This window comes from Rahnella sp. AA (assembly GCF_002834385.1).
Lineage (GTDB): Bacteria > Pseudomonadota > Gammaproteobacteria > Enterobacterales > Enterobacteriaceae > Rahnella.
The window spans coordinates 1-115,343 of the sequence record NZ_PITQ01000001.1; the positions used below are offsets into that span (position 1 = coordinate 1).

At 53.0% G+C, this 115,343-nt stretch carries 101 protein-coding genes, 2 rRNA genes and 1 riboswitch (1 of these 104 running past the window's edge); of the genes, 61 read left to right on the forward strand and 42 right to left on the reverse strand.

All coding sequences use genetic code 11. From position 1 onward, the window contains the following. The 6 genes from CWS43_RS00005 to aceK all read left to right on the forward strand — a co-directional run. Window positions 1-238: ribosomal RNA gene (locus CWS43_RS00005) — 23S ribosomal RNA — on the forward strand; the annotation flags it as partial. 124 nt (window positions 239-362) lie between these two features. Next, window positions 363-478 (forward strand): 5S ribosomal RNA (gene rrf / locus CWS43_RS00010). A 291-nt stretch (window positions 479-769) separates the two neighbouring features. Further along, window positions 770-1,699, forward strand: coding sequence for a homoserine O-succinyltransferase (gene metA, locus CWS43_RS00015; RefSeq protein ID WP_101074834.1), 930 nt, complete (start codon window positions 770-772; stop codon window positions 1,697-1,699). A gap of 368 nt (window positions 1,700-2,067) precedes the next feature. Continuing rightward, complete coding sequence (gene aceB, locus CWS43_RS00020; RefSeq protein WP_101074835.1) at window positions 2,068-3,666, forward strand: malate synthase A; 1,599 nt, start codon at window positions 2,068-2,070, stop codon at window positions 3,664-3,666. A gap of 40 nt (window positions 3,667-3,706) precedes the next feature. Beyond that, a complete protein-coding gene (gene aceA, locus CWS43_RS00025; protein ID WP_101074836.1) occupies window positions 3,707-5,029 on the forward strand; it encodes an isocitrate lyase in 1,323 nt (440 codons plus the stop codon). A 46-nt stretch (window positions 5,030-5,075) separates the two neighbouring features. After that, window positions 5,076-6,788, forward strand: coding sequence for a bifunctional isocitrate dehydrogenase kinase/phosphatase (aceK, locus tag CWS43_RS00030; RefSeq protein WP_101074837.1), 1,713 nt, complete (start codon window positions 5,076-5,078; stop codon window positions 6,786-6,788). Between the two features lie 40 nt (window positions 6,789-6,828). On the opposite strand, the gene iclR is transcribed toward aceK, so the two are convergent. Then, window positions 6,829-7,671, reverse strand: a complete 843-nt coding sequence (gene iclR, locus CWS43_RS00035) for a glyoxylate bypass operon transcriptional repressor IclR (protein ID WP_101074838.1) — start codon at window positions 7,669-7,671, stop codon at window positions 6,829-6,831. Window positions 7,672-7,936: 265 nt separating this feature from the next. Between iclR and metH the strand changes: the two genes are divergently transcribed. After that, a complete protein-coding gene (gene metH, locus CWS43_RS00040) occupies window positions 7,937-11,620 on the forward strand; it encodes a methionine synthase (protein WP_369825835.1) in 3,684 nt (1,227 codons plus the stop codon). 87 nt (window positions 11,621-11,707) lie between these two features. Here the strand turns inward: metH and CWS43_RS00045 are convergent, their stop codons facing one another. Continuing rightward, complete coding sequence (locus CWS43_RS00045) at window positions 11,708-12,418, reverse strand: UTRA domain-containing protein (RefSeq protein ID WP_101074840.1); 711 nt, start codon at window positions 12,416-12,418, stop codon at window positions 11,708-11,710. Between the two features lie 203 nt (window positions 12,419-12,621). On the opposite strand from CWS43_RS00045, the gene CWS43_RS00050 reads away from it, so the two are divergent. The 7 genes from CWS43_RS00050 (at window position 12,622) to CWS43_RS00080 (ending at window position 19,550) form a co-directional block, all read left to right on the forward strand. Beyond that, window positions 12,622-13,680, forward strand: coding sequence for an ABC transporter substrate-binding protein (locus CWS43_RS00050; RefSeq protein ID WP_101074841.1), 1,059 nt, complete (start codon window positions 12,622-12,624; stop codon window positions 13,678-13,680). A gap of 80 nt (window positions 13,681-13,760) precedes the next feature. Continuing rightward, window positions 13,761-14,558 carry an alkaline phosphatase family protein gene (locus CWS43_RS00055; protein ID WP_101074842.1) on the forward strand — a complete coding sequence of 266 codons (798 nt, stop codon included), beginning with the start codon at window positions 13,761-13,763 and terminating at the stop codon, window positions 14,556-14,558. A 26-nt stretch (window positions 14,559-14,584) separates the two neighbouring features. Further along, complete coding sequence (locus CWS43_RS00060; RefSeq protein WP_101074843.1) at window positions 14,585-15,427, forward strand: ABC transporter permease subunit; 843 nt, start codon at window positions 14,585-14,587, stop codon at window positions 15,425-15,427. Between the two features lie 21 nt (window positions 15,428-15,448). Beyond that, window positions 15,449-16,234: an ABC transporter permease gene (locus CWS43_RS00065; protein ID WP_101074844.1), complete on the forward strand. Its 786-nt coding sequence runs from the start codon at window positions 15,449-15,451 to the stop codon at window positions 16,232-16,234. Between the two features lie 2 nt (window positions 16,235-16,236). After that, a complete protein-coding gene (locus tag CWS43_RS00070; protein WP_101074845.1) occupies window positions 16,237-17,229 on the forward strand; it encodes an ABC transporter ATP-binding protein in 993 nt (330 codons plus the stop codon). Further along, complete coding sequence (locus tag CWS43_RS00075) at window positions 17,226-17,882, forward strand: HAD family phosphatase (protein WP_101074846.1); 657 nt, start codon at window positions 17,226-17,228, stop codon at window positions 17,880-17,882. Before CWS43_RS00070 ends, CWS43_RS00075 begins: the two co-directional genes overlap by 4 nt. 15 nt (window positions 17,883-17,897) lie before the next feature. Continuing rightward, complete coding sequence (locus CWS43_RS00080; protein WP_101074847.1) at window positions 17,898-19,550, forward strand: Na/Pi cotransporter family protein; 1,653 nt, start codon at window positions 17,898-17,900, stop codon at window positions 19,548-19,550. Window positions 19,551-19,605: 55 nt separating this feature from the next. Here the strand turns inward: CWS43_RS00080 and panS are convergent, their stop codons facing one another. Further along, window positions 19,606-20,523, reverse strand: a complete 918-nt coding sequence (panS, locus tag CWS43_RS00085) for a ketopantoate/pantoate/pantothenate transporter PanS (protein WP_101074848.1) — start codon at window positions 20,521-20,523, stop codon at window positions 19,606-19,608. 95 nt (window positions 20,524-20,618) lie between these two features. Then, window positions 20,619-22,007, reverse strand: coding sequence for a lysine-sensitive aspartokinase 3 (gene lysC, locus CWS43_RS00090; protein WP_101074849.1), 1,389 nt, complete (start codon window positions 22,005-22,007; stop codon window positions 20,619-20,621). Window positions 22,008-22,113: 106 nt separating this feature from the next. Continuing rightward, a riboswitch (Lysine riboswitch) is annotated at window positions 22,114-22,303 on the reverse strand. 229 nt (window positions 22,304-22,532) lie between these two features. On the opposite strand from lysC, the gene pgi reads away from it, so the two are divergent. From pgi to ubiA, 4 genes are all read left to right on the forward strand, one after another. Continuing rightward, window positions 22,533-24,179: a glucose-6-phosphate isomerase gene (pgi, locus tag CWS43_RS00095; protein ID WP_101074850.1), complete on the forward strand. Its 1,647-nt coding sequence runs from the start codon at window positions 22,533-22,535 to the stop codon at window positions 24,177-24,179. 254 nt (window positions 24,180-24,433) lie between these two features. Next, on the forward strand, window positions 24,434-24,841 hold the full coding sequence (gene psiE, locus CWS43_RS00100) for a phosphate-starvation-inducible protein PsiE (RefSeq protein ID WP_101074851.1): 408 nt from the start codon (window positions 24,434-24,436) through the stop codon (window positions 24,839-24,841). Window positions 24,842-24,930: 89 nt separating this feature from the next. Then, complete coding sequence (ubiC, locus tag CWS43_RS00105) at window positions 24,931-25,470, forward strand: chorismate lyase (RefSeq protein WP_101074852.1); 540 nt, start codon at window positions 24,931-24,933, stop codon at window positions 25,468-25,470. Between the two features lie 41 nt (window positions 25,471-25,511). Continuing rightward, window positions 25,512-26,378, forward strand: a complete 867-nt coding sequence (ubiA, locus tag CWS43_RS00110; protein ID WP_198555767.1) for a 4-hydroxybenzoate octaprenyltransferase — start codon at window positions 25,512-25,514, stop codon at window positions 26,376-26,378. Between the two features lie 85 nt (window positions 26,379-26,463). Here the strand turns inward: ubiA and plsB are convergent, their stop codons facing one another. Beyond that, window positions 26,464-28,944 carry a glycerol-3-phosphate 1-O-acyltransferase PlsB gene (gene plsB / locus CWS43_RS00115; protein WP_101074854.1) on the reverse strand — a complete coding sequence of 827 codons (2,481 nt, stop codon included), beginning with the start codon at window positions 28,942-28,944 and terminating at the stop codon, window positions 26,464-26,466. Between the two features lie 138 nt (window positions 28,945-29,082). Between plsB and CWS43_RS00120 the strand changes: the two genes are divergently transcribed. From CWS43_RS00120 to CWS43_RS00130, 3 genes are all read left to right on the forward strand, one after another. Beyond that, window positions 29,083-29,451, forward strand: coding sequence for a diacylglycerol kinase (locus CWS43_RS00120; RefSeq protein ID WP_101074855.1), 369 nt, complete (start codon window positions 29,083-29,085; stop codon window positions 29,449-29,451). Between the two features lie 119 nt (window positions 29,452-29,570). Then, window positions 29,571-30,179: a transcriptional repressor LexA gene (gene lexA / locus CWS43_RS00125; protein ID WP_047605531.1), complete on the forward strand. Its 609-nt coding sequence runs from the start codon at window positions 29,571-29,573 to the stop codon at window positions 30,177-30,179. Between the two features lie 343 nt (window positions 30,180-30,522). Beyond that, window positions 30,523-30,732, forward strand: a complete 210-nt coding sequence (locus CWS43_RS00130) for a CsbD family protein (protein ID WP_101074856.1) — start codon at window positions 30,523-30,525, stop codon at window positions 30,730-30,732. 140 nt (window positions 30,733-30,872) lie between these two features. On the opposite strand, the gene zur is transcribed toward CWS43_RS00130, so the two are convergent. Further along, complete coding sequence (gene zur / locus CWS43_RS00135) at window positions 30,873-31,382, reverse strand: zinc uptake transcriptional repressor Zur (RefSeq protein ID WP_101074857.1); 510 nt, start codon at window positions 31,380-31,382, stop codon at window positions 30,873-30,875. 99 nt (window positions 31,383-31,481) lie between these two features. Further along, complete coding sequence (locus tag CWS43_RS00140) at window positions 31,482-32,678, reverse strand: ROK family transcriptional regulator (protein ID WP_101074858.1); 1,197 nt, start codon at window positions 32,676-32,678, stop codon at window positions 31,482-31,484. A gap of 109 nt (window positions 32,679-32,787) precedes the next feature. On the opposite strand from CWS43_RS00140, the gene CWS43_RS00145 reads away from it, so the two are divergent. The 5 genes from CWS43_RS00145 to pspG all read left to right on the forward strand — a co-directional run bounded on the left by CWS43_RS00145 (window position 32,788) and on the right by pspG (window position 40,005). Continuing rightward, window positions 32,788-36,042, forward strand: a complete 3,255-nt coding sequence (locus CWS43_RS00145) for a DUF5107 domain-containing protein (protein ID WP_101074859.1) — start codon at window positions 32,788-32,790, stop codon at window positions 36,040-36,042. 12 nt (window positions 36,043-36,054) lie between these two features. Beyond that, complete coding sequence (locus tag CWS43_RS00150; RefSeq protein WP_101074860.1) at window positions 36,055-36,960, forward strand: aldose 1-epimerase; 906 nt, start codon at window positions 36,055-36,057, stop codon at window positions 36,958-36,960. Window positions 36,961-36,973: 13 nt separating this feature from the next. Continuing rightward, window positions 36,974-38,413, forward strand: a complete 1,440-nt coding sequence (locus CWS43_RS00155; RefSeq protein ID WP_101074861.1) for a sugar porter family MFS transporter — start codon at window positions 36,974-36,976, stop codon at window positions 38,411-38,413. A 108-nt stretch (window positions 38,414-38,521) separates the two neighbouring features. After that, window positions 38,522-39,565, forward strand: coding sequence for a tRNA dihydrouridine(20/20a) synthase DusA (gene dusA / locus CWS43_RS00160; protein ID WP_369825836.1), 1,044 nt, complete (start codon window positions 38,522-38,524; stop codon window positions 39,563-39,565). A 203-nt stretch (window positions 39,566-39,768) separates the two neighbouring features. Next, on the forward strand, window positions 39,769-40,005 hold the full coding sequence (gene pspG, locus CWS43_RS00165) for an envelope stress response protein PspG (RefSeq protein ID WP_101074862.1): 237 nt from the start codon (window positions 39,769-39,771) through the stop codon (window positions 40,003-40,005). 529 nt (window positions 40,006-40,534) lie between these two features. On the opposite strand, the gene CWS43_RS00170 is transcribed toward pspG, so the two are convergent. Next, window positions 40,535-41,524 (reverse strand): quinone oxidoreductase, encoded by a 990-nt coding sequence (locus tag CWS43_RS00170; RefSeq protein ID WP_101074863.1) that lies wholly within the window; start codon window positions 41,522-41,524, stop codon window positions 40,535-40,537. Window positions 41,525-41,717: 193 nt separating this feature from the next. On the opposite strand from CWS43_RS00170, the gene dnaB reads away from it, so the two are divergent. Continuing rightward, window positions 41,718-43,124: a replicative DNA helicase gene (gene dnaB, locus CWS43_RS00175; protein ID WP_101074864.1), complete on the forward strand. Its 1,407-nt coding sequence runs from the start codon at window positions 41,718-41,720 to the stop codon at window positions 43,122-43,124. A 184-nt stretch (window positions 43,125-43,308) separates the two neighbouring features. Next, window positions 43,309-44,388, forward strand: a complete 1,080-nt coding sequence (alr, locus tag CWS43_RS00185; RefSeq protein ID WP_101074866.1) for an alanine racemase — start codon at window positions 43,309-43,311, stop codon at window positions 44,386-44,388. 3 nt (window positions 44,389-44,391) lie between these two features. Here the strand turns inward: alr and CWS43_RS00190 are convergent, their stop codons facing one another. Beyond that, window positions 44,392-45,171 (reverse strand): transporter substrate-binding domain-containing protein, encoded by a 780-nt coding sequence (locus tag CWS43_RS00190; RefSeq protein ID WP_101074867.1) that lies wholly within the window; start codon window positions 45,169-45,171, stop codon window positions 44,392-44,394. 145 nt (window positions 45,172-45,316) lie between these two features. Here CWS43_RS00190 and CWS43_RS00195 point away from each other — a divergent pair, with 145 nt between their 5' ends. Further along, the gene (locus CWS43_RS00195; RefSeq protein ID WP_101074868.1) at window positions 45,317-45,781 is read left to right on the forward strand and encodes an Lrp/AsnC family transcriptional regulator; all 465 of its coding nucleotides are present in this window, start codon (window positions 45,317-45,319) and stop codon (window positions 45,779-45,781) included. Window positions 45,782-46,026: 245 nt separating this feature from the next. Next, entirely contained in the window at window positions 46,027-46,659 is a 633-nt protein-coding gene (locus tag CWS43_RS00200) for a YitT family protein (RefSeq protein ID WP_101074869.1), read from the forward strand. Between the two features lie 53 nt (window positions 46,660-46,712). Here the strand turns inward: CWS43_RS00200 and CWS43_RS00205 are convergent, their stop codons facing one another. Then, window positions 46,713-47,462 carry a 3-oxoacyl-ACP reductase family protein gene (locus tag CWS43_RS00205; protein WP_101074870.1) on the reverse strand — a complete coding sequence of 250 codons (750 nt, stop codon included), beginning with the start codon at window positions 47,460-47,462 and terminating at the stop codon, window positions 46,713-46,715. A gap of 128 nt (window positions 47,463-47,590) precedes the next feature. Between CWS43_RS00205 and CWS43_RS00210 the strand changes: the two genes are divergently transcribed. The 3 genes from CWS43_RS00210 (at window position 47,591) to CWS43_RS00220 (ending at window position 50,349) form a co-directional block, all read left to right on the forward strand. Then, window positions 47,591-48,535, forward strand: a complete 945-nt coding sequence (locus CWS43_RS00210; protein ID WP_101074871.1) for a LysR family transcriptional regulator — start codon at window positions 47,591-47,593, stop codon at window positions 48,533-48,535. Between the two features lie 116 nt (window positions 48,536-48,651). Next, window positions 48,652-49,845 (forward strand): amino acid aminotransferase, encoded by a 1,194-nt coding sequence (locus CWS43_RS00215; RefSeq protein ID WP_101075755.1) that lies wholly within the window; start codon window positions 48,652-48,654, stop codon window positions 49,843-49,845. Between the two features lie 150 nt (window positions 49,846-49,995). After that, window positions 49,996-50,349: an MmcQ/YjbR family DNA-binding protein gene (locus CWS43_RS00220; RefSeq protein WP_101074872.1), complete on the forward strand. Its 354-nt coding sequence runs from the start codon at window positions 49,996-49,998 to the stop codon at window positions 50,347-50,349. Here CWS43_RS00220 and CWS43_RS00225 read toward each other — a convergent pair. Continuing rightward, a complete protein-coding gene (locus tag CWS43_RS00225) occupies window positions 50,331-51,251 on the reverse strand; it encodes a pyridoxamine 5'-phosphate oxidase family protein (RefSeq protein WP_101074873.1) in 921 nt (306 codons plus the stop codon). The two genes, CWS43_RS00220 and CWS43_RS00225, sit on opposite strands and share 19 nt — an antisense overlap. Before the next feature lie 6 nt (window positions 51,252-51,257). Then, window positions 51,258-51,878, reverse strand: coding sequence for a glutathione S-transferase family protein (locus tag CWS43_RS00230; RefSeq protein ID WP_101074874.1), 621 nt, complete (start codon window positions 51,876-51,878; stop codon window positions 51,258-51,260). A gap of 101 nt (window positions 51,879-51,979) precedes the next feature. On the opposite strand from CWS43_RS00230, the gene CWS43_RS00235 reads away from it, so the two are divergent. Both CWS43_RS00235 and CWS43_RS00240 read left to right on the forward strand, forming a co-directional pair. Next, window positions 51,980-52,915, forward strand: coding sequence for a LysR family transcriptional regulator (locus tag CWS43_RS00235; RefSeq protein WP_101074875.1), 936 nt, complete (start codon window positions 51,980-51,982; stop codon window positions 52,913-52,915). 84 nt (window positions 52,916-52,999) lie between these two features. Next, window positions 53,000-54,181: an alpha/beta hydrolase-fold protein gene (locus tag CWS43_RS00240; RefSeq protein ID WP_101074876.1), complete on the forward strand. Its 1,182-nt coding sequence runs from the start codon at window positions 53,000-53,002 to the stop codon at window positions 54,179-54,181. A gap of 63 nt (window positions 54,182-54,244) precedes the next feature. On the opposite strand, the gene uvrA is transcribed toward CWS43_RS00240, so the two are convergent. Then, on the reverse strand, window positions 54,245-57,100 hold the full coding sequence (uvrA, locus tag CWS43_RS00245) for an excinuclease ABC subunit UvrA (protein ID WP_101074877.1): 2,856 nt from the start codon (window positions 57,098-57,100) through the stop codon (window positions 54,245-54,247). Between the two features lie 347 nt (window positions 57,101-57,447). On the opposite strand from uvrA, the gene CWS43_RS00250 reads away from it, so the two are divergent. The 5 genes from CWS43_RS00250 to CWS43_RS00270 all read left to right on the forward strand — a co-directional run bounded on the left by CWS43_RS00250 (window position 57,448) and on the right by CWS43_RS00270 (window position 62,186). Continuing rightward, the gene (locus tag CWS43_RS00250) at window positions 57,448-57,993 is read left to right on the forward strand and encodes a single-stranded DNA-binding protein (protein WP_101074878.1); all 546 of its coding nucleotides are present in this window, start codon (window positions 57,448-57,450) and stop codon (window positions 57,991-57,993) included. A gap of 418 nt (window positions 57,994-58,411) precedes the next feature. After that, on the forward strand, window positions 58,412-59,368 hold the full coding sequence (locus CWS43_RS00255) for a PLP-dependent cysteine synthase family protein (protein ID WP_101075756.1): 957 nt from the start codon (window positions 58,412-58,414) through the stop codon (window positions 59,366-59,368). Window positions 59,369-59,370: 2 nt separating this feature from the next. After that, on the forward strand, window positions 59,371-60,567 hold the full coding sequence (gene lysA, locus CWS43_RS00260; RefSeq protein ID WP_157825340.1) for a diaminopimelate decarboxylase: 1,197 nt from the start codon (window positions 59,371-59,373) through the stop codon (window positions 60,565-60,567). Window positions 60,568-60,574: 7 nt separating this feature from the next. Beyond that, window positions 60,575-61,507 carry a lysine exporter LysO family protein gene (locus CWS43_RS00265; protein ID WP_101074880.1) on the forward strand — a complete coding sequence of 311 codons (933 nt, stop codon included), beginning with the start codon at window positions 60,575-60,577 and terminating at the stop codon, window positions 61,505-61,507. 13 nt (window positions 61,508-61,520) lie between these two features. Next, entirely contained in the window at window positions 61,521-62,186 is a 666-nt protein-coding gene (locus tag CWS43_RS00270; protein ID WP_101074881.1) for an alanyl-tRNA editing protein, read from the forward strand. 104 nt (window positions 62,187-62,290) lie between these two features. On the opposite strand, the gene CWS43_RS00275 is transcribed toward CWS43_RS00270, so the two are convergent. Further along, entirely contained in the window at window positions 62,291-63,709 is a 1,419-nt protein-coding gene (locus CWS43_RS00275; RefSeq protein WP_101074882.1) for an amidohydrolase family protein, read from the reverse strand. Between the two features lie 96 nt (window positions 63,710-63,805). Next, a complete protein-coding gene (locus tag CWS43_RS00280; RefSeq protein ID WP_101074883.1) occupies window positions 63,806-64,660 on the reverse strand; it encodes a LysR family transcriptional regulator in 855 nt (284 codons plus the stop codon). A 235-nt stretch (window positions 64,661-64,895) separates the two neighbouring features. On the opposite strand from CWS43_RS00280, the gene hpxO reads away from it, so the two are divergent. Further along, window positions 64,896-66,053 carry an FAD-dependent urate hydroxylase HpxO gene (gene hpxO / locus CWS43_RS00285; RefSeq protein WP_101074884.1) on the forward strand — a complete coding sequence of 386 codons (1,158 nt, stop codon included), beginning with the start codon at window positions 64,896-64,898 and terminating at the stop codon, window positions 66,051-66,053. Window positions 66,054-66,195: 142 nt separating this feature from the next. Continuing rightward, window positions 66,196-67,764 carry a hypothetical protein gene (locus CWS43_RS00290; protein WP_101074885.1) on the forward strand — a complete coding sequence of 523 codons (1,569 nt, stop codon included), beginning with the start codon at window positions 66,196-66,198 and terminating at the stop codon, window positions 67,762-67,764. 51 nt (window positions 67,765-67,815) lie between these two features. Here CWS43_RS00290 and CWS43_RS00295 read toward each other — a convergent pair whose 3' ends face one another. Continuing rightward, complete coding sequence (locus CWS43_RS00295; protein ID WP_101074886.1) at window positions 67,816-68,301, reverse strand: hypothetical protein; 486 nt, start codon at window positions 68,299-68,301, stop codon at window positions 67,816-67,818. Window positions 68,302-68,431: 130 nt separating this feature from the next. Between CWS43_RS00295 and CWS43_RS00300 the strand changes: the two genes are divergently transcribed. Together CWS43_RS00300 and CWS43_RS00305 are read left to right on the forward strand one after the other, a co-directional pair. Then, window positions 68,432-69,853, forward strand: coding sequence for an aldehyde dehydrogenase family protein (locus CWS43_RS00300; RefSeq protein WP_101074887.1), 1,422 nt, complete (start codon window positions 68,432-68,434; stop codon window positions 69,851-69,853). 7 nt (window positions 69,854-69,860) lie between these two features. Continuing rightward, window positions 69,861-70,766: an AraC family transcriptional regulator gene (locus tag CWS43_RS00305; protein WP_232776589.1), complete on the forward strand. Its 906-nt coding sequence runs from the start codon at window positions 69,861-69,863 to the stop codon at window positions 70,764-70,766. Here the strand turns inward: CWS43_RS00305 and CWS43_RS00310 are convergent. Next, the gene (locus CWS43_RS00310) at window positions 70,741-71,664 is read right to left on the reverse strand and encodes a LysR family transcriptional regulator (RefSeq protein ID WP_101074889.1); all 924 of its coding nucleotides are present in this window, start codon (window positions 71,662-71,664) and stop codon (window positions 70,741-70,743) included. The genes CWS43_RS00305 and CWS43_RS00310 overlap by 26 nt on opposite strands. Before the next feature lie 112 nt (window positions 71,665-71,776). Between CWS43_RS00310 and CWS43_RS00315 the strand changes: the two genes are divergently transcribed. The 3 genes from CWS43_RS00315 (at window position 71,777) to CWS43_RS00325 (ending at window position 73,246) form a co-directional block, all read left to right on the forward strand. After that, window positions 71,777-72,532, forward strand: coding sequence for an SDR family oxidoreductase (locus CWS43_RS00315; protein ID WP_101074890.1), 756 nt, complete (start codon window positions 71,777-71,779; stop codon window positions 72,530-72,532). Between the two features lie 121 nt (window positions 72,533-72,653). Continuing rightward, a complete protein-coding gene (locus CWS43_RS00320) occupies window positions 72,654-72,902 on the forward strand; it encodes a transcriptional regulator (protein ID WP_101074891.1) in 249 nt (82 codons plus the stop codon). After that, window positions 72,902-73,246, forward strand: coding sequence for a type II toxin-antitoxin system PemK/MazF family toxin (locus CWS43_RS00325; protein ID WP_101074892.1), 345 nt, complete (start codon window positions 72,902-72,904; stop codon window positions 73,244-73,246). Before CWS43_RS00320 ends, CWS43_RS00325 begins: the two co-directional genes overlap by 1 nt. 50 nt (window positions 73,247-73,296) lie before the next feature. Here the strand turns inward: CWS43_RS00325 and CWS43_RS00330 are convergent, their stop codons facing one another. Further along, window positions 73,297-74,223, reverse strand: a complete 927-nt coding sequence (locus CWS43_RS00330; RefSeq protein WP_101074893.1) for a carbon-nitrogen hydrolase family protein — start codon at window positions 74,221-74,223, stop codon at window positions 73,297-73,299. A 74-nt stretch (window positions 74,224-74,297) separates the two neighbouring features. On the opposite strand from CWS43_RS00330, the gene CWS43_RS00335 reads away from it, so the two are divergent. Beyond that, window positions 74,298-75,227 (forward strand): LysR family transcriptional regulator, encoded by a 930-nt coding sequence (locus CWS43_RS00335; protein WP_101074894.1) that lies wholly within the window; start codon window positions 74,298-74,300, stop codon window positions 75,225-75,227. Here CWS43_RS00335 and CWS43_RS00340 read toward each other — a convergent pair. Further along, window positions 75,224-76,132, reverse strand: coding sequence for a DMT family transporter (locus CWS43_RS00340; RefSeq protein ID WP_101074895.1), 909 nt, complete (start codon window positions 76,130-76,132; stop codon window positions 75,224-75,226). The genes CWS43_RS00335 and CWS43_RS00340 overlap by 4 nt on opposite strands. A gap of 188 nt (window positions 76,133-76,320) precedes the next feature. On the opposite strand from CWS43_RS00340, the gene CWS43_RS00345 reads away from it, so the two are divergent. The 3 genes from CWS43_RS00345 (at window position 76,321) to CWS43_RS00355 (ending at window position 78,475) form a co-directional block, all read left to right on the forward strand. Further along, on the forward strand, window positions 76,321-77,199 hold the full coding sequence (locus CWS43_RS00345; RefSeq protein WP_101074896.1) for a helix-turn-helix domain-containing protein: 879 nt from the start codon (window positions 76,321-76,323) through the stop codon (window positions 77,197-77,199). A gap of 97 nt (window positions 77,200-77,296) precedes the next feature. After that, window positions 77,297-77,827, forward strand: coding sequence for a GNAT family N-acetyltransferase (locus CWS43_RS00350; RefSeq protein ID WP_101074897.1), 531 nt, complete (start codon window positions 77,297-77,299; stop codon window positions 77,825-77,827). Between the two features lie 24 nt (window positions 77,828-77,851). Then, window positions 77,852-78,475, forward strand: a complete 624-nt coding sequence (locus CWS43_RS00355; protein WP_101074898.1) for a glutathione S-transferase family protein — start codon at window positions 77,852-77,854, stop codon at window positions 78,473-78,475. Window positions 78,476-78,555: 80 nt separating this feature from the next. On the opposite strand, the gene CWS43_RS00360 is transcribed toward CWS43_RS00355, so the two are convergent. Then, on the reverse strand, window positions 78,556-79,671 hold the full coding sequence (locus CWS43_RS00360) for an SDR family oxidoreductase (protein WP_101074899.1): 1,116 nt from the start codon (window positions 79,669-79,671) through the stop codon (window positions 78,556-78,558). Window positions 79,672-80,121: 450 nt separating this feature from the next. On the opposite strand from CWS43_RS00360, the gene CWS43_RS00365 reads away from it, so the two are divergent. Beyond that, on the forward strand, window positions 80,122-80,979 hold the full coding sequence (locus tag CWS43_RS00365; RefSeq protein ID WP_101074900.1) for a PA4780 family RIO1-like protein kinase: 858 nt from the start codon (window positions 80,122-80,124) through the stop codon (window positions 80,977-80,979). Between the two features lie 5 nt (window positions 80,980-80,984). Here CWS43_RS00365 and CWS43_RS00370 read toward each other — a convergent pair whose 3' ends face one another. From CWS43_RS00370 to CWS43_RS00380, 3 genes are all read right to left on the reverse strand, one after another. Further along, window positions 80,985-81,725 (reverse strand): molybdate ABC transporter substrate-binding protein, encoded by a 741-nt coding sequence (locus CWS43_RS00370; RefSeq protein WP_101074901.1) that lies wholly within the window; start codon window positions 81,723-81,725, stop codon window positions 80,985-80,987. Between the two features lie 49 nt (window positions 81,726-81,774). Beyond that, window positions 81,775-82,863 carry an ABC transporter substrate-binding protein gene (locus CWS43_RS00375; protein ID WP_101074902.1) on the reverse strand — a complete coding sequence of 363 codons (1,089 nt, stop codon included), beginning with the start codon at window positions 82,861-82,863 and terminating at the stop codon, window positions 81,775-81,777. Window positions 82,864-82,974: 111 nt separating this feature from the next. Beyond that, window positions 82,975-83,607: a LysE family translocator gene (locus CWS43_RS00380; protein ID WP_101074903.1), complete on the reverse strand. Its 633-nt coding sequence runs from the start codon at window positions 83,605-83,607 to the stop codon at window positions 82,975-82,977. 152 nt (window positions 83,608-83,759) lie between these two features. On the opposite strand from CWS43_RS00380, the gene CWS43_RS00385 reads away from it, so the two are divergent. Beyond that, window positions 83,760-84,566, forward strand: a complete 807-nt coding sequence (locus CWS43_RS00385; RefSeq protein WP_232776592.1) for an inositol monophosphatase family protein — start codon at window positions 83,760-83,762, stop codon at window positions 84,564-84,566. A gap of 226 nt (window positions 84,567-84,792) precedes the next feature. Continuing rightward, window positions 84,793-86,355 (forward strand): methyl-accepting chemotaxis protein, encoded by a 1,563-nt coding sequence (locus tag CWS43_RS00390; RefSeq protein ID WP_101074905.1) that lies wholly within the window; start codon window positions 84,793-84,795, stop codon window positions 86,353-86,355. Between the two features lie 10 nt (window positions 86,356-86,365). On the opposite strand, the gene CWS43_RS00395 is transcribed toward CWS43_RS00390, so the two are convergent. Next, the gene (locus CWS43_RS00395) at window positions 86,366-88,459 is read right to left on the reverse strand and encodes a bifunctional diguanylate cyclase/phosphodiesterase (RefSeq protein ID WP_101074906.1); all 2,094 of its coding nucleotides are present in this window, start codon (window positions 88,457-88,459) and stop codon (window positions 86,366-86,368) included. Window positions 88,460-88,727: 268 nt separating this feature from the next. Here CWS43_RS00395 and CWS43_RS00400 point away from each other — a divergent pair, with 268 nt between their 5' ends. From CWS43_RS00400 to CWS43_RS00410, 3 genes are all read left to right on the forward strand, one after another. Further along, the gene (locus tag CWS43_RS00400) at window positions 88,728-89,396 is read left to right on the forward strand and encodes a glutathione S-transferase family protein (protein ID WP_101074907.1); all 669 of its coding nucleotides are present in this window, start codon (window positions 88,728-88,730) and stop codon (window positions 89,394-89,396) included. Between the two features lie 543 nt (window positions 89,397-89,939). Beyond that, window positions 89,940-91,307, forward strand: coding sequence for an NCS2 family permease (locus tag CWS43_RS00405; protein WP_101074908.1), 1,368 nt, complete (start codon window positions 89,940-89,942; stop codon window positions 91,305-91,307). 751 nt (window positions 91,308-92,058) lie between these two features. Next, window positions 92,059-93,708: a Na+/H+ antiporter gene (locus tag CWS43_RS00410; protein ID WP_101074909.1), complete on the forward strand. Its 1,650-nt coding sequence runs from the start codon at window positions 92,059-92,061 to the stop codon at window positions 93,706-93,708. Window positions 93,709-93,764: 56 nt separating this feature from the next. Here the strand turns inward: CWS43_RS00410 and CWS43_RS00415 are convergent, their stop codons facing one another. Next, window positions 93,765-94,649 carry a LysR family transcriptional regulator gene (locus tag CWS43_RS00415; RefSeq protein ID WP_101075757.1) on the reverse strand — a complete coding sequence of 295 codons (885 nt, stop codon included), beginning with the start codon at window positions 94,647-94,649 and terminating at the stop codon, window positions 93,765-93,767. Between the two features lie 143 nt (window positions 94,650-94,792). On the opposite strand from CWS43_RS00415, the gene CWS43_RS00420 reads away from it, so the two are divergent. Both CWS43_RS00420 and CWS43_RS00425 read left to right on the forward strand, forming a co-directional pair. Further along, on the forward strand, window positions 94,793-95,215 hold the full coding sequence (locus CWS43_RS00420; RefSeq protein ID WP_101074910.1) for a CidA/LrgA family protein: 423 nt from the start codon (window positions 94,793-94,795) through the stop codon (window positions 95,213-95,215). Then, window positions 95,208-95,897 carry an LrgB family protein gene (locus CWS43_RS00425; RefSeq protein ID WP_101074911.1) on the forward strand — a complete coding sequence of 230 codons (690 nt, stop codon included), beginning with the start codon at window positions 95,208-95,210 and terminating at the stop codon, window positions 95,895-95,897. Before CWS43_RS00420 ends, CWS43_RS00425 begins: the two co-directional genes overlap by 8 nt. A 30-nt stretch (window positions 95,898-95,927) precedes the next feature. Here the strand turns inward: CWS43_RS00425 and CWS43_RS00430 are convergent, their stop codons facing one another. Together CWS43_RS00430 and CWS43_RS00435 are read right to left on the reverse strand one after the other, a co-directional pair. After that, complete coding sequence (locus CWS43_RS00430; RefSeq protein WP_101074912.1) at window positions 95,928-96,704, reverse strand: SDR family oxidoreductase; 777 nt, start codon at window positions 96,702-96,704, stop codon at window positions 95,928-95,930. Window positions 96,705-96,742: 38 nt separating this feature from the next. Further along, window positions 96,743-97,216, reverse strand: a complete 474-nt coding sequence (locus CWS43_RS00435) for a YhcH/YjgK/YiaL family protein (RefSeq protein WP_101074913.1) — start codon at window positions 97,214-97,216, stop codon at window positions 96,743-96,745. A 645-nt stretch (window positions 97,217-97,861) separates the two neighbouring features. On the opposite strand from CWS43_RS00435, the gene CWS43_RS00440 reads away from it, so the two are divergent. Both CWS43_RS00440 and CWS43_RS00445 read left to right on the forward strand, forming a co-directional pair. Then, a complete protein-coding gene (locus tag CWS43_RS00440; protein ID WP_101074914.1) occupies window positions 97,862-98,806 on the forward strand; it encodes a 2-hydroxyacid dehydrogenase in 945 nt (314 codons plus the stop codon). A 115-nt stretch (window positions 98,807-98,921) separates the two neighbouring features. Then, window positions 98,922-100,367 (forward strand): DASS family sodium-coupled anion symporter, encoded by a 1,446-nt coding sequence (locus tag CWS43_RS00445; protein WP_101074915.1) that lies wholly within the window; start codon window positions 98,922-98,924, stop codon window positions 100,365-100,367. Between the two features lie 60 nt (window positions 100,368-100,427). Here the strand turns inward: CWS43_RS00445 and CWS43_RS00450 are convergent, their stop codons facing one another. From CWS43_RS00450 to CWS43_RS00520, 15 genes are all read right to left on the reverse strand, one after another. Then, window positions 100,428-101,189, reverse strand: a complete 762-nt coding sequence (locus tag CWS43_RS00450) for an amino acid ABC transporter ATP-binding protein (RefSeq protein ID WP_101074916.1) — start codon at window positions 101,187-101,189, stop codon at window positions 100,428-100,430. An 8-nt stretch (window positions 101,190-101,197) separates the two neighbouring features. Further along, on the reverse strand, window positions 101,198-102,307 hold the full coding sequence (locus tag CWS43_RS00455) for an amino acid ABC transporter permease (RefSeq protein ID WP_369825837.1): 1,110 nt from the start codon (window positions 102,305-102,307) through the stop codon (window positions 101,198-101,200). Between the two features lie 9 nt (window positions 102,308-102,316). Continuing rightward, on the reverse strand, window positions 102,317-103,495 hold the full coding sequence (locus CWS43_RS00460; protein ID WP_101074917.1) for an amino acid ABC transporter permease: 1,179 nt from the start codon (window positions 103,493-103,495) through the stop codon (window positions 102,317-102,319). Window positions 103,496-103,712: 217 nt separating this feature from the next. Then, the gene (locus CWS43_RS00465; protein ID WP_101074918.1) at window positions 103,713-104,738 is read right to left on the reverse strand and encodes an amino acid ABC transporter substrate-binding protein; all 1,026 of its coding nucleotides are present in this window, start codon (window positions 104,736-104,738) and stop codon (window positions 103,713-103,715) included. A 372-nt stretch (window positions 104,739-105,110) separates the two neighbouring features. Next, window positions 105,111-105,797, reverse strand: coding sequence for a CTP synthase (locus CWS43_RS00470; RefSeq protein ID WP_101074919.1), 687 nt, complete (start codon window positions 105,795-105,797; stop codon window positions 105,111-105,113). A 154-nt stretch (window positions 105,798-105,951) separates the two neighbouring features. Then, the gene (locus CWS43_RS27360) at window positions 105,952-106,128 is read right to left on the reverse strand and encodes a hypothetical protein (RefSeq protein WP_198555750.1); all 177 of its coding nucleotides are present in this window, start codon (window positions 106,126-106,128) and stop codon (window positions 105,952-105,954) included. An 85-nt stretch (window positions 106,129-106,213) separates the two neighbouring features. Further along, a complete protein-coding gene (lpxP, locus tag CWS43_RS00475; protein ID WP_101074920.1) occupies window positions 106,214-107,134 on the reverse strand; it encodes a kdo(2)-lipid IV(A) palmitoleoyltransferase in 921 nt (306 codons plus the stop codon). Window positions 107,135-107,555: 421 nt separating this feature from the next. Continuing rightward, entirely contained in the window at window positions 107,556-107,987 is a 432-nt protein-coding gene (locus CWS43_RS00480; RefSeq protein ID WP_369825838.1) for a DoxX family protein, read from the reverse strand. Between the two features lie 197 nt (window positions 107,988-108,184). Further along, the gene (gene fis / locus CWS43_RS00485) at window positions 108,185-108,481 is read right to left on the reverse strand and encodes a DNA-binding transcriptional regulator Fis (RefSeq protein WP_004097144.1); all 297 of its coding nucleotides are present in this window, start codon (window positions 108,479-108,481) and stop codon (window positions 108,185-108,187) included. 21 nt (window positions 108,482-108,502) lie between these two features. After that, a complete protein-coding gene (dusB, locus tag CWS43_RS00490; protein ID WP_101074921.1) occupies window positions 108,503-109,468 on the reverse strand; it encodes a tRNA dihydrouridine synthase DusB in 966 nt (321 codons plus the stop codon). Between the two features lie 400 nt (window positions 109,469-109,868). Further along, entirely contained in the window at window positions 109,869-110,606 is a 738-nt protein-coding gene (locus tag CWS43_RS00500; RefSeq protein ID WP_101074923.1) for a carbonic anhydrase, read from the reverse strand. Between the two features lie 148 nt (window positions 110,607-110,754). Then, window positions 110,755-111,639, reverse strand: a complete 885-nt coding sequence (gene prmA, locus CWS43_RS00505; RefSeq protein WP_101074924.1) for a 50S ribosomal protein L11 methyltransferase — start codon at window positions 111,637-111,639, stop codon at window positions 110,755-110,757. 44 nt (window positions 111,640-111,683) lie between these two features. Further along, a complete protein-coding gene (gene panF, locus CWS43_RS00510; RefSeq protein ID WP_101074925.1) occupies window positions 111,684-113,129 on the reverse strand; it encodes a sodium/pantothenate symporter in 1,446 nt (481 codons plus the stop codon). Then, entirely contained in the window at window positions 113,119-113,361 is a 243-nt protein-coding gene (locus CWS43_RS00515) for a YhdT family protein (protein WP_101074926.1), read from the reverse strand. The genes panF and CWS43_RS00515 overlap by 11 nt, the downstream gene beginning before the upstream one ends. A 98-nt stretch (window positions 113,362-113,459) precedes the next feature. Continuing rightward, window positions 113,460-115,343 carry the 3' portion of a M60 family metallopeptidase gene (locus CWS43_RS00520; RefSeq protein ID WP_101074927.1) on the reverse strand. 39 nt of this gene lie beyond the right edge of the window, so 1,884 of the gene's 1,923 nt are visible here — the last part of the coding sequence; its start codon lies beyond the right edge, outside the window; the stop codon is at window positions 113,460-113,462.

Consider the following 115,343-nt stretch of genomic DNA (forward strand, 5'->3'; position numbering starts at 1 on the left):
CGGAGTGGACGCATCACTGGTGTTCGGGTTGTCATGCCAATGGCATTGCCCGGTAGCTAAATGCGGAAAAGATAAGCGCTGAAAGCATCTAAGCGCGAAACTTGCCTCGAGATGAGTCTTCCCTGTGGCTTTAAGCCACCTGAAGGGACGTTTAAGACTAAGACGTTGATAGGCTGGGTGTGTAAGTGCAGCGATGCATTGAGCTAACCAGTACTAATGACCCGAGAGGCTTAACCTTACAACACCAAAGGTGTTTTGTATTGGCTCTGTGAATAACCAGAGATTTTTCAGCGAAATGTTCCGAGATTGGTTCGTAGTGCAAGCCTGAACTAGGGTGAGCGTTATGAATGAAACAGAATTTGCCTGGCGGCAAGAGCGCGGTGGTCCCACCTGACCCCATGCCGAACTCAGAAGTGAAACGCCGTAGCGCCGATGGTAGTGTGGGGTCTCCCCATGCGAGAGTAGGGAACTGCCAGGCATCAAATAAGTGGAAAGCCCTGTACTGACGTACAGGGCTTTTTGCTATGGGGAATTTGGGGAGAGTTGAAGGGATTTGGAAGGCGTACGATCACTTTCACCCCCTGTAATTGCCTTTATTATCCCCTAATACCTTCCCTTTGCTCCGTTATATAACCAGATCGTCTAATTTAATAACTGAAGCTGAAACATTTTCACTTAACGTTTGCAGACTCGACATCTTAGATAAAAACCGCTATCTTCGGCTATCTAGAAGTCTAAACGTATAAATGGATGCAGTGAGGAAGTTGCTATGCCGATCCGGGTTCCAGATGAATTACCAGCCGTGAATTTCCTGCGCAATGAAAATGTCTTTGTGATGACTTCATCGCGTGCGAAAACTCAGGAGATCCGTCCTCTGAAAGTGTTGGTACTCAACCTGATGCCAAAGAAAATTGAGACCGAAAATCAATTTTTACGGCTGCTTTCTAATTCCCCTCTGCAAATTGATGTACAGCTGCTGCGCATAGACAGCCGCGAGTCAAAAAATACACCTGCAGAACATCTGAATAACTTCTATTGTGACTTTGAAGATATTCAGCATGATAACTATGATGGCCTGATCGTCACCGGCGCACCTCTCGGATTAGTGGATTTTTGCGATGTGGCATATTGGCCGGAGATCGAGCGTGTGATTCACTGGGCAAAAGAGCATGTTACATCAACCCTGTTTGTTTGCTGGGCGGTGCAGGCTGCCCTGAATGTGCTTTACGGGTTGCCCAAAATAACGCGTGATACCAAAATTTCGGGTGTTTACCCGCATCAGACACTACAGCCCCTGGCTTTACTGACCCGTGGTTTTGATGAAACATTTCTGGCTCCCCACTCGCGCTATGCTGATTTCCCTGCCGACATACTGCGCCAGCATACCGATCTCGATATTCTGGCAGAATCTGACGAGGCCGGTGCCTATCTGTTCGCAACGAAAGATAAGCGTATGGCCTTCGTTACGGGTCATCCGGAATATGATGCCGGTACGCTGGCCGGGGAATACCTGCGCGATGTCGCAGCGGGTCTGTCACCTGAGATGCCTTACAATTACTTCCCACAAGACAATGCAGAGCTATCGCCTAAAGCAACCTGGCGTAGTCACGGGCATCTGCTGTTTACTAACTGGCTGAACTACTATGTTTACCAGATCACGCCATTCGATCTGCGCCAGATGAACCCAACTCTGGAATAATTCCCTTCATCACTTGCAGACGATCCCCGATCGGTCGTCTGCTCCTGAATGCTTCCATCCTACTCCCCGCTACTTCATCTCTGATCTTCAAACTTTAGAAAATCGAAATAGATTCTTATTTTTCGACATTTTTTTACGTTTTTATCTCACTGAATAATAGTCACTATTTCTTAAATAAAAAATAAAATGGAAATCGTTTTTGATTTTATGTAAATCCTGATTACGCTTAAATCTATCGGGCAATAAATGACCATCGATAAATCGCCACAGGATCTTCCACGGCGTCGCTGGTTTATTTTCTACCGTATCGGTATCTGCTTAGTGAGACGGTCTGGCAGATTTAAGTCGAAAAATCAGGAGAGTTAGCGATGTCAGAGCAAATTACGCGCAGTCAGCTTGGTTTTACACGCCGTTTTGGTGAAAACGAAGCGCATATACTGACTGAAGAAGCAGTGGACTTTTTGTCTGAGCTGGTCGTGCGCTTTACCCCGCTGCGTAACCGCTTGCTGGCAGAGCGTGTCGAGGTACAGAGAAAAATTGATAGCGGCACTTTACCAAATTTTATTTCGGAAACTGCTTCCATAAGAAAATCAAACTGGACGATTCGGGGCATTCCGGAAGATTTAAGAGATCGCCGCGTAGAAATCACCGGACCCGTAGAACGTAAGATGGTGATTAATGCGCTCAATGCCAATGTGAAAGTTTTCATGGCTGATTTTGAAGATTCTCTGGCCCCTGACTGGCAGAAGGTCATCGAAGGGCAGATCAACTTACGTGATGCAGTTAACGGAACCATCAGTTACACCAACGAATCCGGCAAAATTTATCAGCTCAAACCTGAACCTGCCGTTTTGATCTGCCGCGTCCGTGGCCTGCATTTGCCCGAGAAACACGTGACCTGGCAGGGGGAGGCCATTTCCGGCTCATTGTTTGATTTTGCTCTCTATTTCTTCCATAACCATCGCGCGTTACTGGCAAAAGACAGCGGCCCTTATTTCTATCTGCCAAAAATGCAGTCTTATCAGGAAGCGGACTGGTGGAGCCAGGTCTTCAGCTTTGCGGAGGATTACGCCGGATTATCCCGTGGCACCATCAAAGCCACCGTTCTGATTGAAACTCTGCCTGCCGTATTCCAGATGGACGAAATTCTTTACCACCTGCGCGACCATATCGTCGGGCTGAATTGTGGTCGCTGGGATTACATCTTCAGCTATATCAAAACGTTGAAGAATCATGCTGACCGCGTTTTGCCCGATCGTCAGTCAGTCACCATGACGCAGCCATTCCTCAATGCGTACTCACGGCTTCTCATCAAAACCTGCCACCGTCGTGGTGCATTTGCGATGGGGGGAATGGCGGCATTTATCCCGAGCAAAGATGTTAAACGCAACGAATGGGTGCTGAACAAGGTAAGAACGGACAAAGAGCTGGAAGCGACCAACGGGCATGACGGTACCTGGATAGCACATCCGGGGCTGGCTGATACCGTGCTGGAAGTTTTCGATAAAGCACTCGGTTCCCGCTCCAACCAGCTGGACGTATTGCGTGAAGACGACGCCGACATTACTGCTGCACAACTGCTGGAGCCTTGTTCCGGCGAACGTACTGAAGAGGGTATGCGTGCCAATATCCGGGTGGCGGTGCAGTACATCGAAGCGTGGATCTCCGGTAATGGCTGCGTACCGATTTACGGGCTGATGGAAGATGCCGCTACCGCAGAGATTTCCAGAACCTCAATCTGGCAGTGGATCCATCATGGCAAAACGCTCAGCGACGGCCAACTGGTCACCAAGCCTTTGTTCCGCCGAATGCTGAATGAAGAAATGCTGGTGATCCAACAGGAGTTAGGCGAACAACGTTTCAGCTCCGGGCGCTTCACGCAGGCCGCCACATTAATGGAAAAAATTACCACACAGGATGAGTTAATCGACTTCCTGACCCTGCCGGGCTACCAGCTGCTGGCCTGATTCTTCTTACCCTACACATAAAAAGATCGGAGCATTTGCCATGAAAACAACACGTACTCAGCAAATTCAGCAGCTTGAAGAAACCTGGAATCAGCCACGCTGGAAAGGCATTACCCGCCCTTATACGGCCGCCGAAGTCATCAGCCTGCGCGGATCGGTGAACCCGGAATGTACTCTGGCTCAGCACGGCGCGGCCCGCCTGTGGAACTTACTGCACGGTGCCTCCCGCAAAGGCTATGTGAATTGTCTGGGCGCGCTGACTGGCGGACAGGCATTGCAACAGGCAAAAGCCGGGATTGAGGCGATTTATCTGTCTGGCTGGCAGGTTGCCGCCGATGCGAATACCGCATCCAGTATGTATCCCGATCAGTCGTTATATCCGGTGAATTCTGTGCCGGAAGTGGTGGCCCGTATTAACAATACCTTCCGCCGTGCCGATCAGATTCAATGGGCAAATAATATTGAACCGGGTCAGCAAGGCTATACCGATTATTTTCTGCCGGTAGTTGCCGACGCAGAGGCCGGTTTTGGCGGCGTACTGAATGCGTTTGAACTGATGAAATCAATGATTGAAGCCGGTGCGGCAGCGGTGCATTTCGAGGACCAGCTTGCTGCGGTGAAAAAATGCGGACATATGGGAGGCAAGGTGCTGGTACCTACTCAGGAGGCAGTTCAAAAGCTGGTGTCTGCCCGTCTGGCTGCTGATGTACTTGGCGTGCCGACCTTGCTGGTGGCCCGTACCGACGCCGACGCCGCTGATTTGCTGACATCCGATTGCGATCCTTATGACAGCCAGTTCATTACCGGCGAGAGAACGCATGAAGGTTTTTACCGCACACACGCGGGCATTGAACAGGCGATCAGCCGCGGGCTGGCTTACGCGCCGTATGCTGACGTTGTCTGGTGCGAAACATCGACGCCGGATTTGAAACTTGCACAGCGTTTTGCTGAGGCAATTCACGCGAAATTCCCGGGCAAATTGCTGGCCTATAACTGCTCACCGTCGTTTAACTGGAAGAAGAATCTCGATGACAAAACGATTGCCAGCTTCCAGGATCAGCTGGCGGCGATGGGCTATCAGTACCAGTTCATCACGCTGGCGGGCATCCACAGTATGTGGTTCAACATGTTCGATCTTGCTCATGCGTATGCGCAGGGCGAGGGGATGAAACATTACGTCGAAAAAGTGCAGGAACCTGAATTTGCGGCGATCGGTCGCGGATACACTTTTGCTTCTCATCAGCAGGAAGTGGGCACCGGGTATTTCGACAAGGTGACGAACATCATTCAGGGCGGACGCTCGTCGGTAACCGCGTTAACCGGTTCGACCGAAGAACAGCAATTCTCCCCGACATCCCACTGATCTGACCCGGCGCAAGCCGGGTTCTTCCTCTGACGGAGCCGACATTATGCGCATCGAGCTGTTGATTGCTCAGACTATTTTGCAAGGGTTCGATGCACAGTATGGCCGGTTTCTGGAGGTGACTTCAGAAGCTCAGCAACGTTTCGAGCGTGCCAACTGGCCGGCGGTGCAGGCAGCCATGAAACAGCGAATTCATCTTTACGACCATCATGTAGGATTGGTCGTCTCGCAGCTCAAATGTATCACGGGCCAGCACTTCTACGATGCCGCATTTTTGAACCGTATTAAAAACTGTTACGCAGGATTGTTGCCTGACTATCCCCGCGCAGAAATAGCCGAAAGTTTCTTTAATTCAGTCTATTGCCGGATTTTCAAGCACCGTGAACTGACGGCAGACAAGCTTTTTATTTTTAGCGAACAGCCAACTCACCGGCCACAGAATTGCGCCCGGCCACTCGCACGGCAATATCCGGTAAAAGGAAATCTTGTCGCCACGCTGAGCCGGGTTCTTCACGATCTTCCGATGCGTTTAGCGTGGGAGAATGCGCCACGTGATATTGATTACATCAGTACGGCGTTGCAGCAGAGATTTTCCGGTGACACGTTATCAGGGGCGGTAATTGAGATAGCCACTGAAGTTTTCTTCCGCAATAAGGCGGCGTGGATTATTGGAAAAATCAGGCTGGGTCAGCAGGTTTTCCCGCTGTTATTGCCGGTACATCAAAGCCATCAGCGCGAATTGTTTGTGGATGCGTGTCTGACTGAGGGAAATGATGCCAGCATCGTTTTTGGTTTCGCGCGTTCCTATTTTATGGTTTACGCCCCGCAACCGGGCGCGCTGGTGGAATGGTTACGGGAGATATTACCGGCCAAAACGACGGCTGAACTTTACAGTGCTATTGGCTGCCAGAAGCATGCGAAAACCGAATGTTATCGTGAGCATTTACGCTTTATGGTGCAAACCAACGAGTCTTTTATTATTGCGCCGGGCGTCAAAGGTATGGTCATGCTGGTCTTTACCTTGCCGGGAAGTGACCGCGTTTTCAAAGTCATTAAAGACCATTTCGCCCCGCAAAAGGAGGTGACCGAAGCGCAGGTTATGGCCTGCTACCAACTGGTCAAAGAGCACGACCGCGTAGGACGGATGGCCGATACCCAGGAATTTGAGCATTTTGTTCTGGCTAAGAAAAACATTAGCCCGGAGTTAATGGCAGAGCTACAACGTGAAGTCCCCGCGAAGATTGAAGATCTGGGCGACAGTATTGCCCTGAAGCATTTGTATATCGAACGGCGTATGACGCCGCTGAATTTATATCTGGAACAGGCGGATGATCAGCAGTTGCATGACGTTATTGAAGAATACGGTAACGCGATTAAACAACTTGCGGCAGCGAACATTTTTCCCGGCGATATGTTGTTTAAAAACTTTGGCGTAACCCGTCATGGTCGTGTCGTATTTTATGATTACGACGAAATCTGTTACATGACGGAAGTGAATTTCCGCGATATTCCTGCCGCGCGTTACCCTGAGGATGAACTGGCCAGCGAGCCCTGGTACAGCATTGCGCCGGGGGATGTTTTTCCTGAAGAATTTCGCCATTTCCTGTGCAGCGACAAGCGTGTCCGGCAGTTCTTCGAAGCGGCACACAATGACCTATTTTCTGCCGCTTACTGGCGCGGTTTGCAAACGCGGATCCGCGAGGGGCACGTCGAGGACGTCTTCGCATATCGCCGCAGCCAGCGTTTCAGCCGCCGTTAAGTCTCATGCTCCCGGCATCCGTGCGGGAGCTATTCCTCAATTAATGTTTCCCGCCGCCATAAGCCTGCGTAATTTCTTTTGCTGCATGGATCACCAGCGCGCCCAGTTCTGTCACGCGATCGTCTGTTATCCGTGAAACCGGGCCTGAAATGGAAATCGCGGCGTAAGCATCGTTATGCTCATCGTAAATGCAGGTCGCCACGCAGCGCAGGCCTAGCGCATGTTCTTCATCATCAAAGGCATAACCGCGTTTACGCGTATCGGCCAGCTCCTGTTTCAAGTTGGCCGGAGACGTCTTGGTCAGCGGCGTGTAGCTGTGCAAACCAATTTTGTGCAGAAGCTTCGCCAGGCGCTCTTCCGGCAGGGTGGAAAGAAATGCCTTACCCGCGCCGGAAGCGTGCATCGGCAGTTTTCCGCCAATCGGCGCTGACATCCGCATCAGCGCATTGCACTGCACCTGATCGATGATAATCGCCTGATAATCACTGTGATCCAGTACGGCCAGATTGACGGTTTCACCCGACTCTTCCATCAGGCGACGCAGCATCGGGTGCACCATCGCGAGCAAATTACGGCTTTGCAGAAAACTGCTGCCGACCACGAACGCATGCGAGCCGATGGTCCACAGACCCAAATCGCCGACCTGCCGGACAAACCCCTGTTGCTGCATCGTGGTCAGCAAACGGTGAGTGGTGGAATTCGGTAAACCTGCCTGCTGAGCCAGATCCGTCAGCGCAACGCTGCCCTGAGCTTCAGCGATATATTCCAGCAACTTAAGGCCACGCGTGAGGGACTGAACCTGTCCGGTGGCGGCGCTGCCTGCTGTCGCAGCGGCTTTTGTTTTCTTAGCACGCTTGGCCGGAGTCAATGCGGACGTTGCCATAAGCCTGTTCCTTGTAAGATGCGCCAAACGCTGGCGAAGAAAAGTCATTTTTGGAATTGGTTTTCGTTTTTACAGTATGGATCGCAACCTGCCTTTGCGCTCATCCGATGTGTTGCATAGCATTTGCGGGATGCCTTCCTGAATTGAAAAAGTCTCATGTCACCGCAGCCTTTTGCCTTCTGAAGGTATGCTAGGATGTTGACCATAATTTCCGGCGTATGAATGAACAATTTGCCGGGTGTGCGTGGTGGGTGATGAGGTGAAAGTGACTAATCGGGTTGAAGCGCTACATAAGCAACTGGCACAGCGCATTTTGGTGCTGGACGGCGGCATGGGAACCATGATCCAGAGCTACCGTCTTGAAGAAGAAGATTATCGCGGCGAGCGCTTTGCTGACTGGGAAAGCGATCTTAAAGGTAATAACGATCTTCTGGTCCTGAGCAACCCCGAAGTGATCATCGAGATCCATAACGGTTATCTTGCCGCTGGCGCAGATATTCTCGAAACCAACACCTTTAACTCCACGACCATCGCGATGGCCGACTACCACATGGAGTCGCTTTCCGCGGAAATTAACTATGAAGCGGCTCGTCTGGCGCGGATCTGCGCCGATGAATGGACCGCGCGCACGCCGGATAAACCGCGTTATGTGGCCGGTGTTTTAGGCCCGACCAACCGCACGGCTTCGATCTCTCCGGATGTTAACGATCCGGCTTTCCGTAATATCTCTTTCGATCAACTGGTCGAAGCGTACCGCGAATCCACCCGGGCGCTGATTAAGGGCGGAGCAGATCTGATCATGATCGAAACCGTTTTCGACACACTCAACGCCAAAGCCGCGACGTTTGCGGTAGAAACCGAATTTGAAGCGCTGGGTATCGTGCTACCGGTAATGGTTTCCGGCACGATCACCGACGCCTCTGGCCGTACGTTGTCAGGCCAGACAACCGAAGCGTTTTATAACTCGCTGCGCCACGTTAAGCCGCTCACATTCGGCCTGAACTGCGCGCTGGGGCCGGACGAATTACGTCAGTATGTCGCCGAATTATCGCGTATTGCTGAATGTTATGTCACCGCGCACCCGAATGCGGGCTTACCGAATGCCTTTGGTGAGTACGATCTTGAAGCCAAAGAAATGGCGGAGCACATCGGCGAATGGGCGCGCTCGGGCTTCCTGAATATCGTCGGCGGGTGTTGTGGTACCACGCCGGCGCACATTGCTGCGATGGTGAAAGCGGTTGAAGGTGTGCCCCCGCGTCAGCTGCCGGTTATTCCCGTTGCCTGCCGTCTGGCGGGGCTGGAGCCGCTGACCATCGATGCACAAACCCTCTTTGTGAACGTGGGTGAGCGTACCAACGTCACCGGTTCTGCGCGTTTCAAGCGCCTGATTAAAGAAGAAAAATATGCCGAAGCGCTGGCGGTGGCCCGTCAGCAGGTGGAAAGCGGCGCGCAGATTATCGATATCAACATGGATGAAGGGATGCTCGACGCTGAAGCGGCGATGGTGCGCTTCCTGAATCTGATTGCCGGTGAACCGGATATTGCCCGCGTGCCGATCATGATTGACTCCTCCAAGTGGGATGTCATCGAAAAAGGCCTGAAATGTATCCAGGGCAAAGGCATTGTTAACTCCATCTCGATGAAAGAAGGGGAAGAAGCTTTCCTTCACCATGCCCGGATTGTGCGGCGCTACGGCGCGGCCGTGGTGGTGATGGCTTTTGATGAAACCGGACAGGCAGATACCCGTGCCCGTAAAATCGAAATCTGCCGCCGCGCCTATAAACTACTGACAGAAAAAGTCGGCTTCCCGCCGGAAGATATTATCTTTGACCCGAATATCTTCGCGGTCGCCACGGGGATTGATGAGCACAATAACTACGCCGTCGACTTCATCGAGGCCTGTGCAGATATCAAAGCAGAATTGCCGCATGCGATGATCTCGGGCGGTGTTTCCAACGTTTCCTTCTCCTTCCGCGGCAATGAGCCGGTGCGCGAAGCCATTCACGCCGTATTCCTGTATCACGCGATCCGCAACGGCATGGATATGGGCATCGTTAACGCCGGTCAGCTGGCTATTTACGATGACTTACCGGCTGAACTGCGCGATGCCGTTGAAGATGTGATTCTGAACCGCCGTGAAGACGGCACAGAACGCCTGCTGGAGCTGGCGGAAAAATACCGTGGAAGCAAAGACGACGGCGAAGCCAACAAACAGCAGGCCGAATGGCGGGGTTGGGATGTCAAAAAACGCCTCGAATATTCTCTGATCAAAGGCATTACCGAATTCATCGAGCTGGACACCGAAGAGTGCCGCCAGCAGGCCGCGCGCCCGATTGAAGTGATTGAAGGGCCGCTGATGGATGGTATGAACGTCGTCGGGGACCTTTTCGGTGCCGGCAAAATGTTCCTGCCGCAGGTGGTGAAATCCGCGCGTGTAATGAAACAGGCGGTGGCTTATCTCGAACCTTACATCGAAGCCAGCAAGGAGAAAGGCCAGACAAACGGCAAAATCCTGCTCGCGACGGTGAAAGGCGATGTTCATGACATCGGCAAAAATATCGTGGGTGTGGTGCTGCAATGTAATAACTACGAGATTATCGATCTCGGGGTTATGGTGCCGACCGACAAAATATTGAAAACGGCCATCGAAGAAAACGTCGATATTATCGGCCTTTCCGGCTTAATCACGCCGTCGCTGGACGAAATGGTCAACGTGGCAAAAGAGATGGAGCGCCGCGGGTTTACGATGCCGCTGCTTATCGGCGGGGCTACCACGTCCAAGGCGCATACTGCGGTTAAAATCGAGCAAAACTACAGCGGTGCGACGTGTTATGTGCAAAACGCCTCGCGTTCTGTCGGCGTGGTTTCTGCGCTGCTATCAGCAGAACAGCGTGACGCTTTTATCGAACGAACCCGTAAAGAATACGAAACTGTGCGAATTCAGCATGGCCGCAAAAAGCCCCGGACACCGCCGGTCAGCCTGGAAGTGGCGCGCGACAATGCCACGACGATTGACTGGGAAAATTATACGCCGCCGGTCGCGCATCGTCTGGGTATCCAGAAAGTGGAAGCCAGCATCGAAACGCTGCGGAATTACATCGACTGGACGCCATTCTTCATGACCTGGTCGCTGGCAGGTAAATACCCGCGAATTCTGGAAGATGAAGTCGTTGGCGAAGAAGCCAAACGTCTGTTCAAGGATGCTAACGATCTGCTCGATAAGCTTTCCGCTGAAAAATTACTGAATCCGCGCGGCGTAGTCGGCCTATTCCCGGCGAACCGCAAAGGCGACGATATCGAAATTTACAGCGATGAACGCCGTGATGAAGTGCTCGTAGTTAGCCACCATTTGCGTCAGCAAACCGAAAAAACGGATTTTGCGAACTATTGCCTGGCCGATTTTGTTGCGCCGAAATCCAGCGGCAAAAAAGACTACATGGGCGCATTTGCCGTGACCGGCGGGCTGGAGGAGGACGCGCTGGCCGAGGCGTACGACAGGCAGCACGACGACTACAACAAAATTATGATCAAAGCGCTGGCAGACCGTCTGGCAGAAGCCTTTGCCGAATACCTGCATGAAAAAGTACGCAAGGTGTACTGGGGTTTTGCCCCCAACGAGAATCTGAGCAACGAAGAACTTATTCGTGAAAATTATCAGGGGATCCGCCCGGCACCGGGTTATCCGGCATGTCCTGAACACACGGAAAAAGGGCAAATATGGAAACTGCTGGATGTTGAGGCTAATACCGGTATGCAACTGACGGAGTCTTTTGCAATGTGGCCGGGTGCGGCAGTTTCTGGCTGGTATTTCAGCCATCCCGACAGCAAATATTTCGCCGTCGCGCAAATTCAGCGCGATCAGGTCGAGGATTACGCTGCGCGTAAAAATATGCCGGTTGATGAGGTCGAGCGCTGGCTGGCACCTAACTTAGGCTATGACGCTGACTGATATCTCCGTCATTCTTCACGCTGACCCTGTGTTGGCGTTTCTCATGAATCCCGATCACTGACTTCAATCGGTGGCCGGGGGTTCATTTCAATTCACTTCCACATCAATATGCAGTGCGTCATAACGCCAGTATTCCAAATCGCAGTCGATGACCCGGTCATTTTGATCCCGGTTGGTTCGCGTGATAAACAGCGCCGGGCTGCCGGAAGCGACTCTCAGCGCGCGCGAGGCCTCCTCTGTCAGCAATGTTGGCACCATATCAAACCGTACGCGCCCGTAATAAATACCGTAGCGTGAAGCGTATAAATCGGTGAGCGATGACGTCAGATCATTGTCGAGAATATCCTTAAAGTACAGAGGGTTGAGGTAGTGTTCGACATATAGTACAGGGCGACTATCGATATAACGTAACCGGCGGATGCAAATAACATCACTGGCGGGCGGCAGCAATAATTTCTGGCAAACGGTATCGCTGGCAACGCAGTGTCTGGCATCAATAACCTCTGTCTGTGCGCTGCGCCCCTGATCTTTCGCCATCGCGTGAAAATGGCTGCGTTGCAATGGGTTATAAATAATGCGAGGTGGTGAAACAAACCAACCCCGGCGGACTTCCCGGTAAATCAGGCCTTGCGCCTCAAGCTGGCTTAATGCCTCTCGCAGAGTGATGCGGGTTGTAGAAAATTGTTCACTCAACGCGCGCTCAGAGGGCAGCCTTCCCTCGGCAGAAAATGCCCCGGCTGCAATACTTTCGCTCAATGCCTTACAGATAACTGCAAGGGTGGTCTGCGGTTCACTCATCGGTCAGTAAGCCTCATTTCAGTGCGTTTTTGCACCAATCCGACTCTTCATCGCGTAAATAATGTGCGCCCGTTAACAGCTATAAGCTTAAAACTGCTGCTTTTTCACGCTGACATATAATTATCACAATTGATCGTTAGATTGGCTTGGTTCTTGCTGGACTAGACCAGCATTCACACACACTATCATCTGGAGCATCCGTTATGAAACAGTTGTTCGCTTCTGTGTTAACCAGCGCGCTTGTCCTCTCCGCTTCATCGGCTTTTGCCGCTGAACCTCCTGCTGAACTCCTGAAAGCGGCACAAGCCGAAGGAACGGTAAACAGTGTCGGTATGCCTGATGACTGGGCTAACTGGAAAGATACCTGGAATGATCTGAGCACTAAATACGGCCTGAAACACAGCGATACCGATATGAGCTCTGCGCAGGAAATCGCTAAATTCCTCGCCGAAAAAGACAATGCCAGTGCGGATATTGGCGATGTGGGTGCTGCATTCGGCCCGGTTGCGGTGCAGAAAGGCGTCACGCAGCCTTATAAACCAACGACCTGGGATCAGGTGCCTGACTGGGCAAAAGATAAAGACGGTATGTGGGCACTTGCGTATACCGGGACTATCGCTTTCATCATTGATAAATCTCAGGTGAAAGATGAACCACATAGCTGGGCCGATCTGCTGAAAGGTAAATATAAAGTTACCATCGGTGATGTGAGCACCGCAGCACAGGCTGCAAATGGCGTGTTGGCAGCGACTTACGCCATGGGTGGCAACGAGCAGAACCTGAAACCAGGTCTGGAATATTTCGGCAAACTGGCGAAATCAGGTCGTCTGAGCCTGACTAACCCGGTTATCGCTTCACTGGAAAAAGGTGAAGTACAGGTTGGCGTGGTCTGGGATTTCAACGGTCTGAACTATCGCGATAAAATCGATAAAACCCGTTTTGACGTAGTTATCCCTTCTGACGGTTCTATCACGTCGGGCTACACCACTATCATCAACAAATTCGGCAAACACCCGAACGCCGCCAAACTGGCGCGTGAATACATCTTCTCCGATGCTGGCCAGATTAACCTGGCACGTGGCTATGCCCGCCCAATCCGAGCTGATCACATCACGCTGCCAGACGACGTGAAAGCCAAACTGTTGCCTTCAAGCGAATATAAAAACGCTCATCCGATTGCTGATCCGGCTGCATGGGATAAGAGCGCCAAAACGCTGCCTCGCCTGTGGCAGGAAAACGTCATGATCAACATGCAGCAATAATTTTCTGAATAAAAAAATAGAAAAACCGGGCAGCGAAAGCATTGATTAATTACAACACCTGCAAGAAAGGCAAAAGTGTAATGAAGAGCATTCTGGTAGTACTCGACGGCCTGAATTATCAGGTCGCCCAAGACGCAATGGGATATTTACAGGCGCAGTGTGCCGCAGGGCGTGGGCGTTTGTATCAACTGGAATGCGAACTGCCTTCGCTGTCCCGGCCGCTTTACGAATGTATTCTCACCGGCATCACGCCGGTGGAAAGCGGCATCGTTCATAACCACGTTGACCGTTTATCAACACAACGCAGTATTTTTCATTATGCCCGCGACGCCGGTCTGACGACGGCTGCCGCGGCCTATCACTGGGTCAGCGAGCTGTATAACCGCACGCCGTTTGATCCACCGCGCGACCGCCATACCAGCGATGAATCCCTGGCTATCCAGCACGGTCATTTTTATTACGATGACGCTTATCCCGATTCGCATTTATTCGATGATGCGGAAAGCCTGCGCCGTCGCCACAACCCTGATTTTCTGCTGATTCACCCGATGAACATTGATGATGCGGGCCACAAATTCGGGCTTTCGACGCCGCAATACCGCAACAAAGCGCGTACGGCCGACGGCATTCTTTCGCGCTTTTTAGGCGACTGGCTGGAAGCTGGCTATCAGGTGATTGTCACTGCCGACCACGGCATGAACGATGACCGCAGCCACGGGGGTATTTTGCCGGAAGAGCGCCAGGTGCCGTTGTTTGTTTTCGGCAGCGTGTTCAGCTTAAAAGACGCCGAACCGCTGCAAACAGAGCTGTGCGGCACAATTTGTCAGATCCTCAATATTGCCCACGACAAGCCACACTGCGCGGCATTACTGGCCTGAATTCCATCACTTTTAAAGGATACCCGATGAAAGGTAAGTGGATTGCGGCGCTGTTTATTTTGCCGTTTCTGGTGTTTTTCATCGCTTTCCAGCTGGCGCCGCTGGCCTGGATTGCGGTGAGCAGTTTTTACAGCGAAACCTATGAAGCCTGGGGGCTGGGCAACTACACCGACATTCTGACCTCTCCGTTTTATCTGCAGGCTATGCGCTTCTCGCTGGATATTTCGATCTGGTCGAGTTTGTACGGTTTGATTATTGCGTTAGTGGGTAGTTACTCACTTCGCCAGCTAGGCCCGACAAAGCTGCATGATTTTGTGATGTCATTTACTAACATGACCAGCAATTTTGCAGGCGTGCCGCTGGCGTTTGCGTTCGTCATCCTGCTCGGCCTGAACGGATGCCTGACGTTATTGCTGCGTAAATACGGCCTGATGGAGCATTTCGACCTGTATTCGAAAGACGGGCTGATTGTGCTCTACACCTATTTCCAGATCCCTCTCGGCGTTTTGCTGATGTATCCGGCCTTTGATGCACTGCGTGAAGACTGGCGTGAGTCGGCCGCACTGCTGGGCGCCGGGCGCTGGAGCTACTGGCGGCACATTGGCATTCCGGTTCTGTTCCCGGCGCTGCTGGGCACTTTCGTTATTTTGCTGGCTAATGCCCTTGGCGCTTACGCTACGGTGTACGCGCTGACTACCGGTAACTTCAACGTGGTGCCGGTTCGTATTGCTGCGCTGGTGTCGGGTGATATTTCCCTCGACCCGAATATGGGGAGCGCGCTGGCAATGCTGCTGGTGGCGCTGATGGCCTTTATCACGCTGATTCATCAGTGGTTATTGCGAAAAAGTTATCTCAGTCAGCGTAGCTGATTGCTGAAAAAGGAACGTGAAATGTCGCGATCTGAAGCGATTTACCACCGTGTGGTGATCTGGATTTTGTTGATTGTTTTGATGCTGCCGCTGCTGGCGACGCTGGTTTATGCGCTGGTTCTGGAATGGGGAGCCACGATTTTGCCGAGCGGATTTACCCTGAAATGGCTGGTGGAATTATGGAGCGACCCGCGCTTCCTGATTGCACTCTGGCATTCTCTGCTGGTCTGTTTTGGCACGCTTTTTCTGTCGCTGGTGCTGATCCTGCCGCTTATGTTTGTGATTGCTTACTATTTCCCGAAGCTGGATGCGCTAATGAATATTCTCATCCTGCTGCCGTTTGCCGTGCCGCCGGTCGTGTCATCCGTTGGCCTGATGCAGCTGTATTCTGCCGAACCTTTCGCGCTGACCGGAACGCCGTGGATCCTGATCGGCTGTTACTTCACTATCGCGCTGCCATTTATCTACCGCGCCATCTCCAACAATATGCAGGCGATAAACCTGCGTGACCTGATGGACGCTGCACATTTGCTGGGTGCCAGCACCTGGAAAGCGGCGCTGCTGGTGGTGTTGCCGAACTTACGTAAAGGCGGAACGATTGCCGTATTGCTGTCGTTTTCATTCCTCATTGGGGAATTTGTGTTTGCCAACCTGCTGGCGGGCAGCCGTTATGAAACGGTTCAGGTTTATCTCTATAATATGCGCAATGGCAGCGGCCATTTCACCAGCGCATTGGTTATCTCCTATTTCATGGTCGTCCTGATTTTCACCTGGCTGGCGAACATGCTGAACAAAGGGAAGCGCTGATTATGTCGTATTTGCAGGTTACTCAACTCAACAAGTCTTATGGTCCGACACGGATTTTCAACAATATCGATTTCTCTGCTAAAGAGGGCGAATTCGTGACGCTGCTGGGGCCGAGCGGCTGTGGTAAATCCACTCTGTTGCGCTGTCTGGCCGGCCTGACCTCCGTAGACAGTGGCAAAATTATGATTCAGGGGCAGGATATCGTGCCATTGCCACCGCAACAGCGCGGTATCGGCATGGTGTTCCAGAGTTACGCCCTGTTTCCGAATATGACCGTGGAAGCCAACGTCGCGTTTGGCCTCAAAATGCAGAAGATACCCGCTTCCGAGGTGCATCGCCGCGTGGGCGAAGTGCTGGAACTGGTGGAAATGAACGATTACGCCAAACGTTACCCGCATCAGCTTTCTGGCGGTCAGTGTCAGCGTGTGGCGCTGGCGCGTTCGCTGGTGACACAGCCGCGTCTTTTACTGCTTGATGAACCGCTGTCGGCGCTGGATGCCCGTATCCGTAAACATCTGCGCGAACAAATCCGTCGCATTCAGCGCGAAATGAACCTCACCGCTATTTTTGTGACGCACGATCAGGAAGAAGCCCTGACCATGTCAGACCGGATTGTGCTGATGAACAAAGGGCAAATCGTCCAAAATGCCGATGCCGAAACCCTGTATACTGAACCGGTGGATGCCTTTGCTGCAGGCTTTATCGGCAGCTATAACCTGCTGAGCGCTGAACAGGCGTTGGCCTTAACCGGCCAGACATATACTGGCCAGGTGGCTATCCGTCCGGAATCTGTCACGATCTGTGCTTTGGATCAGGGGATTCCGGCTAAAATCCTCAGCCACAGCCTGCTGGGCAACGTCGTGCGTTATCGTGTTTTAGCGCAGGGTGTTGAGCTTTCTGTGGATGTCTTAAACCGTTCTGTGGCCTCACTTCGCGCCGATGGCAGCGATATTGGTCTACAGTTAGATCTTGTTACGTTACGGGAAGTTGCATGAAGCTGGCGCTGTTTGATCTCGATGAAACTCTGATTAGCGGCGACTGTTCAAGCTTATGGTCAGCCTACATGGTGGCAAAAGGCTGGGTGGCGGATGAGCAGGCTTTCCTGCAACAAGATGCTGCGCTGATGCAGCAATATGCGGTTGGCAAGATGGACATGCAGGAGTACATGCGTTGTACTCTGGTGCCGCTGACAGGACGCCGTGAAAGTGACGTCGCGGCGATGGTTGCGAATTATATTCAGGATGTCATTGCACCGCGCGTTTACGCGCAGGCGCGGGAGTGTCTGGCCACTCACCGCGCGCAGGGCGACCGGACAGTAATTATTTCTGCCTCCGGCGAGCATCTGGTGCAGCCTATTGCCCGTTTCCTCGGTGTCGATGAAACGCTGGCGATTGGTGTTGAAATTCAAAACGGGCGCTTTACCGGCGCTACACAGGGGACGATGACCTATCGCGAAGGAAAAGTATCGCGGTTGTTGCATCTCATCAATCAGGACGAATCCCTGCTACAACACGCCAGTTTTTATTCGGATTCACATAACGATCTGCCGTTACTGACCCGCGTGGGTCAACCGATCGCCGTGAATCCGGACGCTATCCTGCTCCAGCACGCCCGGCAGGCAGGATGGCCGGTCTATGCCTGGCGTTAATGGAGCTGTTCTTTCGTGTTGACCCTTCTGCACCTGTTGTCTGCTATTTCTCTGTTAGTCTGGGGTACGCACATTGTGCGTACCGGTATCATGCGCGTTTTTGGTTCCAGCCTGCGCCGTGTGCTGAGTAACAGTATCGAGAAAAAACCTCTGGCGTTTGTGGCGGGTATTGGCGTCACCGCGCTGGTGCAAAGCAGTAACGCCACCGCTTTGCTGGTGACGTCGTTTGTTTCCCAGGGGCTGGTTGCGCTCGCGCCTGCGCTGGTGATTATTCTCGGTGCTGACGTCGGGACCGCCGTGATGGCGCGAATTCTGACCTTTGATCTCTCCTGGCTTTCCCCTCTGCTGATTTTTGCGGGTGTGGCCTTTTTCCTCAGCCGTAAGCAAACCCGCGCCGGACAAATGGGCCGCGTGTGTATCGGGCTTGGCCTGATTTTACTGGCATTGGAGCTGATTGTGGCGGCGGCAACGCCCATCATGCAGGCATCTGGTGTCAAAGTGTTGTTCTCATCGCTGACCGGCGATGTACTGCTCGATGCGCTGACCGGGGCGGTCTTTGCAATCATCAGTTATTCCAGCCTGGCCGCCGTACTGTTGACGGCCACGTTGGCCGCAACCGGCGTTATTTCACTTAAAGTTTCGCTATGCCTGGTCATAGGTGCGAACCTCGGCAGCGGCCTGCTGGCGATGATCAACGCCAGTAAAATGAACGCGGCTGGGCGGCGTGTGGCCCTGGGCAGCACGCTGTTTAAGCTGATTGGATTAGTGATTGTTTTGCCGTTTATTGGGCCACTTTCGACGCAACTGGCGCGGTTAGGCATTCCGGATGAAGAGCTGGTGATCTATTTTCACATGTTCTACAACCTGATCCGCTGTCTGTTGATGGTACCGCTGACAGCGCCGATGGCAAAAGTTTGCGAGATGATGATAGCCGATGTGCCGGAGGATGACCCACGTCTGCGCCCGCGACATCTGGATGTCAGCGCGATTGATACGCCGACGCTGGCGCTGGCTAATGCTGCCCGTGAAACCTTGCGGATGGGTGATGTTGTCGAACACATGCTGATCCTCAACCGTGAAGTCATGAACGGCAAGCTGGCGCAGGATCGTGAAGTCCGGCGTCTTGATGACGACGTTGATGTGTTGTATACCGCCATCAAATTGTATCTGGCGCAAATCAACAAAGAAGGGCTGGGCGAAGATGACTCACGCCGCTGGGCGGAAATCATTGAAATGGCGCTGAATCTGGAGCAGGCGGGCGATATTATCGAACGCATGACCGGTGATATCACTGCAAAATCGCATGCCACGCGACGCGCATTTTCACCGGAGGGGCTGGTGGAACTGGAAGCCTTGCATGAGAAACTGCTGGATAACCTGCGTCTGAGCCTGGGCGTTTTCCTGTCTAACGATCTTACCAGTGCGCGTCGTTTGCGCCGCTCAAAGCATCGTTTCCGTATCCTCGACCGCCGTTATGCGCATGCGCACGTTGACCGTCTGCATCAGCATAATGTGCAAAGTATCGAAACCAGTTCGTTGCACCTGGGCCTGCTGGGTGATATGAAACGTCTGAATTCGTTGTTCTGCGCGGTGGCGTATAACGTGCTGGATCAGGATGAACAGGAAGACGAACAGCGCGAAGCCAAAGACGAAGCGAAGCTGGTGTAACGCAGTATGTTTACGCGAAAGAAGCGGGCGTTGAAGTACGCCCGCTGTCAGAAAATCAGTCTTTTTTGACCGGCTTACCGGACCAGTACCCGGCCAGTAAGGATCCTGAAAGATTGTGCCAGACCGAAAACAGTGCGCCCGGCAGCGCGGCCAGCGGGGTGAAGTAAATTTTCCCCAATGTCGCGGCCAGCCCGGAATTCTGCATTCCGACTTCCATGGCCAGCGTGCGGCAGGTAGTTTCATCAAACCCAAACAGTTTCCCGCCCCAGTAGCCGCTCAGCAGACCAATGCCATTGTGAAGGATCACCGCAACAATCACGATAAGCCCCACTGAACCGATAAAGCCCTGGCTGCCCGCCACGACGGCGCTGATGATAGCCACAATACAAACCATTGAGAAAATCGGTAACAGCGGTTCAATGCGTTTTACCAATCTGGTGAACAGATGATGAACAATCAGCCCCGCTAAAATCGGGATCACCACGATCTGCAAAATACTCAGCAGCATGCCTTCCACATCCACTTTGATGTGTGTATCGACATAAAGACGTGTCAGCAACGGCGTGGCAAATACGCCGACCAGCGTCGACACCGCGGAGATAGTCACGGAAAGCGCGACATCACCTTTCGCCAGATAAATCATTACATTGGACGCAGTTCCGCTGGCGACGCTACCGACCAGAATCATCCCGGCGGACAGATCCGGCGGCATATGGAACAGTTTTGCCAGCACCCAGGCTGCCAGCGGCATGACCAGATAATGCAGGAACGTGGCCGCCGCGACCGGCGCCGGGCGGGAAAGCACACGCTTGAAATCACCGAATTCCAGCGTGACGCCCATCGCGAACATAATCAGCATCAGCAGGGTAGAAACGTGGGGCCCGATGGGGGTGAATGTACCGGGCGAATAGTAGGCCGCGACCGACAACAGCACGGCCCACAGCGGGAACAGGCGGGTTATTTTGGCTAACATGTTGAGGATGATCCTTGTCTTTGTTGTTTTGCAAAAGTACAGACAAAAAAAAGACCGGGCACAAGGCCCGGTCTTCTCAGATACCGCGCCCGATGTTATTCGAATAGGTTGCGGTGTAGAGTTTTAACGACCTGATCGGCATCATTGCCCGGCACCAGGAAGCACAGGTTGTAGCTGCTTGCGCCGTAGCAAATCATGCGGATATTGAACGGATCCAGCACGCCGAAGACTTCTTTACCAACGCCACAAGCCTGCGAAAGCTTATTACCGATAATGGCGATGAGTGCCAGGTTTTCTTCCACTTCTACACGACACAGTGAGGACAACTCTGTCAGCAGTGACATGGTCAGCAGGCTATCACCTGAAGACGTTGAGCCGGTGGTATCGAGTGTCAGTGCTACGCTGACTTCTGATGTGGTAATCAGATCAACGGAAATACTGTGGCGCGCCAAAATGGCAAACACGTCGGCGAGGAAACCGCGTGAATGCAACATGCTCAGGCTGTGCAGCGTGACCAGCGTTTGTTTACGGCGCAGCGCCAACGCGCGGAACAGCGGTGGGTTCTCGGTGGTATTACACACCAGCGTACCGCCTGCGGTTGGCTCTTTGCTTGAGCCAACGAACACCGGAATGCCACGACGAACGGCGGGTAACAGCGTTGCCGGATGCAGCACCTTGGCACCAAATGTCGCCATTTCAGCGGCTTCTTCAAATGCGATACGGTCAATGCGTTTCGCTGCAGGAACGACACGCGGGTCGGTGGTGTAAATCCCTGGAACGTCCGTCCAGATATCGACGCGTGAAACGCCCAGCGCTTCGCCCAGTAACGCCGCAGTATAATCGCTGCCACCGCGGCCCAGCGTCGTGGTGCGGCCTTTGCTTTCTGAACCGATAAAGCCCTGGGAGATGACCAGCGCATCCTGCAAACGGGGTTGGAGCTGCTGAAGGGTCAGTTCGGTCAGTGCCTGAATATCCGGCTCCGCGCGGCCAAAACGATCGTTGGTGCGCAGAATTTTACGCACGTCAAACCACTCCACCGGCACGCTGCGCTGGCGGATGATTTCGACAAACAACAGGGTAGACATCAGTTCGCCGTGGCTGACCAGTTCGTCTGTCAGCGCCGTGGATGTCGCGAGGCTTGCCGCTTCCGACAGCATGGCGATATTTTCCAGCATGCGGTCTATTTCTTCACCGATCACTGCCGGGTTATCGAGACGGTCGATAATGGCCTTCTGGATACGACGAATTTCATCGAGCAGGAATACCCGGCGGTCAGCGTCTTTGCCTTCGGCCAGCTCGACTAATAAATTGGTAACGCCCGCAGAGGCGGAGAGGACGACCAGACGCACTTCAGGGCGCGACAGAACGATATCTGCGCTGCGGTTCATTGCGTCGAAATCCGCCACGCTGGTACCGCCGAATTTGGCGACGATGACACTGCCTGAAGGCTGCGGGTTGGCGTTGCGGGATACTGCGTGATTCATGTAAAACCTCGTGTCCGGGTCGTCATACCATGACGGCCATCGATTCCATAAGAATTGGCACAAAGGGGAGAGCGGGAAACGGGAGCAGGCGTAGAGATACTACGATACACCCAGAAGCGCCCCACCTAGCCGACACCCTTTCGGGGGTTTCGGTGACAACCCAGGGGATTCAGCCCCTGTAGTCGATCGTTTGCCTGCCGCGGGCTTATGATCTCGGCGCCGCTCCCCCTGATGTATCTTCGTAGGATTTCGGCTCCTCGGATACACTGCCTGGGCGACGCGCCTCTTCTGGCTCGCGCATCGAGCGCGCGAGTTAGGCGCTTAGGAATAGCCGTTTATCGCCCGTCTGTCAACGATCAGAGGACGTTGAGGCCCACATTTTGCACGATTGTCATCTAATATTGTTCTCTGTCAATGTGGTTTCACAGATCTGGCCTATCGCAAGAAAAGGCATCTCATCTCGGTAAGTACAGGTTACAATCAGGACAGTTACCTCATATTTATTCTCAGCCTAAGAGCATTGCTATGAAAAATATCAATCCAACTCAGACCGCTGCCTGGCAAGCCCTGCAGCAGCATTTCGACAAGATGAAAGATGTGCAGATTAGCCATCTGTTTGCTGAAGATGGTGATCGTTTCTCCAAATTCTCTGCCACCTTTGAAGACCAGATGCTGGTCGATTTCTCCAAAAACCGCATCACCACCGAGACCCTGGATAAGCTACAGGCACTGGCGAAAGAGACCGATCTTCAGGCCGCAATCAAATCGATGTTCTCTGGCGAGAAGATCAACCGTACGGAAGACCGCGCCGTTCTGCACGTTGCCCTGCGCAACCGCAGCAACACGCCAATCGTCGTGGATGGCAAAGATGTTATGCCGGAAGTGAATGCGGTTCTGGCGAAAATCAAAGGTTTCACCGAACGTGTTATCGGTGGCGACTGGAAAGGTTACACCGGCAAAGCGATTACGGATGTGGTGAACATCGGTATCGGCGGTTCAGACCTCGGCCCGTTTATGGTGACCGAAGCACTGCGCCCGTACAAAAACCACCTGAATATGCATTTTGTCTCCAACGTGGATGGCACACACATTGCCGAAACGCTGAAAGACCTGTCTCCGGAAACCACGCTGTTCCTGGTGGCATCAAAAACCTTCACCACGCAGGAAACCATGACCAACGCCCACAGCGCGCGCGACTGGTTCCTGAAAACCGCGGGTGACAACAAACACGTTGCGAAACACTTTGCGGCGCTGTCTACCAACGGTAAAGCGGTTAGCGAGTTTGGTATCGACACCGACAACATGTTCGAATTCTGGGACTGGGTCGGCGGCCGTTATTCACTGTGGTCCGCAATTGGCTTGTCCATCGCACTGTCCATCGGTTTCGAAAACTTCGAACAGCTGCTGAGCGGCGCTCACGCGATGGATAAACACTTCGCGAATACGCCAGCTGAGAAAAACCTGCCGGTTTTGCTGGCGCTGATTGGTATCTGGTACAACGATTTCTACGGCACTGAAACCGAAGCGATTTTGCCATACGATCAGTACATGCACCGTTTTGCGGCGTACTTCCAGCAAGGCAACATGGAATCCAACGGTAAATTCGTTGACCGTAACGGCAATCCGGTGGATTACCAGACTGGCCCGATCATCTGGGGTGAGCCGGGTACCAACGGCCAGCATGCGTTCTATCAGCTGATTCACCAGGGCACCAAAATCGTACCTTGTGACTTCATCGCACCAGCGGTCAGCCACAACGCGCTGAGCGATCACCACGCGAAACTGCTGTCTAACTTCTTTGCACAGACTGAAGCGCTGGCATTCGGTAAATCTCTGGACGTCGTCGAGAAAGAATTCGCCGATCAGGGTAAAAAACCGGAAGACGTTAAACACGTCGCGCCGTTCAAAGTGTTTGAAGGCAACCGTCCGACTAACTCCATCCTGCTGCGCGAAATCACGCCATACAGCCTGGGTGCGTTGATCGCGATGTACGAGCACAAAATCTTCACGCAGGGCGCTATCCTGAATATCTACACCTTCGACCAATGGGGTGTGGAACTGGGTAAACAGCTGGCGAACCGCATCCTGCCAGAGCTGGAAGGCAGCGAAGATGTGACCGGCCACGACAGCTCGACCAATGGCCTGATTAACCGCTTCAAAAACTGGCGCTAATACCCGTCATCCTTCGGGCTGCCTCTGCGTTGGCTGCCTTCACGAACCCCGGTCACATACTTTTGTATGCTCCCGGGAATTCGTTCAGTTGCCGTCTTGATGCAACCCGAATGATTTAGGGTAGTAAGGTGCGAGTAAGGCGACGAAATAAAAGGGTTAGCCTCAACGGGCTGGCCCTTTTTTAATGCCGCTTTTCCGGCACAAACTCTGTGGTATTCTGCGGGTATTCATAACAAAAGTGGGATGTAGATCACATGGCAGGATCAAAACGTGCGACGATGATTTCCGTCATCATGCAGCGAATTCTGAACGTTTTCTTATTGGGGCTGGCAGTTATTCTGATGATCTTTATCGGGCGCGAAACCTACCATCTTGCGATGGTTTTGTTCGTCAATAACGATCAGTCTTCATCGTATCTGCTGATAGAGGGCATCGTAATTTATTTCCTCTATTTCGAATTTATTGCACTGATCATTAAGTACTTTTCGTCGGGATATCACTTCCCGCTGCGTTACTTTATTTATATCGGCATCACGGCGATTATCCGCCTGATTATCGTCGACCATAAAAGTCCTTACGACACACTGGTTTACGCCTGCGCCATCCTCGTTCTGGTTGTGACTCTTTATCTCGCCAACGGTGAACGTCTTCGCCGTGAATAAATGAGGCGATTACTGCCTCGCATTCATGCGTTAGAATGCGAGGCAGATAATTAATTGGGGGTATGAATACCTCCATGATGGAGCCGTTGATGTCTGATTCCCATTCCCCTGAACAACTCCCGATCCATTGGTTTCAAGATCCGAATGACGTGCCAGCGGATGTTGCTGACTGGCTGATGGAAATGGGATCCATGACCCGCCGGTTTGAAAAGCAGGGTGTTACCGTCACCGTGAAACCGAAAAATGAATGCTTTGTGCGTCGCGATGAGCTGGGTGAAAGCGAAGCGCGACAGTTGCCGGAAAGCGCCCGTTATTGGGTTCGCGAAGTGATCCTGTTTGGCGATGCCGAACCCTGGCTGCTCGGACGCACCGTGATCCCGGAAGAAACGCTAACCGGGCCTGATCTGGCGCTGGTTGATTTGGGCACGGTGCCGCTGGGCCGGTATCTGTTTAGCGGCAACAACCTGACCCGTGATTACATCCATCTGGGACAATTAAATACTGAGCAGGGCAGTTTATGGGCGCGTCGCTCGCGGCTTTGCCTGTCGGATAAGCCCCTGCTTCTGACAGAAATTTTTCTGCCGGACTCGCCGGTTCACCGCCCTGAGGGCAAAGTGGGTCAGGCATGAGTCAAACCAATCAACAAGGAGAACAGAGAGTGTCAGGAAGTATGACTCAGGGCACATGGCGTGATTACTGCCGCCTGATGCGTATTGATAAACCGATCGGGTCGTTGCTGCTGCTGTGGCCGACGCTTTGGGCATTGTGGCTGGCCGGTGAGGGCGCACCTTCTGCCAAAATTCTACTGGTCTTTGTGCTGGGTGTATTCTTTATGCGCGCGGCGGGTTGTGTGGTGAATGATTACGCGGACCGTAAATTCGACGGGCACGTAAAACGTACGGCTAACCGTCCGCTACCGAGTGGTGCTATCACCGGCAAACAGGCGAAAATCCTGTTCGTCGGGCTGGTGCTGGTGTCCTTCCTGCTGGTTCTGACACTTAACCGGATGACCATTCTTTTGTCTCTTGCGGGCCTGGCGCTGGCATGGGTTTATCCTTTTATGAAGCGTGTCAGCCATCTGCCACAGGTGGTTCTGGGGGCTGCATTTGGCTGGGCGATACCGATGGCTTATGCGGCAGTGGGGGAGAGTGTCCCTCTGAGTTGCTGGTTGATGTTTGCGGCAAATATCTGCTGGACGGTGGCTTACGATACGCAATACGCCATGGTTGATCGTGATGACGATATGAAAATCGGCGTGAAATCGACGGCTATTTTGTTTGGTCGCTTTGACACGCTGATTATCGGCCTGTTGCAACTGGCGACGCTGATTCTGATGGGCATTGTCGGCCATCTTTCACAGCTTGGCGCACCGTTTTACTGGTCGTTATTGCTGGCGGCGGCGCTGTTTGTGCATCAGCAAAAGCTGATTGCTAAACGCGAGCGTGATGCCTGTTTCCTGGCTTTCCGTCAGAATAATTATGTGGGGCTGGTGCTGTTCCTGGGTATCCTGATGAGTTTGTCAGCTTTCAGCTTCTGAGCCTACCCGGCAATAAAAAACGCCCGGTCTTGTTATAAGCTCGGGCGTTTTGCTTTGTGGCGTTACCGCATTAATTTTGCATCAATCAGTGGTCGGTATCGCGCACATCCATCTTCGGCTCCGCTGGAGGCTCAGTTGCCTGAGGCAGCTCAGAAGGCATACCAGCGCTTTCGATGGTGAGTTTGATATCCGGCGTCATCAGATCGCTGAGCATGTTGTAAATCTCACGCGTCTGTTCCTGAATAGCGTCGCCGCTGTCGCTGATATATCCTTCAGCACGCAGCGTGCCGACCAGCGTGGAGAACACTGCTTTGTCGAAGAATTCAGGGGCATTAATGCCGTGCAGCACGGATAAACGCTGCGCCATAATCCGGCTCTCTTTTTCCAGCGCACCGCGGTTGATGCTTGGATTATTCGTCAGCAGGGAGAAGGTAATCGCGTAGCGTTGCAGCGTTTCACGGACACCCGCTGCCAGCAGCTGCAGCGTGCGGATACGCGCCGGGTTCAGTGTCAGCTCGTCGTCTTCCAGGTGAATGATTTGCTGACGTGCCAGTTCCAGAGTCAGAATATCCAGCACATGCGGAAGCTCCGATTTATCGAAATGCATAAACAGTTCAGCTTTCAGCATCGGATAAATAAGTTCAACCTGACGCAGCAACTCAGCGCGGCTCACATGGCGGTGGTGCATCACAATGCTTGAAATCAGTGATGGCAGAACCAGCATATGGTGGATGTTGTTGCGGTAATACGTCATCAGCACTGCCTGTTCGCGCGGCAGAACGATGATGTCGCCGATATTGTCTTTCTCGACCTGGAACTTGTTCATGTTCAGGGCGTGATCGAGCAACTGGTCGGCAGTCAGATCCGGCACCGTCGAATCGGCGTTATACGGCACGTTACGCAGCAGTTGCAGATAGCAGTCAATCTGCTCGGTCAGCTGTTCGCGGGTCAGTGAACGCTGACGCGATGCCAGCAGCGCGGTACAACACAGGTTCATGGCGTTTGCCGCCGCTGAGTTGTTGATGCGCACCATAATCTGTTCTGCCAGATCCTGAACCGTTGGCGTCAGCCAGCTCGGACGTTGCGCCTCTATTGGGTCTATCGCTTCGCGCCAGGAAGGGACGTTTTGGTTCAGATAAGTGGTCAGATGCAGCGGTTCACCAAAGTTTACATAACCCTGCCCGAGGTTACGCAGTTTGCGTAAACCATTGAGCATCTGGGTCAGACTCTCTTTTTCTTTGGTGGCACCGCGCAATTCTTTCGCGTAGGTCCCCACTTCCATGACGTGTTCGTAACCGATGTAAATCGGCACTAACGTAATCGGACGCGAACCGCCGCGCAGCATGGCCTGAATAGTCATCGCCAGCGTACCGGTTTTCGGCTCCAGCAGACGTCCTGTTCGTGAACGGCCACCTTCCACAAAGTATTCCACTGAATAACCGCGGCTGAACAGTTCACCAAGATATTCACGGAATACCGTTGAATAGAGCTTATTGCCTTTGAACGTTCGGCGGATGAAGAATGCACCCAGGCGGCGGAAAATCGGGCCAGCGGGCCAGAAATTCAGGTTGATACCGGCCGCAATGTGCGGAGGCACCAGCCCCTGGTGATAAAGTACGTACGACAACAACAGATAATCCATGTGGCTGCGGTGGCAGGGCACATAAACGATTTCCTGCCCGTCCAGCGCCAGCTGACGCACACGTTCGGCATTATTGACGTTGATGCCTTTATACAGGCGGTTCCACGTCCAGCTCAGCACACGGTCAGAAAGACGCACAGCTTCATACGAGAAGTTTGCCGCAATCTCTTCCATCAGCGCGATGGCATTTTGCTGGGCTTTTTCGTGTGAGATTTTCTTGCTGCGCGCTTCGTCCTCAATGGCTTTTTCGATAGCTTTTGAGGCCAGTAATTTATTAAATAAATCCTGACGAGCCGGCAGGCGCGGGCCAACCGCGGCAAGACGTTGTCGGGAGAAATGCATCCGCGCAACACGCGCCAGTTTTTGTGCGATGATTTTGTCCGTGCCGTGCTCTGTTGCCATATAGCGCAGGGATACGGTATTGGAAAAACGGACAAAACTGTCGCGCCCTAACCACAGCACGGCGAAGAATTTTTGAATCCCATTTAGTACGCGTAAGTGCGGCGTATCATGCCCTTCCCGACCTGGCGCACGGCCAAACATCACCGAAACCGGCAACATCTGAATGTCTAAATCCGGATTATTGCGGTGCAAATCCAGATAATCGTGGAACAGTTTTACCGACTCTTGCTTTGGCGTGTAATAAGAGAAAACACGCGGGCCTTCGGCAATAAAAACGTGGCTCGGGAGCAACGTTCCGTCGATTTCTAGCGGAATAAGGGGATCGGGCAGATTCTGTGCCAGACATTGCGCGCGCAGCGTCAGCAAATCGGCTTTGGAATTGTAAGGCAATACATACAGAATCGGGCGCGTCGGGTCTAAATGCAACTCGGTTACCGGATCTGAAGGTATAACCTTGCTCTTTACCAGCAATGAGAGTGGTAAATTCAATAATGTGTAATAAAGTCTACGCCAACCTGACATAAAAACGTGAAGCCTCTTGTTAGCAATTTCGCCGCAAGGATACCAGAAAGCTCAGTTGAGATCTGTGGTGATGAGATACCATTAAACCGCTAAAATGCGCAAAACCCTCAGGACAACACCTCAAGGATCAGTAACAGAATGGCGAACCAAGTCACTGGATTTACCCGTATTTATAAAGCCGCAGGCTATTCATGGAAAGGCCTGAAGGCTGCCTGGCAAAATGAAGCCGCTTTTCGGCAGGAGGCCAGCGTTGCTATCCCGCTAATTTTATTATCTTTCTGGCTGGATGTTAGCAGTATAGAACGTATCCTGCTGGTTGGTTCCGTGGTACTGGTGTGCGTGACTGAATTGCTTAACAGCGCCGTAGAATCTGCAATTGACCGAATCGGGCCTGAGTTCCATGAACTTTCCGGACGCGCAAAAGATATTGGTTCTGCCGCGGTGCTCCTGACTATCATATTGGCGATTTTTGTCTGGGTCAGCATCTTTTGGCCGCGATGGTTCTGATTTGGAATCTTCCTTCCAGGAATTGCCGTTATGCCCTGTTTTTATTCAATCTTAGGTTTTCATTGGCCGTTTAGCTGTATATACTCACAGCAAGACTGTATAAACAACCAGGGGGCGGAATGAAAGCTTTAACGACCAGACAACAAGAGGTCTACGACCTTATTCGCGATCATATCTCGACCACCGGTATGCCTCCGACCCGCGCAGAGATTGCATCTCGTCTGGGGTTCCGTTCCCCGAATGCGGCGGAAGAACACCTGAAGGCGCTGGCGCGTAAAGGCGTTATCGAGATCGTTTCCGGTGCTTCACGCGGTATTCGTCTGCTGATGGAAGAAGAAGAGGGTTTACCGCTGATTGGCCGCGTTGCCGCCGGTGAACCGCTGCTGGCTCAGCAACACATCGAAGGGCATTATCAGGTCGATCCGGCCATGTTTAAACCAAGTGCAGATTTCCTGCTGCGCGTCAGCGGGATGTCGATGCGTGATATCGGTATTCTTGATGGTGACCTGCTGGCAGTACACAAAACGCAGGATGTCCGCAATGGTCAGGTTGTCGTTGCACGCATTGATGATGAAGTCACGGTTAAGCGCCTGAAGAAACAGGGCAGCGTTGTTCAGTTGTTGCCTGAAAACAGCGAATTCCAGCCGATTGTGGTGGATCTGCGTGAACAGAATTTCAGCATTGAAGGTCTGGCTGTTGGTGTTATCCGCAACGGTGACTGGATTTAATCTGCGCCCAATCGCTACGTGACAGGTGCGTCGGCCGCCTCTGACGCATCTGTAAGTATCAGCATCGCCCCGTTTGGGGCGATATCGTTTTAAATCCTATCCTGAATCTTTCCCGATACAGTTCTTTGTTTCCTGTGTTATCTGCTCACCGAAATTGCCAACCCTTTTCAGTCAGACAGATCTCAATTCCACGTTATTTCCTGCTTTGGATTAATCCTAATAGTGGTTTTTATCCCTGTTTTGGGAAGACGAATCCGCATTCTCTACTAAGCTTTGAAGTGTTAAGGACGGGCTGCCAACGAACGTGCAGCTCCACAACCCAAGGTAACAGGAGATATTTATTATGAATAAGGACCAAGCCGACGGTAACTGGAAGCAGTTCAAAGGGAAAGTGAAAGAACAGTGGGGTAAGCTGACTGATGACGACCTGACAGTCGTTGAAGGTAAACGTGATCAGCTGGTAGGTAAGATTCAGGAGCGTTATGGCTATCAGAAGGATCAGGCCGAGAAAGAGCTCAAGGATTGGGAATCGAAAAACAAATATCACTGGTAACACGCGACTCCCCCTCGCGTATCAGTGATGTATCCTGAACATCAGCTGCTCCTGCCCGGAAAGCTTTCAGGATACGGGTACACGGATGTACCCAACTTATTTCAGCCCCCGCCCATCTCCCGCCACAACCCCTGATTCCGTTAGCGTTTTTTCACAACGATACTGTGGTCATGTTCGCAATGATCGTGGCTGTCGCAGGTTTCAACGACTTTGCATTCCGCGCACAAACCATGCGCTTCAACGACTGAATGACGAAGCTCAAACCCGGATTCTGCCGCCAGTTTAGCCAGACGTTCTTCGATACCGTCGGTGGTTTTTTCCGTCACCAGCCCGCAGCGGTCACAGATAAACAGCGCTGAAGTGTGGCTTGGCTCTTCAAAGTGATGACAGAGAACATAGCTGTTCGCAGATTCAACACGATGAATAAAGCCTTGTTCCAGGAGAAAATCTAACGCGCGATAAACGGTCGGTGGTTTTGCCTGAGGCTCGCTGACACGCAACAGATCAAGCAAGTCGTAGGCGCTGATCGCACCGGGCTGTTGCGTCATAAGCCGCAGAACTTCCAGCCGCTGCGGAGTCAGGCGAACATTGCGCTGCTGGCAAAGTTCTTCAGCTTGTGAAAGTAATTTTTCCGGATTATTCAGGGTCATAGCAGCGTTCTCTGGGCGCAGATTGGGATCGATAGGTCACATCATGCGACCATGAGTGATTTTATCATGCTTCAGACAAATCGACGAATTATGCGCCGTTCAGCCCGCCATACTTTCCAGTGCTTTTTCCACATACAGGTAACCGATACCCATAATTTGCTGCTCGCGGTTTAGCGTGCCGGGCGAGATATGCGTCGCCTGTGTTTTGACGTGATCGGTTCTGTCGAACGGGTTCAGCCCGCTCTGTGCGCGGACGGCATTGAGCCAGGTATCGCCAAATCCGCAGCTGCGGCCATACAGATAAATACGGTTTATGTTCAGAATATTGAGGAAGTTGTACAGGCTCAGCCCCAGCGCTTGAGCGCCTTCCATGACCTGTTCGCACAGTGCGGTTTCTCCCTGATGAAACCGGTCAATCAGCTCCTGCGTACCGGGCGTACGGGGTGGCTGTGAAGGATTTGCCGTTGCCATAAGTTGCCGGGCTTTCTTCTTCAGCGCCGACAGCGAAGCCAGCGTTTCCAGGCAGCCGTAGCGGCCACAGGCGCAGCGCATGCCCTGCGGATCGACAATCGTGTGCCCGAGCTGCCCGCTGCCAAACAGGCTGCCGCGATAAATCTGCTGATTGATCACGAAAGACGATCCGATGCCGTAATCCACGTTGATCACGCAAAAATCATGTTGGTCGTTCGCGTGCTGCCACTTCTCGGCCAGTGCCAGCATGATGCAGTCGTTATCCATCAGGATTTCGGTTTGCAGTTTTTCCTCCAGCAAATATCTAATCTCTATTTCACCGGTCCACGGTGCCTGCGGCATACGCTGAGATACGCCGGTAGTCGGATTGACCTGCCCGTGGATCGCCAGCGCCAGCCGGATTTTCAGGCCGGGAAATGTCTTCCGGTAGTGATGAAAACAGACTTCGATTTGCGCCAGCAGCGCTTCCGGCGTTTTGACCGCAATATCCGTCAGCTGGTAACCGCTCAGCGGCAAAATCAGCCGGCTCACCAGAATACTTTCGATACGATAGGGCGTGATGTTCATGCACAGGATCACGCTGTCGTCCGTGGTGACCTGATAACTGCCGCCGCCCAGCCCGCGTGAATGCAAATTCGCCGGATTGTGGGTGATCAGCCCGTCGTTTTGCAGATCATCAAGGATCTTACTGATGGCCGGGATCGACAGATGCGATAGCCGCGACAGCATTGATTTACTGGTATTTTTCTGCCGGTAAAGCAACGTCATCAGCACCTGCTTATTAAACTGACGTACCCGCAAATTGTTCAATCCTTCCATCGGCATTTACTAAACCCCGTTTACTGAATTGCGTGATCGTAGCGGATCCGCGCCTTTTGTACGTTGCGTAGACTCTCGAAATTGATATTTCGGTATGACGTATTGAGGACAAATCATGAGCGGAACAGTAAAAGTCTGGCAGGAAGCGGTGGATTTACCGACCTGGTTAACAGGGAAACAGGACACGCACCCGATGTTTCTGGCGCATCGCGTGTATCAGGGCTCGTCCGGCGCGGTCTATCCGTACGGCGTGACCGATACGCTGACCGGTGAGAAGGTCATGAAAACCTATCAGGCGCTGTATCTGGAAAATGATTACATCAAAATCATGCTGTTACCGGAGCTTGGCGGACGTGTACACCGCGCCTGGGACAAAGTAAAACAGCGAGATTTTGTGTATTACAACGAAGTCGTGAAACCGGCACTGGTCGGCTTGCTCGGCCCGTGGATTTCCGGCGGCATTGAATTTAACTGGCCGCAACATCACCGCCCGACCACTTTTATGCCGGTAGATTTCACGATTGCAGAGCAGGAAAACGGCGCGAAAACGGTCTGGATGGGCGAAGTTGAGCCGATGCGCGGTTTGCAGGTGATGACCGGTTTCACGGTGTATCCGGACAAAGCGCTGCTGGAGATCAGCGCCAAAATTTATAACGGCAACCCGACGCCGCGCCATTTCCTGTGGTGGGCGAACCCCGCGGTCACCGGCGGCGACGGTCATCAGAGCGTATTCCCGCCGGACGTCACCGCAGTTTTCGATCACGGCAAACGCGACGTCTCGTCATTCCCGATAGCCACCGGCACTTACTACAAAGTGGATTACTCCGCGGGCGTCGATATCTCGCGCTACAAAAACATCCCGGTGCCGACGTCGTACATGGCGGATAAATCGGACTACGATTTTGTCGGCGCGTACGACCACGATCAGCAGGGCGGATTACTGCACCTCGCCGACCATCATGTTTCGCCGGGCAAAAAACAGTGGACGTGGGGGAACTGCGATTTTGGCCGCGCGTGGGACAGAAATCTCACCGACAGCAACGGGCCGTACATTGAACTGATGACCGGCGTATTCACCGATAATCAGCCAGACTTCACCTGGCTGGATGCCTATGAAGAAAAATGTTTCGTGCAAAACTTCCTGCCTTACAGCGGGTTAGGCACGGTGCAAAATGCTTCTGAGCAGGCGGTCGTTAAGCTTGAACGTCACGGAAATACGCTCAAATGGGGCGTGTATGCCGTCAGCCCGTTGCAGGCTGCACGACTGGAAATTGCCGGTGAAAAGGGCTGCGAACTTCTGTTCGAAGACGCGGTAAACCTGCAACCGGGCGAAGTGATTCAGGGCGAGCTGCACGGCGAATTCCCGGCGCGCCTGAGGTTACGCTTGCTGGATAAACAGGGCGCAGAATTGCTGACCTATCTGGAGCATCAGGCCGAAGAAACGCCGCTGCCATCCCCGGCCACTGCGCCGTTACCTGCGGCGGACATCACTTCTGCCGATGAAGCCTGGTTTATCGGCCAGCATCTTGAGCAGTATAACCACGCCAGTCAGGGCGCGGTGAACTACTACCGGCGCGGCGTGGCGCTCGATCCGCTGGATTATCGCTGCAATCTGGCGCTGGCGACGCTGGAATACAACCGGGCGAATTTCTCTCAGGCCATAAATCTGGCGGATGCCGCGCTGAGCCGCGCACACCGGCTGAATAAAAATCCGCAATGTGGCCTGGCGAGCCTGATACGCGCCAGTGCGCTGGCACAAAACGGCGATTTTGATGCTGCGTTTGACGGTTATTACCGCGCCGTGTGGAGCGGTAACGCCAAACCGGGCGGATACTTCGGGCTGGCGCAGATTGCGACCCGCCGCCAGCAGTTCACGCAGGCGCTGAATTTCTGTGAGCAGGGGCTGGCGGCGCAGGCCAGTCACTACGGGCTGATTGGCCTGAAAGCCCTGTTGCTGTGCCTCAGCGGGCAGGATGCTCGTCCGTTTACCGACACGCATTTGCAGCAATATCCGCTTCACTACCTTCTGCATTTTTTACGTTATCACCTCGCGCCGGACACCGACGCTGCCGCTGAACTGCGCCGCGTTACCGGACGTCGTGGCGAAAATGCCATGAATATTGCGATGCAACTGATGGACTGCGGGCAGAATTTGCTGGCGCGGGAAGCCCTGCGCGTGCTCGACAGTCAGGAAACGCTGCCACTGTATTTACGTGCGAGCCTTGAGGACGAAGGGCGCGAAGCCTTTTGTCAGGCAGCGCGGCGCGTTTTCCCGGACAGGGTACGTTTCCCGCAATGGCTGGCGGAAGTTCGCCTGCTGGGGGCATTCCCCGATGACGCCTTTGCCCTGCATCTTCTGGCCTCTTTCCATTACAGCAAGGGCAATACCGCTGCCGCCGTTACCTGCTGGCAGCGCTGTCTGACGCTTGAACCAGACTTTGCCGATGCATGGCGCGGGCTGGGAATTTATGCGTGGAATCACCTGCACGATGCCGCCGAAGCGCGCCGCTGTCTGGAAGAAGCCTGCCGGTTACAGCCGCAGGATGCGCGTTTGTTATTTGAATCTGATTTGCTGAACCGGCTGACCGGTGTCCCGCCGCAAATCCGTCTCGCGCGGCTGGAGAAGTTACTGCCGGTGGCGACACAGCGTGACGATCTGACCGCCGAATTGCTCAGCCTGTATAACCTCAGCGGTCAGTTACAGCCCGCCAGAGCGCTGCTGGCCGACCGGCAGTTCCATCCGTGGGAAGGTGGCGAAGGACGGATCACCGGGCAATATCTGATGAATAAACAGCTGCTGGCTTTTGAAGCGCTGAATGCCGGAAATGTGGTTGCCGCGCAGGCGCTATTGCTGTCAGCGCTGGAATACCCGCATAACCTCAGCGAAGGGCGGCTGGTCGGGCAGACAGACAATGACATCTGTTTCTGGCTGGGTGTCTGTGCGCAAAAGCTACAGCAGCACAAGCAGGCGCAGGCGTGGTTTGAGCGCGCGGCGGCCGGTGATAAAGGCATGGGCGAGCGGCGCTATTACAACGATCAGCCGGTCGATTACCTGTTCTATCAGGGAATGGCGCTGCGCAAACTTAACGATTCGGCACAGAGCCGTCAGGTCTTTACGCAGATGCTGGAATGGGCCGCTGGTGCGGAAATGCAGCCGGTCACCGACGACTTCTTTGCTGTGTCGTTGCCGGATTTAGTGGTGCTGGCCGGCGACCGTCAGAAAGACCATCGCATCCACTGTTTGCTGGTGAAAGCGCTGGCGCTGCGCGGACTGAACGACGACGGTTCCGATGATGTGCTGCAACAGATTCTTGCGCTGGATCCGTCTTGTGCGAAAGCGCATCTTTTCTCGCAACTGCCTGACTGTTAACCGGAGAAAATCATGCCGCTCTGTTCTCTGGAAAACCGCCACCTTGCGCTGACTGTGTCGTCATCGGGCGGCACGATTTTACAGCTCTGCGCAAGATGCTCCGGCGGGGATTTTCCGCTGCTGCGCCCGGCCATGCTCAGTGACGAAACACCCGCAGCGCAGTCTGCGTGTTTTCCGCTGGTGCCGTTCGGCAACCGGCTGAAAGGGAATGTGTTCAGCTTTGAAGGGAAAACGTACCGTTTGCCGCCAAATACTGCGGATGCGCATTACCTGCACGGCGATGGCTGGCTGGCGGAGTGGGACTGTATTTTTCAGAGCACGGAGTCACTGACGCTGGCTTTTGAGCATCACAGCGACAGCTATTGTTATCGCGCCGAACAGCATTTTACGCTCGTCGGTGACCGGCTGGAGATGATAATGACCGTCACCAACCTGGCATCTCATGCACTGCCTTTCGGACTGGGCTGGCATCCGTTTTTTCCGCTGACGGCGTCCACCCGTTTGCAAGCCTCCGCTTCGGGTTACTGGCAAGAAGAGGCGCAATATGTGGCGGGGAAACATCATCAGACTTTGCCCGCTGGTCTGGATTTTTGTACGCATCAGCCGCTGCCGCGCCGCTGGGTGAATAACGGATTTTCCGGCTGGGATGGCTTGGCGGATATCGTCTGGCCGGATGCCGGACAGCAATTGCGGCTGACTACACAACCGGCGTGCCCGGTGTATTTCCTGTTTATTTCTGATACCCGTTTTGACCCCGGCTATCAGCACGATTTTTTCTGCCTTGAACCCATGACCCATGCGGCAAATGACCATCATTTGCCGGGCGGTGGCTCGCTGACGGTTTTATCTCCGGGCGCTCACCTGACACAGCAAATGTCGCTGCACCGTATTGCACTGTGCGGCGATGAACATGCCTGAATGAGGAATGATTATGTCTGACTCACAAGCTTTGAATATGCCCTACGTATGGATGATTTGCCTGGTGGCTGCCTGCGGCGGCTTGCTGTTTGGTTATGACTGGGTGGTGATCGGGGGAGCCAAGCCTTTTTACGAGGCGTATTTTGGCATCACCGACGCCGCGATGTCCGGCTGGGCGATGAGCTCTGCCTTGCTGGGCTGCGTGCTGGGCGCGGCGGTTTCCGGTTCGCTTTCTGACCGGTTTGGCCGTCGCCTGCCGCTGATTATCGCCGCGGTCTTATTTACCGCCTCCGGTATCGGCACGGCGCTGGCATTCAGTTTTGACGCCTTTGTTTTCTGGCGCATTGCGGGTGGTGTTGGTATCGGTCTGGCGTCAGCGCTGGCACCGGTATACATTGCCGAAATCAGCCCGGCAGAAAAGCGTGGCCGCTTTGTCGCCGTCAATCAGCTGACCATTGTGCTCGGCGTTCTGGCCGCACAGCTGATTAACCTGATGATTGCTGAACCCGTGGCGTCTGCCGCCGCGCAGGCCGATATTTTGCAAAGCTGGAACGGACAAACCGGCTGGCGCTACATGTTTGGTGCGGAAGCCATTCCGGCGGCAGTCTTCTTAGCGCTGATGTTTGTGGTGCCTGAATCCCCGCGCTGGCTGGCGAAAGCGAACCGTTATGCGCAGGCTGAAAAGGTTTTGGGCCGCATCGGTTCTGCCGGATATGCGCGTTCAACGCTGGCGGACATCCGCCGTTCTCTCGGTTCTGAAAGCCAGAAAGTGCCGTTCTCGGCGCTGTGGGAACCGCGTGTCCGACCGATTGTGCTGATGGGTATTGCGCTGGCGGTTTTCCAGCAGTGGTGCGGCATCAACGTGATATTCAACTATGCGCAGGAGATTTTTGCGTCTGCCGGATTTGATATCAACGACACGCTGAAATCGATTGTCGCCACCGGCCTCATCAACCTGATTTTCACGCTGCTGGCACTGCCGCTGGTGGACAAAATCGGGCGTCGTCGTCTGATGCAGCTCGGTTCTGCGGGCCTGACCGTGATTTATATTCTGATCGGGCTGGCCTACACCTTTGGCGTGATGGGATTACCGGTGTTGCTGCTGGTGCTGGTGGCCATCGCGATTTACGCCATGACGCTCGCGCCGGTAACCTGGGTGTTACTGTCTGAAATCTTCCCGAACCGAGTGCGCGGCAACGCTATGGCGATCGGTACGCTGGCGCTCTGGATTGCCTGCTTCTTCCTGACGTATACCTTCCCGCTGATGAACGTGGCGCTGGGCGCGGCGGGCAGTTTCTTTATCTACGCGGTGATTTGTCTGGCGGGCTGGATTTTCATTCAGTGCAAAGTGCCGGAAACGCGCGGCGTCACGCTGGAAGTGCTGGAGCAGCGACTGAGCCGTACCGCCGCAGAGCGAAAAACCGACGATGCGGCCGTGTCGCAAAGCCGCTAAGCCGGGCGAGATGCCGAATCTTTGTTCTGTGGTATAATCAGCGATTACCTTCCCTCTGGCCGCCGTGCCGGAGGGAGCGCCACGAACCCCTCAGCGAATGTCAGGCCGATGTCAGAAACTCAACACGCAATGCCCCAGAACGCCATGTCCACAACCCAGCCATATTCCGCTCAGCGTTTTTCCGTTGCGCCGATGCTTGACTGGACCGACCGTCACTGTCGCCATTTCCACCGCCTGATGACCGGCCAGACGTTGCTGTATACCGAAATGGTCACCACCGGTGCGATCATTCATGGCAAAGGTGATTATCTGGGCTTTGGCAATGAAGAACATCCGGTGTCTTTGCAGCTGGGCGGCAGCAATCCGGCCGATCTGGCGCACTGCGCGAAGCTGGCAGAAGAACGCGGCTATGACGAGATCAACCTGAACGTCGGTTGCCCGTCGGATCGCGTGCAGAACGGTATGTTCGGTGCCTGCCTGATGGGTCAGGCGTCGCTGGTGGCGGACTGCATTAAAGCGATGCGCGACGTGGTGTCGATTCCGGTCACCGTCAAAACCCGTATCGGGATTGACGATCAGGACAGCTACGAATTCCTCTGCGATTTCATCCGTCAGGTGTCTGAAAACGGCGGCTGCGATACTTTTATCATTCATGCCCGTAAAGCCTGGCTTTCCGGCCTGAGCCCGAAAGAAAACCGTGAAATTCCGCCGCTGGATTACCCGCGTGTTTATCAGCTCAAGCGTGATTTCTCTCATCTGACGATGGCGATTAACGGCGGCATTAAAACGCTGGAAGAAGCCAAAACGCATCTGCAACACATGGATGGCGTGATGGTAGGCCGCGAAGCCTATCAGAATCCGGGCATGTTGCTGAGCGTGGATCAGACACTGTTTGGCTCTCAGGCACCGGTGAAAACCGGCCCGGAGATTATCCGCGCGCTGTATCCGTACATCGAAGCCGAGCTGAGCAAAGGCACTTATCTGGGCCATATCACCCGCCATATTCTGGGTCTGTTCCAGGGCGTGCCGGGTGCGCGTCAGTTCCGCCGTCATCTCAGCGAAAATGCACACAAAGCGGGCGCGGGCATCGACGTCGTTGAGCAGGCGCTCTCGATGGTCAGCCAGCCGCAGGAAGCGCCGGTTCAGGCGTAAGCGTCTTCAAAATCGAAGTGAGCAAATTCACTATCAGTTAGTCAGATTTGCTATTTTTTCGCAGGCCGTTTGCGTCTGCGAAAAACTTTTTCCTGTTAAATCAGTTAATTATTTATTCCGTCACTCTGGCACGCTTCTTGTAATAGCTTCATCGTGTTTTGACATTACGTCTTACTGCACACTGGCTTATTAAGGAGCACCCGATGCTGGAAATTCTCTTCGTGCTTGGTTTTTTCTTTATGCTGATGCTGACCGGCATTTCACTGCTGGGCATGGTGGCGGCGCTGATCGTGGCATTTGGTCTGATGATGTTGGGCGGCTTCTTTGTGATTGTTATTAAAATGTTGCCGTGGCTGATTTTGGCGGTCATCGCTGTCTGGATTTACCGGACATTTATCCGGCCTGACGAGCCTAAATATCGCCGTCGCCGCCTGCCGTAGAAAGGGCAGAAGATAAGTCGTTCTCATAACTTCATGAAATAAAGAAGATTGATGGCTGCGTTTTGAGCACAAAAAAATGTAAACGTTACATCTATAACTTTTACTTATGTGCTAGCGATCACAAGCTGGATCAGAATGTGCGGTCGAAATGCATAATTCATATTTTTTAACATGGGTGACTGTTAGGATGGAATTCATACGTGGTCAGCAGGCCGCAAACTGAATTCATCAAGTCCGGTGAGGCACACAATAGTCACACAAGTGACACCGTCCTCCGGATTTACCCCGGCAGTACCCTACAGCAGTACCCGTCTGAACGCAGAGGTCGTCTGTATCAGGCAGTAAAAAAGGCTTCCATCTGGAAGCCTTTTTTGCATTCGCTTCCCCGGCGTCCCTGACACCACAGCTGCGTTAGCCGCACTCAACAACCCGAATCACTTACCGGAGTAAGCTCATCGGGATTTTCTCGTTTGCTGCCTGGCTGTAACGCCAATGACTTTGGGGATCTTTTAGCAGATATGCCTGTTAATTACTTGCCTGGGATCAGCAGGCTTGAGCCTTGCGTGATGCGGCTTTCCAGCGTTTCGTGGGCGCGTTTAGCTTCGGAGAGCGGGAATTTCTGCGCGTCGCTGACGTCCACTTTGATCGCGCCGCTGGCAATCAGCGAAAACAGCTCGCCGCTGGCCTGCGCCAGTTCTTCGCGATTGGTTACGTAGCCATTAAGCGAAGGGCGCGTGACGAAAAGCGAACCTTTCTGGTTGAGGATTGCCAGATCAACGCCTTTCACCGGCCCGGACGCATTACCAAAGCTGACCAGTAAACCGCGGCGCTTCAGGCTGTTCAGGGATTTTTCGAAGGTGTCTTTGCCGACAGAATCATAAACCACGCCGACCTTCTCGCCGTTGGTCAGTTCGGACACGCGGGTAGCGATATCTTCTTTCTGATAGTTAATCGTCGCCCAGGCACCGGCTTCTTTGGCGCGGGCGGCTTTTTCATCAGAACCGACAGTCCCGATCAGTTTTACGCCCAGCGCTTTTGCCCACTGGCTGGCAATCAGCCCGACACCGCCTGCGGCAGCGTGGAACAAAATGGTTTCGCCCGCCTGCACTTCATGTGTCTGGCGCAATAAATAGTAAACCGTCAGCCCTTTCAGGAACGACGCCGCCGCCTGTTCAAAGCTGATGGCATCCGGCAGCAAAGCGATTTTCTCCTGCGGCACGTTATGGATTTCGCTGTAAGCGCCGAGCGCGGACTGCGCATACACCACGCGATCACCCGGTTTGATGCCGGTCACGTCGCTGCCGATTTTAGTGACAACGCCTGCCGCTTCGGTGCCCAAACCGGCCGGGAAACTGGCTGGCGGATACAAACCGCTGCGCACATAGGTATCGATGTAGTTAATACCAATCGCTTTGTTCTCAACCTGAACCTCACCGGCCTTGGGTTCTTGTGGCTGATAATCAACGTATTGCAGAACGTCAGGTGTACCTGTTTCAGAAAACTGGATGCGCTTTGCCATGTTTTTCCCTCGTGATGGAGTCTGATTTCAACCCTAGGCTAAATGGCCGGGACAATCCAGATTTTAGGCACAGCCGGTTAATACCCTTTTGAAATGAGACATGACAACCTATACTAACGCGCACGTTGCGCTTCTGATTTTCGGAAGTCCGACGCTCATAAAACAGGCGCTTACAGCAGGAACAAATCCACAGATGGCAGCAAAAAAACCGACCAATCAACAGAACGAAACCCGCGATCGTCAGATGGAAGGCCTGAAGCTTCCGCCGCATTCGCTGGAGGCTGAGCAATCCGTTCTGGGCGGGCTGATGCTGGACAACGAACGCTGGGATAACGTCGCGGAGCGCGTGGTCAGCAATGACTTCTTCAGCCGTCCGCATCGCCTGATTTTCACCGAAATGCAGCGTTTGCTGGAAATGAGCAAACCGATCGACCTGATTACGCTGTCGGAATCGCTCGAACAAAAGGGCGATTTAGACTCGGTCGGTGGTTTCGCTTATCTGGCGGAACTCTCTAAAAACACCCCAAGTGCGGCAAACATCGGCGCTTATGCCGATATCGTGCGCGAACGTGCCGTGGTGCGTGAAATGATTTCCGTCGCCAACGAAATCGCCGACGCCGGTTATGATCCGCAAGGTCGCAGCAGCGAAGATTTGCTCGATTTAGCCGAATCCCGCGTATTCCAGATTGCCGAAAGCCGCGCCAGTAAAGACGAAGGCCCGAAAAGCATCGACCGCATTCTGGAAAGTACGGTGTCCCGTATCGAAGAACTGTTCCAGCGCCCGCATGATGGCGTGACGGGCGTATCGACCGGTTATGCGGATCTCGATAAGAAAACCGCAGGTCTGCAAAAATCTGACCTGATTATCGTGGCGGCGCGTCCGTCGATGGGTAAAACCACGTTTGCGATGAACCTCGCCGAAAACGCCGCGATGATGCAGGATAAACCGGTCTTAATCTTCAGTCTGGAGATGCCCGGCGACCAGATCATGATGCGTATGCTGGCGTCGCTCTCCCGCGTCGACCAGACCAAAATCCGTACCGGCCAGCTCGACGATGAAGACTGGGCGCGTATTTCCAGCACTATGGGGATTTTGCTCGAAAAACGTAACATGTATATCGATGATTCCTCCGGCCTGACGCCAACTGAAGTCCGTTCCCGCGCACGCCGTATTTTCCGCGAGCACGGCGGTCTGAGCCTGATCATGATCGACTACTTACAGCTGATGCGCGTTCCGGCGCTGTCCGATAACCGTACGCTGGAAATCGCCGAAATTTCCCGCTCGCTCAAAGCGCTGGCGAAAGAATTGCAGGTGCCGGTGGTGGCGCTGTCGCAGCTGAACCGAAGCCTGGAACAACGTGCTGACAAACGTCCGGTCAACTCCGACTTGCGTGAATCCGGTTCCATCGAGCAGGACGCCGACTTAATCATGTTCATCTATCGTGACGAGGTTTATCACGATAACAGTGAAGAAAAAGGCATCGCGCAGATCATCCTCGGTAAGCAACGTAACGGCCCGATCGGGACCGTTCGCCTGACGTTTAACGGGCAGTGGTCGCGGTTTGATAACTATGGCGGCCCGCAATACGACGAAGACTAATTGTGCGGGGCTATCTTGCTTGCCATTTTGCCTCCGGGCAGTGCTCACTTGTTGCGGCAAAACCAGCTCGTGTACTTGCGTGTACACTCCGGTTTTTCCGCGCTGGCCGAATGCAAACTGACTGCGCCAATAACGCCCCTTTAGCCTGCTAAAACCCCAAAAAATTCACATTAAAGGACTCAAAATGAAAGCGGCTACGGCTGTCATTGATCGCCGCGCTCTGCGACACAATCTGCAACGGGTGCGTCATCTGGCGCCACAAAGTCGTCTCGTTGCGGTCGTGAAAGCAAACGCTTATGGGCACGGTTTACTGGAAACTGTGCACAGCTTGCAGGATGCCGATTATTACGGCGTGTCCCGGCTCAGTGAGGCGTTATCGCTGCGCAAATCCGGCATTGTTAAACCTGTTCTCCTGCTCGAAGGTTTCTTCTCACCGGATGAATTGCCGCTGCTGGTGGAACATCAGCTCGATACCGCCGTTCACAGCATCGAACAGCTTGATGCGCTGGAGAACGCTCAGCTTTCGCGCCCGCTGAATGTCTGGCTGAAACTCGACACCGGCATGCACCGTCTGGGTGTGCATCCGGCGCAGGCTGAGGCGTTTTATCAGCGCCTGAGTGCCTGCAAAAATGTTGTTCAGCCGGTCAATATGATGAGTCATTTCTGCCGTGCCGATGAGCCGGAAAGCGATGCCACGCCGAAGCAGCTGGCCTGTTTTAATGCGTTTGCCGCCGGTAAACCGGGGCAAAAATCGATTGCCGCTTCCGGCGGGATCCTGCTCTGGCCGCAGTCGCACATGAGCCTGGTGCGTCCGGGGATTATCCTTTACGGCGTATCACCGCTGGAAACCGGAGACGTCAGCGATTTTGGCCTGCAACCGGCGATGACGCTGACCTCCAGCCTGATTGCGGTGCGCGAGCATTCCGCCGGTGAACCGGTCGGTTACGGCAGCACCTGGACCAGTGACCGCGACACCCGTCTGGGCGTAGTGGCGATGGGGTATGGCGACGGTTATCCGCGCAGTGCGCCAAGCGGAACGCCGGTGCAGGTCAATGGCCGCATCGTGCCGCTGGTCGGACGCGTTTCGATGGACATGATCACGGTGGATTTAGGGCCGGACGCGACGGATAAAGTTGGCGATGAAGTCATCTTCTGGGGGCCAGCTCTGCCGGTTGAACGCGTTGCGCAGGCAACCGGCATCAGTGCGTATGAACTGGTCACGCAGCTCAGCGAAAGGGTTTGCCGCCAGTATATTGGCGACTGACGTTTACTTCTTCACCGCCAGCCACTGGCTGACAATTTGCTGATATTCGCCGGTGGCTTTACTCAGGTGAAGCCACTGGTCGACATACATCTTCCAGCTAATATCATCACGCGGCAGCATGTAGGCTTTCTCGCCATATTGCAGCGGCTTCTTCGGGTTCACCGCACACAGTTTCGGATAGCGTTTCTGCTGATACAGCGCTTCGGACGCATCGGTAATCATCACGTCGGCTTTCTTATCCACCAGCTTCTGGAAAATCGTCACGTTATCGCTCAGCGTCAGCGTGCCTTTTGGCAGATGGCTGTGAACGAACGCTTCATTGGTGCCGCCCGCCGGTTCAATCAGGCGAACGGAGGATTTGTTCAGCTGCTCAACGGTCTGGTATTTCCGCACGTCTTCACAACGCACCAGCGGGATTTTCCCGTCCTGATCCAGCACGTTGGCGAACCACGCTTTTTGCTGACGTTTCAGCGTGACCGAAATGCCGCCCATCGCGATATCACAGTGCCCTGCATTCATCTCATCCGGCAGTGATTTCCAGGTCACCGGCACCCAGGCCGGTTTCACGCCCAGACTGGCCGCCAGCGATTCGGCCATGGCGATATCAATGCCTTCGTACTGGCCGTCTTCCTTCAAAAAGGTGTACGGTTTGTAATCGCCGGTCGTACAGACGTTAAGCGAGCCTTTCTGTAAAACACGTTCAAGATGCGAGGAAGTGGTATCGGCTTTTGCGAACCCAGGGATCGCCGAAAGCAACGCGAGAGAGTAGAGGACTTTTTTCATTATTCTTTCCTTGAGATGGCATCATTCTGCCTGGCTAAAAATTAGCGCAATGATTAAGAAAAAACGGCCGATAAGTATTTAACCGGTATAGTCTTTGCAAAGTTAAGTCACTATAAACAAAAATTAAAACAACAGGAAAGGTGCTATGTACAGCGTTGATGATTACGACCTGAAAATTCTGACCCTATTACAAGCCAATGGCAGACTGACCAATCAGGAATTAAGCGAACTGGTAGGCTTATCTGCTTCCCAATGTTCACGCCGCCGGATCGGTCTGGAGCAGGCGCAGATGATCCTTGGCTATCATGCGCGTCTGGCACCGGAAGCGCTTGGTCTGGGCATGATTGGCCTCATTGAAGTCAGGCTTATCAACCATTTACCTGCGCAGGTCGACGCATTTCACAGCATGTTAGGTGAAGTCGATGCCATTATCGATGCCTATAAAACCACGGGGGATGCGGATTATCTGTTAAAAGTTGCAGTGAAAGATTTGGCCGGTTTAAGCACATTGATTAGCCAAATTCTTTCTGTGCATAAAAGTGTCGCCCATGTAAAAACATCGGTGGTGCTTAATCGCCTAAAAGAAAACGGCTTATTAACACTGACATAATAAGAATAGCCTCTGCTTATTACGCACTATTCTGGTGATTTATTCTGGTGCATTCTCACTCTTATGGTGCGTGAACGTTAATTAAATCGCGCAATCTGTGCATGTAAAGAATAATTAACGCGTCATAAAATCTTATTTTCGTTTTTTAATGCAAATTCTGTGCGTAAATATTGCCTTAATTCCCTATCTCATTAATTATCTCGAAATTAGTTTTGAGCGGTAATTTCTGGGGATGACGGGGATTTATGGCAAGTATCGATAATATTAAACAACCGGCTGAACAGCCACGTACCGGGCATACAGTGATTGAAGATGCGCTGGCTATTCTGATTGGTACGTTGATGGTTTCTTTCGGCGTGGTGATGCTGCGTCAGGTGGGTGCACTGACCGGTGGTACGGCGGGAATGGCGTTTCTGGCGCATTACGTTACGCATGTTTCCTTCGGCACCGCCTTTTTTATCATTAACTTGCCTTTTTATTATTTGTCCATCCGTCGCATGGGCTGGCAGTTTACGTTGAAAACATTTACCGCCGTCGCGCTGGTCTCCGTTTTCTCCGATTTGCATCCGCTGTTTGTTCACTTCGATCATCTCGAGCCTTTCTACGCCACGCTGTTTGCCAACGTCATTATGGGGATCGGCTTTATCGTCCTGTTTCGCCATAAGGCCAGCCTCGGCGGCGTCAATATTCTGGCGCTGTTTCTGCAGGATAAATACGGTATCCGCGCCGGTAAACTCCAGATGGGTGTGGACTGCTGCATCGTGCTGGCGTCGCTGTTTGTCGTCAGCTATGAAATGTTGATCGCCTCCATTCTGGGCGCGGTGATCGTCAACCTGATTATTGCAATGAACCATCGTCCGGGGCGTTACAGTGTCTGACGCAAAAAAAACGGCGCAAAACTCTGCGCCGTTTTTTGTCCGTTGTCGTCAGGTCAGGCAGCAAAACCGCCGTCGATGGTCAGGCTGGAACCGGTGATATATCCCGCTTCCGGGCCCGCCAGATACGCCACAAAACCGGCAATTTCACTGTCTTTGCCGTAACGGTCCAGCGCCATAAAGCTCAGCATACCTTCTGCCATTTCGCCGTCAGCCGGGTTCATATCGGTATCAACCGGGCCGGGCTGTACGTTATTGACGGTAATGCCGCGCGGGCCTAAATCACGCGCCAGGCCTTTTGTCAGGCCGACAATCGCGGATTTGCTCATGGCATACACCGCGCCGCCCTGGAACGGAATGCGATCCGCGTTGGTGCTGCCGATGGTGATGATGCGGCCGCCGTCCGGCATATGGCGCGCGGCCTGCTGGCTGGCGACGAAAACGCTGCGCACGTTAACCGCAATGGTGCGGTCGAAATCATCGATGGTCAGCGCATCCAGCTCGCCGAACGCCAGAATACCGGCGTTGTTAACCAGAATGTCGATTTTGCCGAAAGCCTGAGCGGCGTTGTCGATAGCCGAACGCACGCTGCTTTCATCGGCGCTGTCGGCTTTAATGGCGAGCGCTTTGCCGCCGCTGGCTTCGATGGATTTCACCAGCGCCTGCGCTTTTTCGTCGGAAGAAACGTAGGTGAAGGCGACGCTTGCGCCGTCGTGGGCCAGACGCTTAACGATAGCGGCGCCGATGCCGCGTGATCCGCCCTGAACAAAAGCGGCTTTGCCTTGCAGTGATTGTTGAGTGGTCATTTTTGTGTGCTCCAAAACAGATGAGTTAATCGGGTTAGTGAACCGAGTATTCACCTGATCCGTGCGGTGAACTAGCCGGTAAACGCTATAATCATTTCAAACTAAAAGTTTGAAATCGGAGTAAACGGATGCTTGTTCATCTAGATTGCTTTGTCATCAGCGCGGACACGGGCAGCTTTTCAGCGGCTGCGCGGCAACTCGGGCTGACGTCTGCGGCGGTGGGTAAAAATGTCACTACGCTTGAAACTCAACTCGGCGTGCGCCTGTTTCAGCGTAGTACACGCAAGCTGAGGCTGACGGAGGCCGGAGAGCGTTTTTTGCAGGAAGTTCGCGTCGGGCTGACCACGGTAAAAATGGCGATGAAGGGGCTTTCCACGTCGACGGAGCGTCCTTCTGGTACGCTGAAAGTCAGCATGGGGACCTATTTTGGCATGCATTTTATTCTCCCGCTGCTGCCGGAATTTCTTCAGCGTTACCCGGATATTCAGCCGGACTGGGAGTTTGATAACCACAAAATCGATTTGATCGGCGAACGCTATGACGCGGCGATAGGTGGCGGTTTTGATTTGCCGCAGGGCGTTGTCGCCCGTGAGCTCGCACCGGTTCATGCGGTGCTGGCGGCGTCACCGGCGTACCTGAGCCAGCATCCGCCTTTCCTTGAGCCGGATGACCTGGCGCGCGGCGACGGTATCCGCATTCGCTCACCGCAAACCGGTAAGATCCGCAATTTTATGTTGTGCAACGCCGGCGGTCAGCAATCTTCCGTCGGGCTTCCCGTGCGGATGACCTTTAACGAGCCGGAAGCCTGCTGTCGGGCGGCCGAAATGGGGCTGGGGATTGTGATGGCAAATATGCCGGATCTGCTTCCGGCGCTGGAAAGCGGCGCGCTGGTGCGCGTACTTCCTGACTGGTATGCGGAAGCGGGCGGAATTTTCCTTTATTTTCCGACACATAAATTACTGCCTGCGAAGACCCGCGCGTTTGTCGATTTTATTATTGAGAAATTCCGTGAGCACCATATTGCACGACGCATAGATGCCCGGGTGAGCGGGCAAAAAACGCCCGAAAATTGACAACAATGTTGTCATCTTTTTTAACGAACTTTGATAGTCTGTGAAAGAGCAACGATGCGCCGGTGTGACTGGCGTGGATTGCCGCGCCACTCAACCAAACCAAGGAGATGTATACCGTGTTCCAACATGTTGATGCCTATGCCGGTGACCCGATTTTGTCGCTGATGGAAAGCTTTAAGACCGATCCAAGACAAGACAAAGTGAACCTGAGCATCGGTCTCTATTACGACGAGCAGGGTATTATCCCGCAGCTGGCTGCGGTGGAAAATGCTGAGCAGCAGCTGAGCGCCGGGCCACAGGCCGCGTCAGTGTACCTGCCGATGGAAGGCCTGCCCGCTTACCGCGCAGGCATTCAGGAATTGCTGTTTGGTGCTGAACATCCGGCGCTGAAACAACAGCGTATCTCCACGATTCAGACCGTTGGCGGTTCCGGCGCGCTGAAAGTGGGCGCTGATTTCCTGAAATTTTATTTCCCGAATTCAGAAGTTTACGTGAGCGACCCGACCTGGGAAAACCACGTAGCGATTTTTGGTGGCGCAGGCTTCAAAGTTCACACCTATCCATATTTTGACCCTGAAACGCTGGGCGTAAACTTTGAGGCGATGACTGACCGCCTGAAAACCCTGCCAGCGAAAAGCATTGTGCTGCTGCACCCTTGCTGCCACAACCCGACGGGTTCTGACCTGACGCCAGCGCAGTGGGATCAGGTGATCGAAATTACGAAACAGTGCGAGCTGATCCCGTTCCTCGACATTGCTTATCAGGGCTTTGGTGCAGGCATTGATGAAGATGCTTATGCGATCCGTGCGATGGCGTCTGCCGGTGTGAACTGCTTCGTCAGCAACTCCTTCTCGAAGATTTTCTCCCTGTACGGTGAACGCGTCGGCGGGTTGTCCGTGGTGTGTGAAGACAGCGACGCCGCTGGCCGCGTACTGGGTCAGCTGAAAGCGACCGTGCGCCGCAACTACTCCAGCCCGCCGAATTTCGGTGCGAAAGTGGTAGCGAAAGTCCTGAGCGACAGCGCGCTGAACGCGCAGTGGAAAGCTGAAGTAGAGAAAATGCGCACCCGTATTCTTGAAATGCGTCACACGCTGGTCGACAGCCTGAAAGTTGCCTTGCCGGGTCGTGATTTCAATTACCTGCTGCAACAGCGCGGGATGTTCAGCTACACCGGATTCAGCGAAGAACAGGTTGTCCGTCTGCGTGAAGAATTCGGCGTTTACCTGATCCTCAGCGGTCGTGTGTGCATGGCAGGCCTGAATCACCATAACGTGAAACAGGTCGCCGAAGCCTTCGCTGCCGTGCAATAACTCCCCGTTTTACACCAAAAGGGCTGACAGCGATGTCGGCCCTTTTTTGTATTTGCGATCTCATACCTTTCTTTTTCGCCATGTTGCTGCACACTAAATAGACGATTTCGGTAATGGAATCGTTCACCTCAGAGACGGAGAAAGGCAAAAATGACCAGTCTGGAATTGCTCGACTACTGCATGGGAAAACCCGGAGCAGAGCAAAGTACGCAGAACCAATACGGCGCGAATCAGATAAAAGTGGGCGGCGTGATGTTCGCAATGTTCTGCGATTGTCAGGGATTTGAAGCCGTTTCGCTGAAAACCAGCCTCGAAATGGCCGGAAAGCTGCGGGCAGAACACACCTGCATTCTTCCGGGCGAGAACCTCAATAAAGCGCACTGGAATACTGTCGTGCTTGACGGCAGTTTGCCGAACTCTCAGCTTTATTCCCTGATCGACAGTTCCTACAAGATGGTCGTTTCCGCTTTGCCGGAGAACACCCGTCAGGAATTCGGCGTCTGATCGCCGGGCCACTGGCCGGTGCCCAGCGTCGCAGGTGAATAATCAGGCGCTTCTCCGCGCCACGGCAGCGCTGCGCGAAAGCGCCATCCGCGGGTGATATCCAGGCTCCAGTAACGTTCCGCGCCTGACGGACCGGGGATTTCCTCCGGTTGCCAGTGAATTTGGGTATAGCCCTGCAAATGCAGAATATCGCCGCTCGTGAAATCGATAAACAGCAGCGCGGCGCGGGGTTCGGCCAGCAGATTTCCCAGCGTATTCATATACTGATTTCCCCGGTAGTCCGGCACCCACAACCGGTTTCCCACCAGATGCGCAAACCCCGGCTGACCACCGCGATGTGACACGTCGGTTCCGCCATGCGCGTGGCTGGCGATGAAAAAGGTATCGGCACGCGCAATCAGCGCGCGGGCGTCTTCGTCCGGTTCCGTCATGTCTTCGCGAGCAGGCAACGGTTTATGTACCGGAACGTCCGTCAGTTTGCGGATCTGAATATACTTCGGACAGTTGCCAAAACTCTGATCGATGAGGATCTCGATCCGGTTTTTGTCCATGCGGCCGATCCTGCCGTTTGCCCGGTTTCGTCTGCGGTTCGAGAAATCGATCCCCAGCGCGCCGACCTCTTTCCCCGGTTCCAGTGCGGCCTGCGCCGGATCGTCGGGACGCCGTGGCGCATTCACCCGCAGATGTTTGTCATCCGGCGCGCGAATAAAACCGGCGGGACCGGTCAGGATCGTCGCCACCGGCCAGTCATTATCATCCAGCGTGGCGACAAACAGATAAGGCAGTGCAGCGAAAAATAACCGGTGCTGTTCCGGCATCGCCTCGCGTATCCCGTGCGCGGAAACATCGAACCCCGCCAGATCCTGCGCCAGGATTTCATCGGCATGGAATACGCTGTTCATGGCGGCTTACAACGCTCTTTCGGGTAAAGGGAGAGCCGGAAGCGGCGTGAAGCCCGGCAGATTTTCAATCCGTTTCAGCCAGCGCCGGATCGCCGGATAATCTTCCAGCGAGACCCCGCCTTCCGGCGCCGCGGCGATATAGCTGTAGCAGGCCAGATCGCCAATCGTGGCGCGATCGGTCGCCAGAAACTCATGCGTTTCAACATGCTTTTCCAACTGCGGCAGGAATTTCGCCGTCAGCGCCAGCGCGTAGTCATAAGGTTCCGGTGCAGAAAATTGTTTCACCATCCGCGTTGAAGCCGGGCCAAAACGCACTTCACCGGCGGCGCGGGACAACCATTTCTGCACCTGCGCCGCTTGCAACGGATCTTCCGGCAGCCAGTGGCTGTCCGGCGCGTAGCGTTTCACCAGATACACCAGAATGGCGTTGCTGTCGGTGATGACGTGTTCGCCATCGACTAAAACAGGCACCTGTTGCAACGGATTCAGGTGAGCAAATTCTTCGGTTTTGCGTTCGTCGGCACCGGCTTCTTTAAACTCAAAAGGCAGATTGAGCATCTTAAGCAATAAGGTGACGCGGTGGCAGTGCCCGGATAGCGGCGTGCCGAAAAGCTGGATAGCGGGCATGGAATGTCTCCTTTGTCTGTGTCGTATAAACATTACTCTTGCGCGAAATGATTGTGATCCGCGAAGATTGAAATTGAGTGTTTCACTTTGTGGAAGAATCTATGGACCGTTTGGATGAAATGGCGATTTTTGTCGCCGTACTTCAGTATGGCAGCCTGGCGGAAGCCGCCCGTAAACTTCACCGTTCGCCGCCAGCGATCACGCGCGCGATTGCCTCGCTGGAACACCGATTCGGTGCGCGACTGGTCGAGCGCACCACCCGCAGCCTGGCACCGACAGAAGCGGGCGCACGTCTGGCCGAAAAAGCACGGCTGTTGCTGAGCCACTATCAGGACGCCGTGGAAGATACCGCTGAAACCCAGCTGAGCGGCCTGTTGCGGCTGACTGCGCCGGTTCAGTTCGGGCGTAAACACGTTGCGCCGCTGGTGATGGAATTTCTCGAACAGAACCCGCACATGCAGATTGAGATGATGCTCAGCGACCGGAATCTGGACTTAATCGACGAAGGGCTGGATCTGGCGGTGCGTATCGGGCATCAGGAAGATTCGGGCAAAGTAGCGCGTAAAGTGGCCGAGGTCACCCGCGTACTGGTCGCCAGCCCGGCATATCTGGCGCAGCACGGCCTGCCGCAGCATCCGTCAGATCTCGCGACGCATCAGACCATCATGGGCACTCTACGTACCCAAATTCGCGAATGGCGGTTCGGACCGCATGAAGACGATCTGCGCGTGCGGCTTTCGCCACGTCTGCTGCTCAATGATGTCGAATCCCAGTTGCTGGCGGTGCGAAGCGGGCGCGGGATTGCGCGGTTGTTGTCGTATCAGGTGAGCGAAGATTTGCAGGCCGGCAGCATGGTCCGGCTGCTGGCTGATTTCGAACCGCTGCCGCTGCCGGTTCAGCTGGTCGCGCAACAGGTGCAGCAAATGCCGCGCAAAGTACGAACATTCTGGGATTTCGCTTTTCAGCGCCTGAGCGTGCTGCCGCAACTGCATCCTTTAAAGGGTGACGCGGGTCACGATCCTTTGTTGCAAAAATAACCTACTCTGAGAGTTGTGCAAAAACAGTGAGTTACTTAAGGACAGGTTGTCCGTCTGCTCACGCCAACCCAGAAGGAAAGGATGATGACCCGTAACCGGCTGAATCTTGCCACGCTTTTGATACTGGCGCTCAGTGCGCCGTTCCCCCTGACCGTTGCCGCGCAAAGCCTGCCGCAGGACGCCGACGCGTCTGTTCCGGCGAGGAACTACATCACGGCGGTGAACCCGGATCTCTCGATTACCTACCGGCTTTATGCGCCTGGTGCGGAGCATGTGGACGTGGTGACCGGTGCAACGCCGGTGACTTACATTCCGCATCAGATGACCAAAGACGAAAAAGGCGTCTGGAGCTGGACGTCGGACGCGCAGAAACCCAATCTCTACGAATATTTCTTTAACGTTGACGGCCTGCGGATTGCCGATCCGGGCAGCGCACTGCCGAAACCGCAGCGTCAGGTGAACACCAGCCTGATACTGGTGCCGGGCAGCATTCTGGATGTGAAAAATGTGGCGCATGGCGAAGTGCGCACATTGACCTATCATTCTGCGGCGCTCAATGCTGAGCGTCAGGTCGCGGTCTGGACGCCGCCCGGTTATACCGATGCTTCACAACCGCTGCCTGTGTTGTATTTCTATCACGGCTTTGGCGATACCGGCCGCTCGGCGCTGGATCAGGGGCGCATTCCGCAAATCATGGATAACCTGCTGGCAGAGAAAAAAATCGTACCGATGCTGGTTGTCATTCCTGATACGGAAACCGACGCCAAAGGCGTGGTGCCGGAAGATTACGTCACCAAAGATCGCCGCAAAGAATTCTATCCGCGCAATGCAGCGGCGGCAGATAAAGAGCTCACCGGGGACATTATTCCGCTGATTTCAAAAACCTTCCGCGTGCGCGATGACGCGGCAGGGCGGGCGTTAGCCGGACTTTCGCAGGGCGGTTATCAGACGCTGGTCAGCGGCATGACGCATCTTGACCAGTTCGGCTGGCTGGCAACATTCAGCGGGGTCAGCACGACGACCGTGCCAAATGCAGATGTCGAAAAGCGTTTCGCCGAACCCGATAAAATCAACGCGCAGCTGAAAAACTTCACGGTCGTTGTCGGGGAAAAAGACGTAGTGACGGGCAAAGATATTGCGGGACTGAAATCAGAACTTGAGCAACGCAAGATTAAGTTCGATTACCACGAATATCCGAATCTCGGTCATGAAATGGATGTCTGGCGCCCGGCGTACGCAGAGTTTGTGCAGAAGATATTTAAGTAAGGTTTAGCCAGAATGCGGATTGGTTTTAGCTCCTCCCCTTCGCAGGGGAGGAAGCCAAAAACATTAAGCCGTTTTCTTCGCCTGCTGGCTGTGGCGTTCGAGCAGCGGTTTCAGGAAGCGTGCGGTGTGCGATTCTTTGCATTCCGCGACGGTTTCCGGTGTTCCGGCAACCAGAATCTGACCGCCGCCGGCACCGCCTTCCGGCCCCAGATCGACAATCCAGTCCGCGGTTTTAATCACGTCCAGATTGTGTTCAATCACCACAATGGTGTTGCCCTGATCGCGCAACTGATGCAGCACTTCCAGCAATTGCTGGATGTCGGCAAAGTGCAGACCGGTGGTCGGCTCGTCGAGAATATACAGCGTCTGGCCGGTGCCGCGTTTGGAAAGCTCACGCGCCAGTTTCACACGCTGCGCTTCACCGCCGGACAGCGTGGTCGCTGACTGGCCGAGGCTGATATACGTCAGACCGACGTCGATTAACGTCTGCAATTTACGCGCAAGGGCTGGGACGGCGTCGAAGAAATCACGGGCTTCTTCAATCGTCATTTCCAGCACTTCGTGGATGCTCTTGCCTTTGTATTTAATTTCCAGCGTTTCGCGGTTATAGCGTTTGCCTTTGCACTGATCGCACGGCACATAAATATCCGGCAGGAAGTGCATTTCGACTTTGATCACGCCATCGCCCTGACAGGCTTCACAGCGCCCGCCTTTGACGTTGAAACTGAAACGCCCTGGCGTATAGCCGCGTGAACGTGATTCCGGCACACCGGCAAACAGTTCGCGAACCGGCGTGAAAATGCCGGTGTACGTCGCCGGGTTAGAGCGCGGCGTACGGCCAATCGGGCTCTGGTCGATGTCGATCACTTTATCGAAATGCCCCAGACCTTCGATTTCACGGTATGGCGCCGCTTCGGCGATGGTCGCGCCGTTCAGTTCGCGCTGTGCCAGCGGGAACAACGTGTCGTTAATGAGCGTCGATTTCCCTGAGCCGGACACGCCGGTGATGCAGGTGAACAGGCCCACCGGCAGCGTCAGCGTGACATCTTTCAGGTTATTGCCTTTCGCGCCGGACAGTTTCAGCACTTTCGTTGCGTCCGCAGGCACACGTTGCGCAGGCACAGAAATCTCACGTTTACCGCTGAGGAACTGGCCGGTCAGCGATTCTTCGTTCGCCATGATGTCTTCTGCGGTGCCTTCTGCAACCACTTCACCGCCGTGGACGCCTGCGCCAGGGCCGATATCGATAATATGGTCGGCGGCGCGGATTGCGTCTTCGTCGTGTTCTACCACGATGACCGTATTGCCGAGATCACGCAGGTGGATCAGAGTTTCCAGCAGACGTTCATTGTCGCGCTGATGCAGTCCGATGGACGGTTCATCCAGCACGTACATCACGCCCACCAGACCGGCACCAATCTGGCTCGCCAGACGGATACGCTGGGCTTCGCCGCCGGACAGCGTTTCGGCAGAACGGGACAGCGAGAGGTAGTTCAGCCCGACGTTCACCAGGAATTTCAGGCGATCGCCGATTTCTTTCAGCACTTTCTCAGCGATTTTTGCGCGCTGGCCGCTGAGTTTCATGTTGCGGAAGAAATCCATCGCATGGCCGATGCTGAAATCAGAGATTTCCGGCAGCGTGGTTTCTTCGACAAACACGTTACGCGCTTCTTCGCGCAGACGCGTGCCTTTACAGGATGTACAAGGGCGGTTGCTGATATATTTCGACAGCTCTTCGCGCACGGCGCTGGATTCCGTTTCTTTATAACGGCGTTCCATGTTGTGCAGCACACCTTCGAACGGATGGCGGCGGATTGATGTGTCACCGCGATCGTTGATGTATTTGAATTCAATGGTGGTTTTGCCGGAACCGTGCAGGATTGCATGGCGCACGTCGCTGCTCAGTTCGTTAAACGGCGCTTCCACATCGAAATCGTAATGCTCGCCCAGTGAGCGCAGCATCTGGAAGTAATAGAAGTTACGGCGATCCCAGCCGCGGATGGCGCCACCAGCCAGGGAAAGCTCAGGGTTTTGCACCACGCGATCCGGATCGAAGAACTGCTGCACGCCCAAACCATCGCAGGTCGGGCAGGCACCCGCCGGGTTGTTGAACGAGAACATCCGCGGTTCGAGCTCGCGCATGCTGTAGCCACACACCGGGCAGGCGAAGTTGGCAGAGAACAGCATTTCGTCGGCTTTCGGGTCATCCATATCGGCGACCACCGCCGTACCGCCGGACAATTCCAGCGCGGTTTCGAAGGATTCCGCGAGGCGCTGCGCCAGATCATCACGCACTTTAAAGCGGTCAACGACCACTTCAATGGTGTGTTTTTTCTGCAATTCCAGCTTCGGCGGATCCGACAAATCACAAACTTCGCCGTCGATACGCGCACGGATATAGCCTTGTGATGCCAGATTTTCCAGCGTTTTGGTGTGCTCGCCTTTACGGTCTTTCACGATCGTCGCGAGCAGCATCAGGCGCTGGCCTTCCGGCTGCGCGAGCACGTTATCCACCATCTGACTGACGGTCTGCGCGGACAGCGGAATATTGTGGTCCGGGCAGCGCGGCTCGCCCACGCGGGCAAACAGCAGACGCAGGTAGTCGTGGATTTCGGTAATCGTCCCGACGGTGGAACGCGGGTTATGCGATGTAGATTTTTGCTCAATCGAAATAGCCGGAGACAGACCTTCAATATGGTCGACGTCCGGTTTTTCCATTAAGGATAAAAATTGGCGTGCATAGGCAGACAGCGACTCGACGTAGCGGCGCTGGCCTTCGGCGTACAGCGTATCGAACGCCAGAGAGGACTTGCCTGAACCGGATAAGCCGGTGACAACAATCAGTTTGTCGCGCGGGATAATCAGGTTGATATTCTTGAGATTATGGGTGCGTGCGCCCCGAACTTCGATCTTATCCATTCATCATTCCCGGATTAACTTGATAGCTCACCGTGCCGGTGACCGTCGGAAAGTGTGGCATCGCGCCGGTCAGCGAATCAGGCACAGAGAAGAACGTAACGCGCAATTATGACACAAATCACAGCCCATGCCACCCCAAAACCTGAATGTATATCCAGTACTCGATGTAACAGGCGATCATTTACTGAGCATTATGGAATGAATGTCCCGGCGAAGAACATCCGTTCGAGCCCGGCTGTGTTTTGTGGTTATGACGGCGGCGTTTTGTGGTTATAATGATACGAAGTGAGTCTTTCACATCTCAAACTGTGGTTTCAGCCACGACATACATCATCAGGAGAATCCACATGGCCAGCAGAGGCGTAAACAAAGTTATTCTCGTCGGTAATCTCGGACAAGATCCAGAAATCCGCTACATGCCAAACGGCGGCGCCGTTGCCAACATGACGCTGGCAACCTCCGAAAGCTGGCGTGACAAAGCCACCGGCGAGCAGAAAGAGAAAACAGAATGGCACCGCGTTGTGCTGTTCGGCAAATTAGCCGAAGTTGCCGGTGAATACCTGAAAAAGGGTTCACAGGTTTACATCGAAGGTGCACTGCAAACCCGTAAATGGACCGATCAGGCTGGCGTAGAAAAATACACCACCGAAGTCGTTGTTAACGTGGGCGGCACCATGCAAATGCTCGGCGGCCGTACCGGCGGCGGCGCACCTGCAGGTGGCGGTCAGGCATCAGCAGGTGGCGGCCAGCAGGGCGGTTGGGGTCAGCCTCAGCAGCCACAAGGCGGCAACCAGTTCAGCGGCGGCCAGCAGGCTCGTCCGGCTGCGCAAAACAACGCGCCAGCACAGAGCAACGAACCCCCAATGGATTTCGACGACGATATCCCGTTCTGATTTTGTGCCTTCGGGCATTCATGTCAGGAATTAAAAAAGCCCCGAAAGGGGCTTTTTGCTGTCTTAAAATTATCTATCATATTTATGATATGCGGATAATTAAATATCTCTTTTAAATACTTTAATTTTATTCTTTATTATTATAGGGTTACTGAACGTGGTATCAGACAACTTACCCATGATTATTAGTAATTCTTATAGCAGTAGCTGAATATATTAAAGTTATTTTTATCTATTTAAGTGAAATTAACAGGATATAATTCTAATTTAATCTTTTTTGACAATAAAAATAAAAGTAACCATACGAATGGAAAGGTTTTAAATCTGCCATCTCGTAAAATGGGGCTTTTTCAAAACATTGACCGGTCAATGCAATCTATTTATATATTTAGCGGCAGATACGCAAGGAGAGATTGCTATGCTAGATATAAAGGATGATCGCAGAACACATAATTTATTAAAGCTTATCGGTAATACACCGATGATACGCATTTTAGAAAATGAATATCCACTTTGTGATATTCGCATTAAATTAGAATCTTACAATCCCGGTGGTTCGATTAAGGACCGGGTTGCGTTAGAAATCATAGAGAATGCTGAAAGACGTGGAAGTATTTTTCCTGGTATGGAACTTGTTGAGGCAACATCAGGAAATACGGGAATTGGTATTGCCTGGATTGGCCGTTTAACAGGATATAAGGTAACGATTTTTACCCATGAACGCATAAGTAAAGAGAAATTAGACCTGCTGAAATTTTATGGCGCCAACGTTATTATTATGGATTCCGAAGAGCCATACGCTTCGAAAAAAAATTATCTCAATGTTGCAAATGAATATTCTAAAGGCCATGGGCGATATTTCTGCAATCAATTCAATAATTATTCAAATATTGATGCCCATTACAAAACAACAGCTCCGGAGATCTGGCTGCAAGGTGGCCAAGATATAGATGCTGTTGTTTGCGGTGTTGGCTCTGGTGGGACATTAATGGGAATAAAAAAGTATTTTGTCGAGCGGGGAAGTCGAGCCATTTTTGTTGTGGCAGACCCTGTGGGATCAATATTTGAATCTTTCTTTTGCGGTAATAAGTACTCCCCCTTGCCCTGGAAAATTGAAGGGATTGGTTCTAACTTTATCCCGGGTATTCTCAGCAAAAATGCTGCAAATGAAGTTATACCTGTCACGGATGAACTTGCTTTCTCAACATGCAATATACTCAGAGAAAAAGAGGGTATAGATATCGGTTTATCCAGCGGAGCAATTGTAGCAGCAGCAGTGAAACTGAAATCAAAAAACAATATGGAAAAGATAATCTGTCTTTCACCAGATTCTGGGGAAAGATACTTATCAAAATTACAACTAAAAGGAATTTGAATATGTCGGATTCTGAAAATCTAATTCTTATTGCTAAGGAATACGGTACGCCTGTTTATGTTTATGAAGAAGAGCGCCTTATCGAGAGAATGAATAGCCTAACTTCAATTATTTCTGATGATAAGTTTAAGTTACTTTATGCCATGAAGGCTAACGAAAATCCGATTATAGTTAGCACGATTAACCGTAATGGGTTTGGCATGGATGCCTGCTCCATAGAAGAAATAGAACTTGCGATGATATGTGGAGCTGATTCAAAAGAAATTTTCTATAATGCAGACTGTCTTACGCTGGATGAAATACAGTATGCATTTAATAAACGGGTCAACATTACGCTGGGATCTCTGGATGCGATAAAATTAGTATGTAATAATTTCCCTGGCAGTGAAGTTATAATCAGAATCAATACCGGAATTGGTTCCGGGCATTCCGATTCGGTTGTAACGAATGGTATTATGTCAAAGTTTGGAATTTTTCCCTCCGAAATTGGTGTTGCCATGAAACTTTGCGCTGAACAAAATGTAGATATAATCGGCTTGCACTCTCACACCGGGTCAGGTGATATGTCAGCAGAAATATATGTTGAAAATGCACGTGCATTGATAGCGCTTTCTAAAAGAATTCCCTCCATAAGAATTCTGAATTTCGGCGGCGGCTTTGGTTTCGATTACGAGAATCATGCAGAATACGATATCAATTATGTCTATGATTGCTTAACTGATGAACGTCAAAAACAAAACATAAACGATGAAGTACTCTTTATTATAGAGCCAGGGCGTTATATCGTTGCTGATTCCGCAGTATTATTAACAAGAGTATGTTCTGTCAAAAATAATGAAATGCGGTCCTATATTGGGCTGGATACGGGTTATAATCATTTTCCCCGGTGTTTTTACTATAATGCCTGGCATGATATTACTAACCTTTCTTCATGTCATCACACGTTGAAAACCTATGACATTGCCGGTTATTTATGTCAGTCGGGGGACATGTTCGCCCGAGAAAGACAATTACCGGAAACATGTGTGGGGGATTTGCTTTGCATTAAAGATGTGGGCGCTTATGGGTTTTCGATGAGTTCAAATTTTAATCTCAGGTGCAAACCCGCAGAGTTGATGATTACTTGTGAACATAAAATAAAATTGATTCGCAGAGCTGAAAAGTTAAACGATATTCTTTCAACTTGTAATATGGATTAAGAACACAATGAATATCGCACTTTCTAATTTATTGCCTATATTTATCTCGTTCGTTTTGGGGTATAAGATTAAGAGTTTTATCCCACGTCTAAAAATGTCTGTTATCAATAAATTATCAAATATTTCTTTAAATCTGCTACTTATCTTCATGGGGGTAACGGTTGGCTTTATTCCGGGCATTTTAAGTAAAATGGCTGCTGTTGGATTTAATGCTATAAGTATAGCTACTGCATCTTCAGTTTCAATTGCAGTTGTGCTTAAAATATTTCACTGGAAAACAGAAGCTTTGAAAGCCGTAGATGTTAAGGAGGATCATGCCCAGGCTGCGTTTGACATCATGGGGTATATTAAAGATCCATTAATGTTAGGTGGATTAGTGGTATTAGGATTTGTCATTGCTTACAGCAATGTCATTCCGAATGCTGATTATGACCTTCTCATATCAGTTCTTCTTTATTTGTTGATATTTTTCATTGGAATAAAACTGTCATCTTCAGGTCTGAAAATGAGAGATATATTTTTCAATAAAAACAATATATATATGACATTTTTGACGATCACAGCATCTTATGCGGGAGCTGCGATGGTATCAATGTTCCTTCCGCTATCATTGTCTCACAGTCTTGCCGTCAGTTCCGGATTTGGTTGGTACACTTTGTCCGGCATACTTTTTACTAAAATGAATAATCCTCTTCTTGGGTCTGTTGCGTTTTTATGTGATTTATTTCGTGAGGCTATTGCCTTGTTACTTATCCCTACACTATCAAGAATTGGCAACGGAAATGTTGCCATTGGTGTTGCAGGAGCCACTGCAATGGACGTGACACTTCCTGTTATAGAAAAACACTGTGGTATGGCATATGTCCCTGTTGCACTCTTGTCGGGGGGGATTATTACGGTTTTAGTCCCATTCCTCATCCCATTTTTTTATTCACTATAAAAAGGACTTGAAAATGCATAATACTCAAAGATTATTTGATGAAAGACCTGAGGAATCGGATTTTACTGCAAGTATCGTTTTTATTGGTGATGACTATATTATTCTTGATCGTACCTTATTCTATCCGCTATCAGGTAATCAGCAATGTGATTCAGGTGAAATAAACGGTAAGTCCGTAAACAATGTGACTGTTGAATCTGAAGAACATGAAAAACTTAGCATGCATGCACCGATAAGACATTATTTAGATATTCAGGGGCTTACGGTAGGACAAGATGTTCATGGAAATATTGATTTTCTTAAAAGGCGTAAGATAATGAAACTCCATGCAGCAAGTCATCTGGTGGAACACTTCATTAGTCAAAGCCCGGAATTTATATCTGTTGAGGGATCATTTGTGAGTCATGAAAAAGACCGTACGGATTATAAGCTTTCAGCTAATTTATCGGCAGAGGGGCTGATCAGTCTTGAGTCCCAGGTTAATGACTTCATTGATATAAACCAACCTATTACGTTCAAGACACATAATGGCCTGAGGCTATGGGTCTGTGCAGATATAATAATGCCTTGTTGCGGAACTCATGTCGGCAACACGCAGGATATCGGAGTGATAAAACTCTCGAGGAAAAATAAAGGAAAAGGAATCAATAGGATCGAAATCACATTAGTCAATGAGTGACAGTGTTTATCAAAATCTTTAAACAGGCATAATCTCTTAATATTAGATTTTTAAAATCAACGCTTTAAAGAGTTATGCCTGTCCAATATTTTAAGCCTGAACCCTTACACCTTCTCTACCGCGCCAAACACCAGTCTTCCCTGATGGAATGTCGCTTTCACGTCGGACACCCGCGCGACTGCTTCGGCTGAACAACTGGCGTCGACCAGGATCATTTCGGCGTTGTCGTTGAGTGCGGGCCACTGGCGTTTCCCGGCATCATCGAGTGGCAGGACATTGCCGGTGGCGATGGCGAGGGAGCGGGTCAGGCCGAATTCGTCGGAATTGCCGTAGAGCTGGGCGTACAGGCTGGCTTTTTCCAGCATGCTGCCGGTGCCGAACGGTGACCAGTGGTCGATCACGCTGTCGGTGCCGGTCATGACGAATACGCCTTTCTGGCTCAGCTGCGGCAGCGGCATGTTCAGTTTGCCGAGCGGAATGGTGGAAGCCACGGTGAACTGCTGCTCAGACAGCCCGGCGATCACGTCATCCAGCTCTGCGCCCTGCATCATGGCCAGCGCAAAACCGTGGCTGAGCGTCACTTTACCTTTCAGTTGCGGGTTTTTCTCCACGGTCTTAATCATGTATTTCACTGCGGCGATCCCGGCGGGCGTCGTTTCATGCAGATGAATATCCACGCCTTTATTTGTGTCGAGCGCAATCTGGAACATCGCGTCCAGCGACTTTTCCATTGCGCCGTCAACATTGGTCGGATCCAATCCGCCGACGTACTGCACGCCCATTTGCATCGCTTCGCGCATCAGGCCGTCCACTTTCGAATGCAGCAAACCGTGTTGAGGAAACGCCACAATCTCACAGCTGAAATCCTGCTGATGTTTTTCCAGCGCGATTTTCAGGTGTTCGAGACTTTTCAGGCCGCTGACCGGGTCGATATTGCAGTGGCTGCGCGCCACCGTGGTGCCTTTGGAATGCAGCAACCCGATAATCGCTTCGGCGTGTTCGACCGACGTCGGCAGTAGTTTCGGGATCAGCACCTGCTCGCGGGCAATCATATCCATGATGGTTTTGCCTTTACGCGGGCGCGGCGCTTCCCATTTGCCGCCATAAAAGGTTTTGTCGAGGTGGATATGCATATCGCGCGTGGCGGGCAGAAGAAGCAGCCCTTTAGCGTCAAAGGCCGGTAACGTGCTGGCCGGGGCATCTTTCGCGGGCTGAATCGCCACAATTTTGCCGTTATTGATATCGAGATTGTACAGGCCGGTTTGCGTGCCAATTACCATCTCACCTTCACGCTCGAAACCTTCTTCCAGCCGGACATTCCGCAGCTGGTAGTGCGTGGCAGAAATCATCGTTGCCTGACGGGGATCGTCGCATGTTTCAATGTTCTGACCGGTGCGTACGGTGGAAGCAGACGCCATGCCGGAGGCCAGCAGGGCACCGGTGGCCGTGACTTTTGCGCTGTTTGAGAGAAAGTTTCTGCGGCTTTGTTGCTGAGGGTTTTGCACGTCGAATTCCTTATTCATGATGCTCAGAGGATGCTGCTTTTCTCTTCACCCTAAAAGATCTCTCCGGTTCCGGCTGCGATATTTCCCACTGCCTGTCAGTGGGAAACGCAATGCTCAGCTGAGCTGGCAAAAGTCGCGCAATTTTCCCGCCAGCGCGATTTGCGCCGTCGTGGCATCCGGGCGGTAAAACAGCGCCAGCTCGACGTTATCCACGGTGGGTAAGCCGCTATCTGCGCCGAGAATACGGTGTTCCGGCGTGACACAGCTGGCGGGCAGCAGCGTGACGCCCAGCCCGGCGGCGCTTGCGGCGACCAGCGCAGCGAGGCTGGCGCTGCTGTAACTGATCCGCCAGCTGCGCCCGATGGCGTCCAGCGCCTGGCACAATTCTTCGCGATACAAACCGTTGAGCGGGAACAGCACCAGCGGCACCGGGTCGCGCTCAAAAGCGGGAAACCCGGCGCTGTCGAGCCACAGCATCGGCTCGGGGCGCGACGCATTGGCTTTCTCGCCGGTCAGCTGTTTCACCAGAATAATATCCAGCATGTCCTGCTGCCACGCGCGGCGCAGTTCGTGGCTCAGGCCGCTGGTCACATCCAGCCGGATATGCGGATGTTCACGGCAAAACTGCGCCAGCAAAGAGGTGGTGGCAGCCGCAAAATCTTCCGGCACGCCGAGACGCACAATGCCGTCCGGCCACTGATCGCTCAGCGCGTCGTGCGCCTCGCCGTTGAGCGCGATAATCCGCCGCGCATAGCCGAGCAGCCGTTCGCCTTCTTCGGTGAGCTGAACCTGATGCGACGTGCGCTCGAGCAACGGTTTACCCAGCGCTTCTTCGAGCCGCCGGACCTGCTGGCTGACCGTCGATTGCGAAAGATAAACGCGGTCGGCGGCGCGGGTAAAACTACCTGTTTCGCAGACGGCCACAAAACTGAGTAACTGTTGCGGGCTGAACATGGGATAGCGATTCATTTCATCACTACTTCTGGTTGTGGTATTTGAAATCTGAATAGCCAGAAGAGTATCAACCTTCGCGCTCACGCACCAGACTGGCTCATTTCCCGGTTATTTCGCCTTGTTTTAGCGCATCCGGGCCGTTCTGTGGCGTATGCTCATTTGCCTTAATATTGTATACAAGGCTTATTGCGCAAATCCGCTTTCTGGTACAGAAATTGCTTTTTCCTTGTGAGACTTCAAGGAGAAAAATATGAAAGCGATCGTGATTGGTGGCGGTATTGGCGGGACATGTGCGGCGATTGCGCTGAAGCGTTTTGGCATCGAAACGGCAGTATACGAGGCGGTGAAAGAGATCAAACCGGTGGGCGCGGCGATTTCTATCTGGCCGAACGGCGTGAAATGCCTGAATTATCTCGGGATGAAAGAGCCGTTGCGCAAGCTGGGCGGCCAGATGCGTTTTATGGCGTACAAAGATTATCAGCAAGGCCAGACAATGACGCGCTTCTCGATGGATCCGCTGATTCAGAGCGTCGGTGAGCAGCCGTATCCGGTAGCGCGCGCGGAGCTTCAGTCGATGCTGCTCGATACCTATGGCCGCGACAAGGTGCAGTTTGGCAAACGCGTTACGCACGTTGAGGAGTCCGCAGACAGCGTGACTGCCTGGTTTGACGACGGAACATCCGCGACCGGCGATGTGCTGATTGCCGCCGACGGCACGCATTCTGTTATCCGCCAGCACGTTCTGGGCTACGCCACCGAGCGCCGTTATGCCGGTTATGTTAACTGGAACGGGCTGGTGGAAATCGATGAAAGTATCGCGCCTGCCGATCAGTGGACGACATTCGTGGGTGAAGGTAAGCGTGTTTCGCTGATGCCGGTAAGCGACAACCGTTTCTACTTTTTCTTTGACGTTCCGCTGCCTAAAGGCCTGCCGGAAGACCGCGCCACGGTGCGCGACGATTTACAGCGCTATTTTGCCGGCTGGGCAGAACCGGTGCAGAAACTGATTAGCCTGATTAATCCCGACACCACCAACCGGATTGAAATCCACGATATCGAACCGTTTATGCAACTGGTTAAAGGGCGGATAGCGTTGCTGGGCGATTCCGGCCACAGCACGACGCCGGATATCGGTCAGGGCGGATGCGCGGCAATGGAAGACGCCGTGGTGCTGGCCAATGTATTGCAAACCAACTCGTTAGGCATTGAAGACGCGCTGCTGCGCTATCAGGAAAAACGAGCGTATCGTGTGAAAGATCTGGTGTTGAAAGCGCGCAAACGCTGCGACGTGACGCACGGCAAAGACATGGCGGTCACTGGCCAGTGGTATGAAGATCTGAAAACAGAAACGGGCGAACGCATTCTTTCCGGCATGTGCGAAACCATTCTGGGTGGTCCGCTGGAATAACAGAGCGCCGGGCGTCGTGGCCCGCTTTTCAGAAACAGACTTTTACATATCCTTAAAGTTTCCTGTGGTTTTGCCGAAAATAGCATCAGAAGGATCAGGGTATCCACTGGCGCTATGGCGCAAAAACAAGGGAACTATCGGGATGACAACCATTTCCGCAACGGGCAACCAGTCAGTCAATACGCTGCTGGCCGCCACCAAAACCACGGCAACCGTGACTGCCGTCGCCAGCCAGCAGGCATCGGCGACGCAGTCGACTTCCGTCACGATCGGGCAGGCGACCAGCAGCACGCCTGTTTACGCCATCACCAAACCGGCACTGGTGTGGGAAAATGCTTCTGCCGATCTTATCTCCTCGAGGCTGGCGGGAAATTTCAATTCCGCAGGCAATGCGGCGCGTTTCGCCGGACTGGGGGCGGCGGTGCTGGAACGCTTTACCACGGAGGCGGGCAGTTATTCGCAATCTGTCCTAAAGCAGACGGCGGGTCCGGCTTCCTCAGTCAGCAGCGCTCAGTCGCAACTTCATACCAAAGCGGATAATCAGATCACCCTGAGCGTGAAAACGGCCAGCGGCGCGCTGGTGGATATCACGCTGGGCAGCGATGACGATGGTCTGGGCGTGCAGGTGAGCGTCACAAAAGGTACGCTCAGTAAGGCCGACCGCACTGCGCTGGCCGGTCTGGCCGACGGTTTTCAGAAAGCCATTGACGGCCTGACCGCGCAACCGCCAAAGCTCGATCTGAGCGGATTAACTCAATTCGATACGTCGGTGCTGTCTTCCGTTGATTTGCACGCTACGTTGGGCACGAACAATGCCCAAACGCTCGATTTCCACGCCGACGCCAGCACGCGTTCGGTGAAATCAACCGGAGCGCTTGGCACGGTGAATATCAGCGTGGACATGAGTAAACGTGCGCTTCTCGGCACAGAGTCACAGCAAAAACAGGCGCTGAATCAGTATCTGAAGCAGTTCAGTAGTGCAGGTTCGCGGGGGAATGCGGACTCATCGCTGCTGGACATGTTCAAAGATGCATTTACTGCGCTTAACAGCAATTACGGCGCGTCGGCGACGACCTACAAGAGCAGCGGCCCGGAACCGGTTCACTTCTCGCTGACCAAAACCGATAAAAACATGATGACCGGGCTGGCAGATTTTACGGCGTCAGTCACGCAGACGCCGACGGATAAAACCAATCCGATGCGCCCTGACGAAGTGGATACTTTCTCCTATCAGGTTTCGCAGGCCAGCACAATCACCGGCGACAGCACGCAGAACCGCAATATTACGCAGAAGCAGCAATCGCATCTGGTCGCAAGCTTCCACAAGTCATTAACGCCGGGGCTTCAGCTGAACCTGACCAGTGACCGGGATTCGCAAAATTATCTCTACTATCAGATTGATGATAAAGCCGAAAGCACGACGTCTGTGCAGTACCACAAAGGGGCGCTGGTGAGTGCGTCTGTGGATCAGTCGGCCAGCACCTCAACGCATATTCAGAAGTATGTGAAAGGCTGGCTGGAATCTGACACGACGACGCCGGTGGAAACGTCCAAAACCACGGATTTGCTCGGCAAGTTGCAATCCGCATGGCAAAACGATGCGCCGCGCATCTCGTTCCGGGATTATCTGGCGCATCAGTCGCTGCCGGATCTCAGCGGTCTGGTGTTGCTGGAATCGGACCCTGCGCAGCTGAAAAATACGTTGGCCTGAATCTGAGTTACTCAAAATAACAGCCTCGCATGAGGCTGTTACTCTTTCTGCTTACATCTCAAATTTCGTTCCCTGCACGGTGATTTCTGCAAATTGCAGATGGTGCATGAACTCGCGCAAAATCAGCAATGTGGCCGCGAAATCATTGCCGTCCGGCAACCCTTCAAAGTGCGCAGGGCGTCCGTTAATGACCAGCGCCAGCCGGTCAAATGTCCGTTCGACGGCGTCGAGCGACAGCGTCATCACCTCGTTTTCTGCCACACCGGCAATGCGTGCCAGCGCGCGGATATCGTTGTCCGTGCTGAACAGCGCCGCGCCTGCGGGAATGTCATACCGGATACGAATAATTTCATCTTCCACCACCATAATGGCGGTTTCCATTTCATCCGGCGTGGGCGGCGTGTGGCGGAAATAGCCCACGGACGTCAGCTGTGAGCCCAGCGTTAGCGGCAAAATCTTGTCCTCAGCCCCGGAATTTCTGACGACAATTTGCGTCTCTTCGTGGCCGATATGCAGTAATACAGCAGGTGTGGTCATCGGTTTCTCCCAATCGATAGATTTCTAACATACTCCCGGCCAGCAGGATCAGGCAATCCTCAGGCAGTATTGGTCTATCTCCCTTTTGCCCGCCGGTCTTAGCATGAAGACTCACAAACCGGAGGCATTCATGAAACAGATTAATCAAATCTATATTAACGGCGAGTTCGTCACCCCGCACGGCACCGAAGTGATGGACCTGATCAATCCGGTGACTGAACAGGTTGCGGCGCAGGTTCGTCTGGCCGATGAAACTGATACCCGCCAGGCGATCGCTGCCGCAAAAGCGGCTTACGTTGATTTCTCACGGACCAGCAAACCGCAGCGCATTCAGTATTTACAGCAGCTGCACGACGCGGTACTGGCGCGGGCGGACGCGCTGGAAGCGGTGATGAGCGCCGAATATGGCGGCTCGCTGGCGATGGTGCGCGGCACCGTAGCGCGGGCGTCCGGCGCATTTTTGCAGGCGATAAAACTGCTCAAAGAGTATGAATTTGTCCGCCAGATTGGCAATGCAAAAGTGGTGATGGAACCGCTGGGCGTCGTCGGGCTGATCACGCCGTGGAACGCCAACTACGGTTTTATCTGCAACAAAATGGCGACGGCGCTGGCGGCGGGCAGCACCGTGGTGATCAAGCCCAGCGAGCTGAGCGCGGGCCAGACGCAGTTGCTGACAGAGTGCCTGCACGCCGCAGGTTTACCGGCGGGCGTGTTTAATATTGTCACCGGACGCGGCGACGTGGTCGGCGCAGAAATTACCCGTCACCCTGATATCGCGAAAATCTCCTTTACCGGTTCGACGGCGGTGGGCAAAGCGATTGCCCGCGGCGCGGTGGACACCCTGAAACGCGTGACGCTGGAACTCGGCGGCAAATCGCCTAACATTCTTCTGCCGGATGTTGATCTCGAAAAAGCCATTCCGCTGGCGCTGGCGGTTGGCACGATGAATAACGGCCAGGCATGCATTGCCGGTACCCGCTTGCTGGTCCCGGAAGAACGGCTGCAAGAAGTGAAAGCGCATCTGGTGCGCGCGGTGGCGAATGTCAAGGTGGGCGACCCGCAGCAGGCGGATACGCAAATCGGCCCGCTGGTGACGGCAAAACAGTACGACCGCGTGCAGAATTATATCCGTCTGGGCATTGAAGAAGGCGCGGAGCTGGTGTGCGGCGGCGAAGGGCGGCCGGACGGGCTTCGCCACGGTTATTTTGTGAAACCGACGGTGTTTGCGAACGTCACGCCGCAGATGACCATCGCCCGCGAAGAGATTTTCGGGCCGGTGATTTCGGTGCTGACCTACCGCAGCATTGAGGAAGCGGTCAGCATGGCGAACGACACGGTTTACGGCTTGCAGGCATATGTCAGCGGCGAAGATCGCCAGCAGGCGCGCAGCGTGGCGTCGCAAATTATCGCCGGGCGGGTGTTCGTTAATGGCATGTACGATGCGCCGGACGCGCCGTTTGGCGGCTTCAAACAGTCGGGTCTGGGCCGTGAATTTGGTACTTACGGGCTGGAAGCGTATCTTGAGCCGAAGACCCTGATAGACGATGAGTGAGGATGGTATGAGCCCCCTGACGTCCCTGAGCGCGCGTGTTTTGCGCGCCTTTTCAGCCCTGCCGCCGGATGAAAATTCCTGTCCGACGGCGCTGCCGTGGCTGTCATTTATCCGTTTCACACATCCGACGGCGCTTAACAAAGGCATGCTTTCTCCGTCGATGTGCCTGATTTTACAGGGCCAGAAAAAGGTGCTGATCGGCGCGGAAGTGGTGGAGTATGGCGCGGGCAGTTATCTGCTTTCGGCGATTGATATGCCGGTTTCCGGGCAGGTGACGCAGGCGACGGAAGAAACGCCGTATCTGGGGATCCGTATCGATCTGGATCTGAAAGAAATGGCCGATCTGATGATCGATATGCAGCTCGATCCGCTCCCGGCTGCGCGATCCGGGGGCGTCACGTACGTGGCAAAATCCGATGACTGTCTGGCCGATGCCTTTTTGCGCCTGGTCGCCATGCTGGATATTCCGCAGGATTTACAGGCGCTCGGGCAACTGGTGAAAAAAGAGATTTTCTACCGGCTGATCACCGCACCGGAAGGCGGCCATTTTTATCAGCATCTGCTGTCGTATTATCAGGGGAAAGGCGTGAGCGAGGCGATTGTGTGGATCAAAGCCAATTTCGCGCACCCGCTGCGGATGGATGAACTGGCAAAAATTGTCGGAATGAGCGTCTCGAATCTGCATCACCGTTTCAAGGCGCTGACGGTCATGAGCCCGCTGCAATACCAGAAACAGATCCGTTTACTGGAAGCGCGCCGCCTGCTGCTGAGCGGCAATATCGACGCGGCGACCGCGGCATTTCGCGTAGGCTACGAAAGCCCGTCGCAGTTTAACCGGGAATACCGCCGTTCGTTTGGCGCGCCGCCGTTGCAGGATATCGGCCAGCTCAGACAGCAGGGTGTAACGCTGTAGTGTGCGGCGGGCTGCGCCGCGCAAACTCCTTCACCATCCAGTCAATAAACACCCGCACGCGGGGCGAAAGCTGACGGTTACGCGGATAAAGCAGCGCGACCGGCAACGCACCGACCGGGAAATCCGCCAGAATTTGCACCAGCGTGCCCTGCGCCAGATCGTCGGTTAACCCGTAATGTGGTACCTGCATAATGCCCATTCCGCGCCGCGCCGCTTCCTTCATACTTTCCGCACCGTTAACCGACAAACTGGTCGGCAACATCACTTCCCGCGCTTTCCCGTTCTGATGAAAAATCAGCGGCAACAGGCCGCCGGTCGCGCTTGAACGGTAGCCAATCATCCGGTGATTAACGAGATCGTCCGGCGTTTTCGGTGTACCAAAACGCGCAAGATACGCCGGGCTGGCGCAGGTGATTTCCGACAGCGTTCCCAGCGGACGCGCCACCATATCGCTGTCTTTCAGTTCGCCCGCGCGGATCACGCAGTCGATACCTTCACGAACCAGATCGACGAACCGGTCACCTTCGCTCAGATAAAATTCGATCTCAGGATATTGCGCCAGAAAATCCGGCAGGCCGGGCAAAAGAAAATGCCGCGCCAGCGAACCGTGGGCGTCCACCCGCAACAACCCTTTGGGCTGCGCACCGGCGAAATCCATCTCGGCATCTTCCACGTCGGCCAGAATGCGCAGACAGCGCTGATAATACGCCTCGCCGTCCAGCGTCGGGCTGACATGGCGGGTTGTGCGTTGCAGCAAACGAACCTTCAGCCGTACTTCCAGCTGCTTAATGGCGTCGGTTACCGTCGAACGTTTCAGGTTCAGATCCTGCGCGGCTTGCGTAAAACTGCGCAGTTCTACCACGCGGGTAAACAACCGCATACTGTCGAGTTTATCCATGATTGTTCGCCTATACCGGATAGTGATAACGAATATCGGGTAATTATCCGGCAGCGTCAATCCACTACTCTTTGTCTGTCGCCATACTTCAACAGACCCTGAGGAAAACATCATGACTTCTCCGACTCAAAATCCGACCCAAAATAAAGTCGCGCTGGTCACCGGCGCATCACGCGGTATCGGCGCGGCCATCGCTGAACGTCTGGCGCTGGACGGTTTCACGGTTATCGTGAACTATTCACGCGGAGAGGCACAAGCCGACGCCGTGGTGAGTAAAATTGAACAGGCAGGGGGAAAGGCCATCGCCGCGCAGGCCGATGTCAGTGATGGCGCCGCGGTCAGCCGTATGTTTGCCAGCGCACAGCAGGCCTTTGGCGGTGTGGATGTGCTGGTGAATAATGCCGGGATCATGACGCTTTCCGCTGTCGCCGACACCGACGATGCGGCGTTCGACCGCCTGATCGACATCAACCTGAAAGGCACGTTTAACACCCTGCGTGAAGCGGCAAAACACCTTCACAACGGCGGGCGTATTATCAATTTCTCCTCCACCGTGGTGGGTCTGTATCAGCCAACCTACGGCGTTTATGCTGCGACCAAAGCCGCCGTCGAAGCGCTGAGCCGCGTACTGACCAAAGAAATGCGTGGCCGCCAGATCACCGTCAACACCGTCGCACCCGGCCCGACGGCGACGGATTTGTTCCTCAACGGTAAATCCGATCAGCTTATTGAAAATATCGCCAAAGCCGCCCCTCTCGAACGCCTCGGCCAGCCGGAAGACATCGCATCCGTCGTCTCCTTCCTCGCCGGCCCCGACGGCGCATGGGTCAACGGCCAGACGCTGAAAGTGAACGGGGGGATCATTTAGAGAGGCGGCTTTAAAGGCATCACTAAAACCGGAAGGCCGCTCGCAAAAGTCTGCATGGGGAATACACCCGCAGACTTTTGGATGTATACTCTTTGTAGATACATACAGAGAGGTAAGAAACATGCGAACTCAGGCAACATTACAGAAATGGGGTAACAGCATTGCGTTGCGCCTTTCAGGAAATTTGAAGTCAATTCCACAATTTGAGGAAGGCGATGTCGTTGACATTGAGGTTTCTGAAGAAGGGCTGCAAATTCGAAAAGCCGAGAAGCAAAAGGTCACGGAGGCCAGCTTGTTATCAAGTTTGAGCGCGTATACTGCTCACGCGGATGAATTAGCTGAACCCACTGACAAGGAGCTTGATTATTAATGTATTTACCAAAGCGCGGGGATATTTGCTGGCTCGATTTTGAGCCTACCAAGGGAAAGGAAATTGGCAAATATCGCCCGGCGCTGATTTTGTCTCATGAGACTTACAACCAGGTCACCGGGCTGGTGATTTGCATGCCTGTCAGCACCAGTGTCAGAGGTGCGCCGACCGAGGTGCCGGTGAATAACCTGAGCTCGCCGTGCGTGGTGGCGACAACGCTTATCCACACGATGGACTGGCGTCAGCGGCAGGCTAAATTCATCGCCGTTGCTGAAGACGGTGTCTTTAACGATGTACTTGCCCGAATTATCCCGCTGATTGGCGGCGAGAGTTTACTGGCCTGAAGGTTGCCTTCCCGGCCAGTCCTAAGGAGGGGTAACTGTATTCTGAAACCCTATTCCTCCAAAAACTTCACCGTATCTTTTGCTCTTGTATCGACGTGCAGCGTGAAGACGTCGGGGCGGGCGTAGTGGCCGACGGGGTCGAAGTCGTAGCGGGCGCCGACCAGATCGTCGGTGTTGATTTCGGCGGTCAGCAATCCGGTTTCACCGGTCAGCGGTCCGGCGAGAATATCGCCGAGCGGGCTGACGATAACGGAGCCGCCGTTAATCAGCGGGCGATCTTCCGGCCAGCTTTCGACTTCAATCCCCAGCGCTTTGGGTGACGGCTGAACCTGACAGGCGCTGACCACAAACATGCGGCCTTCGTGCGCAATATGGCGCATGGAGCATTGCCAGATTTCCCGTTCATCCACCGTCGGCGCGCACCAGATTTCCACCCCTTTGCCATACATCGCCATACGCAGCAGCGGCATGTGATTTTCCCAGCAGATGGCGCTGCCGAGGCGGCCTGCGCGGGCGCTGACCACCGGCAGCGTCGAGCCATCGCCTTGTCCCCAGATCAGTCTTTCGGTGGCGGTCGGCATCAGTTTTCGGTGCTTTGCGACCAGGCCGCGTTCCGGTTCGATGAACAGCGAGGAACAGTAGAGCGTTGAACCGCTGCGTTCGATTACGCCAATCACAATGCTCGCGCCGGTGTGTGTCGCCATTTCAGCCAGCGCATCGGTTTCCGCGCCGGGTACGTCTATCGCGTTGTGAAAATAGCGGGCAAACGCCTCGCGGCCTTCCGGCAGACGATATCCCAGGCGTGTGCCGAAAATTTCCCCTTTCGGATAGCCGCCGAGCAGCGCTTCCGGCATCACCACCAGTGAAGCGCCGGAGGCCGTGATTTTTTCTTCCCACGACAGGATATTTTGCAGGGTGTCGGCTTTACCCGATGGCGAAGAACCGATTTGCAGTGCAGCAACAATGGAAGCAGGCATAGATTACTCTCGACTCAGAAAGGAGGAATTTCTATTCTGGGCAAATTCTGACATTAATCCACCGGGCCTGACTGATGAGTGATATTCGCCAGATTCATATCGAAGAGTGGGATCTCAACCTGCTGAAAGTCTTTGAAGCGTTGCATGAGGAAGGCAGCGCCAGCCGGGCGGCGGTGCGTCTCGGGCTGACACAATCGGCCGCCAGCGCGGCGCTCGGGCGTTTACGGCGTTTGTACGACGATCATCTTTTCGTCCGCACCGGGCGCGGCCTTGCGCCGACGCTGCGGGCCAATGAGCTGAAACCGATTATCAGTGAAGCGCTGGATAAGTGCCGCCAGAGTCTGACGCTGGTTTCCGGCGATCGCGCCGGTTTTGCCGGTCGTTCGCTGAGCCTCGGTTTGTCCGATGATTTTGAGCTGGCGGTCGGTAAGCAGATTATCGATCTGCTCGGGGAGGAAATGCCGGGCCTGCGGGTGGTGTTTCGCCAGACGCACAGCCGGATTGTGGAAGATATGCTGATGAACCGCGAGATTGATTTGGCGATTGCGTCAGGCGGCTTCACCTCGGCGTCGCTGGGCAGCGTGAGCGCCGGAGAAGGGCAGTACGCCAGTCTGATGGACGCTCAGTTCGCGCCGGATTCCCTGACGCTCGGGGATTTTATTCAGCGTCAGCATTTGCTGATTTCGTCCGGGGGATTTATCGGCATGGTGGATGAAGTGCTGATGGCGAAAGGGCTGAAGCGGCAGGTGAAAGCGTCCACCACGCATTTTGCCGCGTTGCCGTATTTACTGCTGGGCAGTGATGCGGTCGCCACTATCCCTTTGCATGCCGCGCGGCGGCTGGCGGCGTTCCACCCTTTACGTTTACTGGAAACGCCGCTGGAAATGCCCGCTTATGCGGTGAATCTCGGCTGGCGGCGCGACGGCCTGCGTGACCCGGCTATCGCGCAAATGAAAGAGGTGGTCAGCCGGATCCTCAGGCAGTTCGGCTGGCAGGCGTCTTAGCCCGTTAAGGCCGCTTTCCGGCGAAAAATCTCCAGCCAGGACGGGCGGCAGAACATCACCAGATTCCCCATCAGAATCAGTGCCAGCCCGATGACGGCGTTGATATGCCACTGATAATCTTCATAGAACGTGGAAACTGTCAGTGCAACCAGCGGGAACAGCAGCGTGCTGTAAGCCGCCTGACTCGCGCCGATGCGTCCGACCAGCGTGAAATACATGCCAAAAGCCAGCACCGAGCCAAATACCGAAAGATAAACCAGCGAGCCGATATATTGCGGCCTCAGGTCGATGGCGAAGGACGCGCCCTGGATCAGGCTCAGCACGCCCATCACCGCCGTGCCGTAAAACATCGCATAGGTGTTGGTGGAGAGAACGTCCAGACCGTTACGCTGATGGCGGGAGCTGATCATGTTGCCGAGCGAGAAACCGTAAGTGCCGAGCAGGCTGAGGCCGATGCCTTTGAGTAATTCCGGCGCGATATGGGCGGCGCTCAGGTCATGCCAGAACAGGGTCACAATGCCCGCCAGCCCGAGGAGGGCTGCGGGAATGACCGCCGGTGCCAGTTTCTGGCGGAAAAACAGCATCCCGTTGAAGGCGTTAAATAATACCGCCATCGAGAAAATCACCGATTCCAGCCCGCTGGTGATGTACGCGGCGGCATGATAGAAGCAGTAAAAGTTGAAGCAAAAAACGCAGCAACCCTGCACCACGCAAAACAGGTGATCTTTCAGCGCCAGCCGGCGTAAACGGCGGGTGGCCAGCAGCGCCGCCAGCATAATCACGGCGGCAAGCAGGAAGCGGTAAAAGATCGAAACGGTCACCGGTACATCACCCTGTTGCAGGTAAATGGCAAACCAGGTGGTGCCCCAGATCACAATCACCGAGATATACAAAAACACATTCATGAACTTCTCTCACATAAAGTAATGACTGGAGATAAGTCTGCCGGAATATGAAGCGTGGCGATTTCAGCGGGTTGCGGTGAGTTGCATATTCTTGCGCATTTTTTTCGGTAAGATTGCAGCAAAATCTGGCTCAACCTGTGCCAGAAAACGTAAACTGAGCATCTTCTTTCCTCCACACGGTGCACATCATGACGAAGGTTTATCAGGCATTCGAAACGCTGCGTAAGCACAAAGCCGTTCTGCACGACAGTGTGGCGCTGGGCTCCGGCATTCAGCTGGCGGCCTGGTCGAACAAAAATGACATCGTGACGCAGGAAAGCCCGGACCATCACACGCTGAGCCTTTACGTCGCCGACGGTTATGAGTGTTACCACAAAACCCGTGGTGGCTGGCGTAATGGCGGCGGGCCGGATCGTTTTTGCCTGATGCCAAAACACAGCATGTCGAGCTGGGATGTGCGGGACGATTTATCGTTTGTGCATCTGTACTGTTCCGACGAGCATTTGCGACATCTGGTGGAACAAACCTGGGAGCGCAGCCCGGCCTCGATTCAGGTGGAAGAACGTACGTTTGAGGAAGATCCGCAGATTACGTTGCTGTATCGCCACTTTTTACTCAGCAGCCAGTGGCAGGAAAACAGTAACCAGCTGATGCTCAGCAGCGCTGCTAACTTGCTGATGGCGCACCTGGTCAAAAATTACACGCATCTGCAATGGGCGCTGCCGGTGGTACGAGGCGGTCTGTCTCCGCATATTCTCAACCGCGTAAAAGAGTACATTCACGCTAATCTGGCTAAATCTTTATTGTTGCCGGAACTGGCGGTGCTGGCGGAACTCAGCGAATTCCATTTTGCCCGTATGTTTAAACAAAGCATGGGCATGGCACCTCATCAGTATGTGATGAATGCCCGGCTGATTCGCGCGGAACAACTGTTGAAAAACAGCCAGATGGAGATTACCGCGATTGCGCTGGAATGTGGCTTCAGTTCCACCAGCCATTTCAGTAACCGCTTTAAATCGGTGCGGGGTATGACGCCCTCGGCGCTGCGCAACGGCATTATTGTCTGATTTCCTTTTCCTGCCCCAAACCCCTCTTTCCGACCGAACAATTCCAATGCTAAGTTAACGGCTATCGGAATAAATCAGAAAAACTCAAAGGAAAATTATGCTGACTCAGGCACCCGTTCTTGAAACCGAACGTTTGATTTTGCGCGGCCATCGTGTGGAAGATTTCGAAGATATCGCCGCGCAGTGGGCCGATCCGGCCGTTGTGAAATATATTGGCGGCACGCCTTCCACCCGCGAGGCCAGCTGGAGCCGTTTGCTGCGTTATCCCGGCCACTGGCAGATGCTCGGTTTTGGCTACTGGATTGTGTTTGAAAAGCATAACGGCGCGGAAGGCGCGTTCGTCGGGGAATTGGGTCTGGCAGATTATCAGCGTGAAATCACGCCTTCGCTGAACGGCATGGCGGAAATGGGCTGGGTGGTTTCGCCAAAATTTCATGGCAAAGGTTATGCCTTTGAGGCCGCGCAGGCGGTGCTGAACTGGGCCGAAGCGAGTCTTGATCGTCAGTTGTGTTGCATTATCGAACCGGAACATCAGGCGTCAATCCGGCTGGCGGAGAAGTGCGGTTTTGTCGCGCAAACAGACGCGACGTATCACGGTGCAAAAATGCGGATATTTTTCCGCCGTTAATCGTTTCCACATTGAGGGGAAGTCATGCTGAAGATTCTGGGTAAATCACCGTCGATCAATGTGCGTAAAGTCTTGTGGACCTGCTTTGAGCTGGGGCTGGATTTTGAGCAGGAGCAGTTTGGTGCGGGATTTCAGCCCACGCAGACGCCGGAGTTTAAGGCGCTGAACCCGAATGCAATGGTGCCGGTGGTGCTCGACGGTGAGTTTGTGTTGTGGGAATCCAACGTGATTTGCCGTTATCTGGCCGCGCGGGAGGGGCGTGAGGATTTGCTTTCTTCTGACCCTAAGCGTCGTGCGCTGACGGAGCAGTGGATGGACTGGCAGGCGGGCGAGCTGAATAATTCATGGCGTTATGCGTTTCCGGCGCTGGCGCGCAACAGCCCGCAGCATCAGGATCCGGCACTGATCGACGCGGGTGTCAGCGAATGGAACCGCCACATGCAAATGCTGGAAGAACAATTGCAGCGCAGCGGTGAGTACGTACTGGGCGATAATTTTACGCTGGCAGATATTCCGCTCGGGCTGGCGGTAAACCGCTGGTCGATGACGCCGATGCCACGTCCGGCGTTGCCGGCGGTGACAGCCTATTATGACCGGCTGAATCAGCGTGAGGGATATCGTTTATATGGCAGAAACGGCATGGTCTGAATAATAAAATACGGCGCGACAATGTCCTGTGTCGCGTCGTTGTATTCTAAACCTTTTCTGTTTTAAGCAGACGCATCGGTTTATTTAAAATCAACCCTCATCAGTTCAGATATTGTCTGGCCGCGGGTCGAAGAAACACATTTATCAATATAACTTTTGAAGGCGGCGGGTTTAGGAATACCCATATTCAGCAAGCGCGAGTTATCAAACTTCACATTTAATTGCGCAAAGCCGCCGTAAAGTTTAATCGCACGCAAAATTATCTTGTCATTACATGGTCCGAGCACGTCTTTAAACTGTTTACGGATACCGGTAAATTCCTGATAACTGATCTGCTGATATTCACTGATAATACGCGATGTATTATTGGCTTTTGCCACAGACGTATCTATTTCATGGAATGGTGTACACATTTCTTCACCGGAAGAAATATGATAGAAACTGTGGTTCAGTTCAGCCGCAAGGCACAATTTCACCAGCACCATGGCGCAATAATCAACCGGAATAACATCTACCTGATCGTCGAGCGTACAGGTAAATTTCTTCAGTTTAATCGCCATCATGAAGACCCAGAAAATGCTGCTCGACGGCTGACAACCATACTGCGTGTGACCCACAATGATTGACGGACGGGCGACCACAAACGGCAGGTTCGGGCATTCGGAGCGCACCAGATTTTCGATGGCGCGCTTTGAAGCCGTGTATTGCACCAGGTCTTCGTTCTGTTCGTTATCCGGCATGCCTTCATAGAAGACGCTGTCTTTGTCCGGCATGGAGGCCATGGCGGTGCCAACGTGGACAAACCGCTGTAAACTTTCCACCTGTGCCATACGTTTGGCGAAGACCAGCGAACCTTCAACGTTCACCCGCCACATCGCCGGGTTATTACCAAAGGAAGCAATCGCTGCACAGTTAATAACATGCGTAACATTATCTAAGCGTGGATCATGAATAAAACTTTCCGGCTCAGATAAATCACCGGTTAATATTGACAGCTCGCTAAGAGAATCAAGTTGTTTATCGCTCAGTTCAAACTTTTTTAAATTGTCGACAATTCTGGCGAGTCCCGTCGCATTATCGTCAGCCCTGACTAAAAGTAATAATTGGTTTTTGGAACTTAATTGCTGACGAAGAATATATTCAACGACAGCTCCGCCCACGAAACCTGTAGCGCCGGTAATTAAAATGGTATTCATAACGATGGCCTGCAACGGGAAATTAACCGCACAGTATCACCCCTATTCTAAACGGAACGTATACCAGATTTTGCCGCAAGTAAACGCAACCTCAACAGCACGAAAAGCTTAAAATAGTGGAAAAGTTCCGTTGTCATGAAAATTAAATAATCGGGCATCATTACTTACAATGGGAAATAATTATCAGGCGTGAACAAAATAATTAAGTCAAATTAATGCGAGGGAGGTTAATGCGATACCGGCAGGTGCCGGACAACTTTTTCATCGCAGAATGGCAAGAACCTGCGAGCAGAAAGTATCCACTCCTCTGCCACTACGTTAAACTGTAGCCTGAGGATAGTTGAGAGATAAGGATTAAGAAAGGATGACGCGAACGACGTGTCTGGTGTGTAATGCAGGGAATATTGCGCAGGTCATTCCCTCATGCGCTGAAATAAGGTACAAGGCTGCATGAAAATCCCAAATAGAATCCAACCTCTGGTGGATGACGGCCTGATAGACGATGTGGTCCGTCGACTGAAAAGTGGCAAAGAGGCCGACGTTTACACCGTTTTATGCGGTGAAGAGATTCGTTGCGCCAAAGTTTATAAAGAAGCGACGCAACGTAGCTTCAAGCAGGCCGTGCAATATCAGGAAGGCCGCAAAGTCCGTAACACCCGCAACGCGCGTGCGATGCAAAAAGGGTCAAAGTTCGGGCGCAAGCAGCAGGAAGAGTCCTGGCAAACGGCAGAAGTCGATGCGTTGTTCCGTCTGGCGAACGCCGGGGTACGCGTGCCGCAGCCGTACATTTGTCTGGATGGCGTGCTGCTGATGGAGCTGATCACTGACGCTGACGGCGTGGTGGCGCTGCGTCTGAGCGATGTCATTCTGACTGAAGAAGAAGCCGTCGCGGATTTTGACACGATGATCCGCAATATCGTGCGCATGCTCTGCGCCGGTATCGTGCATGGCGATCTGTCAGAATTTAATGTGCTGATGGATGCCGACGGGCCGGTGATTATCGACCTGCCGCAGGCGGTGGACGCCGCTGCGAACAACCATGCCGAATCGATGTTTGAGCGCGATGTGAATAACATGACCGAATATTATGGTCAGTTCGCGCCGCAGTTGCTGGAAACGCGTTACGCGAAAGAAATCTGGGCGTTGTACGAAGACGGCAAACTGACCCCGGAAACGCCGCTGACCGGCCTGTTCGCCGAAGATACGCATAAAGCGGACGTGGATTCCCTGCTTGATGAAATCATCGCCGCTGAAGATGAATACTATGATCGCCAGCGGGCGCTCAAAGAGCGTGACCTGGACCACTAACCTTTCTATTCCTGCATCACCGAATGTTTCCCGCAGAAACCGGCATTCTGCAAAATTTGCTGGCCGGTTTCTGAAAGAATAAATTCTGCCAGCGGTTTGCTTTTCTCCGTGCAGGTTGCCAGTGCATAGCTGGCCCGCACGTTGTAATCCGCCGGAATATTGAAAACCTCCAGCGCATCATTTTCCCGCAGCAGGGCGGCGTAACTGGTATAACCGATGAATACGTCGGCCTGACCGCTACATATCAGCCATTCAGCCGCCAGCTTTCCTTCCGGCACTTTCACCGATTTTTCGCCTCCGACCAGCCGCAACGCCTTATTGCGTAATGCTTCTCCGGCACCCGGATGACGTCGTTCAATCAGCTCAAACATCTGCCAGGCATAATCCCCGGAAGGATCGCTTTGCGGTGTTGATGTTGCCAGCCGGAAGCGGGGATCAAGCAATACGTTCAGCCAGCTGAGTTTATCCAGTTCCGGCCCTTTGCGCGCCGTGACGCACAGGCTGTTCCCGCAGAAGGCTTCAACCTCAAGCGCCTTGCCGTGCTGTTGCAGCGCCAGCGGATGCGCGGTGTTGGCCGAGGCGAACAAATCGACTTTTTCGCCCTGTTCGATACGTTCCCGCAGCAGCCCGGCGGGGCCGAATTCGGTCACCACCTTGCTGCCGGTGTGTTCCTGAAAAGCTTCGCATAGCGGTGCCCACGCGCGTCGCAGGCTGCCCGCAGCCAGCACTTTGATCGAGTTTGTCATCAGAGCTCCTTGTCACATTACCCCAAAAAAGTACGGCACCGGGATGAGGTTATTTCCCCGCGTGCGTCGCTTCTGCGGCAGGTTTGAAAGCTGTCCGGTAGAAGCGCTGATAATAAGCGTCAGCCTGTTTTTGCATATCGATGTCGGCGAATTTTTGCGGATACAGTTTTTTCGCCATCCACAATTCACCAATCGCCAGCGCTTCAGGCATCGGGTAGCCCCAGGCTTTGGCGTATTCCGGCATTAAATACACACGATGATTTTTGACCGCGTCAATGCTCTGCCACTTCGGATCGTTGCTGATCTGCCCGACCACTTCCGGATACCGGTCCTGAACAAAGATCACCTGTGGATTCCAGGCGATCACCTGCTCCAGAGCGACCTGTTTGTAGCCTTTCACCGTCGCCGCGGCCACGTTCATGGCACCGGCATGGGCCATCATCAGCCCGGTATACTTGCCAGAACCGTAAGTGGTCAGGTCGGGATTGGCCATATACGTGCGGATCCGCTGGTCAGCCGGGATGCTTTTCAACCGTTCACCGGTTAACTGGCGCTGAGCAAAAGTATAGTCGATCAATGACTGCGCCTGTTTCTGGCGGTTGACCACTTCCCCGATCAGCTGGATCCCTTTCTTCAAACCTTCGGTATACGCCCGATCTTCATCCGGCAGCACCGGATTCATCTTATGTTCCTCACCTTTCGGATCATCACGCAAAGAAACGGCGACGACCGCAATGCCGGTCCGGCTGATCTGGTCGATCATTTCCTGCGGCGCATAGTTGGTGACGAACACCACCTGCGGATGCAGCGCCACGACGCTTTCCAGATTCACGCTGGTTAAATCGCCCACCACCGGCGTTTTTTCCAGAGACGGCGCGAGACGCACATAACCGTTGCCCAGTTGCTGCTGCCAGTTGTTGAGCACGCCGACGATATCTTGGGTCGCATCAAGCTGCACCAGAAGATTAAGCGTCTGGTGTTGCAGCACGACCACGCGATCAACCTGATCGGGGATCGTCACCTGACGCCCGAGCTGGTCGGTGATCTGGCGTGAGGCCAGAGCGGATTGTGACGAGAAGCTCAGTGCAAGGCCGAGCAGTAAAGCGGATGGCAGTAATTTGGATGAAAATGCGCGCACGAAGTAATTCCTCTGTTTTCGTTGTGCAGAGGATTATATAGCGTTAGTGACGGACTGAATATGACCACAAACAAAGCCGCTTTCAGAAACGGCTTTATCTGTTTTAAGGCGCTATTTACGACCGTCGAGCAGCATACGCACCGCCAGCCCGCCCAGTACGGCGCCCATAAACCAGCGCTGAAGTACCATCCACAACGGGCGACCGGCCAGAAACAGGGCGATATATCCCGCCGACAGTGCGATAAGGGCATTGAAGGTAAAGCTGACGATGATTTGCGTGATGCCCAACACCAGAGATTGTGTGAGGACGTGGCCTTGCTCTGGAACGATAAACTGCGGCAATAAAGTCAGGTACAACACCGCGGCTTTCGGGTTCAGCAGGTTGGTCACCAGCCCCATGGTAAACAGCTTTCTGTTGCTGTCGCGCGGCAAATCTTTGACCTGAAACGGCGAGCGCCCGCCGGGTTTCACCGCCTGCCACGCCATATACAGCAAGTACGCTGCACCGCCGATCCGCAGTGCGTCATAAGCAAACGGCACCGCCATCAGCAGCGCGGTAATGCCGAGCGCGGCAAACAACATATAAAACAGAAAACCCAGCACCACGCCGCCAAGGGAAATCAATCCGGCTTTCGGGCCCTGACACAGCGAGCGCGAAATCAGGTAAATCATGTTCGGGCCGGGCGTTAACACCAGACCAACACAAATCAGTAAGAAGGGGATCCAATGGGCGGCGTCTGGCATGGTTTTCTCCGGCATCACGCTGAAAAGTTAAGCACACAGATATAGAAGGTTTTACGCTGTTTTGGCAAGCGGCAGGTTGTCATTTTTTATTCATCAATTCCGGTGCATTCTATGACCGCGTATTTTTTCTTCAGACTGAAAAATCAGGATTTATGATGACTCACACTACGATGTCCGCAAAGCTGGCGTTAGCCAGTCAGATTGCGGCTCAGGCGGCAGAACTGGCGCTGGGTTTTTTCAACCGCCGGGACAGTATCGAAGTCAGCAGTAAACGGACGCAGGATTTTGTTTCGGAAGCCGATGTGGCGGTAGAGCAGTTTATCCGCGCGCAGCTGGCGCAGCATTTTCCGCAGGACGCGATTATCGGCGAAGAGCTGGGCGGTGTGCTGACCGACGCGGCCTGCTGGGTGATTGATCCCATCGACGGTACGTCGAATTTCCTGCGCGGTTCGCCGCTGTGGGGCGTTTCGCTCGGGCTGGTCGAACAGAAAAAACCGGTGATTGGCATTGTGGCATTACCGGTTTTAAACGACCTGTTTGCCGCAGAATCCGGAAAAGGGATTTTCCTGAACGGCAAACCTTTCCGTCGTGACGACCGTTTTGGTGATGTTCAGGTTGTGTCGCTGGGTGACAGTTCGGACGACAAGCTGGATGAAGCCTCGGCGTTTTATCAGGGGCTGCGCGCGGCGGAATGGTCGGTGCATTGTTACCGCTGCACCACCGTCGGCATGGTATTTGCCGCCAAAGGGATTATCGACGGGCATCTGCAACGCCGCACCACGCTGTGGGATATCGCCGGTGGCGCGGTGTTATGTCAGGAAGCCGGGCTGGAAACTGTAGTGAAATTCACCCAACTGGCGGACGGCGCCGATAATTATCGTCACATGTCCGTCGCGACAGGCACTTCCAATTTGCTGTCTGCTGTCACGCCGCTGTGGCCGGGTTTCGAACCGAAATAAGCTTCGCGAATGCTCTCTCTTGGCGGAGAGGGTAAACCTCTGAAATGTGTGGCAGATCATGTTTTTAGCCGCTCGGGGCAACATGAAAAATTCGTCCGGTAACCCTGAAATTACATTTCGAAAGTCAGCGGTTAACAAAATGAAATATAGTTTCATTTTGCCATAAAGTTCCCTCCTTTTTTGCCGTTATCTGAGTTTCCTGTCACTGACTTTCCGATGTGTCCAGATGAAAAAAATGACTAATCTCTCTGTCCTTACCCGTTTATTGGGGGCGTTCGCCCTGGTCCTGGCACTGATGCTGACGCTTGCGGCAATGTCGGCCTGGCTGCTTAGCGGCAGCAATCAGCAGATTGAAAACTACCGCGCCTACCGTCTGCCGGGTGTTCAGTACCCGCTGGTCATGCGCGGGACGCTGGCGGAATTACGCCTGCAACAGGTGCAATATATTGCTTCCCCTCAGGGAGCATCGCGTGACGGCCACCGGGGGGAAATCCTTCAGGCGGTCGCCACTTTTAAAGCTGCCGAAAATGCCTATCAGAAACTGAACAGCAGCGGCAGCCAGTCGGATTTGTTTAAGCAAATCGTCAATAGTTTCGAACAGTTTTCGCTGGCAAACGATCAGGTTATCGCTGCCGTTGAGCGCAATGATCTCGATCAGGCAACGAAAATCAGCGGCGATAACTCGCGTAAGTACCGCACACAGCTGATGGCCGATCTGGCGACACTGGTTAACGATGAACTCGCCAACAGTGAAAAAGCTGCCGCACAGGCTCGCAGCAGTTACCACAACGCCAGCGTGATGTTTTTAGTGCTGGTGAGCGTGGCCTTCATTATTTCCCTGGCAATGGCGCTGCTGCTGGCGCGTAATCTGATTAAGCAACTGGGCGGTGAGCCGGCTTACGCGGCGTCTATCATGAAGGAGATCGCCACCGGCAATCTGGCCGCAAACATTGTGCTGAAACCGGGCGATGAAGGAAGCTTGCTGGCTTCACTGAGCGGCATGAACCAGCAGCTCAATAAAACCATTAACCAGATTATGGAAGGCAGTGAATCTATCAGCCATGCTGCCAGTGAGATTGAGCAGGGTAACGTTGACTTATCGCAGCGCACGGAAGAGCAGGCTGCATCGCTGGTGCAGACCAGTTCCAACATGCAGAACCTGACAACGACGGTCAGCCAGAACGCAGATAATGCGCGGCAGGCCAGCCAGCTTGCTCACGAAACGTCGGAAACGGCGTCTCAGGGCGGGGCGATTGTCAGCGGCATGCAGGCACATATGCGGGATGTTTCCGGCAGTTCGAACGAAATCATCAATATTATCAGCGTGATTGAAGGCATTGCCTTCCAGACTAACCTGCTGGCGCTGAATGCGGCCGTAGAGGCCGCCCGTGCGGGGACGCAAGGGAAAGGGTTTGCCGTGGTCGCGAGTGAAGTTCGCGTGCTGGCGCAAAAAAGCGGGCAGGCGGCGAAAGAAATTAAAGATCTGATCCAGGGAACCGTCAGCAAAATCGCCGAAGGCTCTCAGCAGGCCGATCGCGCCAGTAAAGCCATGAGCGAAATTGTCAGCTCGGTCAATAAAGTCGCAGAGATTGTCAGCGAAATTTCGACGGCGAGCTCAGAGCAGCACACCGGTATTCATGAAGTGGGCATTGCGGTCGATCAGATGGATCAGGTTACTCAGCAGAACGCCGCGCTGGTTGAGCAGGCGGCGGCCGCCGCGCAGTCGCTGACGGAGCAGAGCGTTGAACTGCGCAATGCCGTGCGATTTTTCCGTACGGCATCGGTCTGAGCGGGTAACGTCAGGCTTTGTGCGTGAGGGTCAGTTGCGCTTCCCAGTCTGAATCGGGGTGCTGAGCAATTTGCTGTGGCGTCATCGGACGCCCCAGCAAATAGCCTTGTAAGGTATCGCAGCCCAGTTGAGTCAGGAAATCCTGTTGCTGGATGGTTTCCACACCTTCGGCCACCACTTTCAGATTCAGCGTCTGACCCAGCGCAATGATTGCCGAAACAATGCTGGCATCTTCACTGCCGGCAATCAGGTCATTAATGAATGCCCCATCGATTTTCAGCTCGCTGGCGGGCAGGCGTTTCAGATACAGCAGGCTGGAGTAGCCGGTGCCGAAATCATCAATCGAGGCCTTCACGCCGTAATTTGTCAGGCGCTCAAGGATTTCCACGCTCACATCCGGATTGCGCATGGCCGTCGTTTCTGTCACTTCCAGCGTCAGCATTTCAGGCGGGATTTGGTGGCGTTCAACGGTATCTATCACCATTTCGACCAGATTTGCCTGCTCAAATTGCAATGTGGACAAATTCACGGCGACGGTCCAGCGTGTATGCCCGGCCAGATGCCATTCGCGCAACTGGCGGCAGGCCTCGTTGAGCACCCATTCGCCGATCGGGATAATCAGGCCCGTTTTCTCCGCCAGTGGCAGGAAAACGTCAGGGCTGAGGGTTTTGCCGTCACGCTCCCAACGCAGCAGCGCTTCAAATCCGCTGACCGGCCCGTAAGGCGCAATAAATTTCGGCTGATAGTGCAAACGCAGTTCATGGTGTTCAATGGCCAGACGCAGATCGTTGAGCATCTGTAGCTGGTTTTGCGCGTTGGCGTTCATGGAAGGCTGGAAGAAGCTGTGCCCGTTACGGCCTGAGTTTTTGGTGTGATACATTGCCGCATCGGCATTAAGCATCAGCTCACGCTCGTTCTCGCCATCGCCCGGATACACCGCAATACCGACGCTGGCCGAAACCAGCAGTTCGTAGCGGGAAACGTAAAACGGACGGGCAATAAGATGCACCAGTTTATCCGCAAGCTGAGAGGCATCGGTCGGATCGGTGATTTCCACCAGCAGGATAAATTCATCGCCACCCAGACGTGCCAGCGTATCGGTTGCCCGCAGCTGTGATTTCAAACGCTCCGTCACCGAGATTAACAGCTGATCGCCGATGTGATGGCCGAAGGCATCGTTAACGGCTTTAAACCCGTCGAGATCGAGAAATAACACCGCAAACTGAGATTCACCCCGCGTGGCTTTCTGAAAAGCCTGGCTCAGACGGTCTTCGAGCAGCAGGCGGTTTGGCAGACGGGTGAGATTGTCATGGAGCGCCAGTTGTGTCAGTTCACGATTTGCCTGTGCCAGCGAAGACGCCAGAATAGACGTCCGCGCCTGCATACGGCCATCAAGGATGGAGATGATCAGCGTGATGGCCAGAATGGCCAGTGTCACCACAATGACCAGCAGCGCCAGCCAGTTATTATCCACACCGCTGAACGCCGCCATGCTGTGGCTGTCTGTCGGGAATTCGGCGGCGGCCATACCGATGTAGTGCATACCGACAATTGCAGTTCCCATCACCACGGCTGCGCTGATCCGCAACAGGCGCACATTCGGCGACTGCTGGCGCAGATGGAACGCCATCCACAGTGCCGCACCGGAGGCCACAATGGCGACCACAACCGATAACGCCACCCAGCGGTAGTCATAGACCACCGGCGGCATCATCAGCATCGCTGACATCCCGGTGTAATGCATCGCGGCGATCCCTCCGCCCATCAGCAATGCACCCGCGAGCAAACGCCGTACCGGGAGTTGTGGCTGGCACACCAGCCACAGCGCAAACGCCGAAGAAATGATGGCGATCCCCATCGAAAGCAGGGTGATAAAGGGATCGTAACCCATTGGCATTGAAGTGTTCAGCGCCAGCATGCCGATGAAATGCATCGACCAGATGCCGATGCCCATTGCAATGGCACCCCCAATTAACCAGAGCCGGGAGGCCTTTCCCTCTGTGGTGGCAACCCGGCCAGCCATATCAAGCGCGGTATAAGAGGCAAGCATTGCAACAATGAACGAAAACATTACAAGCACATTGTTGTAATTACTGGAAAACATGTAGGGCTCCACAAACACTGAGTCGAAAAGCGACAGGCTGATTTTTTATCCGGCGATAATGGCATTAAGATTTATTAAAGGCGAATGAAGTTACGATAAATTTTTTCGTGTAATTAAGATTAATCCGTAAGTGGTTTTAATCAAATAAAAAGATTTCAGGGGAATTAAACCGGATAAAAATAAGGGTTTTAAAGTGAATGTGATACGGGGTTCGAAAGCGTTGTCTATAGTTAACAAATAATTAAATGAGACAGGGCAGAAGAAATTTATGATTACAGTACATCATTTGGATAATTCACGTTCACAGCGAATCTTATGGATGCTTGAAGAACTGGGTGTTCCCTACGAAATTCAACATTATCAGCGGGATGCGAAATCTATGCTGGCGCCGGCAGCGTTGAAGAAAGTACACCCTCTGGGTAAGTCACCGGTACTGGAAGATAACGGCATGATCCTGGCGGAATCCGGCGCCATTATTGAGTATTTACAGGAAATTTATGATGAAGAGGGCAAGCTGAAACCGACCGCTTTTGCTGAGCGGCAGCAGTATCGTTACTGGATGCACTATGCGGAAGGTTCGCTGATGCCTTTGCTGGTGATGAAGTTGATTTTCAGCCGTCTGGGCAAACCCCCGATGCCGTGGCTTATCCGCCCGCTGGCGGGCGCGATCGGGCAGGGGGTGCAGAAAAACTATCTTGATAAGCAGATCTACACCCATATGGATTACCTGGAAAAACATCTCACCACTCATCCTTATTTTGCGGGTTATCAGTTTAGTGCTGCGGATATTCAGATGAGTTTCCCGATAGAGGCGATCAATGCGCGTGCGGGACTCGGGAAATATCCCAGAATGAACGCATGGTTATCCAATGTTACTACACGCCCGGCATATCAGCAGGCGCTGGAAAGTGGCGGGCCATTGAATATCTTACGTTAGCAACCCTGAACAGTAAGGATATTCAGGTATCAGAATTCATTGATGTTTAGTGGCCGGAATTACAGGCACCTTTATATTTTATGGCGTTCATTTACAGGCTGTGTTTTATGCAAATAACGCCATTAAATAACCCTTAATAACTATCCTGTTATTGCTGCGTGACATTTTACTATTTTTTGTTTTCCTCACCCGGTTTTTAATTTATCGCAGCCATTGTCTCCCGCTGACTCTGCGGAGGCTTCGCGCGCAACCGCTTTCGCGCAGTAAATCGCCAACAGGATAAATTTACAGCACAACCGCGTTTTTATTGACCGGACAGCGGTAAATTGTCTGTATACGGAGTTGAAAAGGGGGGTTCAAAGGCCGGATAATCGTTTGCCTAATATTTTAGTCCCGCCATACGCGATGCGAGTTAAACGTTTGCCTTGTAGCCCTGACGCCCATTTCGGCGTTTTTTGCGCTACCGGTAAGGAAGTAAACGTGCAGAAACGATTTCATAATGACCACGCAGGCTAATCAGTAAAGACATTCAGAGGATTTTCCATGTCGAGTCAACAAACTCAAGCGGGCAGCGCCGTTGCGCCAAAGGGCCCGCTTGACGCTTTTTTCAAAATCAGTGCGCGTGGCAGCAACGTCCGTCAGGAAGTGATCGCCGGTTTAACCACGTTTCTGGCGATGGTGTATTCGGTTATCGTCGTGCCGGGCATGCTGGGCAAAGCGGGCTTCTCACCGAGCGCTGTGTTCGTGGCAACCTGCCTGGTGGCTGGTTTTGGTTCGCTGCTGATGGGGCTGTGGGCGAACCTGCCACTGGCCATCGGTTGCGCCATTTCTCTGACGGCATTTACCGCCTTTAGTCTGGTACTGGGCCAGCACATTAGCGTGCCGGTGGCGTTGGGCGCGGTGTTCCTGATGGGGGTGTTGTTTACGATTATCTCTGTCACCGGCATCCGTTCGTGGATTTTGCGTAATCTGCCCACTGGCGTTGCGCATGGCACCGGGATTGGTATCGGTCTGTTCCTGTTGCTGATCGCAGCGAACGGCGTGGGCCTGGTCGTGAAAAACCCGCTGGACGGTTTACCGGTCGCGTTGGGTGCATTTACCTCTTTCCCGGTGGTGATGACGCTGCTGGGCCTGGCGGTGATTTTTGGCCTTGAGAAACTGCGCGTACCGGGCGGAATACTGCTGGTGATTATCGCGATTTCTGTTATTGGGCTGATTTTCGACCCTTCCGTGAAATATCAGGGGCTGTTTGCAATGCCTTCTCTGGCGGGTGCAGACGGCAAATCGGTGATTTTCGATCTCGATATCATGGGCGCGCTGAAAGCCGCCGTGTTGCCAAGCGTTCTGGCGCTGGTAATGACGGCGGTCTTTGATGCCACCGGCACCATCCGCGCCGTTGCCGGGCAGGCAAATCTGCTCGATGAGAACGGTCAGATCATCAGCGGTGGCAAAGCCCTGACAGCCGATTCCGTCAGCAGCATTTTTGCGTCACTGGTCGGTGCATCACCGGCTGCGGTTTACATTGAATCCGCGGCGGGTACGGCTGCAGGCGGCAAAACCGGCCTGACGGCTACCGTTGTCGGTGTACTGTTCCTGCTGATGTTGTTCCTGTCCCCGCTCTCATATCTGGTTCCGGCCTACGCGACCGCGCCAGCGCTGATGTACGTCGGCCTGCTGATGCTCAGCAACGTAACCAAACTGGATTTCACCGACTTCGTCGATGCGATGTCCGGCCTGCTGTGTGCGGTATTTATCGTACTGACCTGTAACATCGTCACCGGCATTATGCTGGGCTTCAGCGCCCTGGTCATTGGTCGTATCTTCTCCGGCGAATGGCGCAAGCTTAACGTCGGTACGGTGATTATCGCGGTCGCATTGGTGGTGTTTTATGCAGGTGGATGGGCGATCTGAATGCCAGGCCGGGCATTCGGGACGGCATTTTGTCCGATTGCATCGGGGGGCTTTTAGCTCTGGCCGAGAGGCTCTGATCGAGACAGTTTCGGTTTCTCAATAACCGTGTCTGCTTAACTCGCAGCGCCGAAACCGAGCAGAGAGGAAAGTGCTTTTCCTCTCTGCACTCTCCTCGCTTTTTTACTGCGCGCTGTCGCTGGCTGGCTATGTTTCAGCGACTCTGGCTAGTGCCGCAAACGCCGCCGCTGCGCGGTGCTCTCGCCTCGGGTTCGAACCTGCTCGAAAAAAGACTCTCGCCGTTTCTCACTCCTCGCTCGACGTCGTTTTGAAAGCGGCCACTGGCTTCTCTAAATTCAAATGCAGACTGGTTTTATCTTTAAGAAGGGTAAGCTGGCGCGCTCAAAATCCAGCTGAACGGAGCGGCTTCGAGACCTATGGCTCGAAGACCGGGTGAAGGCAGCACGAAGTGCCTGGATTTGCGCCACACGCTGGAGTAACAGAACACGTCCATCGACCCAGCGATAGCGCGCAGTTAAAAAAACGCAGGATTCCAAAGGGTTTCGTTTAAAACCCTTTGGGCCAGTTTGGGCGGCGAGCCCAAGGTTTTGACCTTGTCATAAACGTCAGTGCGCCGTAACCGCACGCATCGATTTAAATTCCCCCCTCTTTTGATCTACTATTCCAAGGCCCGCTCCGGACTCACTCACCTGCGTCTGGCTGAAATTCATAAAAACAAGAGTCTAAGGAAAGCATGGAAATCTTCTTTACCATTCTGATTTTGATTCTGGTGGTGTCGCTCTCCGGTGTCGTCACCAGAATGTTGCCTTTTCAGGTTCCTCTTCCATTAATGCAGATTGCCGTCGGTGCGGTACTGGCTGTGCCGAGTTTTGGCCTGCATGTGGATTTCGATCCGGAACTGTTTCTCGTCCTCTTCATCCCGCCACTGTTGTTCGCCGATGGCTGGAAAACCCCGACCCGTGAATTCCTCCACCACGGGCGCGAAATCCTCGGGCTGGCGCTGGTGCTGGTGTTACTCACCGTCGTCGGTATCGGTTATCTGATTTATATGATGGTACCGAATATCCCGCTGGTCGCCGCCTTCGCGCTGGCAGCAGTATTGTCACCGACCGATGCCGTGGCATTAGGCGGAATTGTCGGCAAGGGGCGTATCCCTAAATCGATCATGGGCGTGCTGGAAGGTGAAGCGCTGATGAATGATGCATCCGGCCTGGTGTCGCTGAAATTTGCTATTGCCGTGGCGATGGGAACGATGGTGTTTACGGTCGGCGGTGCCACGGTGGAATTCCTCAAAGTGGCGATCGGCGGCCTGATGGCCGGTGTCGCGGTCACGTGGTTGTACAGTAAATCCCTGCGCGTAATGAGCCGCTGGAGCGGCGATGATCCGGCGACACAAATCGTCTTTCTGTTGCTGCTGCCGTTCGCATCTTATCTGATTGCAGAGCACATTGGCGTGTCAGGCATTCTGGCTGCGGTCGCCGCCGGGATGACCATCAGCCAGTCCGGCATCATCCGCAATGCACCGCTGGCGATGCGTTTGCGTGCGAACAGCGTCTGGGCGATGCTCGAGTTTGTGTTTAACGGCATGGTGTTCATCATGCTGGGGCTGCAATTGCCGGGTATTCTGGAAAATTCGATTGATCAGGCAACGCATGATCCGTCTATTGTTACCTGGCATCTGTTTGCGGATGTCGCCATCATTTACTTCGCCCTGCTGATCCTGCGTTTTGTCTGGCTGTGGGTGATGAAAAAACTCAGCAACGGCATTCTGAAAAAGAAACCTCTGCTGTTTGGCAGCTACAGCACGCGTGAGCTGTGGGTCGCGTCGTTCGCCGGGGTACGCGGGGCGATCACCCTCGCCGGTGTGCTGTCGATTCCGTTGTTCCTGGCCGATGGTGCCGCTTTCCCTTCACGCTACCAGCTGGTCTTCCTGGCAACTGGCGTCATTTTGTTCTCGCTGATTGCCGGTGTGATAGCCCTGCCGTTTCTGCTGAAAGGCGTGGTGGTTGCGGACAGCACCACCTATCGCGAAGAAGAGCGCATGGCGAAATCTATCGCAGCGCAAGTTGCGATAGAGAGCCTGCATAAGATGGAGGAACGTCTGGCGGCGGATACGGAAGAAAACATCGATGAGCAGACACTGAAAGAAATCAGTTCGCGGGTGATAGGCACACTGCGGCGGCGCACGGCCAACCGTGATGATATGGAGACCGCGCTGAAGCTGGAAAACCTGGAGCGACGCTTCCGCCTGACCGCGCTGCGTGCCGAGCGGGGGGAGTTGTATCATCTGCGCGCCACGCAGAAAATCAGCAATGAGACGCTGCAAAAGCTGCTGCACGATCTCGATTTGCTGGAGGCGCTGCTGGTCGAAAAAGAAGTCTGATTCTGGCCTGAAAGAAAAGGGATAACCGCGTGCGCTGTGAGGCGTACGCGGTTTTTTTATGGTTGCGGCCAGTAGTCGCGGCACAGTGAAATCCACGCCTGCGCGCTGTGTGAAAGATAGCTCCCCTGATGCCAGATCAACCCCAGTTGCCACGGCATTAACGGATCCAACGGTAGCCACATTAGTGCATTTTTATCCAGCCGCTGGCAGATAGGCTCCGGTAAAATCGCCACGCCCATGCCGGTTTGTACCATAGCGGCTAAGAAATCCCACTGCCCGCTGCGGGCGGCAATTTTCGGTGTGAAGCCGTGGGCGGAAAAGGCATCCATTAGCTGGCGATAAAGGGCGAAATCCTCGTTATAAATCAGGATACCTTCATCGGCCAGATCGCTGATAGCAATGCGTGTCCGGTTCAGCCAGTGCGGCGTGCGGGGAACCACCACACACAAAGGGTGGCTGAAAAGCAGCAATGAGGCGATGGACGGAACAGCGTCGGCGGGCAGGGCGGTGATCGCCAGATCCAGCTCGCCGGAGATCACGGCCTGCTGTACGGTCAGCCCGCCAAATTCGGAGATAATCAGCTCAATGCCGGGATATTGCTGGCGGAAACTGCCGATAAGCGGCGCGATTTGAGTGCCCACCATCGGCGGAATACCCAGCCGTAAATGGCCGAGTTTGAGCGAGTTAATGTCTTCAAGTTCGGCTTCAAGCTGGCGGAATTCCTCAAGGATATTCAGCCCGCGCTGGTACAGTGCCTGCCCGCTGTCGGTCAGCCTTAGCCTGCGTCCTTCACGGACAATCAGCGTGCACTCCAGCTCCTCCTCCAGATGACGCAGCATTTTGCTGATCGTTGGCTGGGTGACGAACAGTTTTTCCGCTGCACGGGTAAAACTCTGCTGGCGAACCACTTCGACAAAATAACGCAAGGTGCGGACGTCCATAGTGACGGTATCTCCGGTCAGATCGGCAGGTAACAAAGTATTCCAAATCGGAATCATTTTTATGATTTTAATTCATTTCTTTACCGGTTTCCTGCCAGCGTATACTGCATTTTGTCCCTTTTTCGTCCTTTGAGGTCTTCCCCATGTTGTTGGCGTTGCGCACTAAAGCGCCGTCCCTGCTGACCCGTTGCCAGATCCCCGTTCAGGTGGTGCTGTATGCGGTGTTATTCGTTATAGCCGATCATATTGTTACCGCTCTGCACCTGCCCTTGCCGGCCAATATTGTCGGTATGCTGATGCTTTTACTGCTGATTATGTTTCGCATTTTACCGCTGAAGTGGGTGAAAGCCGGGTCGCGCTGGCTGCTGGCTGAGATGCTGCTTTTTTTCGTTCCGGCAGTTGTGGCGGTGGTGAATTATGCGCAGTTGCTGATGATCGAAGGCTGGAAAATCTTTCTGGTGATTGGCATCAGCACGCTTCTGACGCTCGGTGCGACGGCGGTGGTTGTCGATAAAATGTATCGGCTGGAGCTGTATCTGGCGGCGAGGAAGGCAAAGCGTGGCTGATTTGCTTATCAGTATTCTGTGTTTTGTGGTGACCCTCGGGTTGTATTACGCCAACAAAAAGTTGTATCGCTACCGGCGGACCCTGCTGCTGATGCCGCTGGTGTTCACGCCAATTGTGCTGGTGATACTGCTGGTGGTGACGCACACGTCGTATCAGGATTATATCGGCGAAACGCACTGGCTGCTGTGGCTGCTTGGGCCGTCCACCATCGCGTTTGCAGTGCCGGTCTATGAAAATATGGCGGTCATCCGCCGCCACTGGTTATCGCTGAGCGCGGGCGTGGTGACGGCTATTGTGGTGGCGGTCAGCAGTTCGGTCTGGCTGGCCAAAATGCTGACGTTGCCGGAAGAAGTGCAGCGTAGCCTGGCGGTGCGTTCCATCACCACGCCGTTTGCCCTGGCGGCGGCGAAGCAAATGGGCGGACAGCCTGATCTGGTGGCGTTATTTGTGGTGATCACCGGCGTATTTGGTATGGCAGTGGGGGATATGTTGTTCCTGCGTCTGGCGGTAAAAAGCGGTCTGGCAAAAGGCGCGGGGTTTGGCGCAGCTTCTCACGGGGCAGGTACGGCGAGAGCGTATGAGCTTGGCGCAGAAGAAGGCGTTGTGTCCAGCCTGGTGATGATGCTTGCCGGTGTGGTGACCGTAGTGATGGCACCGTTTATCGGCATTTTGATGTGGTGAAAAGGGTGGCTTATACCACCCGTCAAAAATTTATCCGCGCCCGACGAATGGCATATTACTGGCCATGATGGTCATATTCAGAATATTGGTAGAAAGCGGTAATGACGCGATATGGCAAACCGCATCAGCGATATGTTTCACATCGACCATAGGTTCTGCGGCCGTGCGGCCATCGGCCTGCAATACCCCTTTGGTCATTCGGGCAGACAATTCGGTATAGGCATTGCCAATATCAATCTGGCTACAGACGATATTAAAAGCACGTCCGTCAAGCGCAATGCTTTTGGTTAATCCCATGACGGCGTGTTTGCTTGCCGTATAAGGTGAGGTGAAAGGCCTTGGCGTATGTGCTGAAATAGAGCCGTTATTAATAATCCTTCCGCCTTGTGGTATCTGGTGTCTCATCAGGCCAAACGCGGCACGGGCACAGAGAAATACTCCGGTCACGTTCGTATCAATGCAGTTGAGCCATTTTTCTAACGGTAATTCGTCCATCGGCACGGCTGGCGCGTTAACCCCCGCATTATTAAAGGCCACATCCAGGCGACCATAATGCGCCTTAATGGTCGAAAACAGAGCCTCCACGCTTTGAGGATCCCGAACGTCAGTAGCAACGGCCAGCGCGCGCTGACCCGCTGTTTCTGCCATCTGCACCAGTTCATTCAGAGGCTCAATCCGGCGGCCAGCCAGAACGACGGTGAAGCCATCATTGAGTAATCCTAAGGCTACAGCCCGGCCAATCCCGCTTCCTGCTCCGGTGACCAGAGCGATTTTATCGTTATTATTTGGTTGTGAAGATTCTGACATACATAACCTCTTTCTTATCAATGTAGAGACTGATCAGATTATCCCAATAAGCTGAGATGTATTTTAAATACCGCTTTTTTAATCGTAACGGGCTGATTCACTTTGCCACGCGTGCGATGAATATCGCCGGGGAAGAAGACGCAAAAATCATGCGCGTTGAGCGTTAAAACATCTTGCTGCGTAGACATATCGTAGTAAATCATGTCGTTTGCGTGCGCGTTATCCTCAACGATGCGGGATGATGGGCTGAGGGTGGAAAAGCCGATAATTTCCTCACCTTCTATCAGGTATTGCAAGTCGATAAACTGCACATGGGATTCAGGTCTGCTTTCGCTGAGTTCAATTGTCGGATAACTTTGAATAATGCAAATAAGCTTATCTTCAATAACGGGATATTTACCTGTTGCCAATGAAGCCAGATCATTGTTTTTAATATAATCGATAACCTGGCTGAAGACTGCGTGGAATGCAGGCTTCTCTTTATTCCAGTGCGTGATATTTCCTGAAATCATTTTTATTATCTCAATATAAATTTGTTGATGTTATTCACTTCTGGGTCGGGACGGGAACGTATAAACAGTATAAGTCAAAGATTATTGTTTCTTATTATGCAAGTGCCCATTTTTATCTTCTTATGAAGCAAATGCTTTAGGCAAATGACATTGCTTATGTGACAGATATCACTATCTTGTTTCTCTTAAATACGCATACGAATTTCTGTTATTGAAGTGTGTTTGTTACGTGTCGTGAAATAACATAATGATGTAAACTTATTTACCCTCCATTCAACTTTAGTATTCATTGGCGTTAAAATATCAGTAAATTGTAATATTTTTTTGTTTGCGATGAAGATCAATTTTTACCATGAGCTATATGTGTATCAGGGCTTTTGCGTTTCATTATGAGATGTCCGTCAATATTGTGCTGGCCTATGCACCAATCTTTTAATTTTTCTTTGAGCTTATGCCTAATGTCGTTATACCGGTGAGTCATCATAGTGTTTCTATATTGAACACCAGATTATTTTATAAAATTACACTGCAGGTTATTTCCTCAGCGTCATTCTAATGTCATGCCTGAGATTTCATTCAAACTTTGTCTGATGATGAAAATGCCCTGCACCGTTTAAATTTTAATTTAAAGATGACCGGAGATATATGAACACGAAAGATATTGATGTCATGGTTATTTCGCCATTACCGGAAAAGATGTTGGCAGAATTAGGGGAACTGTTCACCCTTCATAATTATTGGTTAGCCAGCGATAAAGCCAGTTTTCTGGAAAAGACGGCAAAATCGATCAAAGGTGTGGTCACCCGGTCGCATCTTGGTATTGATGCACAAATGATTAATTCACTGCCTTCGCTGGAAGTGATCTCAATTTTTGGTGTAGGGCTGGACGCGGTGGATCTGAATGCTGCCCGTGAGCGCAACATTATTGTCGCACATACCCCGAGAGTACTGAGCGAGTGTGTTGCAGATACCGCTTTAGGCCTGATGCTCAATGTATCGCGCCGTTTCAGCCTGGCTGACCGGTTTTCCCGTTCCGGCGACTGGCTGAAGGCCCCTTTCCCGGCAGCAACGCGCATGCACGGCAAAATTTGCGGCATCGCGGGTTTAGGCCATGTCGGGCATGCGGTCGCCACCCGGGCTCAGGCATTTGGGATGCCCATCCATTATTTTGACCCTTATCTGCAGGATGACCATTTTAAGCGTTACCCAACGCTAACGGAACTGGCCCGTTCCTGTGACTTTTTGGTATTAACCCTGCCGGGTGGCGCAGATACTTTCCGGATTGTTGACAGTAATGTTTTAAACGCATTAGGGAACACCGGTTTTCTGATTAATGTTGCAAGGGGATCGATTGTTGATACTGAAGCATTAATCGCGGCTTTGAAAAATAATGTTATTTCTGGCGCCGGGTTAGATGTGTTTGAAGATGAACCTAATATTCCTGCGCCATTATGTCAGTTTGATAATGTTGTACTGCTCCCACATCTGGCCAGTAATACGGTGGAAACCCGACAGGAAATGGCCGACCTGGCGGTAAATAATATCAGAGGGTATTTTGAATCCGGAGAGGTTCTTACGCCGGCGAGATGATTTCTTGCCCTGATAAAAATCAGAATGACAGCTTATCTATTTATTGTTTTGCCAGCATGCCTCCGCTTTCAGAGGCATATCAATAAATACTAATTATAAAAGCAAGGTACCCTATATGAGTGGTGTCATTATAGAGAGCAGGCAACGCGTATCTCCATTACAGGCAAAGTGGATTAAGATTGTTATATGTGTTCTGGTGGGGGCTGTGATATGGAATATCCCTATTCCTAATGGTTATACAGCGCAAAACTGGCATTTATTCGCGATATTTTTTTCTACTGCTTTTGGATTTATGTTGCAACCCGTCACCCTCGGTGTGGTGACTCTGATTTCATTGTCAGCAGCGTCTGTTCTTGGCGTTCTGGATGTTAAAGGTGTTCTGGTTGGTTATAGCGCTGACGTCGTCTGGCTGATCGTAGCGGCTTTTCTATTTTCAAGAGGATTAATTAAAACCGGCCTGGGTAATCGTATTGCCTACGCGTTATTACAACGTTTTGGCAGCAGCCCAATGCGATTAGGATATACGCTGGCGATAAGTGACGTCATTATCAGCTTTTGCGTGCCTTCGGCAACTGCGCGTTGCGGTGGGATCATGTTCCCGATTGTGCGCAGTATTTCTGAGGTCAGCGGCTCCAAACCGGGCAGCACGGCGAAGAAATTAGGCGCGTATCTGGTTCAGACTGTTGTGCAGGTCGACAGTATTGCGGCGTGCCTGACGTTAACCGGGCAGGCGGGTAATCTTCTTATTGTCGCGTTTGCATCGAAAATCGCAGGCATCGAAATCTCCTGGAGTATTTGGGCGATGGCGGCGCTGATGCCGGGGCTGATTTCGCTGGTCGGCTTGCCGTGGTTCATTCATAAGATTTGCCCGCCGGAAGCTAAATACACGCCTGAAACCCGGGAAGTTGCCCATCAGTCACTTCAGGCGATGGGGAAAATGTCGCTGCACGAGAAAATCCTGTGCGTGATCCTGACGCTGACGGTTCTGGGCTGGGCAACCAGCGGCATGACAAAAATCAGTGCCACGGTAATTGCGTTATCAGGCGTGTGCCTGATGCTGCTGTCTGAAGTCATCAGATGGAAAGATGTGACAGAAGAAAGTGGTGCGTGGGATACGCTGGTGTGGCTCGGCGGGATGTACGGCCTTGCAGATAATCTTTCAAAATCAGGTTTCTTCAAGGTCTTTGCTGACTGGGTGCAGGTGGCTCTGGCGGGTATGCCCGCGTTCCCGGTACTGGTTATTCTCATCAGTATTTACGTCTTTTCAGCGTATTTCTTTGCGGGCGGCATTCCGCATATGCTGGTGATGTATCCGGCGTTCATTACTGTCGGGATTGCCGTCGGTGCACCGCCGATGCTGGTGTGTTTGCTGCTGGCGTTCAGTTCTTCGCTGTATCAGGCCATCACGCATTATTCCTCGGGGCCAGCCGCGATATTCTTTGCGGGCGGTTACATCGGGCAGCGGGAATGGTGGAAGTTAGGCTTTATCGTAACGCTGACCAACGTGCTGATCTGGTCAATTATCGGGGCAGTCTGGTGGAAGGTGCTTGGGCTCTGGTAAGCGTGTGGAAATGATTTAAAGCAGGCCGCAGCGTAAACTGCGGCCTGCTTTATGAGCTGATTAGTGAATAACCTGTGACAGGAACTCCCGCGTTCTCGCTGACTTAGGATTCGCAAAGAATTCCAGCGGTGGCGCTTCTTCCACGATCTCCCCGCGATCCATAAAGATCACCCGGTCGGCTACCGTTCTGGCAAAGCCCATCTCATGCGTGACGCACAGCATGGTCATGCCTTCTTCGGCCAGCGTAATCATGGTATCCAGCACCTCTTTCACCATTTCCGGATCGAGCGCAGACGTCGGCTCATCAAACAGCATGATTTTCGGTTTCATGCACAGTGAACGGGCGATCGCCACGCGCTGCTGTTGTCCGCCGGAAAGCTGGCCGGGGAATTTGTTGGCATGTTCGGCGATACGTACGCGTTTGAGGTAATGCATTGCCAGTTCTTCCGCCTCTTTCTTCGGCATCTTACGCACCCAGCAAGGGGCCAGCGTGCAGTTTTGCAGCACGGTCAGATGCGGGAACAGGTTGAAGTGCTGGAAGACCATTCCGACTTCGGTGCGCACACGTTCGATGTTACGCAAATCATCATTCAGCTCGGTGCCGTCAACCACAATGCGCCCCTGCTGATGCTCTTCCAGATGGTTAATGCAACGAATGGTCGTTGATTTACCGGAGCCGGAAGGGCCGCACAGGACGATACGTTCGCGCGGTTTCACGTTCAGATTGATGTCTTTCAATACGTGGAACTGTCCGTACCACTTATTCACGTTTTCCAGCGTGATCATCATATTTTGTTTTTCAGTGACTTGATGGTCGCTCATGGTTTACCTCAGTGTGCGGATCGCCCGGTGTGAAAGCGTCTTTCCAAATGCTGGCTATAACGCGACATGCTAAAACAGAAAATCCAGTAGACGGCAGCGGCAAAGACGTAGCCTTCGGTCGACATGCCGAGCCATTCAGGATCGACGGTGGCTTGCTGGACGCTGCTGAACAGGTCGAACAGGCCGATAATGATCACCAGACTGGTGTCTTTAAACAGCGCGATGATGGTGTTGACCAGACCCGGTATCACCATTTTCAACGCCTGCGGCAGAATGACTAAACCCTGCGTTTTCCAGTAACCGAGCGCCAGCGATTCAGCGGCTTCGGTCTGGCCTTTCGGCAGCGCCTGCAAACCGCCGCGCACCACTTCCGCGACATACGCTGACTGGAACAGCACCACACCCACCAGTGCGCGCACCAGTTTGTCGATGTTGGTTCCTTCGGTCATGAACAGCGGCAGCATCACCGAGGACATGAAAAGCACGGTAATCAGCGGCACGCCGCGCCAGAACTCGATGAAAATCACTGACAGAATGCGCACGATGGGCAGACGCGAACGTCGTGCCAGCGCCAGCATAATCCCCAGCGGTAACGCACCGGCGATGCCGACTGCGGCGATGATCAGCGTCAGCGTCAGGCCGCCCCACTGGCGGGTTTCGACACGGCTCAGGCCAAAGAATCCGCCGTACAGCATGATCCAGGTGAAAATCGGGAACAGAATAATCCAGGCCGTGATGTAACGGCCGCGGCGTGGCATGGCTTTGAAGAAAATTGGTGCCAGCGTCAGCAGACCGACAATCAGCGTGACGTTGATGCGCCAGCGCTGATCAAACGGATACAGCCCGTACATAAACTGCCCGAAGCGCGCGTGGATAAATACCCAGCACGCGCCGGCTTTGGTGCAGTCCGTTCTTGCGGTCCCGACCCAGTTGGCCTGGAAAATTACCCAGTTCAGCAGAGGAGGGATCACCAGCCACATCAGCCATAAACAAAACAGCGTCAGCAGGCTGTTAAACCAGCTGGAGAACAGATTTTTGCGCGCCCACAGCACGGCAGTTCCGACTGGCGTACCGGGCTTGACGGCTCTGACTCCGGGAGGAAGTGTTGTCATCGTCATGGGTTTCCCTTAACGCTCGACCAGCGCAATACGCCGGTTATAAATATTCATCAGGAAGGAGATGACCAGGCTGATAATCAGGTAAACGGACATCGTGATGGCAATGGTTTCAATCGCCTGACCGGTCTGGTTGAGCACGGTACCGGCAAACAGCGACACCATATCCGGATAGCCAATTGCGGCCGCCAGAGAGGAGTTTTTCACGATGTTCAGATACTGGCTGGTCAGCGGCGGAATAATTACCCGCATGGCCTGCGGCAAAATAACCTGGCGTAGCGTGACCGGATTCGGCAGGCCGAGCGAACGGGCGGCTTCATGCTGACCGTGCGAAACCGACTGAATACCGGAGCGGATCACTTCCGCAATAAATGTGGAGGTGTATACCGACAGTGCCAGCGTTAATGCTGCCAGTTCCGGGATGAGCACCATGCCGCCACGGAAGTTAAATCCGCGCAGCGCAGGCATATCCCAGTGCAGCGCGGGCCCGAAAATCAGGTGAGCCAGCCCCGGCAGGACGACAAGCATCACGACAGCCCACGGCCAGATGCGCCAGACGCGTCCGGTGTGGATCTGACGGAAATGGTTATAGCGTTGCAGCGCCACGATCCCGGCAATTGCGAGTAGCAGCGCGACAAAGCCTGCGAGGCTGCCCGGCGCCAGCTCCGGTGATGGCAGATACAAGCCGCGGTTGCTGACGAAAATCGTGTCAAAAGCGTTCAGGCTCTGACGCGGCCCCGGCAGGTTTCGCAACACGGCGAAGTACCAGAAGAAAATTTGCAGCAGCGGGGGAATGTTACGGAACGTCTCGATGTAGACCGTCGAAACTTTACGGATCAGCCAGTTATCGGAGAGGCGTCCTAACCCGATAATGAACCCGAGAATCGAAGCGAAAACGATGCACAGCGCGGAAACCAGCAGCGTATTCAGCAGACCGATAACAAATACGCGTGCGTAGGTGTCGCCTTCCTGATAGTCGATAAGATGCTGAACAATGCCGAAGCCGGCACCTTTTTCAAGAAACGCAAATCCCGAGGTGATCCCTCGCGTCGTTAGATTGGTAATGGTGTTGTGGAGCAGGTAACCAAGACAGGCTACCAGCAACACCACCGCGAAAATTTGGTAAATCCAGGCTCGTACGGCTGGGTTGGTCAGCGAGAACGATCCTTTTCCGGTTGGGCGTTGCGACATAAAAAACCTCGACCTGCGGGTAAAACAGTGGAAGTGATGCACCGGGGAACGGCCTGTACATCAGCTTCATTTATCAGACTCAACTTTTGTTTTTCCAAAGTAATTGGCGTTGCAGCAAGGCGGCAAGGGAGGGAATCCCGATGAGCTGACACGGGTCAGTGATTCGGGTGACCGAGTGCCGCCAACGCCGCTGCAACGTCAAGTACGAAGGATAAAATTAGCGGACAGGTGGTGCGTATTGGATCCCGCCTGCATTCCACAATGCGTTCTGGCCACGTTTGATTTTCAGCTCGCTGCCCTGACCGACGTTGCGTTCAAAGCTTTCGCCGTAGTTACCGACTTGTTTAACGATTTTCACTACCCAGTCATTTGGCACTTTCAGGTCAGCACCGTAAGTCCCGGTTTTGCCCAGCAGGTTGCTCATGTCTGGTGTGGTCGGGTTAGCGGCCAGTTGCTCAACGTTTTTAGACGTCACGCCCATTTCTTCAGCGTTCAGCATTGCGAACAGTGACCAGCGCACAACGGCCAACCAGTCTTCATCGCCACGGCGGACAACCGGGCCCAGAGGCTCTTTAGAAATAACTTCTGGCAGGACGATGAACTCATCAGGTTTGCCCAGTTTGATACGCAGTGCGTACAGCTGAGACTGGTCCGATGCCAGGGTGTCACAACGGCCTGAGTCCAGCGCTTTCGCACTTTCGTCTGAACGGTCGAAGGTCACCGGGGTATAAGTCATTTTGTTGGCTTTGAAGTAATCGGCTACGTTCAGCTCGGTATCTGTACCGGCCTGCAGGCAGACGGTTGCGCCATCCAGCTCTTTCGCGCTTTTCAGGCCCGCTTTCTGATGCGTCAGGAAGCCGATGCCATCGTAGTAGTTCACGCCGGCAAAAATCATCCCCATCCCTGCGTCGCGGGAAGAAGTCCAGGTGGTGTTACGGGACAGGATGTCCACTTCGCCAGACTGCAGGGCGGTGAAACGCTCTTTTGCGGTCAGCGGGGTGTATTTCACTTTCTCAGAATCACCAAATACGGCAGCAGCCACTGCACGGCAGACGTCAACGTCGATACCGGTGAATTTGCCTTTGGAGTCAGCGTAAGAGAAGCCCGGCAGGCCGTCGCTGATACCGCATTGAACAAACCCTTTCTTTTTCACAGCATCCAGAGTGGTACCTGCGTGAGCCTGACCCGCCAGTGTCACGAAGCTTGCTGCGGCAATCAGCGTTGAGAGCAATATTTTTTTCATAAAGCGTCCTGTGAGACAAAATTGAAAATTATTATTGTGTGAGTGCCGGGGCACCCTGTCTGTTTATGGGGCAACGCCCTCTGCACCTGTCTTTGCAAAGGGAGTGCCAACATGGAAAACGTCCGATCAATCAAGTCACGTAGAGGAATTGCACAGTAACATTGACGAACGTTATAAAATTTATTGCCCCGTTTCAGTGCGCGGTCAATGTGGGCGCTTTAAAACGGTGCGGAATATTTCAATATTGGAGTGCAGATCGCGGTCTTTGCAGCGTGGTGAAACGCGGAGTCATATTTAGTAAAAAAATGAGGTAAAACGATGAGTAAATCTCTCAGACCTGATGGCATGAGAGACATTTAGAAACGGATGGGATCAGAGAAGGGACTTTATCAGTGCAGCGACCAGCGGCGGAAGCTGACCTTTTAGTGCGGCACGTTCAGGCTGGAACAGCGTAGCGACAAAGAACGGATGGCCCGGCAATTCAACTGCACGCACTTCACCGGCGGCATCGTGGCCGACCATTTTCAGTGGCTGTGCGTCCAGCGCGGCCTGAAACGCCGTATTGATGCCATAGCGACAGTGATAGCCTTCTTCCACTTCCAGCTTGCCGTAAGCGCCCGCCGGAATACTGCCCGGCACAAAGCTAATTTCGCTTTTGACTTCCACCATTTCACATGACAGTGCGCTGATGACCAGGCGGCCTTCGGTATCGGTTTCGCCGTGTCCGGCATCCTGCCAGTCCATCACATTTCGCGCGTATTCAATGATGGCGTGCTGGAATCCGCCGCAGGTTCCCAGAAACGGTTTGCGATTTTCCCGGGCAAAACGGATGGCGCTCAGAGCACCTTCGGTCGAGCGGTACGGGCTGCCGGGAACACACCAGAAAGCGTCGTAGTTTTGCAGAATTTCAGGGGTAAGGGTGTCTGTTGCGAGCCAGTCGGCGTGGATTTCTATGCTGAAGTGTTGTGCTGCGAGGTCTGTTGCAAGGGGGATAGCTTGATGGGCTGTGATCGCGGAGTGGTAATCTCCGACCAGCGCCAGACGAACAGAGGTTTTCATCACTTCTCTCCAGGGCAGGTAAAAAGAGAGGTTACAGAAATGGGATTAATTTGTCGTTTGAAAAATTTTCAACCGCATTTTTTGTTGCACAACTGAGAGTAATAAACCCACACAAGGTGGGTTTATGGCAGGCGTTATGGCATCTCATCCGGCCTTATTTTTTGTCGCCTTTAATTAATTTACGTGCAGCGGCGATCTGATCGTTATCCGGCGCTTTGGGTTTAGCTTTATTGAGCGCAGTGCTGAGGCCTGAACGCCCCCAGAGATCGAAGCTGTCGTCATCTTTGAGGTGGTCAAAGATGGAAGGTGCCACATCAGTTTTTTTGGCCATAAGAAGAAGAGTCTCGCGTTAAAGTTTTCTCAAACAAAAAGCCCGATGCGGTGGCATCGGGCCTGATATCCTAATGCGCCGGCGGTTATCGATAAAGCGAAGGTGCTCCCGCCGGACGTGTTTTGAAGCGGCGGTGCAGCCAGAGATACTGATCGGGCGCACGCATGATCTCTTTTTCGATGACCTGGTTCATGTACGCTGCCGCGGCCATTTCATCGCCAATCGGGTAATCCTGAAGCTGCGGCTGGATCACCAGCTCGTAACCTTTACCGCAAGCTTTGCGAATCAGAACGACAGTCACCAGCGAGGGTTTAGCCAGACGCGCCAGCATAAAAGTCCCGCTGGTGGTGGCAGCCTGATCGACAGCAAACAGCGGCGCAAATACGCTGCCACGTGGGCCGTAATCCTGATCCGGTGCAAACCACACGGCTTCGCCCTTTTTCAGCGCATGAACCATTCCGCGTAAATCTTTGCGATCGAGCATTGCTTTGTTGGAACGCATACGTCCCCAGGTCTGCACAAACTCCATCGCCTTATTGTTGTGCGGACGGTACATCGCCATCATCGGCTGACATAAGCCCATCGCACGGCCACCCAGTTCCAGCGACATAAAGTGCACGCCAATGACTAGTACGCCCTGATTATTTTCCTGCGCCTTTTTCAGGTTGTGCAGGCCGCTAACGTCAAACCAGCGTTTAACACGGGCATCTGACCAGAACCAGGCCATACCGGTTTCCAGCAGCCCCATGCCGAGAGATTCAAAGTTGCTGACAATCCTGGCTTCGACCTGATCAGGAGGCAGGTCCGGGAAGCAAAGTTGCAGGTTGCGGCGGGTGATCGACACACGACGTTTCAGGAAGCGCATAGAAGTGCGGCCCAGCCAGATGCCCAGACGGTATAAAACCGGATAAGGGAGCTGAACCAACAAGAACAGGACGCCGAGGCCAAACCAGGTCAGCCAGTAGCGAGGGTGCAAAAATGATGCGCGAAAGCGAGGAGATGTCATAAAAGCCTAATCATCTGCATAAAAAACCGGTGTAGCGCGTAAGGAGCTGGCTCAATCGCGGTACGGATTGTCTGACAAAGAGTGGGACAACGGGCGTCTGTAAATGTTTTTAAAAGCATACCCATTGACACATTTTTTTACTTTGTAAAGACACTATTAAAAGGCGGGATCGCGAAGCTGAAGGGCTGTCCGTAGGCGTTGAGCGGGGCGAGAACGACTCTTGTAGCAAGTATAGCATGCTGCCTGATCGAACCCGAGGGGGTAATTGTCCGATAAACGCACTATTTACTGTTTATTTACGTCCAGAACAGGCCATAAAAACGAAAATTCTACAGAAATAAGGAATTAGCTTTTGGGAACCCGCATTTGCCTATATGCATTATCAGCATGCTCCGTTGGCAAAGCATGCTGAGCAGAAATATCAGCGGTACAGCGGGTTACTCATCACTGAATAACGGCCACTGCCGTAGAGCGCAATCACGACGGCTGCCATAAAGTAATACACGATATCTTCAATCGCCCAGGCACCGACCGGTGACAGCGCGAACGTGTGATGAATCCCGACCATCAGCCAGGCAACGACCATGGTTGCTGCGGCTGACAGCGCTGCGAGGCGGGTGAAAATCCCTAATATCATCATGACTGGAGCAATCACTTCGCCGATAACGACGCCGTAGGCGACAAACGCCGGAATACCGTAACCCGCCAGCATGCCCTGGATACCGGCCAGGCCATCATGCATTTTATGCCAGCCATGAAAGATCAGCAGGCCATAGGTGATTCTCAGCAGCAAAATCGCCAGATCAGGTTTGTTCAGTGCAGCGGTAAAACGGATATAAAGTTGCTTCATCATTGTCACTCCCAGAGACATTTTATTGTGCCTATAAAGTAATTCCTAACTGCCGAACGGAGGGAGAATTATTCTCATCTGGGTTGATCTGGGTTAAGTTTTGAGCAAATTTTGCGGCAATAGATTGTCAGATAAGGATAAAAAACAAAAAGGCGCTCCCCTTGCGGAAAGCGCCTTTTCAAGACAATGACTGATTAGTATCAGTTCATGCCGTATTTTTTCAGTTTCTTACGCAGCGTACCGCGGTTGATACCCATCATCAGGGCCGCACGAGTCTGGTTGCCACGGGTGTACTGCATCACCATGTCCAACAGTGGCTGTTCAACTTCAGCCAATACCAACTCATACAGGTCATTCACGTCCTGACCATTTAATTGAGCAAAATAGCCCTTAAGTGCTTGTTTTACCGAGTCACGCAGAGGTTTTTGAGTCACCTGGTCTTGTGAGTTTACGGTAGAAACGGTCAGTACGTCAGAATTCACGCGTTGTTCGAACATAGTTCTGTCAGCTCTTTTTTGTTACGCAAGATTTTCGAAATATGCTTCCAACGCCTCCAGCTGTTCGCTGGCATCCTCTATGGCGTTGAAGGAGCGCCGAAACTGGTCATTCGGGGCATGCTCCTGGAGATACCAGGAAACGTGCTTACGGGCGATACGGAATCCCTTGCCTTGACCATAAAAGTCGTGCAGTTCCCGTACGTGCCCTATTAACAAGCGCTGAACCTCACCCATAGGCGGTGGAGGTAACAGCTCCCCTGTGTCCAGATAATGCTGGATTTCCCGGAAGATCCAGGGTCTCCCCTGAGCGGCACGTCCTATCATCAGAGCATCAGCTCCGGTGTAGTCGAGTACCGCCCTGGCTTTATGCGGGTCAGTTATGTCCCCATTCGCGATAATCGGAATGGAAACACTCTGCTTAACTGTCCGAATACTGTCGTACTCTGCTTCTCCATTGAAGAGGCAGGCACGGGTTCGGCCATGAATAGTCAGGGCCTGAATTCCACAGTCTTCAGCCAATTGGGCAATTTGTACACAGTTACGGTGTTCCGGTGCCCATCCAGTACGGATTTTCAACGTGACTGGCACATCTACCGCATTCACAACGGTAGTGAGGATTTGTTTGACCAAATCCGGATACTGCAACAAAGCAGATCCTGCCAGTTTGCGGTTCACTTTCTTGGCCGGGCAGCCCATATTGATATCAATGATTTGCGCACCGCTTTCCACGTTAATTCGTGCAGCAGCCGCCATATCGTCGGGGTCACAACCGGCAATTTGCACGGCGCGGATCCCCGGTTCATCGTTATGTACCATGCGCAAACGTGACTTATCCGTACGCCATACCTCCGGATTGGAGGAGAGCATTTCAGATACTGCCATCCCAGCCCCCATCGCATGACATAAGGCACGAAACGGTCGGTCTGTTATACCGGCCATTGGGGCCGCAATCAGGCAATTTGTAAGCTGGTGGTGTCCGATGCGCATGAACTAGGAATGACCATACTGATGTCCGCAAGGGCGCGTATATTACGCATTTTCGCCACGATATGAAAGGCCAAACTTTGAGCAATTTGATAACAAAAAGCCTTGCCAGCGGTAAAACTGAGGGCGATTTTGTTTTTTATCTTGGTTTTACATTGGGTTATGTGATGAAGGTCAAATTGTGCGCTCTGACAAATTCCTAATATCTCTCTGAAACATCCTGTTATAACAGTTGATTCTAAGGGTTGATTTGACGTTTTAAGCAGCAATAACCACAAAATTCCGTGATACAGATCGCCTTTTGGTCAGAAAGTGACTTATTTTGCGTTCGGATGTCATCTGGTTTTCGGAAAGGATCCAGGGCGACAAAAACCGGTTCTGTGGCCCTGATGTATTGAGACTTTTATTCCGCGACGATCACGCGGCCGTGAAGGCTTTGTACAGGGCGGTTATTTGCATGATGAAGAACATGCTGGAATTTCTCTAACTGCTGCTCAGACAGCGTCTGAGGCTGTTTAATGACCAGCCAGCGAACGCCTTCCGTACACGGCGGGGTTGTCAGCGATCCGCTAAAACGGTAATGGGTCAGGTTTTTCGGCAGCAGGCCGGAAAGTGCGACATTGCTTTTCAGCAGCGCCGTTTCACCCATCTTTTCCGGCATCTGTTGCCAGATTTTTTCCAGCTCGGGATTGGCGGCACCGGTTTCAAACATCACGGCCACCACGGCAATCTCGCCGTCTGCATCCATGTGGACAAAATGCGCTTCCATCGGGAAGGATTTGCCGTCAATGGTGTTTTCGCTTGGCGCATGGAAATGGAATTGCTGAAGAACGAATTTCTCACCATCGAGGGTAATAAAATCACCTTCCCGGACATTTACCTGCACGCTGTGACCGTTATTGACCACGTTCACCGGCGGTAAGGTGTAGCTGAGTTCCAGCGGGTGCGGATGCACTTTCATGGCGTCTTTGATATCGACGGGAGACTGCATTTTTCCCTGTTCGCAAAGATGAAAATCCGGGCTGAGTTTCGACCAGTTTTGCGGGGCTTCGTCGCCATCGTAAGACCAGTGCGGGGCTTCGCTGGCGTAAGCCGAAAATGTAAAGGCGGCCAGCACAACTGACAGTAATGCGCGTTTCATGAAATATCCCTTTCATAACATTGAATAAAAAAACCATTTTTATTTTAAGGTTTTTGATGCGAAGGGAACAGCGCGACGGGGATATGGAGAGGATTTTCGGATAAAACTAACCCTTTCTGCATAAACAGAAAGGGTTACAGGCAACAAATCAGGCTTTTTTAACGCCTGTAATACGGCACCATTCTTCTTTCTCGGCAACCGCATCCAGTTCGAACTTATCACGGTAAGCGTCAGCGACGCTTTGCGCCTGGCTGGCCAGAATGCCTGAAAGCCCCAGATGACCGCCAGCAACCGGCAGCACGCTGATAAGTGGTGCCAGCTCGCGCAGCGGGCCTGCCAGAATGTTTGCGACGACGACGTCGGCAGACAGGTTCTCCGGCTGATCTTTTGGCAGATACAGTGACAGACGTTCGGAAACGCCGTTACGTTCTGCGTTATCACGGCTGGCCTGGATCGCCTGCGGATCGATGTCGATCCCGACAACGTGTTTTGCGCCTAACTTCAGCGCGGCGATCGCCAGAATGCCGGAACCACAACCGAAGTCGATCACTGTTTTGTCAGCCAGATCCAGACTATCGAGCCATTGCAGGCACATCGCCGTTGTCGGGTGTGTCCCGGTACCAAACGCCAGACCGGGATCCAGCATCACGTTAACCGCTGTCGGATCCGGCACATCGCGCCAGCTCGGGCAAATCCACAGACGCTCGCCAAAACGCATCGGGTGGAAATTATCCATCCACTCGCGTTCCCAGTCTTTGTCTTCAAGCTGTTCGATTTTATGCACGAAACTTTTGCCCAGCAGCGGCTCGTTTTCCAGCATGGCAACCACGTCTTCCATGTCGGTTTCGGCGTCGTACAGGCCAATCGCGTCGGTATCGCCCCACAGCAGGGTTTCGCCCGGCAGAGGTTCAAACACCGGATTATCGTGTGTATCCTGGAAGGTGACGGACACGGCACCACTTTCGATAAGCGCGTCGCTCAGCGTTTCCGCGTTTTCACCGGTGGTATTAATTTTCAGTTGGATCCAAGGCATAGCCATTCTCTTCTTAACAATCTGTAAAAATCAGTGCCGCCCGGTCAGGACGGCTTCAGTGCGGTTTCGCGCGCCGATGAGCCAAATTTGTTGCCGATATAAAACGCCAGCAGGCTCAGCGAAAGCGAGGGCACAATCGGATGCAGACCGGCGATGTGCAGGTCGATACTGGCAAGCAGGGTATAACAAACCGCGCCAACAATCATTGAGCTCAGCGCACCCGTCGCGTTCGCGCGTTCCCAATATAAACCGAGTACCAGTGGCCACAGGAACACGGCTTCCAGCCCGCCGAAAGCCAGCAAATTCAGCCAGATAATCATTTCAGGCGGACGCCATGCGGCCAGCAGAACCAGCAGACCCAGCACAAACGTCGCCCAGCTCGAGAAGCGTTTTAGCTTGCGCTCGTTCGTCAACTGGTCCGGTTTGATGCCGAGGTATAAGTCTTTAACGATAGTCGCAGATGACTGTAAAAGCTGTGCGTTGATCGTCGACATAATGGCGGCCATCGGCGCGGCGAGGAAAATCCCGGCGGCGTAAGGTGGCAGCACGGTGATCATCAGCGTCGGGATCACCTGATCCGGAATTTTCAGATCCGGCAGCACGGCGCGTCCGAGCGCTCCGGCCAGATGCATACCGAGCATCAGGACCGCAACGACAATTGTGCCGAGCACAATCCCGCGATGTACCGCTTTGCTGTCTTTGTAGGAAATACAGCGGACGGCGGTATGCGGCAGGCCGATAACCCCAAAACACACCAGTATCCAGAACGATGCCATAAACGGCAGCGAGAGAACGTCATCTCCGCCGTGAACGGAAACCAGTTTCGGGTCGATTTGTTGCAGTTTATCGATAGCGGTATGCAGGCCACCGGCGGCGTGGATCACGGCAAACAGCAGCAAAATGGTGCCCAGCAACATCACCAGCCCTTGCATGGCATCGTTGAGCACGCTGGCGCGGAAGCCGCCAAATGCGGTATACAGCGCGATGCTGATGCCAAAAATCAGCAAACCGGTGTCGTAGGGAATGCCTGCGGCGGTTTCCAGCAGGCGGGCGCCGCCGATAAACTGCACGGTCATCGCACCCAGAAACGCCACCAGCAGGCTCAGGCTCGCCAGCCAGACCAGCAAACGACTCTGGTAGCGCGCAAACAGCATGTCATTGAGCGTAACCGCATTGTAGCGGCGCGCCAGAATTGCGAATTTCTTACCCAGAACGCCCAGCGACAGCCACACGGCGGGCAGTTGGATCATCGCCAGCAGTACCCAGCCGAGGCCAAATTTGTACGCCGCACCGGGGCCGCCGATAAAGGAACTGGCGCTGATGTAGGTGGCGGTCAGGGTCATGGCAAGAACGAAGCCGCCCATGGAGCGGTTACCGAGGAAATATTCAGTCAGAAAATTGCCCTGCTGACGGCGGGTATAGGCATATACCGACAGGCCGAAAACCAGCAGCAAATAGGCGATCAGCGGCAATAAAACTTCAGTTTGCATCTTGATCCTCCAGCGGAATATCGCGGTAAATCACGCGAACCATCAGCCAGCTCAAAAGAATAAAGACCAGCGGTACCAGCAGGCAGGCCATCTCGAACCAGTGCGGAAGACCGGTAATGCCCTGTTTATCATCAGGAATATAAGCGGCAAAACACCACGCCAGCAGATAAGCAATGGTCAGCCCGAATGCCCAGCGTGCTTCGCGGTTGGCTTGTAAGAAACGTTGATCCATAGGTTCACCGTAAATTGAAAATAAGGGGTGATTTTACGGATTATGGCATTTTTCGCAGTAACTATTTGCCAGGTGAGGTATTCACCTGGCAGGCAGGATTATTTGACGATATTAAGGTTGATCTTTATCTCAGAAGCCCATGTTGATTTATGCCAGTCACGGCCTAATAAATGTGCTGTTCCTTGGTAAGTACCCGCCGGAAGTTGAATGTTATCTTCTTTGAGGAAATCGAAACGCAGGAAGTTTGTTGAACCGGAAGTACAGTTAATTGAAGAGTTGAGGGTATGATTCCCACACTTTCCTACGGATTTCTTGCCGTGAAGTTTTACTCTAAATGAACGCTGCTGTTTGTCGGTGACATCTGCATAAAATTGCGTGTCGCCTGACTTGATCCACTCTAATGATGTTGGTCCCTGGGCTGAGGTTGGCAGAACGAAGCCAATATTTTTAGCAACAGGATCAACCATGGTTGTGGTGGCATAAGAAGAGGAATACTCACTGTTAAGTGTTATCTCTTGAGTTTGCGCGGGTTGATAAGGTTTCGGCAGTTTCATTGCATTCACCGCATCGCTGGCTTGCGCAGAATATCTGAGTCCCCAGTGGTCATAAAATTCACGAAGATCGTTCTTAGAATACTTACTGGTATTCACTACAAACCAATCTTTTAACTCCTCAGAAGAGTCGAGTTTGGAGCGGTTTTTAGCGTAGTTGTATTCTTCGCGGAAAGCTTTACCTAATTGCGGATAAAGTTCCGGGTAACTGAAGAGCAATTGGGCAAACAGAGTCGCTCTTTTAAATTCGGTTTTAGACCCTGAATTATCAAAGTTATAATCTTTCCCGGAAGCAATAAAGTTCCCGACAGCGTAAGCGCTCCAGTCCAACGCCTTTATATCGCTATTAGGATGGCACGAGGATGCAGGTGCTTCTCCGCGAAAAAGGGTGCAGTTTGCGACAGAGTAGAGATTCACTGTCACTTCGCCTAACGCTGACCATGACCAGCTTTGTTGATTGTGATGACCAAATTCATGCCAGTCGCCCCAGTCAGTATTATCAGCAAGTTTGCTGTTGAAGCCTATGGCGGTAAATCCCTGGCCACCGTTAGCGTAGCAACAGTCATTATATGTGGCGACGATTAAACCGCGAGATGGCTGGTTTAAAGGCTCAGAACCGTCAAATCCATTAAGCGAGTCATCCTTAATAGTCATCGCCAGATATTGGCTCATCGAATGAACCATTTTTGTATTAGCCGATCTTTGTGCTATTTCCGTCTTTACATTCATTCTGGAACGACCCGTGAACATAAATATCTGACCCGATTTAGAATTGCTCTGGCTTAATGTTTTCCAGTCTGCCTGTGTACTTTGTCCGAAAATAAAGAAGGGTTGTTTAACACCGCCTTCCAGGATTTCAATATTAACGGCCTTATCTACATTAGGCATTGTAATATCTTGATCGCTGCAGGCTAATAATATTGTACCATCCTGCTTTAATGTATAGATATTGACTGAAGCACTTTTCAGACCTTGAGAATCCAACATATGGTTTTCTTTGGCAAAGCCTACCCCGGTTGCTACGGAGCAAGACACTCCCTGAGGCATCTCTCCGACCATTAGTTTGATGTTTTGCCCCGCAGTCGCGAAATCGCGGGTCAGGAAATAACTATTACGCCCGTTTGCACCGGTTCTGTTTCTTCCCTGGCTATGAGTTTCTGTTACGGGAATATTGTAAGAATTTTCGTTATCAGCAGGGTATATATCGAGATTTCTTTTTAGCCAGAATAATGGATCGTTAACATTATTCCCTCTGGCAATCGTGTTTTTTACATCTGCATTTAATTCAACTGGGGTGGTGCCTAATTCAAATAAGGCTTCCCTGAATCCTTTGTTGTCAGAATAATTACCCCACCAGTTTTGTGATGAACTTGCCATACCTGCAAAAGATGACGTGCAGGCCGAAATTGAAAGGAACGATATTACAGAAGT

Coding starts and splice junctions, on each gene's coding strand:
- prmA (WP_101074924.1), bottom strand. CDS start 111,639: ATGCCTTGGATCCAACTGAAAATTAATACCACCGGTGAAAACGCGGAA.
- CWS43_RS00120 (WP_101074855.1), top strand. CDS start 29,083: ATGGCGAACCAAGTCACTGGATTTACCCGTATTTATAAAGCCGCAGGC.
- CWS43_RS00455 (WP_369825837.1), bottom strand. CDS start 102,307: ATGACGATGACAACACTTCCTCCCGGAGTCAGAGCCGTCAAGCCCGGT.
- metA (WP_101074834.1), top strand. CDS start 770: ATGCCGATCCGGGTTCCAGATGAATTACCAGCCGTGAATTTCCTGCGC.
- CWS43_RS00290 (WP_101074885.1), top strand. CDS start 66,196: ATGACAACCATTTCCGCAACGGGCAACCAGTCAGTCAATACGCTGCTG.
- CWS43_RS00170 (WP_101074863.1), bottom strand. CDS start 41,524: ATGGCAAAGCGCATCCAGTTTTCTGAAACAGGTACACCTGACGTTCTG.
- CWS43_RS00350 (WP_101074897.1), top strand. CDS start 77,297: ATGCTGACTCAGGCACCCGTTCTTGAAACCGAACGTTTGATTTTGCGC.
- CWS43_RS00400 (WP_101074907.1), top strand. CDS start 88,728: ATGATTACAGTACATCATTTGGATAATTCACGTTCACAGCGAATCTTA.
- CWS43_RS00325 (WP_101074892.1), top strand. CDS start 72,902: ATGTATTTACCAAAGCGCGGGGATATTTGCTGGCTCGATTTTGAGCCT.
- CWS43_RS00405 (WP_101074908.1), top strand. CDS start 89,940: ATGTCGAGTCAACAAACTCAAGCGGGCAGCGCCGTTGCGCCAAAGGGC.
- alr (WP_101074866.1), top strand. CDS start 43,309: ATGAAAGCGGCTACGGCTGTCATTGATCGCCGCGCTCTGCGACACAAT.
- CWS43_RS00280 (WP_101074883.1), bottom strand. CDS start 64,660: ATGAATCGCTATCCCATGTTCAGCCCGCAACAGTTACTCAGTTTTGTG.
- dusB (WP_101074921.1), bottom strand. CDS start 109,468: ATGCGCATCGGACACCACCAGCTTACAAATTGCCTGATTGCGGCCCCA.
- CWS43_RS00365 (WP_101074900.1), top strand. CDS start 80,122: ATGAAAATCCCAAATAGAATCCAACCTCTGGTGGATGACGGCCTGATA.
- CWS43_RS00240 (WP_101074876.1), top strand. CDS start 53,000: ATGACCCGTAACCGGCTGAATCTTGCCACGCTTTTGATACTGGCGCTC.
- CWS43_RS00075 (WP_101074846.1), top strand. CDS start 17,226: ATGAAGCTGGCGCTGTTTGATCTCGATGAAACTCTGATTAGCGGCGAC.
- CWS43_RS00395 (WP_101074906.1), bottom strand. CDS start 88,459: ATGTTTTCCAGTAATTACAACAATGTGCTTGTAATGTTTTCGTTCATT.
- CWS43_RS00465 (WP_101074918.1), bottom strand. CDS start 104,738: ATGAAAAAAATATTGCTCTCAACGCTGATTGCCGCAGCAAGCTTCGTG.
- CWS43_RS00265 (WP_101074880.1), top strand. CDS start 60,575: ATGAATATCGCACTTTCTAATTTATTGCCTATATTTATCTCGTTCGTT.
- CWS43_RS00200 (WP_101074869.1), top strand. CDS start 46,027: ATGGCAAGTATCGATAATATTAAACAACCGGCTGAACAGCCACGTACC.
- panF (WP_101074925.1), bottom strand. CDS start 113,129: ATGCAAACTGAAGTTTTATTGCCGCTGATCGCCTATTTGCTGCTGGTT.
- CWS43_RS00140 (WP_101074858.1), bottom strand. CDS start 32,678: ATGCCGATGGAAGGATTGAACAATTTGCGGGTACGTCAGTTTAATAAG.
- CWS43_RS00045 (WP_101074840.1), bottom strand. CDS start 12,418: ATGAGTGAACCGCAGACCACCCTTGCAGTTATCTGTAAGGCATTGAGC.
- panS (WP_101074848.1), bottom strand. CDS start 20,523: ATGTTAGCCAAAATAACCCGCCTGTTCCCGCTGTGGGCCGTGCTGTTG.
- plsB (WP_101074854.1), bottom strand. CDS start 28,944: ATGTCAGGTTGGCGTAGACTTTATTACACATTATTGAATTTACCACTC.
- CWS43_RS00050 (WP_101074841.1), top strand. CDS start 12,622: ATGAAACAGTTGTTCGCTTCTGTGTTAACCAGCGCGCTTGTCCTCTCC.
- hpxO (WP_101074884.1), top strand. CDS start 64,896: ATGAAAGCGATCGTGATTGGTGGCGGTATTGGCGGGACATGTGCGGCG.
- CWS43_RS00225 (WP_101074873.1), bottom strand. CDS start 51,251: ATGAACAGCGTATTCCATGCCGATGAAATCCTGGCGCAGGATCTGGCG.
- fis (WP_004097144.1), bottom strand. CDS start 108,481: ATGTTCGAACAACGCGTGAATTCTGACGTACTGACCGTTTCTACCGTA.
- ubiC (WP_101074852.1), top strand. CDS start 24,931: ATGTCTGATTCCCATTCCCCTGAACAACTCCCGATCCATTGGTTTCAA.
- CWS43_RS00340 (WP_101074895.1), bottom strand. CDS start 76,132: ATGAATGTGTTTTTGTATATCTCGGTGATTGTGATCTGGGGCACCACC.
- CWS43_RS27360 (WP_198555750.1), bottom strand. CDS start 106,128: ATGGCCAAAAAAACTGATGTGGCACCTTCCATCTTTGACCACCTCAAA.
- CWS43_RS00275 (WP_101074882.1), bottom strand. CDS start 63,709: ATGAATAAGGAATTCGACGTGCAAAACCCTCAGCAACAAAGCCGCAGA.
- iclR (WP_101074838.1), bottom strand. CDS start 7,671: ATGGCAACGTCCGCATTGACTCCGGCCAAGCGTGCTAAGAAAACAAAA.
- CWS43_RS00345 (WP_101074896.1), top strand. CDS start 76,321: ATGACGAAGGTTTATCAGGCATTCGAAACGCTGCGTAAGCACAAAGCC.
- CWS43_RS00130 (WP_101074856.1), top strand. CDS start 30,523: ATGAATAAGGACCAAGCCGACGGTAACTGGAAGCAGTTCAAAGGGAAA.
- CWS43_RS00440 (WP_101074914.1), top strand. CDS start 97,862: ATGAACACGAAAGATATTGATGTCATGGTTATTTCGCCATTACCGGAA.
- aceA (WP_101074836.1), top strand. CDS start 3,707: ATGAAAACAACACGTACTCAGCAAATTCAGCAGCTTGAAGAAACCTGG.
- CWS43_RS00270 (WP_101074881.1), top strand. CDS start 61,521: ATGCATAATACTCAAAGATTATTTGATGAAAGACCTGAGGAATCGGAT.
- CWS43_RS00445 (WP_101074915.1), top strand. CDS start 98,922: ATGAGTGGTGTCATTATAGAGAGCAGGCAACGCGTATCTCCATTACAG.
- CWS43_RS00360 (WP_101074899.1), bottom strand. CDS start 79,671: ATGAATACCATTTTAATTACCGGCGCTACAGGTTTCGTGGGCGGAGCT.
- CWS43_RS00460 (WP_101074917.1), bottom strand. CDS start 103,495: ATGTCGCAACGCCCAACCGGAAAAGGATCGTTCTCGCTGACCAACCCA.
- aceK (WP_101074837.1), top strand. CDS start 5,076: ATGCGCATCGAGCTGTTGATTGCTCAGACTATTTTGCAAGGGTTCGAT.
- zur (WP_101074857.1), bottom strand. CDS start 31,382: ATGACCCTGAATAATCCGGAAAAATTACTTTCACAAGCTGAAGAACTT.
- CWS43_RS00210 (WP_101074871.1), top strand. CDS start 47,591: ATGCTTGTTCATCTAGATTGCTTTGTCATCAGCGCGGACACGGGCAGC.
- CWS43_RS00155 (WP_101074861.1), top strand. CDS start 36,974: ATGTCTGACTCACAAGCTTTGAATATGCCCTACGTATGGATGATTTGC.
- CWS43_RS00060 (WP_101074843.1), top strand. CDS start 14,585: ATGAAAGGTAAGTGGATTGCGGCGCTGTTTATTTTGCCGTTTCTGGTG.
- CWS43_RS00370 (WP_101074901.1), bottom strand. CDS start 81,725: ATGACAAACTCGATCAAAGTGCTGGCTGCGGGCAGCCTGCGACGCGCG.
- CWS43_RS00330 (WP_101074893.1), bottom strand. CDS start 74,223: ATGCCTGCTTCCATTGTTGCTGCACTGCAAATCGGTTCTTCGCCATCG.
- lysA (WP_157825340.1), top strand. CDS start 59,371: ATGTCGGATTCTGAAAATCTAATTCTTATTGCTAAGGAATACGGTACG.
- CWS43_RS00385 (WP_232776592.1), top strand. CDS start 83,760: ATGATGACTCACACTACGATGTCCGCAAAGCTGGCGTTAGCCAGTCAG.
- CWS43_RS00470 (WP_101074919.1), bottom strand. CDS start 105,797: ATGAAAACCTCTGTTCGTCTGGCGCTGGTCGGAGATTACCACTCCGCG.
- CWS43_RS00055 (WP_101074842.1), top strand. CDS start 13,761: ATGAAGAGCATTCTGGTAGTACTCGACGGCCTGAATTATCAGGTCGCC.
- CWS43_RS00500 (WP_101074923.1), bottom strand. CDS start 110,606: ATGAAACGCGCATTACTGTCAGTTGTGCTGGCCGCCTTTACATTTTCG.
- uvrA (WP_101074877.1), bottom strand. CDS start 57,100: ATGGATAAGATCGAAGTTCGGGGCGCACGCACCCATAATCTCAAGAAT.
- CWS43_RS00250 (WP_101074878.1), top strand. CDS start 57,448: ATGGCCAGCAGAGGCGTAAACAAAGTTATTCTCGTCGGTAATCTCGGA.
- lysC (WP_101074849.1), bottom strand. CDS start 22,007: ATGAATCACGCAGTATCCCGCAACGCCAACCCGCAGCCTTCAGGCAGT.
- CWS43_RS00430 (WP_101074912.1), bottom strand. CDS start 96,704: ATGTCAGAATCTTCACAACCAAATAATAACGATAAAATCGCTCTGGTC.
- dnaB (WP_101074864.1), top strand. CDS start 41,718: ATGGCAGCAAAAAAACCGACCAATCAACAGAACGAAACCCGCGATCGT.
- psiE (WP_101074851.1), top strand. CDS start 24,434: ATGGCAGGATCAAAACGTGCGACGATGATTTCCGTCATCATGCAGCGA.
- CWS43_RS00070 (WP_101074845.1), top strand. CDS start 16,237: ATGTCGTATTTGCAGGTTACTCAACTCAACAAGTCTTATGGTCCGACA.
- CWS43_RS00220 (WP_101074872.1), top strand. CDS start 49,996: ATGACCAGTCTGGAATTGCTCGACTACTGCATGGGAAAACCCGGAGCA.
- CWS43_RS00435 (WP_101074913.1), bottom strand. CDS start 97,216: ATGATTTCAGGAAATATCACGCACTGGAATAAAGAGAAGCCTGCATTC.
- CWS43_RS00065 (WP_101074844.1), top strand. CDS start 15,449: ATGTCGCGATCTGAAGCGATTTACCACCGTGTGGTGATCTGGATTTTG.
- ubiA (WP_198555767.1), top strand. CDS start 25,512: ATGACTCAGGGCACATGGCGTGATTACTGCCGCCTGATGCGTATTGAT.
- CWS43_RS00150 (WP_101074860.1), top strand. CDS start 36,055: ATGCCGCTCTGTTCTCTGGAAAACCGCCACCTTGCGCTGACTGTGTCG.
- CWS43_RS00190 (WP_101074867.1), bottom strand. CDS start 45,171: ATGAAAAAAGTCCTCTACTCTCTCGCGTTGCTTTCGGCGATCCCTGGG.
- CWS43_RS00310 (WP_101074889.1), bottom strand. CDS start 71,664: ATGGATAAACTCGACAGTATGCGGTTGTTTACCCGCGTGGTAGAACTG.
- CWS43_RS00235 (WP_101074875.1), top strand. CDS start 51,980: ATGGACCGTTTGGATGAAATGGCGATTTTTGTCGCCGTACTTCAGTAT.
- CWS43_RS00145 (WP_101074859.1), top strand. CDS start 32,788: ATGAGCGGAACAGTAAAAGTCTGGCAGGAAGCGGTGGATTTACCGACC.
- CWS43_RS00450 (WP_101074916.1), bottom strand. CDS start 101,189: ATGAGCGACCATCAAGTCACTGAAAAACAAAATATGATGATCACGCTG.
- pspG (WP_101074862.1), top strand. CDS start 39,769: ATGCTGGAAATTCTCTTCGTGCTTGGTTTTTTCTTTATGCTGATGCTG.
- CWS43_RS00380 (WP_101074903.1), bottom strand. CDS start 83,607: ATGCCAGACGCCGCCCATTGGATCCCCTTCTTACTGATTTGTGTTGGT.
- CWS43_RS00295 (WP_101074886.1), bottom strand. CDS start 68,301: ATGACCACACCTGCTGTATTACTGCATATCGGCCACGAAGAGACGCAA.
- CWS43_RS00305 (WP_232776589.1), top strand. CDS start 69,861: ATGAGCCCCCTGACGTCCCTGAGCGCGCGTGTTTTGCGCGCCTTTTCA.
- CWS43_RS00415 (WP_101075757.1), bottom strand. CDS start 94,649: ATGGACGTCCGCACCTTGCGTTATTTTGTCGAAGTGGTTCGCCAGCAG.
- CWS43_RS00230 (WP_101074874.1), bottom strand. CDS start 51,878: ATGCCCGCTATCCAGCTTTTCGGCACGCCGCTATCCGGGCACTGCCAC.
- CWS43_RS00355 (WP_101074898.1), top strand. CDS start 77,852: ATGCTGAAGATTCTGGGTAAATCACCGTCGATCAATGTGCGTAAAGTC.
- CWS43_RS00255 (WP_101075756.1), top strand. CDS start 58,412: ATGCTAGATATAAAGGATGATCGCAGAACACATAATTTATTAAAGCTT.
- CWS43_RS00315 (WP_101074890.1), top strand. CDS start 71,777: ATGACTTCTCCGACTCAAAATCCGACCCAAAATAAAGTCGCGCTGGTC.
- CWS43_RS00420 (WP_101074910.1), top strand. CDS start 94,793: ATGTTGTTGGCGTTGCGCACTAAAGCGCCGTCCCTGCTGACCCGTTGC.
- CWS43_RS00320 (WP_101074891.1), top strand. CDS start 72,654: ATGCGAACTCAGGCAACATTACAGAAATGGGGTAACAGCATTGCGTTG.
- CWS43_RS00480 (WP_369825838.1), bottom strand. CDS start 107,987: ATGATGAAGCAACTTTATATCCGTTTTACCGCTGCACTGAACAAACCT.
- CWS43_RS00300 (WP_101074887.1), top strand. CDS start 68,432: ATGAAACAGATTAATCAAATCTATATTAACGGCGAGTTCGTCACCCCG.
- CWS43_RS00195 (WP_101074868.1), top strand. CDS start 45,317: ATGTACAGCGTTGATGATTACGACCTGAAAATTCTGACCCTATTACAA.
- lpxP (WP_101074920.1), bottom strand. CDS start 107,134: ATGACATCTCCTCGCTTTCGCGCATCATTTTTGCACCCTCGCTACTGG.
- pgi (WP_101074850.1), top strand. CDS start 22,533: ATGAAAAATATCAATCCAACTCAGACCGCTGCCTGGCAAGCCCTGCAG.
- CWS43_RS00410 (WP_101074909.1), top strand. CDS start 92,059: ATGGAAATCTTCTTTACCATTCTGATTTTGATTCTGGTGGTGTCGCTC.
- CWS43_RS00515 (WP_101074926.1), bottom strand. CDS start 113,361: ATGGATCAACGTTTCTTACAAGCCAACCGCGAAGCACGCTGGGCATTC.
- CWS43_RS00390 (WP_101074905.1), top strand. CDS start 84,793: ATGAAAAAAATGACTAATCTCTCTGTCCTTACCCGTTTATTGGGGGCG.
- CWS43_RS00205 (WP_101074870.1), bottom strand. CDS start 47,462: ATGACCACTCAACAATCACTGCAAGGCAAAGCCGCTTTTGTTCAGGGC.
- CWS43_RS00335 (WP_101074894.1), top strand. CDS start 74,298: ATGAGTGATATTCGCCAGATTCATATCGAAGAGTGGGATCTCAACCTG.
- dusA (WP_369825836.1), top strand. CDS start 38,522: ATGTCAGAAACTCAACACGCAATGCCCCAGAACGCCATGTCCACAACC.
- aceB (WP_101074835.1), top strand. CDS start 2,068: ATGTCAGAGCAAATTACGCGCAGTCAGCTTGGTTTTACACGCCGTTTT.
- lexA (WP_047605531.1), top strand. CDS start 29,571: ATGAAAGCTTTAACGACCAGACAACAAGAGGTCTACGACCTTATTCGC.